We start from the raw sequence: 115,343 nt of genomic DNA, 5'->3' as shown, positions 1-115,343 counted from the left end.
GCGCAATACGTAACTTCAGTTACACCCTTAATGTGAAGAACAGCTACGGCGAAGCGGTGGATATCACTCTGCTCGACCAGATCCCAGTTAGTACTAATAGTGATATTACGGTAGAAAAAATGCAGTACGGGCAGGCGCAGTTTGATGCGAAAACGGGTGAACTGACCTGGACGCTGAAACTGTCGGGCAAAGAGAACGTGAGTCTGCCATTCTCTTACAGCGTGAAGTATCCGAAAGGTATGCCCCCTTCGGGAATGTGACCTTCACCAGATGGCTGAATGTGTCATCTGGCAAAAGATTAATGACGGCGTTGCCAGATCCACAGCGCCGTTATTGCCAGCGCAAACAGCGCACCAAAACCAATGCCAATGGGCACAACCGGAATTCCCACCATTACCGCCAGTGAATAAATCCCCAGCATCAGCAACATAGCACTGTTTTCGCCCAGGTTCTGTACCGCAATGGCATTCCCCGCCCCGACGCTTTTTTTGCCTCGCTCCTGTAATAACGCATTGAGCGGTACAACAAAAAAACCACCCAACATGCCAATCAACATCAGCAAGGCATAGGCAGGCAGCAGATCGTGTTGCAGGGAGAAAATCAGCACCACCACGCCAATCAAAATTCCAGCAGGCATACAGCGTGAAACGGTTTCCAGCGTGACCAGCTTCGCTGCCGCGCCTGCGCCAACCACGATACCGATCGCCACCATCGCGTTGAGGTAGGTTGGTGTGGCGTTATCAGTAATACCCAGCGCCACCGGCACCCACAGCACTAAAAGGAAACGCAGCGTGACGCCGGCTCCCCAGAACAAACTAGTGCCTACCAGCGAAAATCGCGTTTCGCCATTGCACCACAGTGAAGTGCAGGCCAGTAGGAAACTACGGGTCATGTTGATGAGATTCCACGACTGTCCCGGACGCGCCGCCGCCAGCTTCGGAATGTACAGATTTGCCGCGACCGCGCCAGCATAAGCCAGAGCACAAGCAGCCAGAGCAGCAAGAACATGCCAGTCAGCCAGCACACCACCAGCTACGGAACCGAGCAAAATTGCCGCAATGGTGGAAGCTTCCATTAAACCGTTAGCTTTCACTAACTTGCTGCCGGTGGTTAATTCACCAAGAATGCCGTATTTTGCTGGTGAATAGGCTGCCGCACCAACGCCCACCAGCGTATAACCGAGAAAGGGGTTGAGGCCAAAGCAGATACTGGCAGCACCCAGCAGCTTAAGACCGTTGGCAAACATCATCACCCGACCTTTGGCAAAACTATCGGCAACCTGACCGACAAACGGTGCAAAAAGAATGTAAGCACCTACAAACACCATTTGCAGGATGGGCTGGCTCCACTCCGGATAGAACTGCGCTTTCAGTAACGCCAGAGTGGCAAACAGCAGCGCGTTATCGCCAAACGCAGAGAGAAACTGCGCGACGATAACCGCTTTCATCCCTTTCGACCATAGCGAAGTGTTAGTTTGCACTGACTCACTCATCGTGTTTTTCCGCTTCGTCTACCCAGCTTTTCAACGTGACAAAGTCAGGTTTGCCGCTGCCCAGTAATGGCATCTGCTTCAGATAGCGAATGTCGCGCGGTACGGCAAGTTCCGGCACACCGTGCTCCCGGGCATATTGTTGCAGCTTATCGCGAGTCAATTCATTGTCTGTGGTAAAGAGCACCAACGCCTCGCCTTTGCTGGCATCACTCTTAATGGCGGTGGCATGCATCTTGTCTGGTGAAACACCAATAGCCAGTTGCTCAACCATTTCCAGCGACACCATCTCCCCGGCAATTTTGGCAAAGCGTTTCGCTCGCCCCTGAATCTGCACAAATCCCTGCTCGTCGAAACGCACAATATCGCCAGTGTCATACCAGCCGCGCTCCATCTCGCCGTGGATATTCTCGGCCGCAGGTACTTCCAGCACGCCCGGCTTCTCCACTCGCAGGTAGCCGTTCATAATGTTCGGCCCCTTCAGTTGCAGGCGACCGCCGTCTTCGATACCCGGAACCGCCAGCAGTCGCGCATCCATACCTGGCAAAATACGCCCTACCGTACCGGGTTTCGCCGCCATCGGTACGTTGATGGACACCACCGGAGCACATTCCGTCACGCCGTAACCTTCAAGAATGCGCAGGCCAAATTTATCCTGCCAAAGCTGTTTGGTGCTTTCTTGCAGTTTTTCTGCGCCTGCCACCACATAGCGTAGACGATAGAAATCATACGGGTTGGCAAAGCGCGCGTAGTGACCGAGGAAGGTCGAGGTGCCGAAAAGCACGGTGCAACTGCGGTCGTACACCAGTTCCGGCACAATTCGATAGTGCAACGGGCTTGGATAAAGGAACACTTCCGCCCCAGTCAGCAGTGGCGTAAACAGGCCAACAGTCAGACCAAAAGAGTGGAACAGTGGCAATGCCGACATAAAGCGATCATTGGTGGTGAAGTCGGCAATAGTTTTAATCTGCTCGACATTCGCCAGAATGCTTTTATGGCTATGAACCACGCCTTTCGGATGGCCTTCTGAACCGGAGGTGAACAGGATCAGCGCCTCTTCTTCCGGCTGCTGTTTTACCTGTGCCAGGCGCGGCATCAGCAAATGCGCGAAGATCCACACTTTGTCGGCGGTAGTGACATCCGCTTTTAAATCTTCCAGATAGACCCAGCGTACCTGGGTAAGCTGTTCCGGCAAATGCCAGAGTTTGCCTTTATCGAGAAACTGACGGGAAGTGAAAATGGTTTTGATTTCAGCCGCGGTAATGGCGCTGGTCAGCCCTTTTACCCCGGCGGTGTAGTTCATCATTGCCGGGATACGGCGACGGGCGATAGCACCGAAAATTACTGCTGCGCTAATACCTGCGTTAGGCAGCATTAAGCCGATTCTTTCCCCTTCAGCAGTGTATTTTTCGAGTATACGCCCAACAAACAGTGTTTTAGTGAGTAATTTGCGATAGGTATCCGGGGTGAAGTTGACGTCTTCAACACACTTTTTTCCGGCCCCGAAACGGTACATCGCGCTCAGCAGCGATTCATACAGCGTTTCACGTGGACGCACGGCCATACGCGCTTCCATCATAATTTGATGCAGCATTTCGCCTGCAATTTTGCGACGATCACGCGCGCGCGGCGCATCTGGCATCTGCACTTGTGTTGGCGGCAAAATATGCAGATGAATTGTCGGGAACAAGCGGCGTTTAACCAGCCCTTTCAGGCGGCTGAAGTGCGTAAGCTCCGCCCCTTCAATACGCAGCGGAACAACCGTCGCGCCTGACTTCGCCGCGACAAACCCCGCACCATCGTAGATTTTCATCAACGAACCGGTTGTCGTGATTCGCCCTTCAGGGAAAATCACCACCGGGCGGCCCTGTTCCACCAGACGCACCAGATGTTTAATCGCCATGGGTTGCGTCGGATCGAGGGGAACGAAGTCGATAAATGATTTCAGCCAACGCATATACCACTGCTGGCTAATGGAAGTATAAACGGCAAAAACAGGGCGAACGGGTAAAAACAGCGCCAGCAATATGCCATCAATAAATGAGACGTGATTGGGCGTGATAAGAACGCGCTCGCCCTTCAGTGCCTGGGTATCGCCTGTCACGCGAACGCGGTACAGAACACGGCACAAATTACGAAAAAAGCTAAAAAGCATTCCAACTCCCTTTGCTCATTCTTCAGTAATAATGAATGGTGCGAGATTACACCAGAAGGAGAACTCGAGCGACAGTAAAATAGGTATGAAAAAAAACCTGCGCATCCGCGCAGGTTGGTGCAAGAGACAGGGTACGAAGAGCGTACCGAATAATCTCACCAATCAATACCTCTGGGATCTTGATTGTGGTCTGCGCAAAGCATGTTCGCCAGCGAGAAAACGCAAAGGAATGAAGGGAAATGCAACGAGGTGTGTAAATTATCGGTTACTGTTACAGATTGATGTCAGGCGAAAAAAAACCTGCGCATCTGCGCAGGCTGGTGTAATTCATGTGCTCAACCCGAAGTTGACTTCACCTATCAATACCTCTGGGATCACCACTTTAGCAACCTGAAGCCAAACGCCACCAGCGGTCAATCGCAACAGCGTTTCGCAAAGTGTAACCAAAGGTTTGTAATCTCTTTTTTTGTCTTACTTATTCGCGTTTCGCTCACATTCCCCGCGCAGAAAACACCACACCCCTTGAACCAACGGGCGTTTTCCGTAACACTGACAGAATGTAAGCGTTTACCCACAAAGGTATTTTCATGGCGACCATAAAGGATGTAGCCCGACTGGCAGGCGTTTCAGTCGCCACAGTTTCCCGCGTCATTAATAACTCTCCAAAAGCCAGTGAAGCTTCTCGTCTGGCTGTGCATAGCGCGATGGAATCTCTTAGCTATCACCCAAACGCCAACGCCCGGGCGCTGGCACAACAGACAACTGAAACCGTTGGCCTGATCGTTGGCGATGTTTCCGATCCCTTTTTCGGCGCAATGGTGAAAGCGGTCGAACAGGTGGCTTATCACACCGGTAATTTCTTATTGATTGGTAATGGTTACCACAACGAGCAAAAAGAGCGTCAGGCCATTGAGCAGTTGATCCGTCATCGCTGCGCCGCACTGGTTGTCCATGCCAAAATGATCCCGGATGCCGATTTAGCCGCATTGATGAAACAAATGCCAGGCATGGTGCTGATCAACCGGATACTCCCTGGTTTTGAGAACCGTTGTATCGCTCTGGACGATCGTTACGGTGCCTGGCTGGCGACACGTCATTTAATTCAGCAAGGCCATACCCGTATTGGTTACCTTTGCTCTAACCACTCTATTTCTGACGCCGAAGATCGCCTCCAGGGGTATTACGATGCCCTTACTGAAAGCGGTATTCCAGTTAATGACCGGTTAGTAACTTTTGGTGAACCGGATGAAAGTGGCGGCGAACAGGCAATGACTGAACTGCTGGGAAGAGGCCGGAATTTCACCGCGGTGGCCTGTTATAACGACTCAATGGCGGCGGGCGCGATGGGCGTACTCAATGACAATGGGATCGATGTACCGGGCGAGATTTCGTTGATTGGTTTTGATGATGTGCTGGTATCACGCTATGTGCGCCCACGGCTGACCACCGTACGTTACCCCATTGTGACGATGGCAACCCAGGCTGCCGAACTGGCATTAGCGCTGGCGGATAATCGCCCCCTCCCCGAAATCACCAATGTCTTTAGTCCTACGCTGGTACGCCGCCATTCAGTTTCAACGCCGTCGCTGGAGGCAACGCATAACACCGCCAGCGACTAGCGGTGATTAAAGCAACTCTAACGCCAGTAATTCTTCAATGGTCTGGCGGCGGCGAATCAACCGCGCCTGACCATTATCAAACAGAACTTCTGGCAACAGTGGGCGGCTATTGTAGTTTGATGACATTGACGCGCCATATGCCCCCGTATCATGCAGCACCAGATAATCACCCGCCTTCACTTCCGGCAAAGCGCGGGTTTCGACATTTCCCCCCTCCTGCTGGGTAAAAACATCGCCCGATTCACATAACGGCCCGGCGACAACGGTTTCCACCGTTGGTGCCTGTTCAAGAGAACGACCATCAGCCGCCAGGGCGCTAATATGGTGGTAACTGCCGTACATTGCCGGACGCATCAGGTCGTTAAATCCGGCATCAACCAGCACAAAGCGGCGACTGCCCATTTGTTTGACGCTCCGCACCTGAGTAATCAACACGCCAGACTGCGCCACCAGGAAGCGACCCGGTTCAATTTCCAGTTTCACGTGATGCCCCAAATGGCAAGCGATCTGCTCACGCGCGGCATTCCACAGACCATAATAATGTTCAGTATCAACCGACTCCTCTCCCTGCTGATAAGGAACAGAAAGCCCACCACCTGCAGAAATAGCCTGTAAATCCTGACCAAATTCGATGACCTGACGCACCATCGCCCCACACACCTGCTCCAGATGCGCGTAATCAACACCGGAACCAATGTGCATGTGAATGCCGACCAGTTGCAGATGATGACGTTGTATCACTTCCAGTGCGGCGGGAAGATCGGCATACCAGATGCCGTGCTTACTGTTTTCGCCACCGGTATTGGTTTTTTGGCTATGACCGTGACCAAACCCCGGGTTAACGCGCAGCCATACCCGATGCCCTGGCGAAACCTTCCCCAGTTGGTCGAGCATATCGACAGAGCCAGCATTCACCGGAATTTGCAATTCACTGACGCGCTCAAGCGTTGCCTGATCGATAACATCCGCGGTAAAGACGATGTCATCGGGATGCGTTTGCGGATTGTATCCCGCCGCCAGCGCACGCTCGATTTCACCCAACGAGACGGAATCTACTTTCACGCCCTGCTCACGCATTAAGCGCAAAATATGAATATTGGAACAAGCTTTCTGTGCGAAGCGCACCACATCAAACTGTTTCAACGCCGCAATCTGCCGACGAATAATTTGTGCATCGTAGACCCACACCGGGCAGCCAAATTCTGCGGGCAAGCGCAGCAGATTTTCGGCGCTGAGATCGGTATCAGTACTGAACAGTGAATGTGGCATAACAAACTCCGAATAAGTGCTTTTTTATGATTACGCCACATCATAAAAAGAATAAAAAATATCGATTTATGCCGAGTCTATGCAAAAATGATATGGATTACCGGATTGCGAGAGAAAGTCGATGGCCGCCGTTAACTTACGTCATATTGAAATTTTTCATGCGGTTATGACCGCCGGAAGCCTGACTGAAGCCGCACAACTGCTGCACACCTCACAGCCAACTGTCAGCCGCGAACTGGCACGTTTTGAAAAGGTGATTGGGCTGAAACTGTTTGAGCGCATACGCGGAAGATTACATCCTACCGTGCAAGGACTGCGGCTATTTGAAGAGGTGCAGCGCTCCTGGTACGGGCTGGATCGCATCGTCAGCGCCGCTGAAAGTCTGCGCGAGTTTCGCCAGGGAGAACTTTCAATTGCCTGCCTGCCGGTCTTTTCGCAGTCTTTTTTGCCCCCGCTGCTACAACCTTTTCTGGCCCGTTATCCTGAAGTCAGTTTAAATATCGTGCCGCTGGAATCGCCGCTACTTGAAGAGTGGCTTTCGGCCCAGCGCCATGATTTAGGACTCACCGAAACGCTGCATACGCCTGCGGGTACGGAACGTGCCGAATTACTGTCTTTAGATGAAGTCTGTGTTTTACCGCGGGCGCATCCGCTGGCGACAAAAGAGGTATTAACGCCGGAAGATTTTCAGGGTGAGAATTACATCAGCCTTTCCCGTACTGACAGCTATCGCCAGTTGCTGGATCAACTGTTTAATGAACATCAGGTTAAACGCCGCATGATTGTGGAGACCCATAGTGCCGCGTCAGTCTGCGCGATGGTACGGGCGGGAGCGGGCGTTTCGATAGTTAACCCACTCACCGCTCTGGATTATGCAGCAAGCGGATTAGTCGTGCGGCGATTCAGTATTGCTGTTCCCTTCACCGTTAGCCTGATTCGCCCCCTGCACCGCCCGTCTTCAGCACTGGTACAGGCATTTACAGAGCATTTACAAGTCGGTTTACCGAAACTGGTTGCCTCGCTTGACGCTATTTTGTAGTCAGTTACGACAGCATAAAGGCAACCGCATCCTCGGCATGGATCGCTGCAGTATCAAATACGGGAAGAACGCTGCGTTCTTCAGGCACCAGTAAACCAATTTCTGTGCAGCCGAAAATCACGCCCTGCGCGCCCTGTTCTGCGAGGCGAGCAATCACTTGCGCATAATAAGCGCGCGATGCTTCGGTAAATTGCCCCAGACACAGCTCTTCAAAAATAATCTGATTAATTTTCGCCCGTTCATCTGCTTCAGGCACCAGACAATCGATAGAAAATTGCTCCGCCAACCGCCCACGATAAAAATCCTGCTCCATAGTGTAGCGCGTGCCCAGTAGCGCTACGCGCGTCATTCCGGCGCGGCTGATTGCTCGTCCGGTGGCATCCGCAATATGTAAAAAAGGCAGCGAGCAACGGGATTCGATGACATCTGCCACTTTGTGCATCGTATTGGTACATAACACAATGCCCTCTGCACCCGCCCGCTGTAAGCCAATCGCCGCCTCTGCCAGAATCTCCCCGGTTTTATCCCATTCACCACGACGTTGACACTCTTCTATTTCATGAAAATCGACGCTATGTAGCAGCACTTGCGCAGAGTGAAGTCCACCAAGCCGCTGTTTAATGCCTTCATTTATCAGGCGATAGTAAGGGATGGTGGATTCCCAACTCATTCCCCCCAGCAAACCAATTGTTTTCATTCCTCTCTCCTGTCTTGTGAGTTACCGCAGCGAGGCAGAATAAAGGACGTAACGAACGCCTCAACGACCAGGTGCCCGATCTCTATTAGCGAAAAAAAGGCCGGATGTACAGCACATCCGGCCAGTGAAATCAGACGCCGATATTTCTCAACTTCTCGCCAGACATCAGTTTACGTTCGATATGTTCCAGCGTGACATTCTTGGTTTCAGGAATGAGCCAAAAAGTGATGCCCACAAACGCAATGTTCAATGCGGTGTAGAGCCAGAACGTACCGGCAGCGCCAATGCTGTCGAGCAACGTCAGGAAGGTCGCGCCGATAATCATGTTCGACACCCAGTTGGTGGTGGTCGAGCAAGTAATACCGAAATCGCGACATTTCAGCGGCTGAATTTCGGAGCACAGAATCCACACCACAGGCGCGGCACTCATCGCATAACCGGCAATACACATCATCGTCATGCCAACAGAGAGCCAGGACAAACCACTGGAAGCCGTTCCGTTATCAAACTGCATCAGGCAATAACCCAACACCAGAGTTCCCAACACCATCACGCTGAAACCAATTTTCAGCGCCGGTTTACGCCCCGCTTTATCGACCGTAAAGACGGCAATAAAGGTGGCGAACATAAAGGTCAACCCCACCACCAGAGTCGCAATCATCTGCTGTTCGGTAGTCGTAAAGCCCGCCATTTTGAAGATACGCGGCGCGTAGTACATGATGATGTTCATACCAGTAAACTGCTGCATCGCCTGCAACAACATACCGAGGAACACGGCACGACGGACGTTACGGTTGATCTTAAACAGCGCCCAACCGCCCTGTTTTAATTTCAGGCTTTCACGTATTTCGTTGAGTTCTTCTCGCGCTTTTTCCGATGTATCGCGCAGCATACGCAGCACTTCTTCCGCCTCAATATGACGCCCTTTCTCCGCCAGCCAGCGCGGACTATTCGGCAGGAAGACCACCAGAATAATCAACAGGACTGCAGGTAAGGCAAGAACACCTAACATTGCGCGCCAGTTACCGCTATAGCTGAAGGCTGTATCGGATAAAAACGCCAGCACAATGCCGAGTGTGACCATCAACTGGTACATACTGATCATCTTGCCACGAACGTTTTCACTCGCCATTTCTGAGAGATAGAGAGGTGCAGTATAAGAGGCGATTCCGACAGCAATCCCCAGCACCACACGGGCGGCAATCAGCATTTCAACGCTGGTCGCAAAAGCCGACCCTATCGAACCGAGCACAAAGAGGATAGCCCCCGCCATCAGACTGTATTTACGCCCCAGGCGGAACGACAGCCAACCGTTAAACAGCGCACCGATTGCTGCGCCAAGCATCATGCTGCTGACCACCCACTCCTGCAAACGACTGGTCAGCACAAAGTGATCGGTGATGAACGGCAACGCTCCGGCAATAACTCCGATATCAAGACCGAATAACAATCCCGCGACCGCAGCAGCTACCGAAACAAACATATTCATACGCCGCGTATCGCGCAGAGGACGCGGCGTTAAAGCAGATTCCGTATTGATAGTAACCATTTTTTCCTGCCAGCACAGAGTAAGACATAGTGAAAAAATACGTGAACAATTAACTCAGGTGTCAGGTCGGAAATATCATAAATATGGATTAAACTGCTGCTACATACTGTTATGTGATGGACATTACACTTTTAAAATTAAGTGAAATTAATGACATTATAATTAAGTACCTAATTTTAAAGCAGATAAAACTCATAAAGTTTATTAATTGATAATTCATATGGATTATTTCATAACCATGATATGGATTATGCTGATTATCAGAAATAAAAAACCCCGCCGTCATAAACTGCACCTTACTCAGTTGGGTGTCCAACTTTTGGGGGTCAGTTCATCAGGCAGGGTCTTAATAGCAAACTGAATAAATTAACGTGCCAGCCAGCCGCCATCCACAGCAACGGTATAACCATTCACATAGTCTGAAGCACTGGAGGCAAGGAATACCACCGGCCCCATCAGATCGCTCGGTAGCCCCCAGCGTCCGGCAGGAATGCGCTCAAGAATTTCCGCACTACGTTGTTCATCAGCCCGCAATTGCTGAGTATTGTTGGTCGCCATGTAACCCGGAGCAATCGCATTAACGTTGATGTTATGTTTTGCCCATTCGTTCGCCATCAGGCGCGTCACGCCCATCACGCCGCTTTTTGATGCGGTATACGAAGGCACACGGATCCCGCCCTGAAATGAAAGCATTGACGCAATATTGATAATCTTGCCGCCGTTGCCCTGAGCGATAAAGTGTTTCGCCGCAGCCTGAGACATGAAGAACACGCTTTTGATATTCAGGTTCATCACATCATCCCAGTCTTTTTCGCTGAACTCGAGGGCATCTTCACGGCGAATCAATCCGGCGTTATTCACCAAGATATCAATATGACCGAACTCTGCTACCGCACGATCCAGCAGTGCTGGGATGCCATCAATCTTACGCAGATCGGCAGTCAGACTTAAAAAGGGACGCCCCAGCGCAGTAACCTGTTCAATAGTCTCTGTTGGCTCAACAATGTTGATGCCGACAATGTCACAACCCGCCTGTGCCAGCCCCAGTGCCATTCCCTGTCCCAGCCCGGTGTCACAACCGGTGACTACCGCAACTTTACCTTCAAGAGAAAATGCATTTAAAATCATAATAATACCTTATTCATTTATACTCGCGACTAGCGCAGATCTTTAACGGCAACGTGGTCCATATCATCAAAGACCTGGTTTTCACCGACCATGCCCCAGATAAAGGTATAAGCTTTGGTTCCTACGCCAGAATGGATAGACCAACTTGGGGAGATCACTGCCTGTTCGTTATGTATCACAATATGACGCGTTTCTTGCGGCTGCCCCATCATGTGGAAAACGCAGGCGTCATCGTCCATGTTGAAATAGAAATAAACTTCCATCCGACGTTCGTGGGTGTGGCACGGCATCGTGTTCCACAGGTTACCCGGTGCCAGCTCCGTCAGCCCCATACTCAACTGGCAGGTTTCCAGCACATCCGGCACAAAATATTTGTTAATCGTGCGGCGGTTGCTGGTGAGGTTATCGCCCAGCGTAACCGGAGACACTTCGGACGGAGTCACTTTTTTGGTGGGATACGTTGTGTGAGCAGGCGCACAGTTGTAGTAAAACTTCGCTGGAGTGGCACTATCGATGCTGGCAAAGACAACCTCTTTTGCACCTTTACCTACATACAAGGCATCGCGGTGACCGATTTCATAGCATTGACCATCGACAGTAATCGTTCCGGCACCGCCAATATTGATAACACCCAGCTCGCGACGCTCAAGGAAGTAGCTCACGCCCAGTTGTTTTCCGACTTCCCCGCCAACGGAAACCGTTTTTGCTACCGGCATAATACCGCCAACAATAATACGGTCAATGTGGCTGTAAACCATGGTGTACTCATCCGCGACGAATACCTTTTCAACCAAAAATTCATTGCGCAGCCCCTGGGTATCCAGCGTTTTCGCGTGCGCACTGTGGATGCTCTGTCTTACGTCCACATCAACCTCCGATAATCAGTGAAGCATGAAATTACAAACGATAGTGAAACATCGTTTCGTTTTCTCTTTAAAGGGATGATATGCCCATGGGATATGGTTTTCAATTAAAAATAAAACATTGTTTCATTTTATGGAAAAGGATTGAAAAAAGTGTAGTACCGATCACGAATCAGCCAGGTAGAAGGAGAAAAGTCAGGTTTTATATGAAATGTGCATAGCGGTGCCAGCCATCATCATAAAGCAGATTGATGGCGGCAGATGTTTAACGGATAAGGAAGAAATACAGATCTAATCGTCACGCTCAATAGTTAATGCCACCCCCTGACCACCACCAATGCAGAGTGTAGCCAATCCTTTACGAGCGTTGCGTTTCACCATTTCATGAACCAAAGAAACTAAAATGCGGCACCCGGAGGCACCAATCGGGTGGCCCAACGCAATCGCGCCCCCATTGACATTGACCCGGCGTTCATCCCACTCGAGCATCTTGCCAACAGAAAGCGCCTGCGCGGCAAATGCTTCATTAGCCTCAATAAGATCGATATCGGCCAGTTGCCAGCCAACACGCTCCAGGCAACGGCGGGTTGCATACACCGGGGCAATGCCCATCAGTGCAGGATCGACACCAACGCTGGCAAAGGCGCGAATACGTGCGAGCACGGGTAAATTCAACGCTCGCGCTTTGGCTTCGCTCATCATCATTACCGCAGCAGCACCATCATTGATAGATGAGGCATTTCCCGCAGTAACAGAGCCGTGGCTATCAAATGACGGATTTAAACTGGCTAGCCCTTCTGCACTGGCATCAGTACGCGGCTGTTCATCGGTATCAACGATCAATAACTGCCCGTTGCTTTGCGTTCTGACCGGGACGATCTCATCTTTGAATCGTCCGGCATCAATGGCCGCCCGCGCTTTTTGCTGCGAACTAAGTGCGTAGGCATCTTGTAACTGGCGGCTGATACCGTATTCGCGCGCCAGATTTTCGGCAGTGACACCAATATGGTAATCATTGAATGCATCCCACAAGCCGTCATGCACCAGGCTATCAACCAATTGGCTATCGCCAAGCTGTGCTCCGGTGCGGCTATCAGTCAAAACATGCGGCGCGCGACTCATATTTTCCTGGCCACCGGCAATAACAATATCAGCCTCACCACACTGGATCGCCTGAGTGGCGAGATGCAAAGCTTTTAGTCCGGAACCACAAACATCATTAATGGTAATTGCCGAAACGCTGTTGGGAAGACCACCTTTAATCGCTGATTGCCGTGCTGGATTCTGCCCTGCCCCGGCGGTCAGAACCTGTCCCAGAATCACCTCATCTACCGCATGTGCTGCAACACCAGTGCGATCTAATAATGCTTTCACGACCAGGCTGCCTAATTCCACGGCGGAATGGCCTGCCAATGCTCCACGAAAGCAACCGATAGGTGTTCGTAACGCCCCGACAATCACAACGTCTTTCATCACAACCTCGCACCAATTAACCGCGTAATAGTAAATGATTGTTAACAACAATTATCTTAAATGTTTAAAAATAGTGATTTTTATCACAAAGGAAATTCGTCGGAATGAGGGATGGAGATACCAGGCTGGCACGCAAGGTTTGCATCTACTAACACACCAATCCACGGTTGATATAGCGTTAATCTCCCATGTCTGGCCTGGTTTATGGTAAATTGCCCTCCATTTTGTTTAATTTGTAGATGATACGTTCAAATAATGTCTAAGATTTGGTCAAAAGAAGAAACTCTCTGGAGCTTCGCACTCTACGGCACTGCCGTTGGCGCAGGCACACTCTTCCTTCCTATTCAGTTAGGTTCAGCGGGAGCGGTGGTCCTGTTTATTACTGCACTGGTCGCCTGGCCTTTAACATATTGGCCACATAAGGCCTTGTGCCAGTTCATCCTTTCTTCAAAAACATCAGCAGGCGAAGGGATCACTGGCGCGGTAACTCATTACTATGGCAAGAAGATTGGTAATCTGATTACCACTCTGTACTTCATTGCTTTTTTTGTCGTCGTGTTGATATATGCAGTGGCAATCACCAACTCACTCACTGAACAACTGGCGAAGCATATAGCCATTGATCTACGCATCCGTATGCTGGTGAGTCTTGGTGTTGTGTTGATCCTGAATCTCATTTTTCTGATGGGACGCCATGCCACAATTCGGGTAATGGGATTTTTGGTTTTCCCGCTGATTGCCTACTTTTTATTTCTTTCCATCTACCTGGTCGGTAGCTGGCAACCTTCTTTATTAACAACCCAGGTAGAGTTCAATCAGAATACCCTTCACCAGATATGGATATCGATTCCCGTGATGGTTTTCGCCTTTAGCCATACACCGATTATTTCTACGTTTGCCATCGACAGACGTGAAAAATACGGCGAACACGCTATGGATAAATGCAAAAAAATTATGAAGGTCGCTTATCTCATCATCTGCGTGAGCGTGCTATTCTTTGTCTTTAGCTGCCTGTTATCAATTCCACCTTCATATATTGAAACGGCAAAAGAGGAAGGCGTCACCATTTTATCGGCACTGTCTATGTTGCCAAATGCCCCTGCATGGTTGTCAATTTCTGGGATTATTGTCGCGGTAGTTGCAATGTCTAAATCATTTTTAGGCACTTACTTTGGCGTTATTGAAGGTGCGACGGAATTAGTCAAAACAACGTTACAGCAGGTAGGGGTTAAAAAAAGCCGTGCATTTAACCGCGCACTGTCAATTATGTTGGTATCACTGATTACTTTCATCGTCTGCTGCATCAACCCTAACGCAATTTCGATGATCTACGCAATCAGCGGTCCGCTCATTGCCATGATTCTTTTTATCATGCCTACACTGTCTACGTACCTCATCCCTGCGCTTAAACCCTGGCGTTCCATCGGAAATCTAATTACGTTGATCGTGGGTATTTTGTGCGTTTCGGTAATGTTCTTTAGTTAATCTCTGAGGTGAATGGTTCAAAATAGTCATAATTTTGAACCATTCCAATTCTTACAATGCCTGCCCACCATTAATCCTCCCTCTGACTATTCATAGCATAAACAAGCATTATCAAGCTGTTATCATCAGTAAAAATCTGAACATCTTAAATAAGACTATTTAAGATGCTTCACTTAGATTTACAAGATATCTTCTGGTTATTCGAAAACAATTTGCAGTATAGATATTCCTAATGCATTAGGTAGTTATCTGATTTGCAATAAAGTCAATATGGTTAACCAAGTGAAATCAAACCATATTTAAAACTTAACGACGTATTCTTACATAGTTTATTGAGAATAATATCAAATACAGATTAAACGCAAATTTCTATTAAAAGCTTATTAAATCAGAGTGTATTGACATCATCAATAACCAATGAAATTATGCGATTATCTATGAATAGGGAGGTTATTAACATGAGACTTTGTAGTAGATATAAAAGTCTTACATGCAATAGTTGCTCAATGCATTGTCAAATAATGCCAGAAAAGTCACCACGTTTGCAGTATTGTGCAAACGCATGCTTTTGTATGTGGCCCGAAGATAGTTCGTATTTTAATCGTGGTGTGGTTGAAGGCATATTAAGTAAAAACCATAACGCACGATTAAGCGGATACATTTTTGTAGATTTTTCAGTAAGTTTTTTACGTCTTTTTTTAGATAAAGACTGGATTGACTATCTTACGAGTACTGATATGGGAATTGTATTGGTAAGCGACAGGAATATGCAATCTCTTGCTAATTACTGGAGAAAACATAACCCAGCAATATCAGCCATTATATATAATGATGATGGACTGGATGTTGCTAACGAAAAGATCAGACAGTTGTTTATCGGTCGTTATCTGTCGTTTACCAGAGGCACAAATGGAGTTCACCATAATGGGGCATATGGTCTCTGGCTATAATCCATATCAGATTGCAGAAACACTCAACATGGATATCCGTAGCATCTACGCCTACAAGCAAAGAATTGAAAAAAGGATGGGTGGTAAAATTAACGAATTGTTTATACGTTCAAACTCAGTTCAGCATTGAAACGTAACTATCAATAATAATAATTATTGTATATACGGGCATTTATAAAGATGCCCGTATTTTATATCACGCACTTTTAACGCCATTTATTAAATATTTAGTTTAATCATGTAAGTTTTGTGTGTTATCTCAAAAGATGAAGAGACATCATGAGAGAAAAATCATAAAAACGTCGTTACAACCGTTAAATTTGTTAATATATATATAGAATTTTAAGTTACATTAACATATTGCAATCATGATTATCGGAATGAATATAAAATTAATATATATTTATTAGATAAATACTAATATACTTATCAAACTATTTAATTTCAATTTTCTTGATGCCGTATTTTATTGACGTATGTACTGGATTATTAACAATAATATTGAGTTCTGGCCGGAACACAGGAAATTAATTTCGGTACATGACGCCGAGCTGAACGTCGTTCTGACAACGCCAGCAAGCAGGTGTTTATCGTTGCTACTTGAAGCTTTTCCAGATGTGGTCGCCCAACAAGATTTTTTCTCCAGAGTCTGGGAAGAAGAAGGTATGCGTGTACCGGTCAACACGTTATACCAAAACATATCGATTATCAGACGCGGATTTCGTGCGGTTGGTGAGACTACGCATTCGCTTATTGCAACCGTGCCGAGAAAAGGGTTCAAGATCAATAATGATATAAACATAGGAAGTCATACCCTCCCCTCTTCAGTAGATGTTCAAAAGAACAATTCTCCTCACAGCCTGAACGTTACAGATGAGCTTAGAGACATAAATGTTGCTCCAGATAATCATGTCAGGAACATACTCTGGCGCTCTAAATTTTATTTACCAATGTTAAGTGCGTTTGGTGTAGGTTTGCTTACCGCATTTTTACTATGGAATAATAGTCAACCCAGATCATTTTTCAAAGATTACAGAACTGTTGCACAAATAAATGGTTGTCATTTTAATGTTGCAGAAGATAGCATCGATGGTTTGAAAGATTTCGATAAATATAAGAACCGTATATTAGGGTCAGGAATTGACTGTAAAAAATATCCGTGGCTATATTTTTCACTCTCCAGGTCGTCTCCGGGTTTGATTGTTATGGCATGCAAAAAACACTACAGTAATAACGAAGTTGCCGGCTGTTTAACTCTGTCTTATCGTGAGGTTAATCGTGACTCGCTGTAAAAAAGTCCTGCTTATTGTTTTATGCTTTATCAGTGGGTTTATTTTATTCATTGCCTATCATTATTCTAAAGAACAAATCTCATATAATGAAAAATGTACGGCTAATTGGGTGATTTTTAATGACCAGGGGCAAGCCAATCTTACTCTTGATTTTATGTATAATAAAAACCAAAAGACTGGAACAGTTGCACTGAGTGGCACATGGAAACAAAACACAAAGGTTTATAAAGCAATTCGACGAGATATTGAATATACATGGAGTGAAAATTATAATACTTTGCATCTCATCTCCAACAAAATAAACAAATTTGATATTATTGATCAAGTTGAGGATGATAAACTTGCACTACTCCTTCCTGATTTTTATGTCTTTTCAGGAAAAATAATAAGCTATAATATACAAAAACAACGTAATCATGGATTTCTTTTTAATATTAGTAATAGAGTAATTATGTACTGTGCAAGATAATATAATATCACTATAGAAACAAAAATGTTAAAAATAACCATTTGAATATTATTGGTACTGAAACACGCCATAATTTTTCGAACTTTATAATTCTGTACATCTAAACTCTTATACATAACTCCCTCGCGCTATAAAAACACCAATAGTACATCCCTCCCCCGCATGACAATTACTTTACATAATATTTTTGTCAGAAAACATCAAAAACACTCTTTGGCGAAGATGCTACATTATAAAAACAGATGATTTAACGGTGCAAAAAGCAAGCGCATATGATTATCTTAAACTATTATATCAAAAACAATAGTTAGCTAATGAATAGAAGTGTTACTCATATTGCTTCTACAAACAGATTGTATCTCGACATATAGATTACCTTTTAGTATTTTATCTTTCTTAAATGAAATTAATGCTCAGTTAAGAAATGAAACACCCACTTTTTATCTATGTATTTCAATTAGTTATACACATACATGATTAACATGCATTACTTAAGAATATTTCAGATTACATTCAAAGCAATTCTGGATAAATTAATGCCAACAGTCATGGGAATTTTGTATATACAAAGTCATATACAGTTTAATGAAATATATATTGATCCTACCCACGTAATGTGGACACGGCCCTAAGCGAGATTATGGTTTTCAAATTGTTCCGGGCTGAGACCGCCACAGGCACTGTGACGACGCCAGCGATTGTAATCACACTCGATATAATTAAACACCGTTGCCCGCATTATTTCCCGGCTGCTAAAGCGTTCCCCGTGGATACATTCCACCTTCAGCGAATGAAAGAAGCTTTCCACACAGGCATTGTCATAACAGTTGCCTTTCGCACTCATACTGCCACGCAGGTTGTGTCGCTTCAGCAGCGCCTGATAATCCCCTGAACAGTATTGACCACCACGGTCCGTATGAACAATGACGCTTTCCGGGCGTCTTCTCCGCCACAACGCCATTTGCAGTGCATCACAGGCCAGTTGTGCTGTCATTCGCGGTGACATCGACCAGCCAATAACGGCGCGTGACCACAGGTCGATGACTACTGCGAGATACAACCAGCCCTCATCGGTACGCAAGTACGTGATGTCACCCGCCCACTTCTGGTTCGGGCCGCTGGCGCTGAAGTCCTGCTCCAGCAGATTCTCCAATACGGGCAGGCCATGTGCACGGTAGCTGACCGGGCTGAACTTCCGGCCGGCTTTCGCCCGCAGCCCCTGACGACGCAGGCTGGCGGCAATGGTTTTAATATTGAACTCCGGCAGTTCGTCAGCAAGGCGGGGAGCACCGTATCGCTGCTTTGCCTCAAAGAATGCCTTATGAACAGCGGTATCGCAGGTGAGCCGAAACTGTTGGCGCAGGCTCATCTGGTGACGACGCCTGAGCCAGACATACCAGCCGCTGCGGGCAACCCGAAGTACACGACACATCGCTTTGATGCTGAACTCTGCCCGATGATTTTCGATGAAGACATACTTCATTTCAGGCGCTTCGCGAAGTATGTCGCGGCCTTTTGGAGGATGGCCAGTTCCTCAGCCTGCTCCGCCAGTTGTCGTTTAAGGCGGACATTTTCAGCGGCCAGTTCGCTTTCGCGCTCTGACGAACTCATTTGTTGCTGCTGTTTACTGCGCCAGGCATAAAGCTGAGATTCATACAGGCTGAGTTCACGGGCTGCGGCGGCCACACCGATGCGTTCAGCGAGTTTCAGGGCTTCGTTACGAAATTCAGGCGTATGTTGTTTACGGGGCTTCTTGCTGATTGATACTGGTTTTGTCATGAGTCACCTCTGGTTGAGAGTTTACTCACTTAGTCCTGTGTCCACTATTGGTGGGTAAGATCATATGAGTATCAGTCATATCTATTACTCATGCAGGACGCAAATAGCCATAAAATTCACAGAGGTTAGCTAATGGATTTAGAAATTAAATTTTCATATCATTTCCCTGATGGGATAATACTGACAGAAGATGGTATTCTTACTAAAGGGAATGAGCAATCTTACATTCCCCCCAAAGAGCCAGGTGTATTATTTGTATTGCTTGAATCTGCTGGCAATGTTATATCAAAAGATATGATCATCGAATCCGTGTGGAAAAATGTAATTGTAAGTGATGAGTCCCTTACACGTTGTATATATTCATTAAGATGTATTTTTGAACAAATTGGTTATACCCGTTGTATAGAAACCATATATAGAAAAGGTTACCGGTTCAGTGGACAAGTATTCAAAATAAAAGGAAATCAATATAATGAAGCAGGAAGCACTATTGCTTTATTCCCATTTACAACGTCTCACAGCTACCAGGATCCATTAACACTTAATCAAGAGCTTATACAGTTCATTTCAAATAAAAAAAACGATAACCTATATATATACCCAATGGCTGCAACCCAGTATTGTATAGATAATAAATCCCAAACAGCTTTTCTGGCCAGATTCAAACCAGATTATTTTATAACAGGAAGGATTAACCAACATGACACATCAAACAGCTTATATGTTGAGGTGATCGATGCAAAAAGTTTTTATCTTGTTGCCAGCACTCATCTTCAGGCTGATGATATACAAAAAATATCACAATTTATAATAAGTAACTTGTATATGGTCATGAAGGATCCTGAAACTGCACCAGGATTGATTAGCCAAAACGAATCATCTAATGAGCATGTTTTATCCAAAGAAATGTCTGCTGGGAAAAATGCACTAAATGAGTTCACACCAGAAAGCATTGTCAAAGCAATAACTATATTTGAAAACCTGATAAAAAATACAATGCTCAGTTACTAATAAATGAATGCTATTGTCTGTTAGCTGAATGCCATATGTCTCTGGCTCTTCATGGTATATATGAACATAAACATGCTACTCAAAAGGCATTAGAATTTATAGATAAGGTATCAGATAAAGCTATTTTTGATGGTAAGATATTAGGAATTATGGGGCTGATAACTGGTCTTTCCGGACAAGCAACAACATCACGTATTTTTTTGATCATGCACAAATAAAAATATTAGATGTCGCTTCCCTATACTACTATAAGTCACTGGTAAACATATATAATGAAAGAATTGAGGATGCAATCTCTTGTATAGAACAATCACTGTTACTTGAACCCAAAATACATAAAACTGCGATAATAAAAAAATCCATTGATGCATATGTCTCTACAATGCAGAATAAAAAAAGTGTACTCTCTTATCACTGCACTGAGAAAGAACACCATTTAGCTATTATTAACAACATCCAAAAACTAAGGCAATTGACAAATTATAACAATACTATCGATTTTAATAATCAATATGCGGTAGCTTGATGCGTTATAAAGAAATAGTATATGAGGGCGTAAAAAAACTGGAGCGGGCGAAGGGAATCGAACCCTCGTATAGAGCTTGGGAAGCTCTCGTTCTACCATTGAACTACGCCCGCTTTGAGATGCGTAAGGCATTATAAACCTTACGCTCTTCTTAGCAAGTGTCTTGCTACTGACTGCTGATTAATTCACCATCAACACTTTGGTTTGCTGCCCTGTGGCGGCAAGTAGCGCAAAGGATCAATTGCCGTAGCACGGTAACGAATCTGGAAATGTAACCGCACGGATTCTGCATCAGTACTGCCCATCGTCGCTATCTTTTGCCCAGCCTTAACGCTTTGCCCATTGTTTACCAGCATCGTGTCGTTATGAGCGTAGGCTGTGATGTAATCTTCACTGTGTTTAATCATGATGAGATTACCGTAGCCGCGTAATTGGTTACCGACATACACCACCTTACCGGCACCGGCTGCGTATATTGGCGTCCCGCGCGCTGCAGCAATATCAATCCCTTTATTGCCGCCATCTGCCATTGAGTAAGGCATGATAACTTTTCCACTCGTTGGCCATAACCAGCAACGTTGTCCAACAGGTGGCCATGAAGATTTCGGAACCACTGGCGGCGGCGTTACTGACGCTGTTTTCGTCGTTGATTTGGCGGTATATTTCCGCGAACTGCGGTTGCTTTTTGCCCCACCAAGTTTCAACTTTTGGCCTACTTCGATGGTATAGGGGGGAGAAATGCCGTTGAGTCGGGCAAGTTCTTTTACGCTTGTTCCCGTGGTGCGTGAAATACGATAAAGCGTATCCCCCCGTTTCACGGTGTAAACGGAGCCGGAATACGTTCCTGTGTCTGATGATTTGCTACCCGAACAGCCCGCCAGAAGCAGTCCAGCCGATAACAGCATCACGATACCCAGCATTTTTTTATTCGGGCGTCCTGCGCTCAAAATCTTTCCTCGCTCAAAAAACAAGACGCTATATCATAGCAGTCACTTGTCAGATACCCAATCCATTGCTCGGAAAATGGATGTACAAATCAAGAATTGTTAATGAATCTATTAGGATAGGATAACCACCATTAGTACATCATAACGAAAAAGAAAGCATCCTGACTGCCTCCTAATATTCATTTATCACAATGATTTTTATCACACTCATATTGATACACAGCACTCTCTTGCTTTGCTGATAAAAACCACATCATCCCTGGCGTTTTATTAACAACATCACACTTCCCCCCTCCCCTCATGCTTATAGTCGTTTCTGGCGTAATTCTTGCCTTCAAAGACTAAATCATTGCCATAAGAACCAAATGTTCAAATCAAGGGGATTTCTATGGAAGCGCGGGAAGCAACCGCTACAGGTGAATCATGTATGCGCGTAGATGCCATTGCTAAGGTTACCGGGCGGGCACGATATACTGACGATTATGTTATGGCGGGCATGTGTTACGCGAAATATGTACGTAGTCCTATCGCACATGGTTATGCCGTAAGTATTAATGATGAACAAGCCAGAAGTCTGCCTGGCGTACTGGCTATTTTTACCTGGGAAGATGTACCGGATATCCCATTCGCCACGGCAGGGCATGCCTGGACACTTGACGAAAATAAACGCGATACCGCCGATCGCGCACTGTTAACTCGCCATGTTCGCCATCATGGTGATGCCGTTGCCATCGTCGTGGCCCGAGATGAACTCACAGCAGAAAAAGCAGCGCAATTAGTCAGTATTGAGTGGCAAGAATTACCCGTTATCACCACACCAGAAGCGGCACTTGCAGAAGACGCCGCTAAAATTCACAGCCGCGGTAATTTGCTTAAGCAAAGCACGATGTCTACGGGCAATGTCCAGCAAACAATCGATGCCGCCGATTACCGGGTGCAGGGACACTATCAGACCCCCGTCATTCAACATTGCCACATGGAAAGTGTGACATCGCTGGCGTGGATGGAGGATGACGCGCGAATTACCATCGTCTCCAGTACGCAGATCCCGCACATTGTTCGCCGCGTTGTCGGTCAGGCGTTGGATATTCCCTGGTCATGCGTGCGGGTAATCAAACCGTTTGTCGGTGGAGGTTTTGGTAATAAACAAGATGTGCTGGAGGAGCCAATGGCGGCATTCCTGACCAGCAAGCTCGGCGGTATTCCGGTGAAAGTTTCCCTTAGTCGTGAAGAGTGTTTCCTGGCGACCCGTACCCGCCACGCTTTTACCATTGACGGGAAAATGGGGGTTAACCACGATGGTACGCTGAAAGGCTATAGTCTGGATGTTCTGTCCAACACGGGTGCTTATGCCTCTCACGGCCATTCCATTGCTTCCGCAGGTGGTAACAAAGTGGCGTATCTTTATCCTCGTTGCGCCTACGCTTACAGCTCAAAGACCTGCTATACCAATCTACCCTCGGCTGGCGCAATGCGTGGTTATGGCGCACCGCAAGTCGTTTTTGCCGTCGAATCAATGCTGGATGACGCCGCTACCGCGTTAGATCTTGACCCGGTAGAAATTCGTTTACGTAATGCCGCCCGTGAAGGCGATGCAAATCCACTCACTGGAAAACGCATTTACAGTGCCGGATTACCTGAGTGTCTGGAAAAAGGGCGGGAAATCTTTGAATGGGAAAAACGACGTGCAGAGTGCCAGAACCTGCAAGGCAATTTGCGCCGCGGCGTTGGCGTTGCCTGTTTTAGCTACACCTCTAACACCTGGCCTGTTGGTGTAGAAATCGCGGGCGCACGCTTGTTGATGAATCAGGATGGAACTATCAACGTGCAAAGCGGCGCTACGGAAATCGGTCAGGGTGCCGACACTGTGTTCTCGCAAATGGTGGCTGAAACCGTGGGGGTTCCGGTCAGCGATGTCCGCGTGATTTCGACACAAGATACCGATATTACGCCATTCGATCCAGGTGCGTTTGCTTCACGCCAGAGCTATGTTGCCGCGCCTGCGTTACGCAGTGCTGCATTGCTATTGAAAGAGAAAATCATCGCTCATGCCGCTGTAATGCTACATCAGTCAGCGATGAATCTGACACTGATAAAAGGCCATATCGCGCTGGTTAAAAGGCCGGAAGAGCCATTGCTGTCGTTAAAAGATCTGGCGATGGATGCTTTTTATCATCCTGAGCGCGGCGGGCAACTTTCTGCTGAAAGCTCGATCAAAACCACCACTAACCCACCGGCATTTGGCTGTACTTTTGTTGATCTGACGGTTGATATTGCGCTGTGTAAAGTGACCATCAATCGCATCCTCAACGTCCATGATTCGGGCCATATTCTTAACCCGCTGCTGGCTGAAGGTCAGGTTCACGGCGGAATGGGAATGGGCATTGGCTGGGCGTTATTTGAAGAGATGATTATCGATGCGAAAAGTGGTGTGGTACGTAACCCCAATCTGCTGGATTACAAAATGCCGACCATGCCGGATCTGCCACAACTGGAAAGCGCGTTTGTCGAAATCAATGAACCACAATCCGCATACGGACATAAGTCACTGGGTGAGCCGCCAATAATTCCTGTCGCCGCTGCGATTCGTAACGCGGTGAAAATGGCTACCGGTGTTGCAATCAATACCCTGCCGCTGACGCCAAAACGGTTATACGAAGAGTTCCATCTGGCAGGATTGATTTGAGGATAACATCATGTTTGATTTTGCATCTTACCATCGCGCAACCACCCTTGCCGATGCCATCAACCTGCTGACTCACAATCCGCAGGCCAAACTGCTCGCCGGTGGCACTGACGTGCTGATTCAGCTCCACCATCACAATGACCGTTACCGTCATATTGTTGATATCCACAATCTGGCAGATCTTCGGGGGATTACGCTGGCGGAAGATGGCGCGCTACGAATCGGTTCCGCGACAACCTTTACCCAGTTAATTGAAAATCTATTAACCCAGCGTCATCTCCCGGCGTTATGTGCTGCGGCTTCGTCAATTGCCGGGCCGCAGATCCGTAACGTCGCGACCTACGGTGGAAATATTTGCAACGGTGCCACCAGCGCAGACTCAGCCACGCCAACACTGATATATGACGCGAAGTTGGAGATCCACTCCCCGCGCGGTGTTCGCTTCGTCCCGATTAACGGCTTTCATACCGGGCCGGGCAAGGTTTCCCTTGAGCATGATGAAATCCTTGTCGCATTTCATTTCCCACCGCAGCCGAAAGAACATGCAGGTAGCGCGCATTTTAAATATGCCATGCGCGACGCGATGGATATTTCAACCATCGGTTGCGCTGCTCATTGCCGCCTGGACAACGGCAATTTCAGTGAATTACGCCTGGCATTTGGTGTTGCCGCACCAACGCCGATTCGCTGCCAACATGCTGAACAGGCTGCACAAAACGCGCCATTAACTCAGCAAACGCTGGAAGCTATTAGCGAATCAGTCCTACAGGATGTCGCCCCGCGTTCTTCCTGGCGTGCAAGTAAAGAGTTTCGTCTGCATCTCATCCAGACGATGACCAAAAAAGTCATTAGCGAAGCCGTCGCCGCGGCGGGGGGAACATTGCAATGAATCACAGCAAAAGTATTACCATTGAATGTGTCATTAACGGTATGCCTTTTCAGCTTCACGCCGCACCAGGAATGCCACTTTCGGAGATGCTCCGCGAACAAGGACTGCTTAGTGTCAAGCAAGGTTGCTGCGTTGGCGAATGCGGTGCCTGTACAGTACTGGTTGACGGAACGGCAACCGACAGTTGTTTATACCTGGCCGCATGGGCTGAAGGAAAAGAGATCCGCACGCTGGAAGGCGAAGCAAAAGGTGGCAAACTTTCTCATGTTCAACAGGCTTATGCGAAATCCGGCGCAGTGCAGTGTGGCTTTTGTACGCCAGGGTTGATTATGGCCACCACGGCAATGCTGGCGAAACCACGAGAGAAACCATTAACCATTACGGAGATTCGTCGTGGCCTGGCGGGAAATCTCTGTCGCTGCACCGGTTATCAGATGATTGTGAATACAGTACTGGACTGCGAAGAAACGAAGTAAAACGAAATCCGGCCTGAATTCAGGCCGGATTTACCGTGGTTACACGCTTAACAACTCATATTTTTTAATCTTACGATAGAGGGTAGCAATGCCGATACCCAGTTCATCAGCGACTTGCTTCTTGCTGTTATGACGTGAAAGCGCCTCGCGTATCATCTGTTTTTCCATCTCCTCCAGCGCCGTGCCGCCAGTATCATCAAGTGCCAAATGTGCCTCGCAAGCTTCTGGCATCTCACTTTGCTCCATCGCACCGTTATTTACCAGATTGGGTGGCAAAAGCGTGCTGTCAATGACTTCACCAGAAGGAACAACGTTGACCAGATATTCCATCAGATTGCTTAACTCTCGCAGGTTCCCTGGCCAATAATGCTTACGCAGTAACTCCACAACATCGGGAGCAATACCTGGGTAAACCGATCCCAAACGACGGGTATGTAGATGTAAAAAGTAATGCACCAGCAGTTCAATATCTTCCTGACGTTCACGCAGCGGTGGCAAAGTTAAAGGAATGACATTGAGTCGGTAGAAGAGATCTTCGCGAAATTTACCTTCGGCAATGAACTGGGCTAAATTCTGGTTGGTTGCAGAAATGATGCGGATGTCGACCTGTATTGGACTACTGGCACCAATCGGCAGGATTTCACGCGCCTCAATAGCTCGCAGTAATTTAGCCTGCAACATCAATGGCATATCGCCAATTTCATCAAGAAACAACGTGCCTGTATTCGCCGCCTGAATCAACCCTATTTTGCCGTTGGCTGAAGCGCCAGTAAATGCGCCTTTAACATAACCGAATAGCTCACTCTCCAGAAGCTGCTCCGGAATCGCCGCACAGTTGATAGCAATAAATGGTTTGTTCCGCCGTCCACTCAGCTTATGGATTGCGCGAGCCACCACTTCTTTCCCGGTGCCACTTTCACCAACGACCATAACACTGGATGGGCTAGGCGCAATGCGGCTAATGAGTCGTTTTAATTGCCGCATAACCCGGCATTCGCCAACTAATTGTTCAATATGCGGTTCATCAGAGGCATTCGCCACGGAAAAACTGGTATGAGATTGGTGAAATGCCATTAAAAATAACTGTCGGCCCTGTATGTTATGCAACTGACCAATTATCAATTCACTTTTATCATCCCACGAAACGATATGCTGCATATGGCCATGAGTAAAATTACTCTCAAATGTTAATGGCCTGAAACGAACAGGTTTCCCAACCATATTATTTTGAGCAACACCGAGAGTTTTTAATGCAGTCTGGTTAACAAACTGAACACGATTGTCTTCATCAATAACTAATACTCCCTGATCCATATTATCAATCATGGTAGCGAATATTTTACTTATATTATCTCCTGGCCCCTGATCTTCCAGAAGCTTTGAAACAAAAATAGTCGATATATGGCGAACGTAATCTGAAAATTCGCGTAAATTATCACTGATATGTTCTTGTTGCTCATGAGTAACAGCAATCAAACTTATTACCCCGACACAGCGTTCCTGTAGAATAACAGGCGTGCCCAGAAATGCCTTTTCACGACAACTCTCTTTACTGTCGCAACCTTCACAAAGGGGATCGAAGCGAGATTGTGTCACAACCTTTTCGGTTTTGGTTTCGAGGACATAGCGGAGCAAGCGCGAGTTGCCACTCAACTGGCGACCAAGAAATTTCCCATATGCGCCAGTTCCAGCGACGCGGCACAAGTTTTCATCAACGATCTCAACCTCAAGCTGCAAAACGCTGGCTAGCATTCTGGCAAAACGCTGAATTGTTGGTTGAATTCGCATCAATACTGACTGCGTAGAAACAAGCTCCATAGCTTTACCTTCCAGAATCACTTAAAAGTCGATCATTGAAGACGTTGATGGTTCACAGGTCATGACGATATTAACTCAGACAAATATAGCTTTGCTAAAAACATAGGATTTTTATCATTTTCTAATGAAATTATGGAAGTGATATCACATTTCTATATCAATATGAGAATTACGGGAGTGCATTTATCAAACTGACGACGATTTACCTGCCTCTTTATCTTATTTCTGATGCTTAGCAGCAAATAAATAACTGCATAAAAAAAGCCAATCGTTTCCGTATATTTTGATGTTCCATAGCACATCAATAATTTGTGATCAAACCCACACATTATTCGTTAAATTAGCATTTCATAACCATGCAGATAATTCTGGCATGTTTATTGTTAGTTTCTGGTATAGCTATGAAAACACCAATCACATTGGCATGTCACAGTGAAATAAAGCACTTTGCCTGTCATTCCACTATCGGGACTTTATGATGAAAACTGTTAATGAGCTGATTAAGGATATCAATTCGCTGACCTCTCACCTTCACGAGAAAGATTTTTTGTTAACGTGGGAACAGACGCCAGATGAACTGAAACAAGTACTGGACGTTGCCGCAGCGTTAAAAGCACTGCGTGCTGAAAACATCTCGACCAAAGTCTTTAATAGTGGATTAGGTATTTCCGTATTCCGCGACAACTCTACCCGCACCCGTTTTTCTTATGCTTCCGCGCTTAATCTGCTCGGCCTGGCGCAGCAAGATCTTGATGAAGGTAAATCACAAATTGCGCACGGCGAAACCGTTCGTGAAACGGCCAATATGATCTCCTTCTGTGCCGATGCTATCGGTATTCGTGACGATATGTATCTGGGGGCAGGCAACGCCTATATGCGTGAAGTGGGAGCCGCGCTTGACGACGGCTACAAACAGGGCGTACTGCCGCAGCGTCCGGCTTTAGTTAACCTGCAATGCGATATCGACCACCCGACTCAGTCTATGGCCGACCTGGCATGGTTACGTGAACACTTTGGTTCACTGGAAAACCTGAAAGGTAAAAAAATCGCCATGACCTGGGCGTATTCCCCAAGCTACGGTAAACCGCTCTCTGTACCGCAAGGCATTATCGGCCTGATGACTCGCTTCGGTATGGATGTCACCCTGGCTCATCCGGAAGGCTATGACCTGATTCCGGATGTCGTTGAAGTGGCTAAAAACAACGCTAAAGCATCCGGCGGTAGCTTCCGTCAGGTCACCAGCATGGAAGAAGCATTCAAAGACGCAGACATCGTTTATCCGAAGTCATGGGCACCTTATAAAGTGATGGAAGAACGAACTGAACTGCTGCGCGCGAACGATCACGAAGGCTTAAAAGCACTGGAAAAACAGTGCCTGGCACAGAACGCGCAACATAAAGACTGGCATTGCACTGAAGAGATGATGGAACTCACCCGCGACGGTGAAGCCCTGTATATGCACTGTCTGCCAGCCGATATTAGCGGCGTATCCTGCAAAGAAGGTGAGGTCACGGAAGGCGTATTCGAAAAATACCGTATTGCTACCTACAAAGAAGCCAGTTGGAAACCCTATATCATCGCCGCGATGATCCTTTCCCGTAAATATTCCAAACCTGGTGCACTGCTCGAACAACTGCTGAAAGAAGCGCAAGAACGCGTGAAATAACCCCTCGAGCCGATCGGCAGGTCGGCTCTCTATTTCCAGAGGCCAAAAGGATAGGATATGTCCGTTTTCTCATTGAAGGTTGATATCGTCGATAACAAATTTTTCAACGGCGAAACATCACCGCTCTTTTCGCAAAACCAGGCAAAACTGGCGCGCCAGTTTCACCAGAAAATTGCTGGCTATCGCCCAACACCGCTTTGTGCGCTGGACGATCTCGCAACTCTTTTTGGTGTAAAGAAAATTCTCGTTAAGGACGAATCAAAACGCTTCGGTCTGAACGCCTTCAAAATGCTCGGCGGTGCGTACGCTATCGCTCAGTTACTGTGCGAAAAATATCATCTGGATATCGAAACACTGTCATTTGAGCATCTGAAAAATGCCATTGGCGAAAAGATGACCTTCGCCACCACCACCGACGGCAACCACGGGCGCGGTGTTGCCTGGGCTGCTCAACAACTCGGTCAAAACGCGGTGATTTACATGCCGAAAGGTTCTGCTCAGGAGCGTGTAGACGCCATTCTGAACCTCGGCGCCGAGTGCATCGTCACCGACATGAATTATGACGATACCGTCCGCCTGACCATGCAACACGCTCAGCAACACGGCTGGGAAGTCGTACAAGATACCGCCTGGGAAGGCTATACCAAAATCCCAACCTGGATCATGCAGGGCTACGCCACATTAGCGGATGAGGCTGTTGAGCCAATGCGTGAAATGGGCGTTACGCCAACTCACGTCCTGCTGCAGGCTGGCGTCGGCGCAATGGCCGGCGGCGTGCTGGGATATCTGGTGGATGTCTATAGTCCTCAAAATCTGCACAGCATCATTGTTGAACCTGACAAAGCTGACTGTATTTATCGCTCTGGCGTCAAAGGCGACATCGTTAACGTTGGCGGCGATATGGCCACCATCATGGCGGGCCTGGCCTGCGGCGAACCGAATCCGCTGGGTTGGGAAATCTTACGTAACTGTGCCACCCAATTCATCTCCTGCCAGGACAGCGTTGCCGCATTAGGTATGCGCGTGCTGGGTAATCCCTACGGCAACGATCCGCGCATCATCTCCGGTGAATCTGGCGCTGTCGGTTTAGGCGTTCTTGCGGCTGTTCATTATCACCCGCAACGTCAAAGTCTGATGGAAAAACTGGCGCTGAACAAAGATGCCGTGGTGCTGGTTATCAGCACTGAAGGCGACACTGACGTGAAGCACTACCGCGAAGTTGTCTGGGAAGGCAAACACTCTGTAGCACCATAATCACCCTATTGGAAATAGCTCCCCGCCAAACGGGGAGTCAAAAATCTGGAGAAAAATAATGGCTAAGAATATTCCATTCAAACTGATTCTTGAAAAAGCAAAAGATTACCAGGCAGACATGACCCGCTTCCTGCGCGATATGGTTGCGATTCCCAGCGAAAGTTGCGATGAAAAACGCGTAGTGCATCGTATTAAAGAAGAGATGGAAAAAGTAGGTTTCGATAAAGTTGAAATCGACCCTATGGGCAACGTTCTCGGTTATATCGGCCACGGCCCGCGTCTGGTTGCAATGGATGCTCACATCGACACCGTCGGTATTGGCAACATCAAAAACTGGGAATTCGACCCGTACGAAGGTATGGAAACTGATGAACTGATCGGCGGTCGCGGTACTTCTGACCAGGAAGGCGGCATGGCGTCTATGGTTTATGCCGGTAAAATCATCAAAGATCTGGGGCTGGAAGATGAATACACCCTGCTGGTAACGGGGACAGTGCAGGAAGAAGACTGCGACGGTCTGTGCTGGCAGTACATTATTGAACAATCCGGTATTCGTCCGGAATTTGTGGTCAGTACTGAACCGACCGACTGCCAGGTCTACCGTGGTCAACGCGGTCGTATGGAAATCCGTGTTGATGTTCAGGGTGTTAGCTGCCACGGTTCTGCACCAGAACGCGGAGATAACGCCATTTTCAAAATGGGCCCAATTCTTGGCGAATTACAAGAACTGTCCCAACGTCTGGGCTATAACGAATTTCTCGGTAAAGGTACGCTGACCGTTTCCGAAATCTTCTTTACCTCCCCAAGTCGTTGCGCTGTCGCAGACAGTTGCGCAGTTTCTATTGACCGTCGTCTGACCTGGGGCGAAACATGGGAAGGTGCACTGGATGAAATCCGCGCGCTGCCTGCGGTACAGAAAGCCAACGCAGTCGTTTCTATGTACAACTACGACCGTCCGTCCTGGACTGGTCTGGTTTACCCAACCGAATGCTACTTCCCGACCTGGAAAGTAGAAGAAGATCACTTCACCGTTAAAGCGCTGGTGAATGCCTACGAAGGGCTGTTCGGCAAAGCACCGGTCGTTGATAAGTGGACATTCTCAACTAACGGCGTCTCCATCATGGGCCGTCACGGTATTCCGGTTATCGGCTTTGGCCCCGGTAAAGAACCTGAAGCGCACGCGCCAAACGAAAAAACCTGGAAATCTCACCTGGTAACCTGTGCCGCTATGTATGCGGCAATCCCATTAAGCTGGCTGGCAACCGAATAATTATTCATCACTTATTCACCTCCGGTTCGCCGGAGGGTTTCTGGAGTTTGCTATGCGTGTATTGATCAAAAACGGCACTGTTGTTAACGCTGATGGGCAAGCAAAGCAGGATTTGCTGATTGAAAGCGGGATTGTTCGCCAGTTAGGTAACGATATTTCGCCGCAGCTCCCTTATGAAGAAATTGATGCCACTGGCTGTTACGTTTTCCCAGGCGGCGTGGATGTCCATACGCATTTTAATATTGATGTCGGCATTGCGCGCAGTTGTGATGATTTTTTTACCGGCACCCGCGCGGCTGCGTGTGGCGGTACAACAACCATTATTGACCATATGGGATTTGGCCCAAACGGCTGCCGGTTACGCCATCAACTGGAAGTTTATCGTGGTTATGCCGCCCATAAAGCGGTCATCGACTACAGCTTTCACGGTGTTATCCAGCATATCAATCACGCTATCCTCGATGAAATTCCGATGATGGTCGAAGAAGGGCTGACTAGTTTTAAACTCTATTTAACCTATCAATACAAACTCAACGATGACGAAGTGTTACAGGCGTTACGCCGTTTGCATGAGTCCGGCGCGCTAACCACCGTACACCCGGAAAATGATGCTGCTATCGCCAGTAAGCGGGCGGAGTTTATCGCTGCCGGGCTAACCGCGCCGCGCTATCACGCATTGAGTCGACCGCTGGAGTGCGAAGCGGAAGCCATCGCCCGAATGATCAACCTGGCAAAACTTGCCGGTAACGTACCGCTCTATATCGTCCACCTGTCTAACGGCTTAGGCCTGGATTATCTGCGCCTTGCCCGCGCGAACCGCCAGCCTGTCTGGGTTGAAACTTGTCCGCAATATCTTCTGCTCGACGAACGTAGTTATGACGCAGAAGACGGCATGAAATTTATTCTTAGCCCACCGCTACGCAACGTTCGCGAGCAGGACAAGCTGTGGTGCGGCATCAGCGATGGTGCGATTGACGTGGTGGCGACCGATCACTGCACCTTCTCAATGGCCCAGCGCCAGCAGATTTCCAAAGGTGATTTCAGCCGTTGCCCAAATGGCCTTCCCGGTGTGGAGAATCGTATGCAGTTGCTGTTCTCCAGCGGCGTAATGACCGGACGTATCACACCGGAGCGTTTTGTTGAATTAACCAGTGCAATGCCCGCCAGACTGTTTGGCCTGTGGCCACAAAAAGGAACATTAGCGCCCGGTTCAGATGGTGACGTAGTGATTATAGATCCACATCAGAGCCAGCAAATTCAGCATTGCCATCTCCACGACAATGCTGACTACTCGCCCTGGGAGGGCTTTACCTGCCAGGGTGCAATTGTCAGAACCCTATCCCGTGGTGAAACGATTTTCTGTGACGGCACCTTTACAGGCAAAGCCGGACGGGGACGTTTCCTGCGACGCAAACCGTTTGTCCCTCCCGTGTTCTAACCACTGCCAGGGATCTATACACAATCAAGAATGATGAGTGAGGAAAAATGAGTAAGAAAATTGTTCTCGCCCTGGGCGGGAATGCGCTGGGCGATGATCTGGCCGGACAAATGAAAGCGGTAAAAATTACGTCTCAGGCAATTGTTGATTTAATTGCCCAGGGGCATGAAGTTATCGTCACTCATGGTAATGGACCACAGGTGGGCATGATTAACCAGGCATTCGAAGCCGCCGCAAAAACGGAAGCGCATTCGCCTATGCTGCCGATGTCTGTCTGTGTCGCCTTAAGCCAGGGATATATTGGTTACGATCTGCAAAACGCCTTACGGGAAGAACTGCTTTCTCGTGGCATTAATAAACCCGTTGCAACGCTGGTTACCCAAGTTGAAGTCGACGCTAACGATCCGGCATTCCTCAATCCGACCAAACCGATCGGCTCATTCTTTACCGAGCAGGAAGCAGAACAACTGACAAAACAGGGTTACACCCTGAAAGAAGATGCGGGTCGTGGCTATCGTCGTGTCGTCGCTTCGCCAAAACCAGTTGATATTATTGAAAAAGAGACGGTAAAAGCTCTGGTAGATTCCGGCCAGGTCGTAATCACCGTTGGCGGTGGCGGTATTCCGGTGATTCGTGAAGGTAACCATCTGCGCGGTGCCAGCGCGGTTATCGATAAAGACTGGGCCAGCGCCCGTTTAGCAGAAATGATCGATGCCGATATGCTGATCATTCTTACTGCGGTAGAGAAAGTAGCAATTAATTTTGGTAAAGAGAATGAACAGTGGCTCGACCGCCTGTCATTGGCCGATGCAGAACGCTTTATTGATGAGGGGCATTTTGCTAAAGGTTCGATGCTGCCGAAAGTGGAAGCCGCCGCGTCATTTGCCCGCTCTCGCGCAGGCCGCGAAGCGCTGATTACCGTGTTAAGCAAAGCAAAAGAAGGGATTGAAGGTAAAACCGGAACGGTGATTTGCCAGTAAGTTAAAGGCCGGGGGGCGATGCCATCCGGCCGTTTTCATTTAAGCCACTTCCAGTACTTCTTTCGTCGCTTTAACGCCCTGGTGCATCAACATCATTAACGCCTCAAGTACACCACCACCAATCGCCCGGGCTTTATCAGAAACGCTGGTGAAATCAGCCGTTTCGCCACGAGGGTCGATATCACCGATTTTAAAACCGCCGACGACAGCCAGCCCATCGTTCAGCAAGCCTCTCACCATACCGGCCAACGGCGCTTTAATTTCACATTCGAGCGCATGATACCCGCCGCCGGAGCGCGAATAACCCGCCGGGTGGTATGCCCCATAATATTACCTGGAACACCGGTATTCTCCTGCGCACAACCGGAGTAGATCACCTGTCCCAGCCAGTGCCCACGGTTTGTTTCAATAACCGCATGGCAATCTTTTCCTGCGGTAAAACCAGGCCCGAGCGCAATTGTTACCGGTGCCATGTCCACACGCGTACCCAAATTCTGTTTCGCCAGAATGGCATCTACCACGCACAGCGGTTTCAGTTCATCAAGCCGCGAACAGGAAGGGTCCACCATTACCGGGATATATCCTCGCTCAGTCAGTTTCATCGCCTCCGCAGGGGTCGAAGCCAAATGAGCAGTAACACCTTCAACTGTCATTTCACCGTCGAACACGGCCTGGGCAAACGCTACGGTACAACGAATCACCGTCGGCTTTTCAACTTCCAGCATGATCACTTTAAAACCCGCATGATACAGACGTAACGCCACTCCACTGGCAATGTCTCCCGCGCCACGAATCACCACCAGTTGATGCCCGGAAGGATGCGAAGGTTTCATCATCAACCCGCCCGGCGCGTTATTTTTCACCTGTAATATTTCTGCCAACACGCTGATGGCGATCTCCTGCGGCGTTTCCGCACCAATGTTATAACCAACTGGTGCATGTAAACGGGCAATATGTTCTTCAGCCACGCCTTTCTCACGCAATTGACGCAGGAAAAGCTGAACCTTGCGGCGACTTGCCAGTAACCCCAACCATGCAATGGGCTGTTCAATGAGTTTATCGAGAGCTTCACGATCCTGATTATTCGTGGCAATGAGAACAAAATTATCAGGTCGAATTTCCAGCGCCTCTACCGCTGCACCAAACGAATCGGCATGTAGAAGCGTGGTTGCTGGCGGGAAAAGTTCAGGATTGAGGCTCTCGCGATAAATATCGGCAACAGCAATATCAAACCCTAATAGCGCAGCACTCTGGGCAATCGCCCGGTTAACATGCCCCGCGCCGATCAACACCAGACGTGGCCGCATACCATGCACGCTGATAAACACTGACATTGCGCCTCCACAGTCTGACCCGACGGCATCCGCGCCGTTACGGGCCATTCGTCCATGAAATAATCGCGGCTTACGTTCCTGCAATGCCTGTAGCGACTCTTCAATCACCTTACGCTCAACCATTCCTCCACCAATCGTACCAACGATGGAACCATCGGCACGCACTAACATTTGTGCAGAATGGCGGGGAGTAGAGCCTCGGCTATCCACAATTTGCGCCATAGCAAACGGACAATTTTGATCTTCGAGTTTTGCAGCCTCTGTGAAAATATTCATACCAACCTCAATCGATATCCTTTCAGTAACCCGGAATACCCAGGTCGCTAATTCACAAATCTGCGCGCGATTGCAGGATACTCTTGTATATCGCCCAGCCAGATTGCCTCTACGTCGTGGTGTTGCAGTGGTTTGAGTAGTTCGCTTTGCGCAATCGCATTCTCACATTGAGAAAAACGGTTAATAAACCAGACCCGCCGACACCCTGATGGCACGTTTTTAAACGCACCTTGCGGATGGCGAACCAGGGCAACAAGATCGCTAAGTTGCAAGGTCGCCCCCGGCGTCAGGCCAGTAATGTCGGCAAACTGCGGCCAGCGATGGACATTTTCCGCGCCAACTTTTGCGCCTAAAACATGCCCCCCCATCACAGCAATCACGCAACAACTGCTTCGTGGTATGCAAGGTTCGTGCTCATCCGGCGCTTTTAACGGCATTCCACGCGAGCCATCAGCCTCAATGAGAATTACGTCACATTCCGACCGTTGCGCCAGTGCATCAATGGCATCTGGCGAAAATCCCTGTGCTTTCCCCTGTATCGCTTTCCAACGATGAAAACAAAATAAAATGGGAGATGTGAGAGACGCATGAGGAAGTGTTGCAGGATCACGGCAAAAAACTACAGGCCAATGAGAAACTGGCATAAACATATGCGTAGTCGTAGTAATTAACACACGTCTGCCACTAGCCCGGAGTACCTCTGCCAGCCAAAAAAGCAGACTGGTTTTCCCCCCTGCGCCAACAACTGAAATCACAGCAGGACGTTTCTGCACGTCTAAGTCAATGAATAACGCTGATGGGTCAATTATACTTTTCACAAATCTTTATAGTCCTCTCAGGGATAAATTAACCCCACAAATTCATTAACCAGGAAGTAACGTAATCCCCAGACGTTATTACCCAATATAAATAATGGAACGACTATGCCAGCTATCGACTGTATAATTACCGCTGCCGGATTATCATCAAGAATGGGACAATGGAAAATGATGTTACCCTGGCAGCAAGGAACAATTCTTGATGCAAGTATCAAAAATGCGTTGCAGTTTTGTAGCCGAATTATTTTAGTCACAGGTTTTCGCGCCAATGAACTGCATCATCGCTACGCACATACTGCCAATATTACTCTTATTTATAATCCAGATTATGAGCAGGGTTTACTGACCTCGGTGAAGGCAGCGGCCCACGAAGTGCAAACAGAGCATTGCTTTATTACCCATGGTGACATGCCAACTCTAAATAGAGATATTTTCCTAAAAATCTGGCAGTTACGTAACAGCGGCGCAATACTCCCGCTACACAATGGTATCCCTGGCCATCCCATTTTAATCTCAAAATCGAGCCTGATGCAGGCAATACAACGCCCCAATGTAATCAATATGCGTCAGGCATTACGCATGGGTGAACATTATTCCGTCGAGATGGAAAATGAAGAAATAATTTTAGACATTGATACTCCGGATGACTTTATTAATGCGCAAAAATGGCATACTTAATTTTAGAAAATCAAGCTAAACGATTGCGTTCAAATATTTAATCCACCCTCCACCCCTTTATCATAATGATAAGGAACCACTGTTTTTGAGAAATGAGAAAAGATGATAAAAGCCATAAGAATAATAACGTTCAGGAGTGATTTTAATTCTCATTTGGCACCTGTGAGATCATTCACAAAAAACCATTAAGTTTCGAGGCGCTTCACATTTTTTTATATTTCCGGGCAAACCGGGCAAGAGTGGTGCGATTGTTGCTCTATCCCCTTAAACCACCGGATTTATCAATACCGGTCACTCAATGATATCTGTATAAGCTAAGGAGAGGGTTATGGGGGATATTATGCGTCCCATTCCGTTTGAGGAACTTTTGACGCGCATATTTGATGAGTACCAACAACAACGCTCAATCTTTGGTATTCCCGAACAACAGTTTTACTCACCCGTAAAAGGTAAATCTGTTAGCGTCTTCGGTGAAACCTGTGCTACCCCCGTCGGCCCAGCCGCCGGACCGCACACACAGCTCGCGCAAAACATCGTCACCTCCTGGCTGACCGGCGGACGATTCATCGAACTAAAAACTGTACAAATTCTTGACCGTCTGGAGCTGGAAAAACCCTGTATCGATGCCGAAGACGAGTGTTTTAACACCGAATGGTCTACCGAATTCACTCTGCTTAAAGCGTGGGATGAATACCTTAAAGCCTGGCTTGCCTTGCATCTGCTTGAAGCCCTGTTCCAGCCTTCAGAATCAGGCAAGTCGTTCATCTTTAATATGAGCGTCGGTTACAACCTCGACGGTATTAAGCAGCCGCCAATGCAGCAGTTCATCGATAATATGATGGACGCATCTGACCATCCGAAATTCGCTCAATACCGCGATACGCTTAATAAACTGCTTCAGGATGACGCGTTTTTGGCTCGTCACGATTTGCAGGATAAACGCGAACATTTACAGGCATTACCGGCACGCATCCCCACCAGCATGGTACAAGGCGTTACTCTCTCCACCATGCACGGTTGCCCTCCGCATGAAATCGAAGCCATTTGCCGCTACATGCTGGAAGAAAAAGAGCTGAATACCTTTGTAAAACTCAACCCAACTTTATTAGGTTACGCTCGTGTTCGCGAGATTCTCGATAGCTGCGGCTTCGATTACATCGGCTTAAAAGAAGAATCATTTGATCATGATCTCAAGCTGGCGCAGGCACTGGAAATGCTGGAACGCCTGATGGCGCTGGCAAAAGAGAAATCACTCGGCTTTGGCGTCAAACTGACTAACACCCTCGGCACTATCAACAATAAAGGCGCACTGCCTGGTGAAGAGATGTATATGTCGGGTCGTGCGCTGTTTCCACTTTCTATCAATGTTGCAGCCGTTCTGTCTCGTGCCTTTGACGGCAAACTGCCAATTTCTTACTCCGGTGGTGCGAGCCAACTGACGATCCGCGATATTTTCGATACCGGTATTCGCCCGATCACTATGGCAACCGACCTGCTGAAACCTGGCGGCTATCTGCGTTTAAGCGCCTGTATGCGCGAACTGGAAGGGTCAGACGCCTGGGGGCTTAACCACGTTGACGTTGAACGACTGAGCAAGCTGGCAGCAGATGCATTAACCATGGAATACACTCAAAAACACTGGAAGCCAGAAGAGCGTATTGAAGTGGCAGAAGATCTACCGCTGACCGATTGCTACGTTGCTCCATGTGTCACTGCCTGTGCCATCAAACAAGATATTCCGGAATACATTCGACTGTTGGGCGAACATCGCTATGCCGATGCGCTGGAACTCATCTACCAACGTAATGCGCTGCCCGCCATTACCGGCCACATTTGCGATCATCAGTGCCAGTACAACTGTACCCGCCTCGATTACGACAGCGCACTGAATATCCGCGAACTGAAAAAAGTCGCCCTGGAAAAAGGCTGGGATGAGTATAAGCAACGCTGGCACAAACCTGCCGGTTCCGGTTCACGCCATCCGGTTGCCGTGATTGGCGCGGGTCCAGCAGGTCTGGCTGCCGGTTACTTCCTTGCCAGAGCGGGTCATCCGGTTACGTTATTTGAACGCGAAGCCAACGCAGGCGGCGTGGTGAAAAATATCATTCCTCAGTTCCGTATTCCGGCAGAGTTAATTCAGCACGATATCGATTTTGTTGCCGATCACGGTGTGAAATTTGAGTATGGCTGCTCACCGGAACTGACCGTCGAGCAGTTAAAGAATCAGGGCTACCACTACGTTCTGATTGCTACCGGCACCGATAAAAACAGCGGTGTGAAACTGGCAGGCGACAACCAGAATATCTGGAAATCACTCCCCTTCCTGCGCGAGTACAATAAAGGTACGGTGCTCAACCTTGGCAAACATGTAGTGGTTGTCGGTGCGGGCAACACCGCAATGGACTGCGCGCGAGCAGCGTTACGCGTTCCGGGCGTAGAAAAAGCAACTGTGGTTTACCGTCGTTCACTGCAAGAGATGCCCGCGTGGCGCGAAGAGTATGAAGAAGCGTTGCACGATGGCGTGGAGTTCCGTTTCCTGAACAATCCGCAACGTTTCGATGCTGATGGCACCTTAACATTGCGCGTCATGTCACTTGGCGAACCTGATGAGAAAGGTCGCCGCCGTCCGGTTGAAACCAACGAAACGGTAACGCTGCATGTAGACAGCCTGATTACTGCCATTGGCGAACAGCAGGATACCGAAGCCCTGAATGCGATGGGTGTGCCACTGGACAAAAACGGCTGGCCTGACGTCGACCATAACGGCGAAACCCGTCTGACTGACGTCTTTATGATCGGTGACGTACAACGCGGGCCGTCCTCGATCGTTGCCGCTGTCAGCACCGCTCGTCGGGCAGCCGATGCCATCCTTAGCCGGGAAAATATCCGTTCCCACCAGCGCGATAAATACTGGAACAACGTTAACCCGGCAGAAATCTACCAACGTAAAGGCGACATCTCTGTCACCCTGGTGAACAGCGATGATCGTGACGCATTTGTCGCTCAGGAATCCGCGCGCTGCCTTGAATGTAACTACGTTTGCAGCAAGTGTGTGGATGTCTGCCCGAACCGCGCCAACATCTCAATTACGGTTCCTGGCTTCCAGAACCGTTTCCAGACGCTGCACCTTGATGCCTACTGCAACGAATGCGGTAACTGTGCTCAGTTCTGTCCATGGAACGGTAAACCGTACAAAGACAAAATCACCGTCTTCAGTCTGTCGCAAGACTTTGATAACAGCAGCAACCCTGGCTTCCTGGTGGAAGATGATCGGGTAAGCGTACGTCTGAATAACCAAAGCTGGGTGTTGAACATTAATAGCAAAGGCCAGTTCAACAACGTACCGCCAGAGCTGAACGATATGTGCCGCATTATCAGCCATATTCACCAGCATCATCATTATCTGCTGGGCCGCGTGGAGGTGTAATCATGTTGATTCTGAAGAATGTCACTGCAGTACAGCTACACCCGGCGAAAGTGCAGGAAGGCGTCGATATCGCCATCGAAAATGATGTCATTATCGCTATACACACCGCTACCCTGAAGCCAGCTACAAAGAGATGCATGGCCGGATTGTGATGCCAGGGATCGTATGCTCGCACAACCATTTTTACTCGGGGCTTTCCCGCGGAATTATGGCGAATATTGCCCCCTGCCCGGACTTCATCTCAACGCTAAAAAATCTCTGGTGGCGACTCGATCGCGCCCTTGATGAAGAGTCGCTCTATTACAGCGGGCTGATTTGTTCACTGGAAGCGATTAAGAGCGGATGTACATCGGTTATCGATCACCATGCCTCTCCGGCTTATATCGGCGGATCGCTCTCGACGTTGCGCAACGCATTTCTAAAAGTTGGTCTACGTGCGATGACCTGTTTTGAAACAACAGATCGTAATAACGGTATTAAAGAGTTGCAGGATGGGGTAGAGGAAAACATCCGTTTCGCCCGTCAGATTGACGACGCGAAGAAAGCGGCAAGCGAGCCGTATCTGGTAGAAGCGCATATCGGTGCTCACGCGCCGTTTACCGTGCCAGATGTTGGTCTGGAAATGCTGCGCGAAGCAGTGAAAGCCACAGGCCGTGGTTTACACATACACGCTGCGGAAGACCTTTACGACGTTTCTTACAGTCACCACAGGTACGGAAAAGATCTGCTGGCACGCCTGGCGCAATTCGATCTCATCGATAGCAAAACGCTGGTCGCTCATGGACTGTATCTGTCGAAAGAGGATATTGCCCTGCTTAACCAACGTGACGCGTTCCTGGTACATAACGCCCGTTCAAACATGAACAACCATGTTGGTTACAACCATCATCTTAGCGACATTCGCAATCTGGCACTGGGAACTGACGGCATCGGTTCAGACATGTTTGAAGAGATGAAATTCGCCTTCTTTAAACATCGTGACTCTGGTGGCCCACTGTGGCCAGACAGTTTTGCCAGAGCGCTGACTAACGGCAACGAACTGATGAGCCGCAACTTTGGTGCGAAATTTGGCCTTCTGGAAGCCGGTTATAAAGCAGATTTAACCATTTGCGATTACAACTCGCCAACGCCGCTGCTGGCAGACAATATTGCAGGCCACATCGCCTTCGGTATGGGTTCAGGCAGCGTTAACAGCGTGATGGTTAACGGCGTGATGGTCTACGAAGATCGTCAGTTTAACTTCGATTGCGATTCCATTTATGCGCAAGCCAGAAAAGCCGCCGCCAGTATGTGGCGTCGGATGGATGCGCTGGCATAAATGACCTATACCCTCTTCCTTCAGGGAAGAGGGTTAAATAAGGAAAGAAGATGATTGAACAATTTTTCAGGCCCGACTCTGTAGAACAGGCGCTGGAACTGAAGCGCCGCTACCAGGATGAAGCCGTCTGGTTTGCCGGGGGCAGCAAACTCAACGCCACGCCAACCCGTACCAATAAAAAAATTGCTATTTCCTTGCAGGATCTGGAACTGGACTGGATTGACTGGGATAACGGCGCACTGCGTATTGGCGCAATGTCGCGCTTACAACCACTGCGCGATGCGCGATTTATTCCAGTGGCACTGCGTGAAGCTCTCGGCTTTGTCTACTCTCGTCATGTACGAAATCAGTCGACTATCGGCGGCGAAATAGCGGCCCGGCAGGAAAAGTCCGTTCTTCTTCCGGTTCTGTTAGCACTGGATGCAGAACTGGTCTTTGGCAATGGCGAAACGTTGTCGATTGAGAGCTATCTGGCCGATCCGGGCGATCGCCTGCTAACCGAAATCATCATTAAAGATCCGTATCGCACCTGTGCGACCCGTAAAATTAGCCGTTCCCGGGCGGGGTTAACAGTGGTGACTGCAGCCGTTGCATTAACTGACCACGACGGACTGCGAATTGCGCTGGATGGCGTTGCCAGTAAAGCCCTGCGCCTGCACGATGTCGAAAAACAAAACCTGGAAGGCAATGCACTTGAACAGGCCGTCGCCAACGCCATTTTCCCCCAGGAAGATTTGCGGGGGAGCGTAGCGTATAAACGCTATATCACGGGAGCTCTGGTGGCCGACCTTTATGCCGACTGCCAACAGGCTGGGGAGGAAGCCGTATGATCATCCACTTTACTTTAAATGGCGCACCCCAGGGGCTAACCGTTAACCCTGGCGAAAACGTGCAAAAGCTGTTGTTTGGTATGGGTATGCACTCCGTGCGCAACAGTGATGATGGTTTCGGTTTCGCCGGTTCTGATGCGATTCTTTTTAACGGCAACATCGTTAATGCCTCCTTGCTGATTACAGCACAGTTAGAAAAAGCAAACATTCGCACCGCAGAATCCTTAGGCAAATGGAACGAATTAAGCCTGGTTCAACAGGCAATGGTTGATGTTGGCGTGGTGCAGTCCGGTTATAACGATCCGGCAGCATCTTTGATTATTACCGATCTACTCGATCGCATTGCCGAGCCAACCCGCGAAGAGATCGACGACGCGCTTTCTGGTCTGTTCAGCCGCGATGCGGGTTGGCAGCAATACTATCAAGTCATTGAACTGGCTATTGCGCGTAAAAATAACCCGCGTGCCACGATTGACATCGCCCCCACTTTCCGTAACGACCTTGAAGTTATTGGCAAGCACTACCCCAAAACCGATGCTGCTAAAATGGTGCAGGCGAAACCCTGCTATGTTGAAGACCGCGTAACGGCTGACGCCTGCGTCATTAAAATGTTACGCAGCCCACATGCTCACGCACTGATTACTCATCTGGATGTCAGCAAAGCCGAAGCCTTACCGGGCGTCGTTCACGTTATCACTCATCTCAACTGCCCGGATATTTACTACACTCCTGGTGGTCAAAGCGCGCCAGAACCTTCACCGCTCGACCGTCGCATGTTCGGCAAAAAAATGCGTCACGTTGGCGATCGAGTTGCTGCGATCGTTGCCGAAAGTGAAGAAATTGCGCTCGAAGCACTGAAGCTCATTGACGTTGAATATGAAGTGCTTAAACCGGTAATGTCGATTGACGAAGCAATGGCGGAAGATGCCCCTGTCGTTCACGATGAACCGGTGGTGTACGTCGCTGGTGCGCCAGAGACGCTGGAAGAAGACAATAGCCACGCGGCCCAGCGCGGCGAGCATATGATCATTAACTTCCCTATCGGTTCTCGCCCACGTAAAAATATTGCCGCCAGCATTCATGGTCATATCGGTGATATGGACAAAGGCTTCGCTGATGCTGATGTGATCATTGAGCGAACCTATAATTCAACTCAGGCACAACAATGCCCGACTGAAACACATATCTGCTTTACCCGTATGGATGGCGATCGGCTGGTGATCCACGTCTCCACCCAAGTACCGTGGCACCTGCGCCGTCAGGTAGCGCGTCTCGTTGGTATGAAACAGCATAAAGTTCATGTCATTAAAGAACGCGTGGGCGGCGGTTTCGGCTCCAAACAGGACATCCTGCTGGAGGAAGTGTGCGCCTGGGCAACCTGTGTGACCGGGCGTCCGGTACTGTTCCACTACACCCGTGAAGAAGAGTTTATTGCTAACACCTCTCGTCACGTCGCGAAAGTCACTGTCAAACTGGGGGCAAAAAAAGATGGTCGCCTGACGGCAGTGAAAATGGATTTCCGCGCCAATACGGGCCCTTATGGCAACCACTCACTCACCGTACCGTGTAACGGACCGGCGCTGTCGTTGCCGCTGTACCCGTGCGATAACGTCGATTTTCAGGTCACCACCTACTACAGCAACATTTGTCCAAATGGTGCTTATCAGGGCTATGGCGCGCCAAAAGGTAACTTTGCTATCACCATGGCGTTAGCAGAACTTGCTGAACAATTACAGATTGATCAACTGGAAATTATCGAACGTAACCGGGTACATGAAGGGCAAGAGCTGAAGATCCTCGGTGCGATTGGTGAAGGTAAAGCGCCAACCTCCGTTCCTTCTGCTGCCAGTTGCGCATTGGAAGAGATCCTGCGTCAGGGTCGTGAAATGATCCAATGGTCTTCACCGAAATCACAGGAAGGTGACTGGCGCACAGGTCGTGGCGTCGCCATTATCATGCAGAAATCGGGGATCCCGGATATCGATCAGGCTAACTGCATGATCAAACTGGAATCTGATGGCACCTTTATTGTCCATTCTGGTGGTGCTGATATCGGAACCGGCCTGGATACCGTAGTGACAAAACTGGCAGCAGAAGTGCTGCACTGTCCACCTCAGGATGTGCATGTTATCTCCGGTGATACTGACCATGCATTGTTTGACAAAGGCGCTTATGCCTCGTCTGGTACTTGCTTCTCAGGCAACGCGGCGCGTATGGCGGCAGAAAATCTGCGCGAGAAAATTCTCTTTCATGGCGCACAAATGCTTGATGAACCACTGGAAGATGTCCAACTGGCAACGCCAGGTGTCGTTCGTGGCAAGAAAGGCGAAGTCAGTTTCGGGGATATTGCCCATAAAGGCGAAACCGGTACTGGTTTTGGTTCGCTGGTGGGAACAGCCTGCTACATCACGCCTGATTTCGCCTTTCCGTATGGCGCAAACTTTGCTGAAGTTGCCGTCAACACGCGTACCGGTGAAATCCGCCTGGACAAATTCTACGCATTGCTGGATTGCGGTACGCCAGTTAACCCAGAGTTAGCGTTGGGACAGATCTATGGAGCTACCCTGCGTGCTATCGGACACAGTATGAGCGAAGAAATCATTTATGACGCCGAAGGACACCCGTTAACACGTGATTTACGTAGCTACGGTGCTCCCAAAATTGGTGACATCCCGCGTGATTTCCGTGCCGTGTTGGTGCCGAGCGACGATAAAGTCGGTCCATTCGGAGCAAAATCGATCTCAGAAATTGGCGTAAATGGTGCAGCACCAGCAATTGCCACCGCAATTCACGATGCCTGCGGCATCTGGCTACGCGAATGGCATTTCACACCGGAGAAAATACTTACCGCGCTGAAAAAAATATAAGTAATTAATGGCCGCTTCGGCGGCCTGTTTCCCTTGTATTAAAGATAACTAATTAGTAACTGCGAAAATGAGATAAGCCGTTCTCAAGGCGTCCTGCGCCCCAAATTCGTGGGTATTTATTTTACTGATTCAGATGATCAAATTTACTTTAAAAGGAGTGAAGGGATGTCTGATATAAACCATGCAGGCTCCGACCTTATATTTGAACTGGAGGATCGCCCTCCCTTTCATCAGGCTATTGTTGGTGCCATTACCCATCTGTTGGCAATTTTTGTTCCGATGGTGACCCCCGCATTAATTGTTGGTGCGGCTTTACAGCTTTCTGCAGAAACGACCGCCTATCTGGTTTCTATGGCGATGATTGCCTCTGGCATTGGCACCTGGTTACAGGTAAACCGTTACGGTATTGTGGGTTCCGGTTTGCTCTCAATTCAATCCGTTAATTTTTCATTTGTTACGGTCATGATTGCGCTAGGCAGCAGCATGAAAAGTGACGGTTTTCACGAAGAATTAATCATGTCGTCGCTACTCGGCGTCTCCTTCGTTGGCGCATTTCTGGTTGTCGGTTCTTCTTTTATCCTGCCCTATTTACGTCGGGTTATCTCCCCCACCGTCAGCGGTATTGTGGTGCTGATGATCGGCTTAAGTCTGATTAAAGTCGGCATTATTGATTTTGGTGGTGGATTTGCAGCCAAAAGCAGCGGTACGTTCGGCAATTACGAACACCTCGGCGTTGGATTATTGGTTCTGATTGTGGTGATCGGCTTTAACTGCTGCCGCAGTCCGTTGTTACGCATGGGCGGGATCGCCATTGGGCTATGTGTCGGCTATATCGCATCCTTATGCCTGGGAATGGTAGATTTCAGCAGTATGCGCAATCTGCCGTTAATCACCGTCCCGCATCCCTTCAAATACGGATTTAGTTTCAACTTTCATCAGTTCCTGGTGGTCGGCACGATTTATCTACTTAGCGTACTGGAAGCAGTAGGCGATATCACCGCCACGGCAATGGTTTCCCGCCGACCCATTCAGGGGGAAGAATATCAATCACGTCTGAAAGGCGGCGTGTTGGCAGATGGTCTGGTTTCTGTTATCGCCTCCGCAGTCGGCTCATTACCATTAACTACCTTTGCGCAAAATAACGGTGTTATTCAGATGACCGGCGTCGCCTCACGTTATGTCGGGCGAACCATCGCGGTAATGTTGGTTATCCTCGGGTTATTTCCGATGATCGGCGGCTTCTTCACTACCATTCCCTCAGCAGTTCTGGGTGGGGCAATGACGCTGATGTTTTCCATGATTGCCATCGCCGGTATCCGCATCATTATCACCAACGGATTAAAACGCCGTGAAACACTTATTGTCGCCACTTCTTTAGGTTTAGGACTTGGCGTCTCCTACGACCCCGAAATTTTTAAAATATTACCTGCCTCAATTTATGTATTAGTTGAAAACCCTATTTGTGCAGGCGGGTTAACTGCGATTTTATTAAATATTATCCTCCCTGGTGGCTACCGACAGGAAAGCGTTCTGCCGGGTATTACCTCAGCGGAAGAGATGGATTAACAATAAAGGAGTCAATGATGTCAGGAGAACACACGTTAAAAGCAGTACGAGGCAGTTTTATTGATGTCACCCGTACAGTCGATAACCCGGAAGAGATTGCCTCTGCGCTGCGTTTTATTGAGGACGGTTTATTACTCATTAAACAGGGGAAGGTGGAATGGTTTGGCGAATGGGAAGACGGCAAGCATCAAATTCCTGACACCATTCGCGTTCGCGACTATCGCGGCAAACTGATAGTACCGGGCTTTGTCGATACGCATATCCATTACCCGCAAAGTGAAATGGTCGGTGCCTATGGCGAACAATTGCTGGAATGGTTGAATAAACACACCTTCCCTACTGAACGTCGCTATGAGGATTTAGAGTACGCCCGTGAAATGTCGGCGTTCTTCATCAAGCAACTTTTACGTAACGGCACAACCACGGCACTGGTGTTTGGTACGGTTCATCCGCAATCCGTTGATGCACTGTTTGAAGCCGCCAGTCATATCAATATGCGCATGATTGCCGGTAAGGTGATGATGGATCGCAACGCGCCGGATTATCTGCTTGATACCGCCGAAAGCAGCTATCTGCAAAGCAAAGAGCTGATCAAACGCTGGCACAAAAATGGTCGTCTGTTGTACGCCATTACGCCACGCTTCGCCCCCACTTCATCGCCCGAACAGATGGCAATGGCGCAACGCCTGAAAAAAGAGTACCCCGATACGTGGGTACATACCCATCTCTGTGAAAACAAAGATGAAATTGCCTGGGTGAAATCACTTTATCCTGAACATGATGGTTATCTGGATGTTTACCACCAGTACGGTCTGACCGGTAAAAACTGCGTCTTTGCTCACTGCGTCCATCTGGAAGAAAAAGAGTGGGATCGCCTTAGCGAAACTCAATCCAGCATCGCTTTCTGTCCGACCTCCAACCTTTATCTCGGTAGTGGCTTATTCAATCTGCAAAAAGCATGGCAGAAGAAAGTTAAAGTGGGCATGGGAACCGATATCGGTGCCGGAACCACCTTCAACATGCTGCAAACACTGAACGAAGCCTACAAAGTGTTGCAATTACAGGGCTATCGTCTCTCAGCCTATGAAGCGTTTTACCTTGCCACGCTCGGCGGCGCGAAATCTCTGGGCCTTGACAACCTGATTGGCAATTTTTTACCAGGCAAAGAGGCTGATTTTGTAGTGATGGAACCCACTGCCACACCGCTACAGCAACTGCGCTATGACAACTCTGTATCTTTAGTCGATAAATTGTTCGTGATGATGACGCTGGGCGATGATCGTTCGATCTACCGCACCTACGTTGATGGTCGTCTGGTGTACGAACGTAACTAATAATAAACCTCGTGAGGACATCATTATGTTTGGAGACATCCTACAAACACCGGGCGCATCAAAGCCACAGGGCGCCCTGGATAATTATTTTAAAATTACCGCTCGTGGCAGTACCGTTCGCCAGGAAGTTCTGGCAGGCCTGACCACATTCCTGGCGATGGTTTACTCCGTTATCGTAGTGCCGGGAATGCTGGGTAAAGCAGGTTTTCCTCCCGCAGCGGTCTTTGTTGCCACCTGTCTGGTCGCAGGCTTTGGCTCCCTGCTGATGGGGTTATGGGCTAACCTGCCAATGGCGATTGGTTGCGCCATTTCCTTAACGGCATTTACCGCATTCAGTCTGGTGCTCGGGCAACAAATTAGCGTTCCGGTAGCACTGGGGGCGGTCTTTCTGATGGGGTTGATATTCACCGCCATCTCCGTAACAGGTATTCGTACCTGGATCTTGCGTAATTTACCGATGGGTATTGCACACGGTACAGGTATCGGTATTGGTCTTTTCCTGCTACTGATTGCCGCTAACGGTGTTGGTATGGTTATCAAAAACCCGATTGAAGGCTTACCGGTTGCGCTCGGCGCGTTTACCTCCTTCCCGGTGCTGATGAGCTTGCTGGGATTAGCGGTGATTTTCGGTCTGGAAAAATGCCGCATACCAGGCGGGATCTTGTTGGTCATTATCGTCATCTCGATCATCGGCTTAATCTTTGATCCGGCGGTGAAATACCACGGTCTGGTGGCAATGCCGAGCCTGACTGGCGAAGATGGTAAGTCTCTGATTTTCAGTCTGGATATTATGGGCGCGCTCCAGCCAACCGTACTTCCGAGTGTACTGGCGCTGGTGATGACCGCCGTGTTTGACGCCACTGGCACCATCCGTGCCGTAGCCGGCCAGGCGAATCTGCTGGATAAAGACAACCAGATTATCAACGGGGGCAAAGCCCTGACCAGTGACTCGGTAAGTTCAATATTCTCCGGTTTGGTGGGTGCAGCACCTGCGGCAGTTTATATCGAATCAGCGGCCGGGACCGCAGCCGGGGGTAAAACCGGTTTAACCGCAACCGTGGTTGGCGTTCTGTTTCTGTTGATTCTGTTTTTATCTCCGCTGTCGTTTCTGATCCCCGGTTATGCCACCGCCCCCGCGCTGATGTACGTTGGGCTACTGATGTTGAGCAACGTCTCAAAGCTGGACTTCAATGACTTTATTGATGCAATGGCAGGGCTGGTTTGCGCGGTATTCATCGTCCTGACTTGTAATATCGTCACCGGTATTATGCTGGGGTTTGTGACGCTGGTCGTAGGTCGCGTCTTTGCTCGCGAATGGCACAAGCTGAATATCGGCACTGTTATCATTACCGCCGCGCTGGTCGCGTTTTACGCGGGTGGTTGGGCAATCTAAACGATTCTCCGCGCCTTTCAGCGCGGAGGTTTTTATCAAAGAGGATTCGCACCGCTGGCTGCAATACGCTGCTGGCGAACTCGCTTGAGTTCTCTCTCGGTCAGCAACTGCAAAGCCTGCGTCGGGCAAGATTCAACGCAGGCTGGCCCCTCTTCCCGCTGTTCACAGAGATCACATTTCACGATTTGTTGCCGGGTATGACCGGACAACGACTGAATAGTGATCATCCCAAATGGGCATGCACTAACACAACTCTGACAACCAATGCAGCGGGCAGAGTTTGCCTGCACCATCAGCTCCCCTATGCTCAACGCCTGCACGTGACAAGCGCCAACACAAGGAGCGTTTTCGCACTGGTGGCACATCACTGGCGTACTAATGCTGTCCAGCCGCTGTACCTTCAGCCGGGGTAAAAAGACATCGGCATTCAACTCCTGTTCAGACGGATGAGCGACTACACAGGCAACTTCACAGGTACGGCAGCCAATACAGTCAGCCGGATTAACGATAATTAACGATTTCATCACGATACCTTTGTATCAAACAGAGTTAACATATCGCGCGCCGCCTGCCTTCCTGCGGCCATTGCGGTAACAACCAGATCCGCGCCGTGAACGGCATCACCACCCGCAAAGACTTTTTTCAGATGCGTCTGAGTAGATAAGTATCCCGCGTCGCCGGTTTTAATCAGGCCCCATTTATCAAGTTTAATTCCGCTGCCCTGCAACCACGGCATCGCATGTGCCTGGAAACCAAAGGCCATAATCAGAACATCGGCGGGCAGCTCAAACTCCGACCCCGCCACCGGACGTGGACGACGGCGACCATCTGGCCCAGGCTCCCCCATTGCAGTACGAATCAGACCCACCGCAGTTAAACGCCCATCGTCATCACAGGCGATATATTGCGGCTGAACATTGAACTGAAACTCAACGCCTTCCTCGCGCGCGTTGACCACCTCTTTGCGAGAACCCGGCATACTGACTTCATCACGACGATAAGCACAGGTCACACTGGCGGCATTCAGACGGATGGAAGTACGCAAACAATCCATAGTCGTATCGCCCCCGCCCAATACCACGACTCGCTTACCTTCAACTTCCGTCAGCGGATACTCTCCAGACTCCGGCAATCCCATAAGCTGGCGGGTATGGGCGGTCAGGAACGGTAGCGCCTGAATGACACCGGGAGCGTCTTCATGCGGCAGATCTGCACGCATCATCCCGTAAGTCCCCACACCGAGGAAAACTGCGTCATATTCCACCGTTAACTCGTTGAAAGAGATATCGCGGCCAATTTCACAGTTGAGATGAAAGTCGATTCCCATTGCGGTGAATATCTCACGCCGCTGGCTTAATACCCTTTTATCGAGCTTGAACGGAGGAATGCCAAACGTTAGCATACCGCCAATTTCTGGATGACGATCAAAGACATCAACGTGAACGCCCGCGCGTGCCAGAATATCAGCACACCCCAGCCCCGCTGGCCCTGCGCCAATCACCGCCACTTTTTCCACGCGGGGAGCAACCAGGCTGACATCGGGACGCCAGCCCATCGCCAGCGCGGTATCGGTGATGTAGCGTTCCAGATTCCCGATCGATACAGCGCCAGAGTGATCTTTTAACGTACATGCGCCTTCACAAAGCCTGTCCTGTGGACATACCCTGCCGCAAATTTCTGGTAAGGAGCTGGTCTGGTGACAGAGTTCTGCCGCTTCAATAATCTTCCCTTCCTGTACCAGATGAACATAGTCGGGAATCGCATTATGCAGTGGGCAAAACCAGTTACAGTTGGCTTTCCCGGCACAATAAACACATCGCTCGCTTTCATAAGCCGCTTGTTGATGATCCAGCCCGCAATAAATTTCGCCAAAATGTTTTTTCCGCTCATTCGCTGGAATTTTATCTGCGCCTTTGCGTGGGTTAACAGGGAGCAACGCCGCGTGGCGGGATGGAGGAGTTCCCTCTGACGCTTTTCCTTCTGCCGTTTTGCGCTGGCGGGTCATTTTTATCTGCTGTAACCCTTTATCATCCATCAGCCGTAACGCCTGTGTTGGACAACTCTCAATACAAGCTTGCGTGCCGGAACTGCGCTGGTTACAAAGGTCACATTTCTGCGCAATAGTATCGGCCATCTCAATGACCCCAAAGGGGCAAGCGATTGCGCATCTTTTACAACCAATACATTTTTGTTCGTCCAGTTGTACGCTATCGGGCTGAAAAGTCAGAGCGTTTACCGGACAAGCCGTAACGCAGGGAGCATTGTTGCAATGATGGCAGGCCACCGGATTAGCCGCCAGCCCTTTCCCAACAACGTGGATACGGGGTCGAAAGTCATGACTCAGCGGCCAGAGTTCTTGATTGTGTGCCACCGCACAGGCAATTTCACAGGCATGGCAGCCTATACATTCCGCAGCATCAGCAGCGATAAACTTATTCATTTGCATCCCTTTCATTTGATGAGTTATGTCTTCTCAAATGTCGCGATGCAATAAACGGGCATATATTATAGAACATGCCCGATTTAATAATCATTTTGCTACTGAGATCAAATTATTGCCCCCCAATATATGCTGCTTTCATTCATTAAACATCATTACCAAAAACAGAAGTATCCGACTCAAAAACATTAAATGCGAGAGTCCGACATGCCAGAATGATTAAAGAAATATCAATATGAGAAAATTAGAGATAATTTCACTGCCCATTTATTTTCTCACTTTTTCGGTTTAACCACGATTATGTGATTACCTCCGCATTTCCATTCTATAACTCCCTCTCATCGCTAAAACTGGCATCCCACGAGCATGTCATTAGACAGTTTTATTAACGTAAACGGTTGCTTTTTACTCTGGCGAGCGAAAGGAGAATGACTGATGAGCGCCATAGATTCCCAATTACCCTCATCTTCAGGGCAAGACTGCCCCACTGATGAGGTTGACCGTATATTATCACCAGGAAAGTTGATCATACTCGGTCTGCAACACGTCCTTGTTATGTACGCAGGCGCGGTCGCTGTACCACTGATGATTGGTGACAGACTCGGCCTCTCCAAAGAAGCAATAGCAATGCTTATTAGCTCGGATCTCTTTTGCTGCGGGATCGTCACGTTATTGCAATGTATCGGTGTCGGCCGCTTTATGGGGATCCGCCTGCCGGTGATTATGTCGGTGACCTTTGCGGCTGTAACGCCAATGATTGCCATTGGGATGAACCCCGATATCGGCCTGCTGGGGATTTTTGGCGCGACTATCGCAGCAGGGTTTATCACAACATTATTAGCACCACTTATTGGTCGCTTAATGCCTTTGTTCCCACCGCTGGTTACCGGTGTAGTTATTACCTCTATCGGGCTGAGTATTATTCAGGTTGGTATTGACTGGGCTGCTGGTGGTAAGGGCAATCCGCAATATGGCAATCCCGTTTATTTAGGCATCTCTTTCGCAGTCTTAATTTTTATCTTGCTCATTACTCGCTATGCGAAAGGATTTATGTCCAACGTCGCCGTATTACTGGGGATTGTATTTGGCTTCTTCCTTTCATGGATGATGAACGAAGTAAATCTGTCCGGATTATATGATGCATCGTGGTTTGCCATTGTCACGCCAATGTCGTTTGGTATGCCAGTTTTCGATCCTGTTTCCATTCTGACCATGACCGCCGTGTTAATCATCGTGTTTATTGAGTCGATGGGGATGTTCCTGGCTTTGGGGGAAATTGTTGGTCGAAAACTTTCTTCACAAGACATTATTCGCGGGCTGCGCGTAGATGGTGTCGGAACAATGATTGGCGGTACATTTAACAGCTTCCCGCATACCTCATTTTCGCAGAACGTCGGTCTGGTCAGCGTAACACGCGTTCACAGTCGCTGGGTGTGTATCTCTTCCGGGATCATTCTTATTCTGTTCGGTATGGTGCCCAAAATGGCAGTGCTGGTAGCTTCCATTCCGCAATTTGTACTTGGTGGCGCAGGGCTTGTCATGTTCGGCATGGTGCTGGCGACAGGGATCCGTATTCTGTCGCGTTGTAACTACACCACCAACCGTTACAACCTCTATATTGTGGCAATCAGCCTTGGCGTGGGCATGACCCCAACGCTTTCTCACGATTTCTTTTCTAAGTTACCAGCCGTACTACAACCATTGCTGCATAGCGGCATTATGTTGGCAACCCTTAGCGCTGTTGTGCTGAACGTTTTCTTTAATGGCTATCAGCATCATGCCGATTTGGTGAAAGAATCTGTCTCTGATAAAGATTTAAAAGTCAGGACAGTACGCATGTGGCTTCTGATGCGCAAGCTGAAGAAAAATGAGCATGGTGAATAATATGAATCTTGTAATGCGCGCTATATTCAGCCTGTTATTGCTCTTTATGATCTCCATTCCTGTCATTTCTGACTGTGTTGCAATGGCTATTGAAAGTCGCTTCAAATATATGATGCTGCTTTTTTAGCTGACATTCCTCTGTCGGCATCCGCTCAAAACGGGCGGTTGCCGATAACACTCACTTGGTTAATCATTTAACATTTTAGTTATCTATAATGACGAATGATTAGAATTACATGTGAGAAATTATGCCAACGGAACACGTCATTTTACTGAATACACAGGGAGTCCCTTCGGGAACACTGGAAAAATATGCTGCACACACGGCTGATACCCCCTTACATCTCGCTTTCTCCTGTTGGCTATTTAACGCCAAAGGACAATTGCTGGTTACTCGCCGTGCACTAAACAAAAAAGCGTGGCCAGGTGTGTGGACCAACTCGGTATGCGGTCATCCGCAACTGGGTGAAAGCAATGAAGAGGCGGTGATCCGCCGTTGCCGCTATGAACTGGGCGTAGAAATAACACCACCCGAACCGGTTTATCCAGACTTCCACTATCGCGCCACTGACCCGAATGGCATTGTCGAAAATGAAGTATGTCCGGTATTTGCCGCACGAATTACCAGTACGTTACAGCTCAACGATGATGAAGTGATCGATTATCAATGGTGTGATTTAGCGGAAGTATTACGCAGTATTGATGCCACACCGTGGGCGTTCAGTCCGTGGATGGTCATGCAGGCGACAAACAGCGAAGCCAGAAAAATGTTGTCAGCCTTCGCGCAACAAAAATAAAAAACCCCGACAAATGCCGGGGCTGTGTGCTTACGCGTAAGGCTTATTTTACCGGACGCATCGCCGGGAACAGAATCACGTCACGGATAGTGTGGCTGTTGGTGAACAGCATAACCATACGGTCGATACCAATACCCAGGCCTGCTGTCGGCGGCAGACCATGTTCCAGTGCAGTAACGTAATCTTCATCGTAGAACATTGCTTCATCGTCGCCTGCATCTTTTGCTGCAACCTGATCGAGGAAACGCTGTGCCTGATCTTCAGCATCATTCAGTTCGCTAAAGCCGTTACCGATTTCACGACCACCAATGAAGAACTCAAAGCGATCGGTGATTTCCGGGTTGACGTCGTTACGGCGCGCCAACGGAGAAACTTCTGCCGGATATTCAGTAATGAAGGTCGGTTGAATCAGATTCGCTTCTGCCACTTCGTCGAAGATCTCAGTGACGATACGACCCAGACCCCAGCTCTTCTCCACGTGAATGCCGAGAGATTCAGCAATCGCCTTCGCAGAGTCGAAGTTATCCAGATCCGCCATATCAGTTTCCGGACGATATTTCTTAATCGCTTCACGCATGGTCAGTTTTTCGAACGGCTTACCGAAGTCCAGCTTCACATCACCGTAAGTCACTTCAGTCTTACCGAGAATATCCTGCGCCAGAGTGCGGAACAGCGATTCGGTCAGTTCAATCAGATCTTTGTAATCCGCGTAAGCCATATAGAGTTCCATCATGGTGAACTCTGGGTTATGACGCACGGAAATACCTTCGTTACGGAAGTTACGGTTGATTTCGAACACTCGTTCAAAGCCACCAACCACCAGACGCTTGAGGTACAGTTCCGGCGCAATACGCAGGTACATGTCGAGATCCAGCGCATTGTGATGGGTAATAAACGGACGCGCTGCCGCACCGCCAGGGATCACCTGCATCATCGGGGTTTCAACTTCCATAAAGCCGCGGTTCACCATGAACTGACGGATGCCAGCGAGGATCTGCGAGCGAACTTTAAAGGTGTTGCGGGATTCATCGTTAGAGATGAGGTCCAGATAACGCTGACGATAACGCGCTTCCTGATCCTGCAAACCGTGGAATTTGTCCGGCAGTGGACGCAGTGCTTTGGTCAGCAGACGCAGCTCGGTGCAGTGGATCGACAGTTCGCCGGTCTTGGTTTTAAACAGCTTACCTTTTGCGCCGATAATATCGCCAAGATCCCATTTCTTAAATTGATCGTTATAAACGCCTTCCGGCAGATCATCACGAGCGACATATAACTGAATGCGGCCACCGACGTCCTGCAGGGTAACGAAGGAGGCTTTACCCATGATTCGACGAGTCATCATGCGACCAGCAACAGCCACTTCGATGTTCAACTCCTCCAGCTCTTCGTTCTCTTTGCCGTCGAAGTCTGTATGCAGTTGGTCAGAAGTATGGTCGCGACGAAAATCGTTCGGAAAAGCAACCCCCTGCTCACGCAGGTTCGCCAGCTTTTCGCGACGGGTTTTCAGTTCATTGTTAAGATCGGTTACCGCGTCAGTGCCTTGTACGTGTTGTTCAGACATGTTGGTTCCTTATAACCCAGCTTTCAAACTTGCTTCGATAAATTGATCCAGGCTGCCATCCAGCACTGCCTGCGTATTGCGGGTTTCCACCCCGGTGCGCAGATCTTTAATGCGGGAGTCATCAAGGACATAAGAACGAATCTGGCTGCCCCAGCCGATGTCAGATTTATTGTCTTCCATCGCCTGTTTCTCAGCGTTCTTCTTCTGCATCTCCAGCTCATAAAGCTTCGCTTTCATCTGCTTCATGGCCTGGTCTTTGTTCTTGTGCTGGGAACGGTCGTTCTGGCACTGAGTCACAATCCCTGTCGGGATGTGGGTAATACGCACCGCAGATTCGGTACGGTTAACGTGCTGACCGCCCGCACCGGATGCGCGATAAACATCAATGCGCAGATCCGCTGGGTTGATTTCGATATCGATATCGTCATCTACTTCTGGATAAACAAATGCGGAACTAAAGGACGTGTGGCGACGGCCACCGGAGTCAAACGGGCTCTTACGCACCAGACGGTGAACGCCGGTTTCTGTGCGCAGCCAACCGTAAGCGTAATCACCAGAGATCTTGATAGTCACGGATTTAATACCCGCCACTTCACCTTCCGACTCTTCGATAATTTCAGTTTTAAAACCACGTGATTCTGCCCAGCGCAGATACATACGCTCAAGCATGCTCGCCCAATCCTGCGCTTCTGTACCGCCGGAGCCCGCCTGGATATCGAGGTAGCAATCGGCGCTGTCATATTCGCCGGAGAACATGCGGCGGAACTCAAGCTGCGCCAGTTTTTCTTCCAGGGCGTCGAGTTCAGCAACGGCTTCGTTAAAGGTTTCTTCGTCGTCGGCTTCTACTGCCAGTTCCAGCAGACCGGAAACATCTTCCAGCCCTTGTTTCATTTGGTCGAGAGTATCGACAACAGCCTCGAGGGAGGAACGCTCTTTACCCAGCGCCTGCGCACGCTCAGGCTCGTTCCAGACATCCGGCTGTTCCAGCTCGGCGTTTACTTCTTCCAGACGCTCTTTCTTGGCGTCGTAGTCAAAGATACCCCCTAAGAACGTCGGAGCGTTCCGTGAGGTCCTGAATGCGATTCTTTACCGGATTAATTTCAAACATGGTCTGATTTCTTTTATTGAGCTAGTCAAAATGCGGTGATAAGAGCGGGATTGTACCCAATCCACACTCTTTTTTATAGAGAAGATGACGCTAAATTGGCCAGATATTATCGATGATAATCTGTAGATTGCGGTTGCCGCGAAACTCGTTGATATCCAGTTTGTAAGCCAGTTGCACTTCGCGCACGCCGTTATCTGGCCAAAGAGCCGTATCAACGTTAAACGCAATACCATCCAGTAGCGGGCCGCCGCCGACCGGTTCAACCATAACCTTCAGATGGCGCTCCCCCACCAGGCGCTGTTGCAGCAGGCGGAAATGGCCGTCAAACAGCGGTTCCGGGAACATCTGCCCCCACGGACCGGCATCACGCAGCAGTTGCGCGACTTCCATTGTCATCTCCGCTGCACTTAACGGGCCGTCTGACACAACTTCGCCTTGCAATAAAGAAGGATCAAGCCACTCGGTAACCAGCTCGCCAAAGCGTTGCTGAAAGAGTTCAAATTTATCCTCTTCCAGCGACAATCCTGCCGCCATCGCATGACCGCCAAACTTGAGCATCATGCCAGGGTAGAGCGTGTCTAACCGCTCCAGCGCATCGCGCATATGCAGTCCCTGAATGGAGCGACCGGAACCTTTCAGCGTACCATCACCTGCAGGCGCAAAGGCGATAACCGGACGATGAAAACGCTCTTTGATGCGCGAAGCCAGAATACCAACGACGCCCTGATGCCATTCAGGGTGATACATTGCCAGCCCGCCGGGCAGTGTATCGCGACTACGCTCCAGTTGCTCACACAGGGTCAATGCTTCGACCTGCATTCCCTGTTCGATCTCTTTACGTGTCTGGTTTAACGCATCAAGCTCATTGGCCAGAACGCGCGCCTCACCGAGGTTGTCGCAAAGCAGCAACGCCACGCCAACGGACATATCATCCAGTCGCCCGGCAGCATTGAGACGCGGCCCCAGCGCAAAACCTAAATCGCTGGCAGCGAGTTTTTGCGGATCGCGATTTGCCACTTCCAGCAGAGCTTTAATCCCCGGTCGGCACTTCCCGGCACGAATACGGCTCATCCCTTGCCAGGTCAGGATGCGGTTATTGGCGTCCAGTGGCACAACATCCGCCACAGTCCCCAGAGCGACCAGATCCAGCAATTCCGCCAAATTGGGGATTGCGATGCCACGCTCATCAAACCATCCCTGATCACGCAAAAAGGTGCGTAACGCCAGCATCAGATAAAAGGCCACACCAACGCCTGCCAGTGATTTTGACGGGAACTCGCAGTCACGCAAATTGGGATTAATAATGGCTTCCGCCGCGGGTAACGTTTCGCCGGGTAAATGGTGATCGGTAACAATAACCGGAATGCCCAGCGAGCGAGCGTGTTCAACACCTGCGTGGGAAGAAATACCGTTATCAACCGTTACAATCAACTGCGCACCACGCGCATAAGCTTGATCGACCACTTCCGGACTTAAACCATAACCGTCTTCAAAACGGTTTGGCACCAGATAGTCGATGTTGTCACAGCCGAGAGAACGCATCGCCAGCACGCTAAGGGCTGTGCTGGTGGCTCCGTCGGCGTCGAAATCCCCGACCACAATAATCCGCGTTCCTTCACGAAAAGCGTTGTAAAGGATCTCAACAGCCTTTTCGACACCGCTCAGTTGCTGCCAGGGCAACATACCTTTAACACTGCGCTCCAGTTCCTGCGCGCTGCGCACGCCCCGACTGGCGTATAAACGGCGCAGCAAGGGGGGCAGGTCAGCGGGCAAGTCTGCCGTTTCGTCGACTTCACGACGACGAAGTTGTATCTGTTGTTTCACGCGAATTATTTACCGCTGGTCATTTTTTGATGTTCGTCGAGGAATGCTTTCATCTCTTTCGGCGGCTGGTAGCCCGGCACCAGAGTACCGTTATTCAGCACAACCGCCGGAGTACCACTAACACCAAGCTGTACGCCAAGTGCGTAATGGTCGGCAATATCGATATCGCAACTTGCCGGAGTAACGGCTTTGCCTGCCATTACGTCATCAAAGGCTTTGTTTTTATCTTTTGCACACCAAATGGCTTTCATTTGTTGCTCCGCCTGGCTTTCCAGCCCCTGACGCGGGAACGCGAGATAACGCACGGTGATCCCCAGCGCGTTGTAGTCAGCCATCTGCTCATGCAGTTTGTGGCAGTAACCGCAGGTAATGTCGGTAAACACGGTGATGACGTGCTTTTCTTGCGGCGCTTTGTAGATAATCATCTCTTTTTCCAGCGCATTCAGTTGCTTTAACAGCATCTGGTTGGTGACGTTGACCGGTGCCACGCCGCTAACATCATACATTGGCCCCTGAATGATGTGTTTACCGTCATCGGTGATATACAGCACGCCGCTGTTAGTTAGCACTGTTTTCATACCAGCAACGGGCGCGGGCTGAATATCGCTGCTTTTGATGCCCATTTTAGCTAACGTTTGTTGTATTGCCGCGTCATCCGCCTGAACAAAGCCAGAAAACGTCGCCAACAAAGTAAACAACATAAAACCTTTCTTCATAAATCATCCTGTTCTTTTCAGCTATCACGCCCGCGGGTGATGCTGTTGATGAAGTTGCCGCAGACGCTCAGTGGCGACATGCGTATAAATTTGAGTCGTGGAGAGATCACTGTGACCCAGCAACATCTGCACCACACGTAAATCCGCACCATGATTTAACAAATGGGTGGCAAAGGCGTGACGCAACACGTGCGGCGATAACTTTTCGCTGTCGATCCCCGCCAGCACAGCATAGTGTTTAATGCGATGCCAGAAAGTCTGCCGCGTCATTTGCTGCGCGCGCTGGCTGGGAAACAGTACGTCAATCGACACACCGTTTAACAACCACGGTCGCCCATGTTCCAGATAGGTTTCCAGCCAGTAGACCGCCTCTTCACCTAACGGCACCAGTCGCTCTTTGTTGCCTTTACCTATTACCCGCACCACCCCCTGACGCAAGCTGATATCACTCATCGTCAGACCGACAAGTTCAGAAACGCGCAACCCGGTAGCATACAACACTTCGAGCATCGCTTTGTCACGCAGTTCCAGTGGCTGATCCACCAGCGGTGCCTGCAATAACCTTTCGACCTGCGCTTCACTTAAATCTTTCGGTAAGCGCTGGGGTAATTTCGGTGAAGCAAGATGCGCACTGGGATCGTCTTCACGAAACTTTTCGCGGTAAAGATACTGGAACAATCGGCGCACCGCACTCAATAAACGGGCTGAACTGGTGGCTTTATACCCACCCTCCAGCCGTTCTGCCAATAATGCCTGTAAGTCACCGCTTTGCGCCGTTGCCAGCGTTAGCCCACGATGATGCAACCACTCCACCATCATTGACAGATCGCGGCGATATGCGTTCAACGTATTTTCTGCCAGATTTTTTTCCAGCCACAGGGCATCAAGAAATTGCTCGATGCGTGCCAAATCTTGTTTCACTTGCGCCCCTTACATTTCTCGTTTGATGCATTATGCCTTATTGTGCCGTGACTAAAACGATTCTGATACACTAGCCGCAAAAGCCACAGCAGAATCGAGAAGCTTACGTTATGAATATGGGTCTTTTTTACGGTTCCAGCACCTGTTACACCGAAATGGCGGCGGAAAAAATCCGCGATATTATCGGTCCAGAACTGGTGACCTTACATAACCTCAAGGACGACTCCCCTAAATTAATGGAGCAATACGATGTGCTCATTCTGGGAATTCCGACCTGGGATTTTGGTGAAATCCAGGAGGATTGGGAGGCCGTCTGGGATCAGCTCGACGACCTGAACCTCGAAGGTAAAATTGTTGCGCTGTATGGGCTGGGCGATCAACTCGGGTATGGCGAGTGGTTCCTCGATGCGCTCGGAATGCTGCATGACAAACTCTCAACCAAAGGCGTGAAGTTCGTCGGTTACTGGCCAACGGAAGGATATGAATTCACCAGCCCGAAACCCGTTATTGCTGACGGACAACTGTTTGTCGGCCTGGCGCTGGATGAAACCAACCAGTATGACCTCAGCGATGAGCGTATTCAGAGCTGGTGCGAGCAAATTCTAAATGAAATGGCGGAACACTACGCCTGATTTCCCTGACGGCTTAGCGTATTTGCTTCGCCGTCATCGTATCTCTTGCTGTAACAAAATTCGCCGTAAATCACGCCATTCGGCTTCGTCCATGCTGTCTGCTGCCAGCCACAAATGCTGACGTTTGCCGCTATCAGAACGTAAACGTAACATCATGCCGCTTTTAATCATCCACGGCGTTTTGACGATGCTCCATTCCTGTCCTTGCCAACGTAAACGCCCATCCATCAGCAGGCGAATCTCTCCCTGACGGGAATTAATGCGTCGCTGGCTGCGAACGCAATCAAACACCACCAGCGAAAGCAACACCAGCCATAGCGGGGTGTAACTAAGTGGCCATGGCATGAGTAAAATAACTGCGGCAACCAGCCCATGAATCAGCAGGGAAAGCCACTGCGCGCGCCAGGAGACGCGTAATTCAGATTGCCACAGGACCACGATCCCGGTTCCGTGTCTGAATGAGTCTGACCATCATTTCCAGTTCTGCATCGGCAGGTTTACCATGATTCATCAGCCAGTTGAACAGGTCCGGATCGTCGCATTCCAGCAGACGAATAAAGATGCGTTTTTCGTCATCGCTTAAGCTGTCGTACTCATGTTCGAAAAACGGCATGATTGAAATATCGAGTTCACGCATACCGCGGCGGCATGCCCAATGAATGCGGGCTTTGTTGTTAATATCCATTTTCTTCCTGTCTCACGAAAATCCAGTACCAGGATATTGTAACGTGTTTTTCGACTTCTTTTGCGGGAATATCGGTAAACACAATCGCGATCGCGAAATTAATCCACAACAATTCAATGGCTTCATTTTTTTGGAAGTCATCTCGCAAAGCGAATCAGAAGGCACGGATCGCGTAGTGAAAGCACTTGCAATGCCCCATAGCTCTTTTACCATTAGTCATTAATTACGCCGTTTGTAAAACAGGACTCCATTATGGCTTTTACACCTTTTCCTCCCCGTCAGCCCACGGCTTCTGCCCGTTTACCGCTGACGTTGATGACGCTTGATGATTGGGCGCTTGCCACCATTACCGGCGCAGATAGCGAAAAATATATGCAGGGCCAGGTAACGGCAGATGTCAGCCAGATGACCGAAGACCAGCATCTGCTTGCCGCGCACTGCGATGCCAAAGGTAAGATGTGGAGCAATTTACGTCTGTTCCGCGACGGCGACGGTTTTGCCTGGATTGAACGTCGCAGCGTGCGCGACAACCAGCTTACCGAACTGAAAAAATATGCGGTCTTCTCTAAAGTGACTATCGTCCCGGACGATGAACGTGTACTGCTCGGTGTTGCCGGGTTCCAGGCGCGCGCCGCGTTAGCGAATCTTTTCAGTGAGCTGCCGACTCAGGAAAAACAGGTAGTCAGAGAAGGCGCGACAACCCTACTTTGGTTTGAACATCCGGCAGAGCGTTTTCTGATCGTCACCGATGAAGCCACCGCCAATATGCTGACCGATAAACTTCGCGGTGAAGCGGAGTTGAACAATAGCCAACAGTGGCTGGCGTTGAATATTGAAGCGGGTTTCCCGGTGATTGACGCGGCCAACAGTGGGCAGTTTATCCCACAAGCGACGAATATTCAGGCGCTGGGTGGGATCAGCTTTAAGAAGGGTTGCTACACCGGACAAGAGATGGTGGCACGAGCTAAATTCCGCGGTGCCAACAAACGTGCACTCTGGTTGCTGGCGGGTAGTGCCAGCCGTGTGCCGGAAGTGGGTGAAGACTTAGAACTGAAAATGGGCGAGAACTGGCGTCGTACCGGAACCGTACTGGCGGCGGTAAAACTGGACGATGGTCATGTCGTGGTTCAGGTAGTCATGAATAACGATATGGAGCCGGACAGCATCTTCCGCGTTCGTGACGATGCGAATACGCTGCATATCGAGCCGCTACCTTATTCGCTGGAAGAGTAAATCTCTGTATCGCTCCTGGCATCTATTGCCTGATGCGGCGCTGACACGTCTTATCAGGCATGGGAGTGGGTATCTGTTTTCACAATGGGCACGCTACCCGTAAGCCGGATAAGGCGTTTTCGCCGTATCCGGCGGTTGTGCGCCAATTACGCCTGCCCAATATACAAATAGATCGCCAGGAAATGGCACACGCTGCCGCCGAGCACAAATCCGTGCCAGATGGCATGGTTGTATGGGATGCGTTTGCAGACGTAGAAAATTACGCCAAGCGAGTAAACCACGCCGCCTACCGCCAGTAAGGTAACGCTGCCCGCCGCGAGCTTCACTGCCATTTCATAAATAACCACCAGCGACAACCAGCCCATAGCCAGATAGGTCACCAGCGATAATATTTTAAATCGGTGCGCGATGGTCAGCTTGAACAGAATCCCCAGCAGCGCCATGCTCCAGATAACAATCATCAGCCCGCGCGCCAGCGGTGAATCCAGCCCCACCAGCAAAAAAGGTGTGTAAGTTCCGGCAATCAACAGATAAATGGCGCAGTGGTCAAATTTCTTCAGCCACATTTTTGCCCGTTGATGGGGAATAGCGTGATACAGCGTCGAGGCCAGAAACAGCAGGATCATACTACCGCCATAGAGGCTATAACTGGTTATCGCCGTGGCGCTGGCGTTGAGATCAACAGCCTGAACCAGTAGTAACACCAGCCCGACAATGCCAAACACCAGTCCGATACCATGACTGACACTATTGGCAATTTCCTCTGCCAGCGAATATCCCTGTTTAGAGAGGGGCTTCTGAACCATAACTTACTCCGGAGAACGTCCACGCGCGTGATTGCAACTCCAGCGTAACTGAGAATAGTTCCAGTGAACACCTGTTAGCTAAAATAAATTCTGATTTGAGAGTAATCTCCGAAAAATCATGAAATTAAATATAAAGTTTCAGCTAACAGGCGTTAGTTCAACTTAAAGGCATTTAAATTCAATTACATAAAACTGCGTCTGACCGGGATAGATGTCAGCAATGACCTTTTTCAGTTCAGCCAGAGTCATATTTTCCTGTTGCGCATGTTTTTCTGTGAGAGTATCCAGCGTCACTGTTGAAGTTGCGGTGACTTCAATAGTGCAAAAATAGCCATCATCTTCAAAGCGTCCGACGCGAAGTACATCGCCCGTTTTAAAGTGCGATTCAGATTCGTCACGGATGGTGATGGTTTTACGCCCAGCCAGAATGTCATCCTGGAAACGTTGAAAAAAAGTGATGTCGTTTGGCTGCATGGTAATATTTCCTGTAAGAATTGACTCATTTGGAGCCTATGATAGTGAAAAAACTCACCTTACCGAAAGATTTCTTATGGGGCGGCGCAGTTGCCGCCCATCAGGTCGAAGGCGGCTGGAACAAAGGCGGCAAAGGGCCAAGCATTTGTGACGTTCTGACCGGCGGCGCACACGGCGTACCGCGCGAAATCACCAAAGAAGTCTTGCCAGGCAAATACTATCCGAACCATGAAGCGGTAGATTTTTATGGTCACTATAAGGAAGACATCAAGCTGTTTGCCGAAATGGGCTTCAAATGTTTTCGTACTTCCATCGCCTGGACGCGCATTTTCCCGAAAGGCGATGAAGCCCAGCCTAATGAAGAAGGGCTGAAGTTTTACGACGCCCTGTTCGATGAACTGCTGAAATACAACATTGAACCGGTGATCACCCTTTCTCACTTTGAAATGCCGCTACATCTGGTGCAGCAATACGGCAGTTGGACCAACCGTAAGGTGGTTGATTTCTTTGTACGTTTTGCTGAAGTGGTGTTTGAACGCTATAAGCACAAAGTCAAATACTGGATGACCTTCAACGAGATTAACAACCAGCGTAACTGGCGCGCACCGCTGTTTGGCTATTGCTGCTCTGGCGTGGTTTATACCGAACATGAAAATCCAGAAGAGACGATGTACCAGGTGCTGCATCATCAGTTTGTTGCCAGCGCCCTGGCGGTGAAAGCGGCACGTCGCATCAACCCGGAGATGAAAGTCGGTTGTATGCTGGCAATGGTGCCACTTTATCCTTACTCCTGTAACCCGGACGATGTGATGTTCGCCCAGGAATCGATGCGCGAACGTTATGTCTTTACCGATGTGCAACTGCGCGGCTATTACCCGTCCTATGTGTTGAACGAGTGGGAGCGTCGCGGATTTAACATCAAAATGGAAGATGGCGATCTGAATGTACTGCGCGAAGGCACCTGCGATTATCTCGGCTTCAGCTATTACATGACCAACGCGGTAAAAGCCGAAGGCGGCACCGGTGATGCGATTTCTGGTTTCGAAGGCAGCGTGCCGAACCCATATGTGAAAGCCTCTGACTGGGGCTGGCAGATTGATCCGGTGGGTCTGCGTTACGCGCTCTGCGAACTGTATGAGCGTTATCAGAAGCCTCTATTTATCGTCGAAAACGGTTTTGGCGCTTACGATAAAGTAGAAGAGGACGGCAGCATCAACGATGACTACCGCATTGATTACCTGCGCGCCCACATTGAAGAGATGAAAAAAGCGGTGACTTACGATGGCGTCGATCTGATGGGCTACACGCCGTGGGGCTGCATCGACTGCGTATCATTCACCACCGGGCAGTACAGCAAACGCTACGGTTTTATCTATGTGAATAAGCATGACGACGGTACTGGTGATATGTCGCGTTCACGTAAGAAGAGCTTTAACTGGTACAAAGAGGTGATCGCCAGCAACGGCGAGAAACTTTAATTAGCCGATGTGCCTGATGCGCCCCGCTCATCAGGCCTGGAGCTCCTGTCATATATTGAACTCCAAGATTTTGTATTTACGCTTCATCCGACACACAAAGCGCACCTTATTAACAAACTAAAAAGGCGCCGAAGCGCCTTTAGAAGATAGTCAAATCAGTTAATTACTGGTATTCGCTAATCGGTACGCAGGAACAGAACAGGTTACGGTCACCGTAAACATCGTCCAGACGTTTCACCATCGGCCAGTATTTGTCTGCCACGCCTGCCGGGAACACCGCAATTTCACGGCTGTACGGATGCCCCCACTCAGCAACCAGTTCGTTCTGAATGTGCGGCGCGTTTATCAACGGGTTATCTTCCAGCGGCCAGACTCCGGCTTTCACCTGGTCAATTTCCGCACGGATAGCCAGCATCGCGTCAATAAAGCGATCCAGTTCCACTTTGCTTTCGGATTCAGTCGGTTCCACCATCAGCGTCCCCGCAACCGGGAATGACATTGTCGGCGCGTGGAAACCGTAGTCGATCAGACGTTTGGCTATATCCAGCTCGCTGATGCCGGTTTCTTCTTTCAGCGGACGAATATCGAGAATACATTCGTGCGCCACGCGACCATCGCGACCGGTATACAGCACCGGGAAGGCATCCTGCAGGCGGCTGGCAATATAGTTGGCGTTAAGAATTGCTACCTGGCTTGCTTTTTTAAGCCCTTCTGCGCCCATCATGCGAATGTACATCCAACTGATTGGCAGAATGGATGCACTACCGAACGGTGCCGCAGAAACCGCGCCCTGACGGGTTAACATGCCTTCGATTTGTACCACGCTATGACCCGGCACAAACGGTGCCAGATGCGATTTCACGCCGATCGGCCCCATACCCGGGCCGCCACCGCCGTGCGGAATACAGAAAGTTTTATGCAGGTTGAGGTGCGAAACGTCCGCACCAATAAAGCCCGGTGAAGTGATGCCGACCTGGGCATTCATGTTTGCGCCATCAAGGTAAACCTGACCGCCAAACTGATGCACGATTTCACACACTTCACGGATTGTTTCTTCGTACACACCGTGGGTGGATGGATAAGTCACCATGATGCAGGAGAGATTATCGCCAGCCTGTTCCGCTTTCGCGCGCAGGTCAGTCAAATCGATATTGCCGTTTTTATCACATGCCACGACCACCACCTGCATTCCCGCCATATGCGCAGAAGCTGGGTTAGTCCCGTGGGCAGATGCCGGGATCAGGCAGATATCACGATGCCCTTCGTTGCGGCTTTCATGGTAATGACGAATCGCCAGCAGGCCCGCGTATTCACCCTGAGCACCGGAGTTCGGCTGCATACAGACGGTGTCATAACCAGTCAGTTTGACCAGCCAGTCAGCCAGTTGCGCAATCATCTGCTGATAACCTTCGGCCTGCTCCGGTGGGCAGAACGGGTGCAGTTCAGCAAACTCCGGCCAGGTGATCGGGATCATCTCGGCGGCGGCGTTCAGTTTCATGGTGCAGGAACCCAGCGGGATCATCGCCTGATTCAGCGCCAGATCTTTACGCTCCAGCGAATGCATATAGCGCATCATTTCGGTTTCGCTGTGGTAGCGATTAAATACCGGGTGCGTCAGGATTTCATCGTCGCGCAACATTGCAGGCTGGATAGAGCGGCTGTCGTGAGCCACGTCTTTGTCCAGCGTGTCGATATCCAGCCCGTGATTATCGCCCAGCAGCACGCTGAAAAGCTGCATCACGTTTTCACGCGTCGTGGTTTCATCAAGGGTGACCCCCACGGCGTTCAGAATGTCGCTACGCAGGTTGATTTCAGCCGCTTCGGCACGCGCCAGCACGCCTGCTTTGTCGGCTACGTCTACACACAACGTGTCGAAATAGTACGCATGGCGCAGCTTCAGACCTTTTTGTTGCAGGCCAGCAGCCAGAATATCGGTCAGACGATGAATGCGGTTAGCGATGCGTTTCAGGCCAACCGGACCGTGATAAACGGCATACAGGCTGGCGATGTTTGCCAGCTGTACCTGGGAAGTACAAATGTTGGAGTTCGCTTTCTCGCGGCGAATATGTTGTTCGCGAGTCTGCATCGCCATTCGCAGCGCGGTATTGCCTGCGGCATCTTTCGATACACCAATAATACGGCCCGGCATAGAACGTTTATATTCATCTTTCGCCGCAAAGAAGGCCGCGTGCGGGCCACCGTAGCCCATCGGCACACCGAAGCGTTGCGCCGAACCAAAGACAATATCCGCACCCTGTTTGCCCGGTGCAGTAAGCAGCACCAGTGCCATAATGTCAGCGGCAACACTGACCACAATTTTGCGTGATTTCAGTTCGCTGATAAGCGTTGTGTAATCGTGGATTTCACCGGTAGTGCCAACCTGCTGTAACAGCACGCCGAACACTTCCTGATGATCGAGCACTTTTTGCGCGTCATCGACAATCACTTCAAAACCAAAGGTTTCTGCACGGGTGCGAACCACATCCAGCGTTTGCGGATGAACGTCAGAAGCAACGAAGAAGCGATTGGCATTTTTCAGTTTGCTGACGCGTTTAGCCATCGCCATTGCTTCAGCGGCAGCAGTAGCTTCGTCCAGCAGAGACGCCGAAGCCATATCCAGCCCGGTCAGATCCAACGTTACCTGCTGGAAGTTGAGCAGGGCTTCGAGGCGGCCCTGGGAGACTTCAGGCTGATACGGGGTATACGCGGTATACCAGCCCGGATTTTCCAGCATGTTGCGCAGAATAACCGGCGGCAACTGCACGGCGGTGTAACCCATGCCGATGTAAGACGTGAAGCGTTTATTGCGACTGGCAATAGCCTTGAGTTCCGCCAGCGCGGCGTATTCGGTCGCCGGTGCGCCAACCTGCGGCGGGGTCGCAAGCTGAATATCTTTCGGCACAATCTGGCCGATCAGCGCGTTTAACGATTGTGCGCCAACGGCATTCAGCATTTCTTGCTGTTGCGCGGCGTCCGGTCCGATATGGCGTTCAATAAAAGCGCCGCTGTTTTCAAGCTGGCTTAACGTCTGTGTCATGAGCGATGGTTCCTGAAACGTGCAGTGAATTGTGAACCTCCCTTCTTGCGAAGAGAGTAAGGGTGAGGCGTAAATTTTCCTCACCCTGCCCCTCTCCCAAAGAAGAGGGATAAAGCTATTACTCGTCTTCTAACAATGCTTCGTATGCGGTGGCGTCCAGCAGTGATTCCAGTTCGCTTTCATCGCTGGCTTTGATTTTAAAGATCCAGCCGCCAGTGTATGGCTCGCTGTTTACCAGCTCCGGGGAGTCGCTCAGTGCGTCGTTCACCGCTACGATTTCACCACTTACTGGCGCATAAATGTCTGACGCCGCTTTTACTGATTCGGCAACCGCGCAGTCATCGCCCGCGCTTACCGTTGCGCCCACTTCCGGCAGGTCAACAAACACCATATCGCCTAACAGTTCCTGAGCATGCTCGGTGATGCCAACGGTGTAAGTGCCGTCAGCTTCTTTACGCAGCCATTCGTGTTCTTTGCTGTATTTCAGTTCTGCTGGTACGTTGCTCATCAATCAATCTCCAAAAAAGTAAATCACGCGACGGCTTTGCCGTTACGCACAAAAACAGGTTTAGTCACTTTTACCGGCATTTCACGGTTGCGAATTTGCACAATCGCCGTTTCGCCAATGCCTTCCGGCACACGCGCCAGCGCAATGCTGTAACCCAGCGTTGGGGAGAAAGTCCCGCTGGTAATAATGCCTTCATGCTGATTACCCTGCGCGTCGGTAAAACGCACCGGCAGTTCATTACGCAGCACACCTTTTTCGGTCATCACCAGACCAACCAGTTTCTCTGTGCCATGTTCACGCTGCACTTCCAGGGCTTCACGACCGATGAAGTCACGGTCAGTCGGTTCCCAGGCGATGGTCCAGCCCATGTTGGCTGCCAGCGGCGAGATGGTTTCGTCCATCTCCTGACCATAAAGATTCATGCCCGCTTCCAGACGCAGCGTATCACGCGCACCCAGACCGCATGGCTTAATGCCCGCTTCCACCAGCGCACGCCAGAAATCTGCTGCTTTTTCATTTGGCAGCGCAATTTCATAGCCCGCTTCGCCGGTATAACCGGTGGTGGCAATAAACAGATCGCCCGCCTGCACGCCAAAGAACGGCTTCATGCCTTCCACCGCCTGACGCTGGGCGTCATTAAACAGTGTGGCAGCTTTTACCTGAGCATTCGGCCCTTGTACGGCAATCATGGAAAGGTCATCACGAACGGTAATTTCAATGCCGAAGGGTTCAGCGTGTTGGGTTATCCAGGAGAGGTCTTTTTCGCGGGTGGCGGAGTTAACAACGAGGCGGAAGAAATCTTCAGTGAAGTAGTAAACGATCAGGTCATCTATCACTCCGCCAGAGGCATTCAACATCCCGGAGTAGAGCGCTTTGCCACTTTTGGTGAGCTTCGCCACATCGTTCGCCAGCAGATAACGCAGAAACTCCCGGGTGCGGCTGCCGCGGAGATCGACGATGGTCATATGCGACACATCAAACATTCCGGCATCGGTTCGTACCGCATGATGTTCGTCGATTTGCGAACCGTAATGCAGCGGCATCATCCAGCCATGGAAATCCACCATGCGTGCGCCGCAAAGCGTGTGTTGTTCGTACAAAGGAGTCTGTTGTGCCATCTTGTCCTCATTGAATAAGCGGGGCTGACAACTTTTTCACAGTGAAATTATCACCACGAAACCCAGCATCGGAGCCACTCCCGGTCCCCAACGCAATCGTTCTCTTTTCTCTGAACTTACCACCGAAATAGACGGTTAACCATAAGGTAAAATTGATCATCACATTAGCTTATGGTTAAAAAACGCAAAAATCTCAACAGAATAAAAAACCAAAAATTGATTTTATTTTTATATAAATACAATGCATTAAGAAATTGAATTTGGATAAAGCAATATTAAGAACTGAAAATATGTCAAAAATCACTAAATCAAAAAATCGTAACATTAGAAAATATAATGCGAAATTGAAGGTGAAATTAGTTTATTTCAAATGAGGAAAATCTCCCGACAGAAAAACCGGGAGATTAAAGTGTGATGGGTATCAAATAAACAACAGAGGAGAAATTTTTAACGCAACCATTCAGGCAAATCATTTAACCCCATTGCCTGACGAATAAGCTGCGGCTTAACGCCAGGCAGCGTGTCGGCCAGTTTCAAACCAATATCGCGCAGCAGTTTTTTCGCCGGATTAGCTCCGGAAAAGAGATCGCGGAATCCTTGCATACTTGCCAGCATCAGCGCCGCACTGTGCTTGCGGCTGCGTTCATAGCGACGCAAGTAAATGTACTGCCCGATGTCTTTGCCCTGACGGTGCAGACGTTTCAGTTCGGCAATCAGCTCTGCGGCATCCATAAAGCCGAGATTCACCCCCTGCCCCGCCAGCGGGTGAATGGTATGCGCGGCGTCGCCCACCAACGCCAGGCGGTGAGCGGCAAACTGGCGGGCATAACGCCCCGTCAACGGGAACACCTGACGCTCGCTCTCAACCTTGCATAAGCCCAGGCGATTATCAAAAGCGATATTTAATGCGCGATTAAATTCATCTTCGCTCGCCTGCTGCATCCGCTGCGCCTCCTGAGGAGGTAATGACCAGACAATCGAGCAAAGATGCGGATCGCTCAGCGGCAAAAAAGCCAGAATGCCTTCACCGTGGAAAACCTGGCGCGCCACCGCTTCATGTGGTTCTTCAGTACGAATGGTCGCTACCAGCGCGTGATGCTGATAATCCCAGAAAGTCAGCGGGATATCGGCTTTGTTGCGCAACCAGGAATTTGCCCCGTCCGCGCCAATCACCAGACGCGCCGTTAACATGCTGCCGTCTTTCAGCGTCAGGAAGGTTTCGTTTTCCCCCCTGGCGACTTGCTGTAATTCTGCAGGGGCAAACAGGGTGATATCTGACGACTGTTGCGCTTTGTTCCACAGCGCGTAGTGAATCACTGCGTTTTCAACAATATGCCCAAGATGGCTATAGCCCATGCTTTGATCGTCAAAAGAGATGTGACCAAAACTGTCTTTATCCCACACTTCCATACCGTGATAGCAACTGGCTCTACGGGAGAGAATGTCCTGCCAGATGCCAAGACGGATGAGTAATTTTTCGCTGGCGGCATTGATAGCCGAAACGCGCAGTTGTGGTGGTGCATCCGCCGCCAGAGGTTCCGGTACACGCTGTTCCAGTACGGCGACGCGTAAGCCGCTCCCCTGTAAGCCGCAGGCAACCGCCAGCCCCACCATGCCGCCGCCAACAATGGCTACATCAACACTTTGCATTGTTTATTCCTTAAAACCGCCTTCAACGCGCCACCCAACCGAGGGTGCGCTGCGTCAGCACATCGCGTGCCGGAGTGAATAATTCCATCGCCATCAGCCCGAGGTTGCGCCCGACAACCAGCGGCACCCAACGGTTGGCAAAAAGATGCACCAGACTGTCCGTAACGCCGATAGTCGCTTCGCGATCGCTCTGCCGACGCTGCTGGTAGCGGCACAATACGCCGTAATCACCAATGTCTTCACCACGTTCTTGCGCCTGAGTCAGGGTTTCTGCAAGGCTCATAACATCACGCATACCGAGGTTAAATCCTTGTCCGGCAATCGGATGCAGGGTTTGCGCTGCATTACCCACCAGCACGGTGCGATGGGTAATGGGTTTAGCGGCGCGGGTTAACGCCAGCGGATAAGCACTGCGTTTACCGGCGTGGGTAATTTGCCCCAGACGCCAGCCAAAAGCGGACTGGAGTTCACGGCAAAACGTCTCGTCGCTCCACGCCATGACCTCATCGCCCCGTTCCAGCGGGTGACACCAGACCAGCGAACAACGTCCGCCAGACATCGGCAACATCGCCAGCGGGCCATATTGCGTAAAGCGCTCAAAAGCACGGCCTTCATGCGCAACAGAGGTAGCAACATTAGCAATCACTGCCAGTTGTTCGTAAGGCTCTTGCTGCCAGTCAACGCCGCAGGTGGTCGCTAATGCTGAATGCGTACCATCAGCCGCAACCAGCACACGCCCCGTCAGCGTCTCGCCACTCTCCAGCGTTACGGCAACGTTATCCTGAGTACGAGAAACGTTAGCAACGCGATCCGGACAGTGCAGCGTCACGCCAGGCGCTTTGCGCAACAATGTAAACAGCCGTTGCCCGACATTGTGCAACTCAACAACCTGCCCCAGTGCCGCCAGTTGATAATCTTCTGCGGCGAGGGTGACGAATCCAGCATGACCGCAATCGCTGACATGAACAGTGGTGATGGCAGTTGCGCAATCAGCCAGAGATTGCCAGACGCCGATGCGCGCCAGTTGCTGGCAGGTGCCCGCCGCCAGCGCAATAGCTCGGCCATCAAAGCCAGGATGAACATGTGATTCCGGTGCAGTCGCTTCAATCAGATGTACCGGCAGCGCCCCGTGACTTAACCGGGAAATAGCCAGCGCCAGCGTCGCGCCAGCCATGCCGCCACCGACGATGATTACGCTCATTGCTTTCTCGCGGCCGCCATCAATGCTTCGATTTCTTCCGGCTTTTTCACCACGCTGGCGGTGAGGTTTTCGTTACCGGTTTCAGTAATCACAATATCGTCTTCAATACGAATGCCGATACCGCGATATTGTTCCGGCACATCTGCATCCGGCGCGATATACAACCCCGGCTCTACGGTCAAAGCCATACCCGGTTCAAGAATGCGCGAGCGATCCTGACCATAAACACCCACATCATGAACATCCAGACCTAACCAGTGGCTAAGGCCATGCATAAAGAAAGGACGATGGGCATTTTGGGCGATCAGTTCATCGACGTCACCTTTCAGGATCCCCAGTTTTACCAGGCCGCTAATCATGATACGCACCACTTCACCCGTGACTTCCTGAATGGAGGTTCCCGGACGATACAGGCGCAAACTGGTTTCAAGAGACTCCAGCACAATGTCGTAGATTTCACGCTGTGCCTGAGTGAATTTGCCATTGACCGGGAAGGTGCGGGTAATATCGCCAGCGTAACCTTTATATTCACACCCCGCGTCAATCAACACCAGATCGCCGTCGCGCAGTTCACACTCGTTTTCGGTGTAATGCAAAATGCAGCCATTTTCACCGCTGCCGACAATGGTGTTGTAGGAAGGATAACGTGCGCCGTGGCGGTTAAATTCGTGGTGAATTTCGCCTTCCAGATGGTACTCAAACATTCCTGGACGGCATTTTTCCATCGCCCGAGTGTGCGCCAGTGCGGTGATTTCACCAGCGCGGCGAAGTACGGCAATCTCTTCTGGCGATTTGAACAGGCGCATTTCATGAACAACAGGGCGCCAGTCGATCATCGTTGCCGGAGCGGTGAGATTTTGCCGCGAGCCTTTACGCAGTTTTTCCAGTGCACTGTTCACTATTTCATCAGCATACGCATGTTCGCCCTGGGCATGGTAAACCACATCCAGACCGTTAAGTAGTTGATAAAGTTGCTGATTGATTTCGCTGAACGCCAGTGCGCGGTCAACGCCTAGTTTTTCCGGTGCGGCATCTTGCCCCAGGCGACGGCCAAACCAGATCTCTGCCGTCAGGTCGCGAACGCGGTTAAACAGAACGCTGTGGTTATGAGTGTCATCGCTTTTAATCAGCACCAGCACTGCTTCTGGCTCATTAAAGCCAGTGAAGTACCAGAAGTCGCTGTTTTGACGATAGGGATATTCGCTGTCGGCGCTACGGGTCACTTCTGGCGCTGCGAAAATCAGCGCGGCGCTGGCAGGTTGCATTTGCGCCAGTAAAGCCTGGCGGCGGCGCTGAAATTCTTGCTGAGATATCTCACTCATAACACTCTCCTTACGTTTTTTGTTTTTAGTGTAGAGTCGGCTTTTGTACTTCTGGCGCGGTCGGTTGCGGATGGGTAAAGGTGTCGTGACATAACAGCGCAGCAACACGAACGTATTCAATGATCTCTTCGAGGGACATTTCCAGCTCTTCCTGATCTTCGTCTTCGTCGTAGCCCAGTTGTGCAATGTTACGCAAATCGTCAATAGCTTCACCGGTTTCACCGGTCACTTTGTCGAGCTTCGGTTGTGTGACGCCAAGACCAAGCAGGAAGTGATTTACCCAGCCTGCCAGTGCATCAGCGCGATCGAAAACGCTGACATCATCGCCATCAGGCAGATAAAGCTGAAAAAGGAAGCCGTCATCTTGCAGGGCATCGCTGGTAGCAGAGTGCATTTTACGCAATGCCTGTGCCAGCTCATGACCGAAAGCCATGCCTTCGTTCGTCAGGTCATGAAGCAGCGGCAGCCATGAGCTGTCATCATTGCCACCGCAAAGCATCCCGCTGATTAAACCATGCATTTCAGCAGGGGTCAGACCTGTCCCTTGTTGGTTCAGATACTGGTTCATCTCGTTGTAACCAGGCATTTCGTTCTGTATAGACATAAGCATTCGACATCAAAGGGAGGAAGATTCATGATATGCTATCACTTTGGACCCTGGTGAACCAGAAAAGGGCTTGTCTCATTGCACCAGGGTAGCTATAGTTTCGCCCCTTCGCAGACCAAAGGTCTGAAGGCGAAGGCAGCGCAGTCAATCAGCAGGAAGGTGGCATGTCTGCACAACCCGTCGATATCCAAATTTTTGGCCGTTCACTGCGTGTGAACTGCCCGCCTGACCAAAGGGATGCGTTGAATCAGGCTGCGGACGATCTGAACCAACGGTTGCAAGATCTGAAAGAACGCACTAGAGTCACAAATACAGAACAGTTGGTTTTCATTGCTGCATTGAACATCAGCTATGAGTTAGCGCAAGAAAAAGCGAAGACTCGTGACTACGCGGCAAGTATGGAACAGCGTATTCGGATGCTGCAACAGACCATAGAACAAGCGTTACTTGAACAAGGTCGCATCACCGAAAAAACGAACCAAAACTTTGAATGACACTTTTCGGTTTACTGTGGTAGAGTAAACGTGAAGACAAAATTTCTCTGAGATGTTCGCAAGCGGGCCAGTCCCCTGAGCCGATATTTCATACCACAAGAATGTGGCGCTCCGTGGTTGGTGAGCATGCTCGGTTCGTCCGAGAAGCCTTAAAACTGCGACGACACATTCACCTTGAACCAAGGGTTCAAGGGTTACAGCCTGCGGCGGCATCTCGGAGATTCCCTTCTTATCTGGCACCAGCCATGACACAACTACCAGAACTTCCACTTACATTATCCCGACAAGAAATCCGTAAAATGATTCGGCATCGCCGTCGTGCCTTAACGCCGGAGCAACAACGCGAAATGGGTCAGCAGGCCGCAACCCGGATGATGAACTACTCCCCTGTTGTAATGGCGCATACGGTTGCCGTTTTTCTCTCATTTGATGGCGAACTCGACACCCAACCGCTCATAGAACAGCTCTGGCGTGCCGGTAAGCGCGTATATCTTCCAGTTTTGCATCCCTTTAGTGTCGGTAACTTACTGTTCCTGAATTACCATCCGCAAAGTGAACTGGTGGTGAACAGATTAAAAATCCACGAGCCGAAACTGGACGTGCGCGATGTACTTCCCCTTTCCCAATTAGATGTCCTCATAACGCCGCTGGTAGCCTTTGATAAGTACGGTCAACGCCTGGGAATGGGGGGCGGTTTTTATGATCGGACATTGCAAAACTGGCAGCACTATAAAATGCAGCCAGTTGGTTATGCACATGATTGTCAGTTAGTAGAAAAACTTCCTGTCGAAGAGTGGGATATTCCGCTACCTGCGGTGGTTACACCGTCGAAAGTCTGGGAGTGGTGAGGACGACACACCTGCATCGCCCTGATTGACATCGTTTATTCTTTGACCTAATTTAGTGAGTAAGGGTCCTGAGACTGACTGTTAATAAGCTGGCAAATTTATCAGTAACAGTACAATCAGTATGATGACAAGTCACATCATACCCCTTCTCCTTTAAGCCCTCGCTTCGGTGAGGGCTTTACCGTTACAGCGCCATGCTGCACCGCCATCGTAAATCTTCTTCGAGTAAACACAACGTATTGATCTGGCTTTGATTTCTTTCTTCGAGCAGGCTCACAAAGGCGATTGCACAACCCTGCAAATGTGGTGAGAAGCATGGGGAAAAGGGACAAAAAAACGGGCAAGTCAGCGACCTGCCCGTTGTTTGTCAGAGAAGGGGAATCAGTACAGCAAACGGGCGCGAATGGTGCCAGGAATAGCTTTCATGGCCTGCAATGCTTTTTCGGCAACGTCTTCATCGGCTTCAATATCAATAACTACGTAGCCCATCTGAGCAGACGTTTGCAGATACTGCGCGGCGATGTTAACGCCCTGCTCGGCAAATATTTTGTTCAGCGCAGTCAGCACGCCCGGACGGTTTTCATGGATGTGCATCAAACGACGACCACCGTGCAACGGCAGCGATACTTCCGGGAAGTTCACCGCAGAAAGCGTGGAGCCATTGTCAGAGTACTTGATCAATTTTCCTGCAACTTCCAGGCCGATATTCTCCTGCGCTTCCTGAGTCGAACCGCCAATGTGTGGCGTCAGCAGGACGTTGTCGAATTCGCACAGCGGAGAGGTAAACGGATCTCTGTTGGTCGCCGGTTCCGTCGGGAATACGTCAATTGCCGCACCAGCAAGGTGTTTGCTCGCCAGCGCGTCACACAGTGCCGGAATATCGACTACAGTACCGCGCGAGGCGTTAATCAGTAGCGAACCGGGCTTCATCAGCGCAATCTCTTTCGCGCCCATCATATTTTTGGTGGACGGATTTTCTGGCACATGCAGACTTACCACGTCGCTCATATTCAGCAGGTCGGAAAGATGTTGCACTTGAGTCGCGTTGCCCAGTGGCAGTTTGTTTTCAATATCATAGAAGTAAACATACATCCCCAGCGACTCCGCGAGAATGCCAAGCTGCGTACCAATATGACCATAGCCAATGATACCCAGCTTTTTGCCGCGAGCTTCAAAAGAACCCGCCGCCAGTTTGTTCCACACGCCACGGTGCGCTTTAGCGTTGGCCTCCGGCACTCCGCGCAATAGCAGCAAAAGTTCGCCAATCACCAGCTCAGCAACGGAACGCGTATTCGAAAACGGTGCGTTAAATACCGGGATCCCACGTTTTGCCGCAGCATTTAAATCAACCTGGTTTGTGCCTATGCAGAAACAACCAATAGCGACCAGCTTTTCTGCGGCATTGATCACGTCTTCTGTCAGATGGGTACGGGATCGCAGGCCGATGAAGTGGGCATCGCGGATGGATTCTTTTAATTGTTCATCATCCAGCGCGCCTTTGTGAAATTCGATGTTGGTGTAACCCGCCGCGCGAAGGCTTTCCAGCGCCTTTTGGTGCACGCCTTCTACCAGCAGAAACTTAATCTTGTCTTTCTCCAGCGATACCTTTGCCATTTACCCAATCCTGTCTTTGAAATGTTGTGTGTGGATTTACATCCGCCTTTCAACATATCAAAAAATAATATTGCGGCAATATGAACGTTTGCGTCGCGATGTTGAGGAAATATCACACAAGGTTGATTAACAGAAGAAAATGCTGGAGATAAGACTTTGTTTAGAGCGTTAGGTAACAGAGGGTTAAAAACGTGACAGATGTCACCAAATTTAACAATGAAAAAAATTTTTAACGGGGGAGAGAACTCCCCCGTCAGATCATTTCACAATGGTTTTGACGCCGTCAGGTGTGCCAATCAGCGCGACATCCGCACCACGGTTGGCAAACAGACCAACAGTAACCACGCCAGGGATAGCGTTAATTGCGTTTTCCATCGCCACCGGGTCAAGAATTTCCATGCCGTGAACGTCGAGGATCACGTTGCCGTTATCAGTCACCACGCCCTGACGGTATTCCGGACGGCCGCCTAATTTCACCAACTGACGAGCTACTGCACTACGCGCCATCGGGATAACTTCTACCGGCAGTGGGAATTTACCCAGAATATCGACCTGCTTGGAAGCATCTGCAATACAGATAAACTTCTTCGCGACTGAAGCGATGATTTTTTCACGGGTCAGCGCCGCGCCGCCACCTTTGATCATCTGCATATGGCCGTTGATTTCATCTGCTCCGTCGACGTAAATTCCAAGGCTGTCCACTTCATTGAGGTCAAAAACGTGAATGCCAAGGCTTTTCAGTTTTTCAGTGGATGCATCGGAGCTGGAAACTGCCCCTTCAATCTGACCTTTCATCGTGCCGAGTGCATCAATAAAGTGTGCGGCGGTGGAACCTGTACCTACACCAACAATGGTCCCGGGCTGAACATACTGAAGTGCCGCCCATCCTACTGCTTTTTTCAATTCATCCTGCGTCATGATCGTTTCGCCTGTGGTATGAAATTTCACACGCATTATATACAAAAAACGCGGTTCAGACCCCGTCAGCAAGTCGTGCGACTAACTCATCCATGAATAACAGGCAATAGGGGGAATTCTCTTTCGTCCCTGCAAGCCTGGATATCAGCAGGCATCGGGTGACCCCTTTTATCAACCAGCGTGCATATCTGAAGCTGCACCGATAAAAGTGAAGCTCTACAGAACTTTTCCCGGGTCTCCACAAAGACAAAAAGACACGGTAACGCCACCCAAAATTTCCATTATAGCTACTTTTTCATACGCTAAATGCTCTGTACCCAAAGCAAAATTATGTCATAGTTCGGCATAAGAAAATTTGAGGAGTAGGTTAAAGCAATGAAACGCCCGGACTACAGGACATTACAGGCACTGGATGCGGTGATACGTGAACGAGGATTTGAGCGTGCGGCACAGAAATTGTGCATTACGCAATCAGCCGTCTCACAGCGCATTAAGCAGCTAGAAAATATGTTCGGGCAGCCGTTACTGGTGCGCACTGTCCCGCCGCGGCCTACTGAGCAAGGGCAAAAACTGCTGGCACTGCTTCGCCAGGTTGAGTTGCTGGAAGAGGAGTGGCTGGGCGATGAACAAACCGGTTCAACCCCGCTACTGCTTTCGCTTGCAGTCAACGCCGACAGTCTGGCAACCTGGCTGCTTCCGGCGCTCGCTCCTGTGCTGGCTGACTCGCCTATCCGTCTGAATTTACAGGTGGAAGATGAAACCCGTACCCAGGAGCGCCTGCGTCGTGGCGAAGTGGTCGGCGCGGTGAGTATTCAACATCAGGCGCTACCAAGCTGTCTTGTCGATAAACTTGGCGCGCTTGACTATCTGTTCGTCAGCTCCAAACCGTTTGCTGAGAAATACTTCCCCAACGGAGTAAGCCGCTCCGCGCTGCTCAAGGCACCGGTGGTGGCGTTTGACCATCTTGACGATATGCACCAGGCATTTTTGCAGCAAAACTTCGATCTGCCGCCAGGTAGCGTACCGTGCCATATCGTTAACTCGTCAGAAGCCTTCGTTCAACTCGCTCGCCAGGGAACAACCTGCTGTATGATCCCACACCTACAAATTGAGAAAGAACTGGCTAGCGGCGAGTTGATAGACCTGACACCGGGGCTGTTTCAACGGCGAATGCTCTACTGGCATCGCTTTGCCCCAGAAAGCCGCATGATGCGTAAAGTCACTGATGCTTTGCTCGACTATGGTCACAAAGTACTTCGTCAGGATTAATCAATCACTTAATGCCTGATAGCACATATCAGGCATTTTCCTTCTTTCTTTTTACCTTCTTTGAACAACGTCACAAAAGAGACAAATCTCACACGGCAAAAAACGACGCCTCAATGCATTTTTTTTGCTGGCGACAAACCCGTTTAAAAAGCTCACCGTAAGCGCAAATCCCCTATTTTTATTGCGCTTTATGGAGCAAATAATGTCAAACGTGCAGGAGTGGCAACAGCTTGCCAACAAGGAGTTGAGCCGTCGGGAAAAAACCGTCGACTCACTGGTACGGCAAACGGCGGAAGGGATCGCCATCAAGCCGCTGTATACCGAAGTCGATCTCAACAATCTGGAAGTGACAGGCACCCTTCCTGGCTTGCGGCCCTACGTTCGTGGCCCCCGCGCCACCATGTACACAGCCCAGCCATGGACCATCCGCCAATATGCCGGTTTCTCAACGGCCAAAGAGTCTAACGCCTTTTATCGCCGTAACCTCGCGGCCGGGCAAAAAGGTCTTTCCGTTGCCTTTGACCTCGCCACCCACCGCGGTTACGACTCCGACAATCCGCGTGTTGCTGGCGATGTCGGAAAAGCGGGCGTTGCTATAGACACCGTAGAAGATATGAAGGTGCTGTTCGACCAAATTCCACTGGATAAAATGTCGGTGTCAATGACCATGAACGGCGCAGTCCTGCCAGTACTGGCGTTTTATATCGTGGCCGCTGAAGAGCAAGGAGTTCCCCCCGATAAACTTACTGGCACCATCCAGAACGACATCCTGAAAGAGTACCTCTGCCGCAATACCTATATTTACCCGCCGAAACCGTCTATGCGCATTATCGCTGATATCATCGCCTGGTGTTCCGGCAATATGCCGCGCTTTAATACCATCAGTATTAGCGGCTACCACATGGGCGAAGCGGGTGCAAATTGCGTGCAGCAGGTGGCATTCACCCTGGCTGATGGGATTGAATACATCAAAGCTGCACTCTCTGCTGGTCTGAAAATTGACGACTTTGCCCCACGTCTGTCGTTCTTCTTCGGTATTGGCATGGATCTGTTTATGAACATCGCCATGCTGCGTGCTGCACGTTATCTCTGGAGCGAAGCGGTAAGCGGATTTGGAGCCAAAGATCCAAAATCACTGGCGCTGCGTACCCACTGTCAAACCTCCGGCTGGAGTCTCACCGAGCAAGATCCCTATAACAACGTTATCCGCACCACCATTGAGGCACTGGCCGCGACTCTGGGCGGTACTCAGTCGCTGCATACCAACGCTTTTGATGAAGCTCTTGGTCTGCCAACCGATTTCTCGGCACGTATTGCCCGCAACACTCAGATCATTATTCAGGAAGAGTCAGAACTCTGCCGCACCGTCGATCCGCTAGCCGGTTCTTATTACGTTGAGTCACTAACTGATCAGATCGTGAAACAGGCCAGAGCCATCATTGATCAGATCGACGAAGCCGGTGGCATGGCGAAAGCGATCGAAGCGGGCTTGCCAAAACGAATGATCGAAGAAGCATCTGCGCATGAACAATCGCTGATCGACCAGGGCAAACGGGTGATAGTTGGCGTGAACAAGTACAAACGGGATCACGAAGACAAAACCGATGTACTGGAGATCGACAATGTGATGGTTCGTAACGAGCAAATTGCTTCGCTGGAACGCATTCGTGCCACCCGTGATGATGCAGCCGTAACCGCCGCGCTGAACGCCCTGACTAACGCTGCGCTGCAAAACGAAAACCTGCTGGCTGCCGCTGTTAATGCAGCACGCGTTCGCGCGACATTGGGTGAGATTTCCGATGCACTGGAGGCCGCTTTTGACCGTTATCTGGTGCCGAGTCAGTGTGTTACCGGCGTGATTGCGCAAAGTTATCACCAGTCGGAAAAATCAGCCTGCGAATTTGATGCCATTGTTGCGCAAACGGAGCTGTTCCTCGCCAACAATGGTCGTCGCCCACGTATTCTGATCGCAAAAATGGGTCAGGATGGGCACGATCGCGGAGCGAAAGTCATTGCCAGCGCCTATTCCGATCTGGGTTTTGACGTTGATCTCAGCCCGATGTTCTCGACGCCAGAAGAGATCTCCAGACTGGCGGTAGAAAACGACGTTCATGTGGTGGGCGCATCCTCTCTCGCGGCTGGACACAAGACGCTGATCCCGGAACTGGTCGAAGCCCTTAAAAAATGGGGGCGCGAAGATATCTGTGTAGTCGCTGGCGGCGTTATTCCACCGCAAGATTATGCCTTCCTGCAAGAGCGTGGCGTGGCGGCGATTTATGGCCCTGGTACTCCCATGCTCGACAGTGTACGTGATGTGCTGAACCGAATTAGCCAGCATCATGATTAACGAAACCACACTAGCAGACAACATTCGCCGCTTACGTGAGGGTGAACGAGCCACACTTGCCCAAGCCATGACGCTGGTAGAAAGCCGCCATCCGCGTCATCAGGCGCTAAGTAACCTGTTGCTCGATGCCATCATGCCATTCTGTGGAAATGCGCTGCGGCTGGGCGTTACCGGTACACCCGGCGCGGGGAAAAGTACCTTTCTTGAAGTCTTCGGCATGCAGCTAATTCGCCAGGGGTTGAAGGTCGCGGTGATTGCCGTTGATCCCAGCAGCCCGGTAACCGGTGGCAGCATCCTTGGTGACAAGACACGTATGACCGAACTGGCTCGTGCCGATGCGGCGTTTATTCGCCCGGTTCCGTCATCTGGTCATCTGGGCGGTGCCAGCCAACGAGCACGGGAGTTAATGCTGTTATGCGAAGCGGCGGGTTATGACGTGGTGATCGTTGAAACCGTCGGCGTCGGACAGTCGGAAACGGAAGTAGCCCGCATGGTCGACTGTTTTATCTCACTACAAATTGCCGGTGGTGGTGATGATCTCCAGGGCATTAAAAAGGGGCTAATGGAGGTGGCAGATCTGGTTGTCATCAACAAAGACGATGGCGATAACCACACGAATGTCGCCATTGCCCGCCATATGTACGAAAGCGCCCTACATATTCTGCGTCGCAAATATGAAGAATGGCAACCACGAGTCCTCACCTGTAGCGCACTGGAAAAATGCGGTATCGATGAGATTTGGCACGCGATTATCGATTTCAAAACCGCGCTTACCGCCAGCGGTCGTTTGCCCCTGATGCGGCAGCAACAATCGGTGGAATGGCTGCGTAAGCAAACCGAGGAAGAAGTGCTGCACCACCTGTTCGCTAATGAAGATTTCGATCGCTATTACCGCCTGACGCTATTTGCAGTCAAAAACAACACGCTTTCGCCGCGCACCGGCCTGCGGCAACTCAGTGAATTTATCCAGACTCAATATTTTGATTAAAGGAATTTTTATGTCTTACCAGTATGTTAATGTTGTCACCATCAACAAAGTTGCGGTAATTGAGTTTAACTATGGCCGCAAACTCAATGCATTAAGTAAAGTCTTTATTGATGACCTGCTCCAGGCATTAAGCGATCTCAACCGTCCGGAAATCCGTTGTATCATTCTGCGTGCCCCGAGTGGTTCCAAAGTGTTCTCCGCAGGTCACGATATTCATGAACTGCCATCAGGCGGCCGCGATCCACTCTCCTACGATGATCCGCTACGCCAAATCACCCGCATGATCCAAAAATGCCCCAAACCGGTAATTTCGATGGTTGAAGGGAGCGTCTGGGGAGGCGCATTTGAAATGATCATGAGTTCCGATCTGATCATCGCCGCCAGCACCTCCACCTTCTCAATGACGCCAGTTAACCTCGGCGTCCCATATAACCTGGTCGGCATTCACAACCTGACCCGTGACGCGGGTTTCCACATTGTCAAAGAGCTGATTTTTACCGCTTCGCCAATCACAGCCCAACGCGCGCTGGCTGTTGGCATTCTCAACCACGTTGTTGACATCAACGAACTGGAAGATTTCACCTTACAAATGGCTCACCACATTTCCGAAAAAGCACCGCTGGCGATTGCGGTAATCAAGGAAGAACTGCGCGTGTTGGGCGAAGCACACACCATGAATTCAGATGAGTTTGAACGTATTCAGGGGATGCGCCGGGAGGTTTATGACAGCGAGGATTATCAGGAAGGTATGAACGCCTTCCTAGAAAAACGTAAACCTAATTTCGTCGGTCATTAATGATCTGCGAACAAAGGAGTAAAGGATGAGTATGACCTGGGCAAGGATGACCGCCGATGAAGCGGCGGAAATTATCCGGCACAACGATATGGTGGCATTCAGCGGCTTTACCCCTGCGGGTTCACCTAAAGCCCTGCCTGCTGCTATTGCCCGTCGTGCCAATGAACAGCATGAGGCGAAAAAACCGTACCAAATTCGCCTGCTAACCGGAGCGTCAATTAGCGCCGCCGCCGATGATGTACTCTCTGAAGCTGACGCTGTTTCGTGGCGCGCTCCGTATCAAACATCATCTGGATTACGCAAAAAGATCAATCAGGGTGCGGTCAGTTTTGTTGATCTACATTTGAGCGAAGTAGCGCAAATGGTCAACTACGGCTTCTTCGGTGACATTGATGTTGCGGTAATTGAAGCTTCAGAGATCGCACCGGATGGACGTGTCTGGTTGACCAGTGGGATCGGTAACGCGCCGACCTGGTTACTGCAGGCAAAGAAAGTGATCATTGAACTCAATCACTATCACGATCCGCGCGTTGCGGAACTGGCAGATATTGTGATTCCAGGAGCACCACCGCGGCGCAATAGCGTTTCGATCTTCCATGCAATGGATCGCGTCGGTACTCGTTATGTGCACATTGATCCGAAAAAGATTGTTGCGGTCGTGGAAACCAACTTACCTGATGCAGGTAATATCCTGGATAAGCAAAATCCCATGTGCCAGCAAATCGCTGACAATGTAGTCACCTTTCTGTTACGTGAAATGGCACTGGGGCGTATTCCACCGGAGTTTTTGCCATTGCAAAGTGGGGTTGGCAACATCAATAATGCGGTAATGGCACGTTTCGGAGATAACCCGGATATTCCACCGTTTATGATGTATTCGGAAGTGCTACAGGAATCGGTGGTTCATCTTCTGGAAACCGGCAAAATCACCGGTGCCAGCGCCTCCAGTCTGACAATCTCTGCCGATTCACTGCGTAAGATTTACGACAATATGGACTACTTCTCCAGCCGCATTGTGTTACGTCCGCAGGAGATTTCCAATAACCCGGAAATTATCCGCCGCCTTGGTGTTATCGCTCTGAACGTGGGTCTGGAGTTTGATATTTACGGACATGCCAACTCAACGCATGTTGCCGGTGTTAATTTGATGAACGGTATCGGCGGCAGCGGCGATTTTGAACGCAATGCTTACCTGTCGATCTTTATGGCACCGTCGATCGCCAAAGAAGGCAAGATATCAACTATCGTGCCAATGTGTAGCCATGTCGATCACAGCGAACACAGCGTGAAAGTGATCATCACTGAACAAGGGATTGCCGACCTGCGCGGCCTCTCCCCACTTCAGCGCGCACGCGCTATCATCGATAACTGTGCCCATCCCATGTACCGTGACTATCTGCATCACTATCTGGAAAATGCACCTGGTGGGCATATTCACCACGATCTTAGCCACGTTTTCGATCTGCATCGTAACTTGATCGAAACTGGCTCGATGCTGAGTTAATTGCTCGTACCGTCACGATCTTCAGAAATTTGCTGTAGCATCGTGGCGGTATAGCGATGGTTTTTCAGTGAATAGAGGTATTCCTGCATATACATTGGCGTATGCGGCGCATCAAAATATTTCAGCGTTGCCGGGTTCACCAGCCGCCAGGCAAAATGTGGAATGACTGTCAGGAAATGTCCGCGCTCAACGGCGCTTATTTTGGCCATAAAACTGTAGGGACGATAAATGATTGTTGGATTAATCCCACAAGGACGCATGTTCGCATCAATCATCGCTTCATAGTTAGCGCGGTTCTGAAAGCGCATCTGTAACCACGGCAGCTCCTGTAATAACTCCTGCTCCTGGCGTTCTTCAAAACGGCGAGAAACGAGAAACCCCAGTCGCAGCGGCGAAAGTTCGCTGATAGTCAGGCTCTCCAACCCCTTTACACGCCCGGAGACATGCTGCGGAGAGATAATAAAATCAAACTGGTGGTGGAAGAGATTATCAATAACCCCATTTTCACTAAACTCAACCGGCTGGGCTGTCACCCCTTCATATTTATCACCAAGGCTGATTAGCTGATCAAAAATAATCGTCGGATAGGTATTATCTATACCAATTACAATTTCACGAGAACGACGCCCGGAATTATGAATTTCATTATCAATAGCAGAAATTCGTTGGTAAACCGGAAAAAGTTTTTGATAAAGTTCCTGTCCAGCTTTATTAAGACTAATATTGTTATCTTTACGGGTAAACAATGTATAACCAATTTGCTCCTCCAGCGCGGCAATACTTTTGCCGAACGGCGACGCCGTCATATGTATTTTTTCTGCTGCCCGGGCAATATTATTAGTTTGCGCTAATAAAATTGCGCATCTTTTTTGAAATAAAAATATCCATACCCTCTCCCCAAACATCACTGTCCGCTTAACCGTTTCAGTTATTCAATCTTTGATGAAATCGCGTGCAAAGATAGGTGATTGCATCATGGTTTTACAGAAAATTACAGAAAAAGGAGGCGATATCAGGTGAAGACATTAGCCCGACAAAGGCGTCGGGCTAAAAGTATTATTGTGCGGTAGGTGTTTTTGCAGGTTGCTGATCAACAGGTTCTAACTGGAAGACCACATCAACCTGATCATCAAACTGAATAGCAGCCTGCTCGTAAGTTTCCTGAGTGGAAACCGGCGCGGCATCAGCTTTCATCATTCGAACCATCGGGCTGGGCTGATAGTTGGAAACATGGTAGCGCACGCTATATACCGGCCCCAACTTGCGATTAAAGCCGTTCGCCAGCTCCTGTGCCTGATGAATCGCATTATCAATCGCCGCCTTACGCGCTTTATCTTTATAGGCATCAGGTTGCGCCACCCCCAAGGAAACAGAACGAATTTCGTTAAGCCCGGCCTTCAGCGCGCCATCCAGCAAAGAATTCAGTTTGTCTAACTGACGAAGCGTTACTTCCACCGTTCTCACCGCCCGGTAGCCTTTCAGAATACTTTTACCATCCTGGTAATCGTAATCAGGCTGGGTGCGTAAATTGGCAGAGCTGATATCTTTTTTCGCGATCTGATTGAGTTCAAGGAAAGAGATATATTGCGCCACACGCTCATCCGCCTGCTTCTTGGCGGTCGCGGCATCCTTCGCTGCCACGTTGACTTCAATCGCAAGGGTGGCAATGTCTGGCACCGCATCCACGCTTGCTGTTCCTGAAGTGACAATATGCGGACCATCCGGTAGTTCATTGGCCTGTACTGCCATTCCGCTGAAACCCATCAATGCCGCCAGGGCGATAACTTTGAACTTCACGTTAGTCTCTCCGTGTTAATTGACTTGCCCAAAATTCAGGACCTCTGGAGGCAAGCTTAGCGTCTCTGTTTTAATTTTCCATCAGATAGCACCTAACTGAACAAGGCTTGTGCATGGGCAATCCCCTCTTTCGCCAGTTGTAGAGCGATAAACCACATCACGCAGCCCACCACGAAATTGATAATGCGCTGCGCTTTGGCGGTACGCAAACGCGGTGCCAGCCAGGCGGCTAATAACGCCAGGCCAAAAAACCACAGGAAAGAGGCGCTAATCGTCCCGAATGCAAACCAACGTTTTGGGTCAGGATCAAGTTGACCGCCCAGGCTGCCCAGTACCACAAAGGTATCCAGATAGACATGCGGATTCAGCCAGGTCACCGCCAGCATGGTGGCGATAATTTTCCATCGCCCCTGTTTCATCACTTCGGCACTCGCCAGTTCAATATTACTGCCCATCGCAGTTTTAAAAGCGCCAAAGCCATACCACAACAAAAAGGCAACACCACCCCAGGTCACTAATGCCAATAACCACGGAGACTGCATCAGTAACGCGCTACCGCCAAAAATCCCGGCGCAAATCAGGACTAAATCGCTGATTGCACAAAGTAAGGCAATCATTATGTGGTACTGACGGCGAATGCCCTGATTCATCACAAAAGCATTTTGCGGACCGAGCGGCAGGATCATAGCCGCACCAAGCGCAAGGCCTTGAAAATAATAAGAAAACATGTTAAAAATTCCGAGTTAATTACCTGATGCAGAGACTATAGTGCGGGATTGTTATTAGATAAAATTGATAATTCTAATAGCATATAAATAATTTTAATATTAATTTAAATAATTCTACTCGGTGACTGATTTTAGAATAACAATCTCAACATTCCCCATGGCGTAAACGACGTTATGGCTCGCTTCCCTGCTCGCGTTGTAAAGGACTAACACAATGCAATCATATGATCTCACTCTGCTCCCCTACCCTATCCGCGAAAATATGCCGCGACAACAAGGTTGGTGCTTTGGACTACCACCAGGCATAACACCCGAACAGTGGCCGCTGGATCCAAATAATGGTTTCCCATTGAATCATGGATTTACCCTACTATTGCCAGAGGACTATCGGATTTATGGACCAGAGGTTGTCGCGTTATCTTTCTTTGCAGTTGCGCCAGAACACAACGATGGCGGAACTCCGTGTACAGAAGAAATATTGGATGTGTTTGAAAATTTTGAATCCTGCACGCCCCCAGAAGATCCAAATCTTTATGTTTTTTGGCTGGCAGAAAAGCAACGACATCCACGGCTATTTCGGATGGCAGATATATTAGGTTGTTCTTATGCGGTAATTTTACTAACCCAGTACGAGTTCAACGGCCCATTTTGCGAGCCACCTGAACTTATACCTGACCACTATCGCGACCAGCAAGATACGCCAGAATGGATGACTATTGGCAGTGCATTTAGTTATTTTCAGGCTAACGTCAGACCAAAAGATACGCCTGAAAGCAATTTTATTTACCGTAAATTGGGCACCATTCCTGAGCAGTCGCTGGCGTTCAATCTGGCGATTTCATGCGAGCCGCGCGCTTTTGATCCTAATGCGGGAATTAGCCCCTCAGAAAGAAATGATACGGAATATCAGTCCATTCATTATTTTTCTAAAGATGCAGAGGGAAAGAGTAAATGTGAACCTCTCCAGTGGCATAGCGCACATCTGCCCGATCATCTCGGTGGTTCGATGGCGCTCGTGCAGCCTATACCAGACGGAATGTCGCCTTATTATATTGAGTTTGAAGAGTATTTCGACGGGTATAATTTTGGCACAGGTAATGCCTGGCTGGACTTTAAAAATATGAAGTTTGATTTTAGTTGTTAAAGTTCACTGCTTTTAATATTAACGACGATCAACAAAATTACAGAAGGAACTGATATGACATTCAAACACTTTTTATTTTCTCTGATATCAGGGTTACTTCTGGTATCTTTCCCCAACATTGCTGCTGAAAAAATACTTCGCTATACCGATCATGAACCTTATGGTGGAATGCGTACACAACTCATTAAAGAGGTATTATTTGCAGAAATTGGAAAAGAGTCACAAGGACGTTTGAAAATTGAACCTCACTGGAACGGTGAAATCGCCATCAGCTATGACGCACTGGCGACGATAAGTGATGGCAGCAAAGCTGATATGGGTATAGTGGTGCCAGAATACACAGCGAAACAATTACCGCTTCATCAAATATTCAAGAGCTTTGCTATTGGCCCGGAGCATGGAGCCAGTCAGGTAGAATTCTTTCGTCGCGTATATGCAGAAATTCCCGAACTTAACGCTGAAATTGAGCGTAACAATGTCGTGAACTTACAATTTTTCCTTGGCTATCCGGTAGGCTTTTTTTCTACCAAACCCATTATGAAATTAACCGCTCTTCAGGGAACTTCCTGGCGAACAGCCAGTTTCTGGCATCGGGCTTATTTAGTTAATACAGGAGCAAAAACCGTAACCTTACCGTGGAATGAGCAAATTACGACAGCACTCCGCGACGGGAAACTCGATGGCTTAATGGTCAATCTCGATAGCGGGTATGACATCCATGCTGAACGTGCTGCGCCGAATGTGTTGCTCTCTCCTTCGCTCTGGCTCGGCCATGTTTATCTTTTGACGATGAATAAACACACCTGGGAAAGCCTCAGTACTCAAGATCGCGAGGCGATTCAGCGAGCTGCTATTACAACCCAGAAGGCGCTGGGCCAGGCATTAGATAACAATCTGATCAACATGGTAAAAACGCTTGAACAGGAAGGCACACATGTTCGCTATCTGACAAAAGCAGAACTGGAGGCCTGGCGGAAAGCGATTGGTTATCAGCAAGAACAAGCTCAGTGGGTAGCAAAGCAGAAAGCTGAAGGTATAGACAATGCCAGGGAAGTGATGCAAAAAGTTGCCAATCTTCTTGATAGAACAATCCATTGAATTGTTAGTGCGCCCATGAATCTTATGGGCGCTTTACATGATTAACGCGTTACCGCATCGCTCTCTTTATTCTCTTTCACCCGCTTGAAGTTCACATCTATTTGCGGATATGGGAAGCTGATACCAGCAGCATCAAACTCGCGTTTAATACGTTCCAGCACGTCCCAGTACACGTTTTGCAGATCACCGCTGTTGCTCCAGGCACGAACGATAAAATTAACCGAGGATGCGCCAAGTTCATGCAGGCGCACGGTAATTTCACGATCTTTTAAAATACGATCTTCGGACTGAATAATATCAGTCAGGATCTGCTTAACCTGATCGATATCAGAATCATACGCCACGCCAATGATAAATTCGTTACGGCGCGCCGGCTCGCGAGAGAAGTTAATAATATTACCGGCAATAATTTTACCGTTCGGAATAACGATAATTTTACCGTCTGCGGTGCGCATAGTCGTAGAGAAAATCTGCACGCTCTGCACAGTACCGGCAACACCGCCGAGGTCAACATATTCACCGGCACGGAACGGGCGGAACATTACCAGCAACACGCCAGCGGCCAGGTTAGACAGCGAACCCTGCAACGCCAAACCTACAGCTAAACCTGCGGCACCCAGTACGGCGATAACCGATGCGGTTTGTACGCCCACGCGACCCAGTGCAGCAATTAGCGTAAAGGCAATAACTGCGTAACGGACTAATGCAGAAAGAAAATCAGCAACGGTGGCATCAATTTTACGGGAGATCATCAGGCGATTCACCGCATTGGAAATCATCCGCGCGACAATCAAACCAATGATGATAATCGCGAGAGCCGCCACGATGTTTACAGCATAACTCAGCAACAGCGCCTGATTATTCACCAACCAGGAACCTGCACCGTGTATGCTATCGACAACATTCAAATCTTCCATTCAATATTCCTTTTCAACTGACTCAAAATGGAGAAATACACTCCGCCGCCTTATGACGGGCAGTCTGACAAGGGTAAACAATAAAGTATAATTTTGCCAAATAGATCACAAATTTCTTAAGTACATCACCTTGCTTTTGGCGAAAAAAAGCCCCGCAGAGTGGGGCTCAGACATATGACAATGTGCGCTTTGTCATGCCGGATGCGGCGTGAACGCCTTATCCGGCCAACAAAAACCTGCAAATTCAATATATTGCAGGATACGTGTAGGCCTGATAAGCGTAGCGCATCAGGCAATTTTGCTTTTGGCGAAAAAAAGACCCGCAGAGCGGGCCTTGAGATAAGCAGAAAGGAATATCTTACAGAACGTCGATTGCGTTCAGTTCCTGGAATGCTTTTTCCAGACGAGCGATCATCGAAGTCTGACCAGCACGCAGCCATACGCGCGGATCGTAGTATTTCTTGTTCGGCTGATCTTCGCCTTTCGGGTTGCCCAATTGACCCTGCAGGTAAGCTTCGTTTTCTTTGTAGTAGTTCAGAACACCTTCCCAGGTTGCCCATTGGGTATCGGTATCGATGTTCATTTTCACTACGCCGTAGCTTACGGAGTCTTTGATTTCCTGAGCAGTAGAACCGGAACCGCCGTGGAATACGAAGTTCAGGCTGTTGTGCGGCAGGTTGTGTTTCTTAGAAACATATTCCTGAGAATCACGCAGGATAGTCGGGGTCAGAACCACGTTACCCGGCTTGTAAACGCCGTGTACGTTACCGAAGGAAGCCGCGATGGTGAAACGCGGGCTGATTTTGCTCAGCTCGGTGTATGCGTAATCAACGTCTTCCGGCTGGGTGTACAGTGCAGAAGCGTCCATGTGGCTGTTGTCCACACCGTCTTCTTCACCACCAGTGCAACCCAGTTCGATTTCCAGAGTCATACCGATTTTGGACATGCGCTCCAGGTATTTAGAGCAGATTTCGATGTTCTCTTGCAGAGATTCTTCAGACAGGTCGATCATGTGAGAAGAGAACAGCGGCTTACCGGTAGCTGCGAAGTGTTTTTCACCTGCGTCCAGCAGACCGTCGATCCACGGCAGCAGTTTCTTCGCGCAGTGGTCAGTGTGCAGGATTACAGGAACACCGTAGTGTTCAGCCATCTGGTGTACGTGATGCGCACCAGAGATAGCGCCCAGGATTGCAGCCCCCTGCGGAACATCAGATTTCACGCCTTTACCAGCGATAAAGGAAGCACCGCCGTTGGAGAACTGAACGATAACCGGCGCTTTAACTTTAGCAGCGGTTTCCAGTACGGCGTTGATGGAGTCAGTACCGACGCAGTTTACTGCTGGCAGTGCGAAGTTATTTTCTTTTGCTACCTGGAAAACTTTCTGTACTTCATCACCAGTGATTACGCCAGGTTTTACGAAATCAAAAATCTTAGACATGTTTCTTTGTCCTGTATCGTCGGGCTTGAGAAAAAGTGCGTGCTACATGAGCGCGCTGAAACAAGGGCAGGTTTCCCTGCCCTGTGATTTTTTACTTCTTAGCGCGCTCTTCGAGCATCGCTACTGCAGGCAGTACTTTACCTTCTACGAATTCAAGGAATGCGCCGCCACCAGTGGAGATGTAGGAGATTTTGTCAGCAATGCCGAACAGGTCGATTGCTGCCAGAGTGTCGCCGCCGCCAGCGATGGAGAACGCTTCGCTATCTGCGATAGCGTTAGCCACGATTTCAGTACCTTTGCGGAAGTTCGGGAATTCGAACACGCCAACCGGGCCGTTCCACAGAATAGTTTTCGCATTCTTCAGGATTTCAGCCAGTTCCTGTGCGGAAGCATCACCGATATCCAGGATCTGCTCGTCAGCTTTCACGTCGTTAACAGATTTCAGGGTAGCCGGAGCAGTTTCAGAGAACTCAGTTGCTACGCGAACATCAGACGGAACCGGGATGTTGCAGGTGGTCAGCAGACGTTTTGCTTCGTCAACCAGGTCTGCTTCGTACAGAGATTTACCTACATCGTGGCCTTGTGCCGCGATAAAGGTGTTTGCGATACCACCACCAACGATCAACTGGTCAGCGATTTTAGACAGGGAATCCAGAACGGTCAGTTTGGTAGAAACTTTAGAACCACCAACGATAGCCACCATCGGACGAGCAGGTTCTTTCAGTGCTTTACCCAGCGCGTCAAGTTCAGCCGCCAGCAGCGGGCCTGCGCACGCAACGTCAGCAAATTTACCGATACCATGAGTAGAAGCCTGCGCGCGGTGAGCAGTACCGAATGCGTCCATTACGAATACGTCACACAGTGCAGCATATTTTTTGGACAGGGTTTCGTCGTCTTTCTTCTCGCCTTTGTTGAAGCGAACGTTTTCCAGAACAACCAGTTCACCTTCAGCAACGTCAACGCCGTCGAGGTAATCTTTAACCAGACGAACCGGGTTAGACAGTTTGTCTTTCAGGTAGTTAACAACCGGCAGCAGAGAGAATTCTTCGTTGTACTCGCCTTCGGTAGGACGACCCAGGTGGGAAGTTACCATCACTTTCGCGCCTTGTTTCAGGGCCAGTTCAATGGTCGGCAGAGAAGCACGGATACGTGCGTCGCTGGTTACTTTCCCGTCTTTTACTGGTACGTTCAGATCCGCACGGATAAATACACGTTTCCCAGCAAGATCCAGATCGGTCATCTTAATTACAGACATGGTGAATCCTCTCGTTGATTCTAAAAGTTTTGCAGACGCTGCTTGCGTCTTACCTGAAAGCAACAGCGGCCATCGCTAACGTCGTGTCGATCATTCGGTTAGCAAAGCCCCATTCGTTATCGCACCAGACCAACGTTTTGATCAGGTGTGCGCCACTGACCCGGGTTTGGGTGCCATCGACAATGGCACTGTGCGGGTCGTGGTTAAAATCTACAGAGACCAACGGCAATTCCGTATAGTCAACTATACCATGAAATGCACCTTGTGCTGCCTTTTGCAACAACTGGTTGACTTCATTGGCTTTTACAGGTTTCTTCACCGTCACGCTCAGGTCGATTACCGTCACATTAATGGTTGGCACACGTACCGCAATCGCTTCAAAGCGATCGTTAAACTGCGGGAAAAAACGCGTGATACCGGCGGCCAGTTTAGTATCGACCGGGATGATCGACTGACTGGCGGCCCGAGTGCGGCGCAGGTCGGGATGGTACGCATCAATAACCTGCTGATCGTGCATGGCGGAGTGAATTGTGGTCACAGTGCCGGACTCAATGCCGTACGCATCATCTAACAATTTGATGACGGGAATTATGCAATTCGTGGTACAGGAAGCGTTAGAAACAATGCGATGTTCCGCGCGAAGTTGATCCTGATTGACGCCATAAACAATAGTTGCGTCGAGAGCGTTGCTGCCAGGATGTGAAAAGAGCACTTTTTGGGCCCCGGCGGCAATATGCGCTTCGCCATGCTCGCGGGTGCCATACACGCCGGTGCAATCGAGCACCACATCGACGCCAAGTTCACGCCAGGGGAGCGATTGCAGTGAACGTTCATGCAATACGCGGATGGCGTCATCACCAACAAAAAGTTGATCGCGTTCCTGACGCACTTCCCATGCAAAACGGCCATGACTGGTGTCATATTTCAACAAATGCGCCATGCCCGCAGCATCCGCCAGTTCGTTGATTGCCACCACGGTGATTTCCGCCCGGCGTCCGGATTCATACACAGCACGAACCACATTACGCCCGATGCGACCGAAGCCATTTATCGCTACGCGTACGGTCATAGGTCTCCTGCAAGGCTTTCTCAAAGCAAATTTGCCAGACAGAGTAGTCCAGCAAATCGTTCGGGAAAACCTTACCTGTCGCAAATTGCGACTGATTGGTTAATTGTCGAACATTTAATCGACTGAAACGCTTCAGCTAGGATAAGCGAAACGCGGAATAAAAGGAATGATTGTCCAGTCAAAGAAGACAATTATCTGACTTACGTCACGTTTTTGGCCATGGTATGCCAGGAATTATTCCACTTTGCAGAATCACGAATAAGCGTAGCAAAATCTTTTCGCTGTGCCGTCATAAACCCTGATTTATATCAGAATATGACTGATGTCGCGTCGATATCATCCGCAATACGTCCGAGTTTCGGAGTACTTCAATGATGACATTGCCCCACCTTTATTCTTCAACTGCGCGCTTTTACGCGCTGCGCCTGCTTCCCGATCAGGAAGTTTTCTCTCAATTACGCACCTTCGCGCGACAGCAACAACTTCACGCCGCGTGGATTGCGGGTTGTACCGGCAGTCTGACTGACGTCGCCTTACGCTATGCCGGGCAAGAAAACACCACTCATCTTCGCGGTAAGTTTGAAGTAATCGCACTGAACGGCACACTGGAACAGACAGGTGAACATCTTCATCTCTGCATTTCAGACCCACACGGCGCAATGCTCGGCGGTCATATGATGCCTGGCTGTACCGTGCGCACCACCCTTGAACTGGTGATCGGTAGCCTGGAAGAACTGGCATTCAGTCGCCAGCCTTGCGCGCTTTCTGGTTACGACGAGTTGCATATTTCCCCTGTTAAATAACACCCTTTAGAGTAATGCCAGTCAGTTAAGCAACTGACTGGCTCTTTTTCGGGGCTGTGGGGTATTTCCAGGGCCTCTCCTTTACCACTCTCGGGAAGGCTCTTTCCCTTCTTGTCGGTAATTTCACAAGTTGTCCCATACTTGCAAGATCGCGCATCAGCTCCGGTATACGTCCCGGTGAAGCGCCCTGCAATGTCATCAGCATTCTCATCACCATTCCGCATGATTCTGAGAAACTCAGTTGATTCGGCCAGTAACCTTTCAGATGTTCTGCCATTTTAATCATCTGATATCTCACCAGATTATAAGCCAGTAAGACACCCCACAGCTCTTGCTCCACAAGCTCCGGCTTTTTACTTCTCAGCGTCAGCCTGCTCAGTTGCATCGTCTGTTTTATCTCCCTGTATCCCAGTTCGATTTCCCAGCGATGACTGTACAGATCCGCCATTTCTCCTCCGGGGAAGCGCATGGCGTCCGTCATCGACGTCAGCAGATGGCAGACTTTTCCTTTGCGCGTCACGGTCAGCAGGCGGGCTGTCACCTCATTTCCCAGCCCCGGCCACTTTTTTCGTGCCTGCGGGCTGGTTTTCAGCTTCACCAGATGATCGCCTTTACCCAGTTTTCTGATCTCTTCATATTGCGCTCCCTTTCTGAGAGGGATCATCCAGTGGCGGTGTTCTCCCGCCTGGCTCCAGGCATTTAACAGTCCCAGTGAGTAATAACCTTTATCCATTAACGTCAGGGTGTTATCGCCGGTTTGTTCTATAAGTTGCTCAGCAAGCTCATTTTCGCTGTTCTTCATCGTGCCGAAGGCTGCAGCCGTCAGCAGATGGCTGGTCAGTTCCATCTGGCAGACCATTTTGACCTGCGGGTAGAGCGCCGGGTTCCCGGCATGTGTCTGGCGGGGGAAGGCTGCATCGTTCTCTGGTGTATCCGGTGTGCGCCAGAACACACCATCGATGGCCAGCAGGGTCAGGCCGCACCAGTGCGGATGCGGCGTGGTGTTATGCCAGAGCTGCGCTGTTTTCGTGAACACGCGGCGGACAGCCTCACTTCCCAGGCGCTGGCGGGCCTGAATAACGGCACTGGGGGCAACGAAGGGGCGATTGCCCGGTAGCATGATGTCCAGGCGATTCACAATCTGGTGAAGAGGTTCTTTACGCTCAAGCGCCATGCCAACAATACACCAGACCATCATTTCGAGGGGAAGACGGCGCTTGCGTAGCGTTACAGTACCTGATTCGGCAAGGCAACGAGAGATGAGTTCGGGGTCGAGGTAATCCCCCAGAGAAGTCAGTGGGTTACGCAGAGAATCGTAACGGGATACCAGATCAAGGGCCTGTCCAATGAGCATAAAAAAATCCGGAAACGAGTGAGCGTTTCCGGATTCTTACACAGCCACTGGATCGGTCAACTGATCCTTAACTGATCGGCATTACACCAGAAAGGAGCCTGTTTAAGATTCTGTGTAAATGCCTTTTCTCAGAAGTGACCGTCCAGGCGGTCACCGAACTCGATAATAAAGCGGCTCATTGCCATTCGCCAGTCCTTCAACGGCATCGTCCATTTCTGGGACGCAGACTGGATTGCCAGCCACACCACTTTTTTCACCGAGTCGTCTGTCGGGAACACTTTACGCTTTTTGAGCGCATGGCGGATCACGCTGTTTAGCGACTCGATGGCATTCGTCGTATAGATCACTTTGCGGATGTCCGTTGGATAAGCGAAGAACGTGGCAAGATTCGGCCAGTTAGCCTGCCAGCTTCGGCTTATCTGAGGATAGCGACAGTCCCAGGCCGCAGCGAACGCTTCCAGTGCCTGCTGGCCTGCCTCTTCCGTGGGAGCCTGATAAATCGCTTTCAGGTCGCGAGTGACGGCTTTGTAGTCCTTCCATGACACGAAGCGCAGGCTGTTGCGCACCATATGCACGATGCATAACTGGATGCGGGCCTTCGGATATACTGTGTTGATGGCATCCGGGAAGCCTTTCAGGCCATCCACACAGGCGATGAGGATATCGTTCAGACCGCGGTTTTTCAGTTCAGTCAGCACATTGAGCCAGAACTTCGCCCCTTCATTTTCGGCCAGCCACATACCCAGCAGTTCTTTCTGACCTTCGATATTGATGCCCAGTGCCAGGAACACCGATTTGTTGATGACGCGACTGTCCTGCCGAACTTTCAGGACGATACAGTCAAGATAAACAATGGGGTAAACAGCATCCAGTGGTCGGTTTTGCCATTCTACAACCTGCTCCATCACGGCATCGGTAACCTTTGATATCAGTGCCGGTGAAACATCTGCGTCATACAGTTCTTTGAACGCAGCAGCTATCTCACGGGTGGTCATCCCTTTGGCATACAACGAGAGGATCTGGTTATCCATCCCGGTAATACGGGTCTGATTTTTCTTTACCAGTTGTGGTTCGAAGGTACCGTCACGATCGCGCGGAGTACGCAGTTCCAGTGGACCGTCGCCTGTGATAACGGTCTTTGTGGAAAAACCGTTGCGGGAGTTAGCTCCTGGTCTGGACTGATTTTTCTCATACCCAGGATGGTGTGTCATCTCTGCATTGAGAGCGGCTTCAACGCTGAGCTTTTTCAGCAGCCGATCAAACTGACTGAGGTCTTCAGGGGTTTTGAGGTTTTTGGCCAGTTCGTTAGCCAGAGCCTGTAACTGTTTTTCGTCCATAAATTAACCTTCATTTGATGCTGGATTGAACATATCAAAATCAGGCAATTACACAAATCTATGTACAGGCTCTTTCCGGATTCTTACACAGCCACTGGATCGGTCAACTGATCCTTAACTGATCGGCATTACACCCTTTAGAGAGGTTTTCTTATGGCGCGTCGCCACTTTTCCAGTCAGGCTTTGGTGCTGATCGTTATCTCTATCGCCATCAATATGATCGGCGGTCAACTGGCCAGCATAGTCAAATTGCCTATTTTTCTCGACTCCATCGGCACGCTTATTAGCGCGGTACTGCTTGGTCCAGTGATCGGTATGCTGACCGGCTTACTGACCAATTTACTCTGGGGGTTACTGACTGACCCGATCGCCGCCGCTTTTGCCCCCGTGGCGATGGTCATCGGTCTGGTCGCGGGTTGGCTGGCGCGAGCGGGTTGGTTCCGTACTCTGCCGAAAGTCATTGTCAGCGGGGTGATTATTACTCTTGCGGTGACAATTGTTGCCGTGCCGCTGCGTACAGCCTTGTTTGGCGGAGTAACCGGTAGCGGAGCGGATTTGTTCGTCGCCTGGATACATTCAATGGGGCAAAACCTGGTGGAATCAGTGGCGATTACGGTGATAGGCGCTAACCTGGTCGATAAAATTCTCACGGCGGTGATTGTCTGGCTTTTACTGCGACAACTACCGATTCGCACCACACGCCATTTTCCAATGATGGCCGCCGTGCGCTAAATGCATCCGTTTACCTCATTAACGTTGTGGGCGCTGGCTGCCTGCACCACGCTTATCCTGCCCGCGCAGACCATTTTGCCGATCTATAGCGCGGCGACCTTTTTCTGCCTTATCGCGCTAAAGGCCACGCGGCGGCGGGCAAAATATGTCACCTGGCTGATGTTTTCGCTGGGCGTCGGTCTGTGGCTGGTGCACGGTGGCTGGCTGACAGAATGGATAAGTGACGCGCCACGCTCTCCAGAACGGTGGGCACATGCCATTACGCTCTGGTTGCGTATTCTGGCTATTGTTTCAACTTCACAGTTGTGGATGCAATTCGTCCCCGTGCAAGGTTTTATCCGCGCTTTGTTTGCTTCTCGCCTGCCGCCGGGCGTCGCTTATCTGTTTGCCGGGCCGTTATTGGTCGTTGAGCAGTTAAAACGACAATTAGCGATTATTTATGAAGCACAACGCGCTCGCGGCGTGCCGCTGGATGAAGGCTGGTATCAACGTTTACGTACTATGCCCGCGTTAATTATTCCGCTAACTCATAATGCGCTTAACGATCTGGCGATCCGCGGCGCGGCGCTGGATATGCGGGCATTTCGACTCCACAACCGGCGCACTACGCTGTGGGCACCACCTGACAGTAACCTAGAAAAAGTGGCGCGTTACACCATGATCTTGCTGATGCTGGCAGAATTCGGAGCGTGGATATGGTTACGTTAGAACAGTTTCGCTATTGCCCGACACACTCAACAATTCCTCCGTTCTGTTATGACTTTTACTATGACGAACCGGGGATGATCGCCATCTTTGGGGACAACGGCAGTGGCAAAAGCACGCTGGCGCAACTGATGGCGGGTTGGTATCCCGACTTCTTGCCGGGTGACATAGCTGGTACGGGAATGCTCCTCGATACGCCCATTGGGCAACGCTCACTCAACGAACAATCTGCGACCATTCAACTCGTCCAGCAATCCCCCTACTTGCAGCTTTCTGGCTGTACCTTCAACGTGGAAGAAGAAGTCGCGTTTGGGCCAGAAAATCTGTGTCTTGCTGAAGCAGAGATTATGGCGCGTATTGACGCCGCTCTGACTCTGACCGGGTGCCAGCCATTGCGTCATCGCCATCCGGCAACACTCTCCGGCGGGGAAACCCAACGCGTGGTCATCGCTTGTGCTATCGCGATGCAACCTAAGATTTTAATTCTCGACGAAGCCTTTAGCCGACTGACGTCGCAGGCCAGCGAAATGCTGTTGCAGCGCTTACAACACTGGGCGTTGAAACGTGATTCGCTGATTATTCTTTTTGAACGCCATCAAACACCTTTCCTGAACTACTGCCAGCAAGCGTGGCAACTGCAAAACGGAGCACTCCAGCCATTATGTTAACGTTAAATCAGGTTACTTATCGCTGGCCTGACGCAGCAACGGATTGTCTTTGCAACATTTCTCTACAACTCAAAAAAGGTGAATGGCTGGCGCTGACCGGCGACAATGGCGCGGGAAAATCGACCCTGTTGCGTATCATGGCGGGTCTTCTACCCCCTTCGTCCGGCACGGTAATGTTGCAACATCTGGCGCTACATACACTCAAGAACCGCCAACGCGCGGCAAACATTGGTGTGCTGTTTCAGGAAGCGGAAAACCAGTTATTTCACAGTACCGTCGCGGAAGAGGTCGCATTTGGTTTGAAACTGCAAAAATGCCCAACTGATGAAATTGCTCAACGCACCGACGCTGTCCTGCAATGCTGTCAGTTAACAGATGTTGCCAGCGCTCATCCGTTAGATCTGCATAGCGCCCAGCGACGGATGGTGGCCGTCGCCTGCCTGGAAGCTCTCGCCCCGCCGCTGTTATTACTTGACGAACCGAGCCGGGATTTTGACGCCCAATGGCTGGCAGTATTTGAAAGTTGGCTGGAAAAGTGCCGCCTTCGTGGCACGAGTGTGGTGGCAATCAGTCATGACGCCGCATTTACCCGGCGTCATTTTTCTCGCGTCATGCGACTGGAAGGTGGTGTAGTGAGGGAGGTCAATCTGCCAGACAGTATTCACCGTTAGGCGTCATCATTAAGGTCAAATTTGCAGGCCGACTCTGTTCCAGCACCCGACGAACATTCGGCCCGTCGGTACGTTCATAAAAAGCTTCAGCATCTGCCTGCGATAATCCCCCCGCCAACTTGCGCCCCACCAGTCGTTCCCGTAACGCAGATGCGGGCGCGTTGATAAATATCGAGAAATCACAAAATTGCGCTAACGTGCGCCACTGCTCGTCATCCAGCAATAGCCAGTTTCCTTCGACGATGACCAGCGGCGCGGTAACGTGCAACGCATCTTCTACCGGATCATGTTTTTGTCGATCATACTGCGGCCACGTACAGTCGCCTTGCACGGCCTGACGCAGATTTTCCGCCAGTTTCGCCACGTCAAACGTTTGCGGCGCGCCTTTATAAGGGCGAAGCTGATGCTCATCCAGCCAGATGTTGTAATGGTGAAAACCATCCATCGGGAGCGTCTGAATAGCGGGTAATTCGGGATCTTGTTGTGCGAGATATTCCCAGAAGGTAGTTAAGGTAGATTTACCCGTCCCTGGTGGAGCACTCAAAAATACCACCGTACGCCGCTGCGGGTTTACCGCCTGTAAGGCCGCCAGCATACGCAGTAGCGGTTTATGTACATTTTCAATTTCATCATCAGAGTACTGCGCCTGTACCTTTAGTCTATTCACCGTCAGTTCGATTTTCACGGCGTTAATTCCTTTAAAGTTGTCGTTACTGCCAGCGTCAGCGCCGTTTTGACCATTCCGCTAAAACGCGCCTCTGACCAGACCGCGAAATCAGCGAACTTCATCGCTTTCAACGCATCATAGAGAGAAGTATTACGGGTTATGCTATTAACGTTGCTGATAAAATCCCAGGTAATGTCATCGACAAATCCGGGCGTTTCATTCTGCTCGTTCAGGTAATGCCAGAATTGAGAAAAGTGCGTAATATCGGCGTACAGCCATTTATCCATTTTCCCCAGCGCATAAATCAAACGCAGCGCAACATCAATATCGTCAAGCGGGCCGCTTTGGGCGAGCAACGGCTTCACTGCATATTCCACGATCTCTTCATCGTTATCGACAAACAGCGACGGCAGAAACTGGCGTATCCCCTGGAGCAAAATGGCATGCGCAGTTTTCATAAATGACAATAAATTGTCCTGTGCATCCAGTTGCTCAAGCACATCATCTTCTGTCAGCGTCGCCATTCGTCTTCCGATAGATCACCATCAATGCAGGGAGTCTATTATATTACACGTTTGGTCTGCGCCATCGATCAGTAATGTCTGCGTCCGCACCCCATTCGCCGTCTGTTGTATACCGTTCACCAGCTCTCCGCCCGTCACACCCGTGGCGCTAAAGAGGATATTTTTATCTCTCACCAGTTCGTCGAGCGAGTACACACGGTTGACCTCAACCCCCATTTCCTTGCAACGCTGGCGCTCCTGTTGTGCAATCTGCCGATTTTCCGTGTAATCACCTTTGGCCTGACAAAAATCAATAAGCTCTGCCTGCATATCTCCGCCTAACGCTTTGACTGCACAGGCAGAAATAACGCCTTCTGGCGCACCACCGATGGTGTACATCACGTCGTAAGGATTATCCTGCCAGCAAGTCAGCACACTGGCAGCAACATCGCCATCCGGCAGGGCGAATACTTTCACGCCCAGTTGCTTCGCTTCTTCAATCGCGGCATGAAGACGGGGTTTATCCAGCGTAACCATGCGTAATCGATCCAATGGTTTGCCCAATGCTTTTGCCACATTGCGCAAGTTATCCGTCAGGGGCAAAGACAGATTAATCACTCCTGCAGCCAGTCGGTTAACGACCAGTTTTTTCATATACATATCGGGCGCGTGTAACAGGCTATCTCGTGGGGCGAAGGCCATTACCGCCAGGGCATTACTCTGCCCCATCGCCACCATCCGGGTGCCTTCAATAGGATCAACCGCGATATCGACTTCTGGCCCATCACCTTTGCCAACCTCTTCGCCAATCCACAGCATCGGCGCATGGTCAATTTCCCCCTCACCGATAACCACTCTCCCACGAAAAGCGACGTCGTTTAATGCCTGACGCATCGCGGTAACCGCCAGGCCATCAATTTTATTTTTGTCGCCACATCCGGTTTGCGGCCAGGCAGCCAACGCGGCCTGTTCCGTAACGCGAAATAATGGCCACGCAAGGGACATCATTGCGCGGCCTCCCCGATATCAACGCCAAATTGTGCCAGCAGATATTTCTCGGCCTGTTCATTCCAGATGCCGTGCGTTTCCTCAACCCGTCGCGCCAACTCTTTAAACAGCGGATCTGTTTTCCCTTTTTCGGCAAAATCGGCAATGGCGGTCAGCGGCATGGTGACGCCGTTATAAATGAGTTTTTTGCCGCCGGGAATATCCGGCAAATTGAGTACGGTTTCTGGCACCGCATCCAGGCCACCAATATGGGTCACCATAAACGACGGCTGCAACTGCCCCGTGGCGCTAAGGGCAATCGCCTCTTTCATATCATCCGTAGAACCACCGGACGTCCCAACGACGTGAGTGCTGTTGTAATGCACGTTGTAAAAGTTAAACGGCACTTTGAAGTTTTTATCCGTTGGCCCGGCAAAGAAGTTCAGACAACCATCTTCCGCCAGCAATTCATCAGCCATCTCAACGACCGAAGGCACCGCCGCATAGACAAAAACATCATCGAACCCGACATCTCCTGTCAGCGACCGCAGCATCTGTACCGGATCGCTCATCCCTTTGGTATTCACGTATACCAGCTCAATCCCTTTGCTGGCCGCCATCTCCACCGGCAGCAGCTTCTGTACTTGTGCCAGCCGTTTTTCATCGATGTCGACCACTACCACCCGTGATGGTTGAATGCCGCCGTTAATGGCGTAATCGATAGCGCCAATTCCCATCGGGCCAGCACACGCCAGTAGCGCAATATTGCCGCCAGATTTGACGCCCATTCGATGCTCATAAACATATTGCGTAGTGTGATAATTAGCATGATAAGCGACAATAATGCAGCACATCGGCTCCGCCAGCGATGCCGCAGCAAAATAAGAGCCGTGATACGGTAATACGCAGCCTAAATTAATCGCGATTTCAGGAATAATCATATAGGTGGCATTACCACCAAAATATTCGTAGCTGTATCCCGCAGAATATCCGCTGGGTAACCCCATCGCAGGCTGTAAAACAAATCGCTGACCTTTTTTATATTTGTCGGTAAGATTTTTACCCACTTCAACAATGACTCCGGCACATTCATGCCCGGTGATCGCCGGGTGATTTTCTAAATCGTCCGGCACCCGTTTATGTTCGCTACCAAGCAACGCCGCTTTCCAGGTGGATAAACAAACACTATCAGAAATTACACTGACCAGCAGTTCATTATCAGTAATTTCGGGTAACTCAAATTCACGCAGACGGATATCCCGCTTGCCATAAATAGCAGCAACTTTGGTTTTCATTTTTACCTCTGCAATCAGTTTTTATGTTCGGCGGTTAATTGATTAAATAAAGTGTCGAGTTTTGGATCGCCAATGTAGTTATTAATCAATATCAGCGGTTTATCCGTCACACGTTTCACTCGTCCTTCCAGACTGGCGTGAGTGACGACGATATCAGCATCCGAAGGCACGTTTTCTATGGCGTAATGTTTTACTTCAATGGTCAGTCCGGCTTTTTCCAGACGTTTGCGGAAGGTGGTTGCCCCCATTGCGCTGGAGCCCATTCCCGCATCACAAACAAAGGCAATACGTTTCACACGACTTAATGAAAATGCACCTTCCTGCTTCATAGCTTTTACCGCATTGGCTGACTCGGTGAACTCATCTTCGCTCTCCGTTTCCACCGTTTTTTCCATCTTCAGTATCAGGGATGTGATGACAAAGGACACCAGAGTACCGACCGTAACACCGGCAATTGTCGCCAGGAACGAGCCTTTCGGCGTCAGTGCCAGATAAGCAAAAATAGAACCCGGGCTAGGACCTGCCACCAAGCCGCCATCCAGCAAATTGAACATCCAGGTGCCAGACATACCGCCTGCAATCATGGCGATAATGGTCAACGGCTTCATCAATACATACGGAAAATACAGCTCGTGGATGCCACCGAGGAAGTGAATAATCATCGCACCAGGCGCAGAGCGTTTGCTCATCCCTTTACCAAACAGAGTGAATGCCAGCAGCAAGCCTAAACCCGGCCCAGGATTGGACGCCACCATAAAGAAGATAGATTTACCGTTAACCGATGCCTGCTGCATTCCCAACGGGTAATAGACGCCCTGATCGATCGCATTATTAAGGAAAAGCACTTTTGCCGGTTCATTGATGACTGACAGCAGAGGTAGATAACCCGCATGTACCAGCGCCTCAATACACTCTTTGACGAAAGTATTGGCAATTAACACTGCCGGACCGATGACTTCAAAGCCCAACAGGCAGAGGATCATCCCGGCAATACCTAATGAGAAGTTATTGATAACCATCTCAAAACCAGCAGGTATGCGTTTTTCCAGTGCTTTATCGACATATTTTATGACCAGACCACCTAACGGCCCCATGATCATCGAACCGAGAAACATCGGAATATCCGCACCGACGATCACACCAATCGTCCCTATTCCCCCCATGACCGCACCGCGTTTACCGCCGACCAGATGACCACCGGTAGAACCAATCATCACGGGCAATAAATAGGTAATCATGGGGCCAACAATTTTGGCGAAGTGTTCGTTAGGCATCCAACCCGTAGGAATAAATAAAGCAGTAATAAAACCCCAGGCAATGAAAGCACCGATATTGGGGATGACCATTGCAGTCAAAAAGCCACCAAAAGCCTGGACCTTTGCACGAGCAGACTTGTTTTCCATAATATTATCCTGTAGAGGAGAGAGTAATTATCCGCGGCTGATAATGTCCGCTAATTGTTTTTTTGATGTTGCTGTTAATAGTTGTTCGAGTATTTCTTCTTCGCACAGTAATTCACTTAACGCCTGAATAGCACCAATGTGCGAATCAGCATCGGCAGCAGAAAGCCCGATGAGTAATTTGATCGGTTCATCACTTCCGGGGAAACAAACTGGCTGTTCGAGTAATGTCAGTGACATCCCGGTTTTAAGCGCCCCACATTCCGGTCGTGCATGGGGCATTGCTACGCCCGGCGCGAGAATATAATAAGGCCCGTTGCGGGTAGTTGAGTCTTTAATAGACTGAATGTAATTCTCGTTGATATAATTTTCTGCTAACAATGACGCCATCGAAAAATCGATAACATCCTGCCAGTCTTTTGCTGAAGATATAACTGAGATTGATGATTCCGGGAAATAATCAATAAGCCGCATAAATTATCCTTATTTTATTTTTAGGGTGCTGTCCGGCGGTAAAAATAAAATACTCGTGCGACTTAATGAAAGCAATTGTGCACGTGAAAACACAAACTCCACGAGCTAAAATAGCAAAGTATTAAATAACAATGACATAAAAATGATTTTACGTAAGTCAACTATATATTTGCTGCGTATGTCACATAATAGATATTTTATACGTTATTACATTCGTGATGCATATCACCATTTGTTTATTGAATGTTCGAAAACATACTTATTTCATCCGTTGGTTTTCCGCCATTCCCCCTTTATAGATTCTGAATTCTCGACTGTTGGCTGTTTTCTTCTCACCTCATGTGACATATTTCCACACTTTACTCAAGGAAGACTCACATGAAAGCACCTGTTTCAATAACCTCATTCCGCCCACAAAAATCGCTTGCCATCGCCATTGGCGTGCTTGCCGTTATTGTGCTGCCATTTCTGTCGTATTACACCGTGAATGAAGGTGAACGTGGTATTTTGTTGCGCTATGGAAAAATAGTAAAAGTTGCCGATCCGGGACTGGGTTTTAAGATCCCGTTTATGGAAAGCGTAGAGAAAATTTCCACGCGTAATCAGGCTGTTGTCTATCAGGGATTACAGGCATACAGCCGCGACCAGCAACCCGCACAAATGACTGTGTCAGTCAGTTTCCATATTAAGCCTTCGGAAGCAGGCGCGGTTTATACCACCTACAACACCATTGAAGCATTAAAAGATCGCCTGATTGTTCGCCAGTTGCCAACCCAACTGGAGAACGTTTTCGGTCAATATACGGCCATCAGCGCTGTACAGGATCGCACGAAACTGGTTCAGGATCTGCAAAATGCAATGCGCAAAGCCGTTGTTGGTCCGGTGGTGATTGACGGGGTCCAGATTGAAAATATTGATTTTTCGGACGCTTATGAAAAATCAATTGAAGATCGTATGAAAGCGGAAGTCGCCATTGCCACACGGAAACAAAATCTGGAAACAGAGAAAATCCAGGCACAAATTGCGGTAACTCAGGCGCAGGCAGAAGCAGACAGTAAACTGGCGGCAGCCAAAGCAGAAGCAGAGACGATTCGCGTAAGAGGCGCGGCAGAAGCAGAAACTATTCGTTTAAAAAGTGGGGCTGAAGCAGAAGCTATCCGCCTGCGCGGTGAAGCTCTGCGAGATAACCCAGGGCTTGTTGCCCTTACCACTGCCGAACGCTGGGACGGAAAACTGCCCGATACCATGATCCCTGGCAGTACCGTTCCGTTTATCTCAACCAAATAAAAAAGAGCCGCATTTGCGGCTCTTCACACACCATAGTGTTAATTACAGCAGTTCTTTCGCTTTCGCTACCACGTTTTCAACGGTGAAGCCGAACTCTTCGAACAGTTGCTCTGCCGGAGCAGATTCACCAAAGGTGGTCATACCGACGATAGCACCGTTCAGGCCAACATACTTGTACCAGTAGTCAGCAATACCTGCTTCCACTGCAACGCGTGCGGTGACGGCTTTCGGCAGTACGGATTCACGGTAAGCCGCGTCCTGTTTGTCGAACACGTCGGTAGACGGCATGGAAACTACGCGCGCTTTCACGCCTTCAGCAGTCAGTTTTTCGTATGCTGCAACCGCCAGCTCGACTTCAGAACCGGTGGCGATGAAGATCAGTTCCGGTTGACCGGCACAATCTTTCAGCACGTAACCACCGCGCGCGATGTTTGCCAGTTGCTCTTCCGTACGTTCCTGCTGCGCCAGGTTCTGACGGGAGAGGATCAGCGCGGTCGGGCCGTCCTGACGCTCAACGCCATATTTCCACGCAACGGCGGATTCAACCTGGTCACACGGACGCCATGTAGACATGTTCGGGGTCACGCGCAGAGAAGCAACCTGCTCAACCGGCTGGTGAGTCGGGCCGTCTTCGCCCAGACCGATGGAGTCGTGGGTATAAACCATCACCTGACGCTGTTTCATCAGTGCAGCCATACGTACAGCGTTACGTGCGTATTCCACGAACATCAGGAAGGTGGAGGTGTACGGCAGGAAGCCACCGTGCAGGGAGATACCGTTGGCAATCGCGGTCATACCAAATTCGCGAACACCATAATGGATGTAGTTACCAGCAGCATCTTCGTTGATTGCCTTAGAGCCAGACCACAGGGTCAGGTTAGACGGAGCCAGGTCAGCGGAGCCGCCGAGGAATTCCGGCAACAGCGGACCGAATGCTTCGATGGCATTCTGAGACGCTTTACGGCTGGCAATTTTAGCCGGATTAGCCTGCAGTTTAGCAATGAACTCTTTCGCTTTCGCGTCGAAGTCAGACGGCATTTCACCTTTCATACGACGGGTAAATTCAGCCGCTTCTTGCGGGTAAGCTTTCGCGTAAGCCGCAAACTTCTCGTTCCATGCAGACTCTTTCGCCTGACCGGCTTCTTTCGCATCCCACTGAGCATAGATTTCAGACGGGATTTCGAACGGCGCGTATTTCCAGCCTAGCTGCTCACGAGTCAGTGCAATTTCCGCATCGCCCAGCGGCGCGCCGTGGGAGTCATGCGTACCGGCTTTGTTCGGGGAACCGAAACCAATGATAGTCTTGCACATCAGCAGAGACGGTTTGTCAGTCACTGCACGCGCTTCTTCTACTGCGCGTTTAATAGCGGCAGCGTCGTGACCGTCAATACCGCGGATTACGTGCCAGCCGTAAGCTTCGAAACGCATTGCAGTGTCATCGGTGAACCAGCCTTCAACATGGCCATCGATAGAGATACCGTTGTCATCGTAGAACGCAATCAGTTTACCCAGCTTCAGCGTACCCGCCAGAGAGCAAACCTCGTGGGAAATGCCTTCCATCATGCAGCCGTCGCCCATGAAGGCGTAGGTGTAGTGGTCGACAATGTCGTGACCTGGACGGTTAAACTGCGCCGCCAGCGTTTTTTCTGCAATCGCCATACCGACTGCGTTAGCAATACCCTGACCCAACGGACCGGTGGTGGTTTCTACACCTGCGGTGTAACCCACTTCCGGGTGGCCCGGAGTTTTGGAGTGCAACTGACGGAAGTTCTTCAGCTCTTCCATTGGCAGATCATAACCAGTGAGGTGCAGCAGGCTGTAGATCAGCATGGAGCCGTGGCCGTTGGACAGCACGAAGCGGTCACGGTCAGCCCAGGACGGATTCTGCGGGTTGTGTTTCAGGAAATCACGCCACAGGACTTCGGCAATGTCAGCCATACCCATCGGGGCGCCCGGGTGACCGGATTTGGCTTTCTGTACTGCGTCCATGCTCAGCGCACGAATAGCATTGGCAAGCTCTTTACGTGAGGACATTTTGACTCCAGATCGGATGATGAAGGGCACGCCCTTAACGACTTGACGACAGCGCGTTTTGGGCTACGCCGGAAAATTTGCCAACAATTTACCGCAAGCCACGCGTCATGTACATGGAACATCCTTTTGCCGGTTCAGAAATCTCTGGATCATGCTCGCATGTTGCGCAATCTGCTCGCCCGTCCGCTGCGCTTTTCCTTATACTTAGACTGAGCGTCGATTCACCTGCAAACGGCGCATTTTTAGAATAATCCTGACTTTGTGCGGAAGAGAAAACATGAAAATTCGCGCCTTATTGATAGCAATGAGCGTGGCAACGGTATTGACCGGTTGCCAGAATATGGACTCCAGTGGGCTGCTCTCATCAGGAGCGGAAGCTTTTCAGGCTTACACTCTGAGTGATGCGCAGGTCAAAGCCCTGAGCGATCAGGCATGTCAGGAGATGGACAGTAAGGCGACGATTGCGCCAGCCAGTAGCGAATATGCTAAACGTCTGGCCACTATTGCCAACGCGCTGGGCAACAATATCAACGGTCAACCGGTAAATTACAAAGTGTATATGGCAAAGGATGTGAACGCCTTTGCGATGGCCAACGGCTGCATCCGTGTTTATAGCGGACTGATGGATATGATGACTGATAACGAAGTCGAAGCGGTGATCGGTCACGAAATGGGACACGTGGCGTTAGGCCATGTGAAGAAAGGGATGCAGGTCGCGCTTGGAACAAACGCAGTGCGAGTAGCTGCGGCATCGGCGGGCGGGATTGTCGGTAGTTTATCTCAATCACAACTAGGCGATCTGGGCGAGAAATTAGTCAATTCGCAATTCTCCCAGCGTCAGGAAGCTGAGGCGGACGATTACTCCTATGACTTGCTGCGCCAACGCGGCATCAGTCCGGCAGGCCTTGCCACCAGCTTTGAAAAACTGGCGAAGCTGGAAGAAGGCCGTCAAAGCTCAATGTTTGACGACCATCCAGCATCCGCGGAGCGCGCCCAGCATATTCGCGACCGTATGAGCGCTGATGGGGTTAAGTAAGACCTGGTGGTGCCGAACGTAGGTCAGATAAGGCGTTTAGGCCGCATCTGACATATATGGCCAGAGCACATCGCCGGATGCGATGCTGGCGCATCTTATCCGGCCTACGGATGGCATCACATCCGGCGCTTACTCGCCCTTTTTCGCTGCCTGAATATACAGCATCTCCAGCGCCAGCGTTGCCGCTGCCAGAGCAGTGATTTCCGACTGATCGTATGCCGGAGCCACTTCCACTACGTCCATCCCAACGATGTTGAGATCTTTCAGGCCGCGTACCAGTTTAATGGCGCGATCGGAGGTCAGGCCGCCAATTACCGGCGTACCCGTTCCCGGCGCAAACGCAGGATCCAGGCAATCGATATCAAAAGTCAGGTAGACCGGCATATCACCAACAATCTGCTTCACCTGGGCGATAACGTCATCCACGCTGCGATCGTTCACCTGGCAGGCGTCCAGCACGGTAAAGCCGTTGTCTTTATCGAACTCAGTACGAATACCAATTTGCACGGAATGATTCGGGTCAATCAGACCTTCTTTCAGCGCGGTATAAAACATAGTGCCGTGGTCAAACTCACAACCGTTCGCGTAGGTATCGGTGTGGGCGTCAAAGTGTACCAGCGCCATTTTGCCAAAATGTTTAGCATGAGCACGCAGCAGCGGCAGCGTAACAAAGTGGTCACCACCGAAGGAGAGCATACGCTTACCGGCAGCCAGCAGCTTCTCAGCGTGCGCCTGCAGTTTCTCGCTCATTTCACGGGCATCACCGAAGGCATATACCAGATCACCACAGTCGACGACATTCAGACGTTCACGCATGTCGAAATTCCACGGGAAGCGGTTGTGTTCCCAGGCCAGATTAGTCGAAACCTGGCGAATAGCTGCCGGACCGTGACGCCCCCCCGCACGACCAGAAGTAGCCATATCGAACGGCACGCCGGTAATTACCCAGTCAGCATCGCTGTCATACGGCTGGAAGTTCATCGGCAGGCGTAAAAAACCAAAGGCGTTGGAAACCAGTGAGTTATCGTATTGATGACCTAAGGTGCTCATGGATGGACTCCTTTTACAAAGTCGATATAAAAAAACCCTTCCGCGTCGTTAGGCCCGACGAGGAAGGGTTGGATTTGCGAAACACAAGTTTGTGCTAATTATCGCCCTAAATGGGTGAAGCATCAAGCGGGGTTGCTATTTACGACACGGTGGTGGCGCATAGCCATTGTTGTCTGCCGGAAAGGCTTGCCCAGAGCACGGCGGTAGCGCATTTTTCGCTGAGCCTTGTAATTCAAAAGCGGCAAAACCAATCACCCCTGTGTTACGTACATCGCCTTGCGCCGAATTGGCGGCGTAGGAATCAGCAACGTTGGCAAACTGAAAAGCAGCTTCGGTATGTTTATCTTTACGGAAACCTTTAATCGCTAACGAATCACCGACATTCACAATATAGCCATTGTTATTCAGCGAACCTTGCTTGCCGTTCAGAACATCCAGCCCATCAACTGTGGCAACGATCTCATAGTTAGTGTTACGGCTATAGTTACGAACATATAATTGATAATTCATTCCCACTCTGGCATGAACAATATATCGAGGTTTATTATTCGATGAATCATATACCCGCGTAATAGGAAGCGAATTAAAATTAGCATCGCGAATAGCATATTCCAGTTCGTTAATCCGAATGCTATAAACGCGGTCGTATCCGGAAGGAATGTTAGTCGAATAACTAATAACGATCATCTCTGCCGGATCGCGCCAGGCGCGTTCAGCAGATACGCCTTGAACCGTTGAGTGCACATCCCCGCCCCAGGCAGTGCCGACATTGCCAGATGCACTACTATTATACTGCGCATTACTGGAACAACCTGCAAGCAGTACGAACAATCCCACCAGCGCAACGCGTACTTTCCATTTTTTCATAACCGATCCCTCTGCATTTAATTAATGCAGCGATTGTAGGGAGATTATATTAGAAGGAAAGTAACCAGATTATTTTTAAGAATATATAAATAAAAAGCGGGCCGAATTAATCAATTAAATCGGCCCGCCAGCAGAATAATCTTAATTATTCATCTTCAAGGTAGGTATAACCGTACAAACCTGCCTCGAACTCTTCAAGGAACTGTTGTTGCAGTTCGGCATCAAGATCGGTTTTCTTCACCTGGTCACGGAACTGGGTTAACAACGTTTTTGGATCGAGCTGCACATATTGCAGCATATCCGCAACGGTATCGCCCTCGTCAGACAGCTCCACTTCTACGCTGCCGTCAGGGAAGACGAACACGTCAACCGCTTCGGTATCACCAAACAGATTGTGCATGTTGCCGAGGATCTCCTGATAGGCACCGACCATAAAGAAACCGAGCATCGGCGGATTCTCCGGATCGTACTCCGGCATTGGCATTGTCGTAGCAATGCCGTCACCATCGATATAGTGGTCGATGGCTCCATCAGAGTCACAGGTGATATCCAGCAGCACAGCGCGGCGTTCCGGCACTTGATCCAGCCCTTCCAGCGGCAGAACCGGGAACAACTGGTCGATACCCCATGCATCCGGCATCGACTGGAATAGCGAGAAGTTGACGTACATTTTGTCCGCCATACGCTCCTGTAATTCGTCGATAATCGGGCGATGGGCGCGGTTTTGCGGATCCAGTTGCTTCTGCACTTCATGACACATGCTCAAATAGAGCTGTTCTGCCCATGCACGTTCTTGCAGATTGTAAGTGCCAGAAGAATAACCAATATGGATATCGTGCAGATCCATCTGGCTATCATGCAGCCATTCACGCAGAGAGCGGCGAGTTCCCGGTTCGTGCATCTCCTGCCAGGTTTCCCACATGCTTTGCAGTGCGCGCGGCGCATCCTCTGCTGGTGCGGTTGGAACGGTGTATTCGTTACGTTCCACACCGATAATATTGGAAACCAGCACAGTGTGATGCGCAGTCACCGCACGACCCGATTCGGTGATCACCGTCGGATGTGGCAGACCATTCTCTTCACAGGCATCGCCAATTGCCCAGATAATGTTATTAGCGTATTCATTGAGGCCGTAGTTCACCGAACAATCGGATTGCGAACGGGTGCCTTCATAATCCACGCCCAGACC

95 protein-coding genes, 1 tRNA gene, 1 other RNA gene and 5 pseudogenes (2 of these 102 only partly in view) are annotated in these 115,343 nt (G+C 49.8%); 48 read left to right on the top strand and 54 right to left on the bottom strand.

Annotation, left to right across the window (positions count from 1 at the left end):
- A protein-coding gene (locus tag C1192_RS21400) for a DUF4139 domain-containing protein (RefSeq protein ID WP_038355699.1) crosses the window boundary here: on the top strand, window positions 1-260 show its final stretch. The gene continues 1,381 nt to the left of window position 1, outside the view; 260 of the gene's 1,641 nt are visible here — the last part of the coding sequence; its start codon lies beyond the left edge, outside the window; its stop codon occupies window positions 258-260.
- 38 nt (window positions 261-298) lie between these two features.
- Here C1192_RS21400 and lplT read toward each other — a convergent pair whose 3' ends face one another.
- Window positions 299-1,492 (bottom strand): lysophospholipid transporter LplT, encoded by a 1,194-nt coding sequence (gene lplT, locus C1192_RS21395; RefSeq protein ID WP_000004668.1) that lies wholly within the window; start codon window positions 1,490-1,492, stop codon window positions 299-301.
- Window positions 1,485-3,644, bottom strand: a complete 2,160-nt coding sequence (gene aas / locus C1192_RS21390; RefSeq protein WP_001516995.1) for a bifunctional acyl-ACP--phospholipid O-acyltransferase/long-chain-fatty-acid--ACP ligase — start codon at window positions 3,642-3,644, stop codon at window positions 1,485-1,487. The genes lplT and aas overlap by 8 nt, the downstream gene beginning before the upstream one ends.
- A 587-nt stretch (window positions 3,645-4,231) precedes the next feature.
- On the opposite strand from aas, the gene galR reads away from it, so the two are divergent.
- Window positions 4,232-5,263 carry an HTH-type transcriptional regulator GalR gene (gene galR / locus C1192_RS21380; RefSeq protein ID WP_016249151.1) on the top strand — a complete coding sequence of 344 codons (1,032 nt, stop codon included), beginning with the start codon at window positions 4,232-4,234 and terminating at the stop codon, window positions 5,261-5,263.
- A 6-nt stretch (window positions 5,264-5,269) separates the two neighbouring features.
- Here galR and lysA read toward each other — a convergent pair whose 3' ends face one another.
- Entirely contained in the window at window positions 5,270-6,532 is a 1,263-nt protein-coding gene (lysA, locus tag C1192_RS21375; protein WP_001516997.1) for a diaminopimelate decarboxylase, read from the bottom strand.
- A gap of 121 nt (window positions 6,533-6,653) precedes the next feature.
- Between lysA and C1192_RS21370 the strand changes: the two genes are divergently transcribed.
- A complete protein-coding gene (locus C1192_RS21370) occupies window positions 6,654-7,571 on the top strand; it encodes a LysR family transcriptional regulator (RefSeq protein WP_038355700.1) in 918 nt (305 codons plus the stop codon).
- A gap of 4 nt (window positions 7,572-7,575) precedes the next feature.
- Here C1192_RS21370 and ygeA read toward each other — a convergent pair whose 3' ends face one another.
- The 5 genes from ygeA to C1192_RS21340 all read right to left on the bottom strand — a co-directional run bounded on the left by ygeA (window position 7,576) and on the right by C1192_RS21340 (window position 13,281).
- The gene (ygeA, locus tag C1192_RS21365; protein ID WP_001516999.1) at window positions 7,576-8,268 is read right to left on the bottom strand and encodes an amino acid racemase; all 693 of its coding nucleotides are present in this window, start codon (window positions 8,266-8,268) and stop codon (window positions 7,576-7,578) included.
- Window positions 8,269-8,398: 130 nt separating this feature from the next.
- Window positions 8,399-9,817 (bottom strand): arabinose-proton symporter AraE, encoded by a 1,419-nt coding sequence (araE, locus tag C1192_RS21360; RefSeq protein WP_038355701.1) that lies wholly within the window; start codon window positions 9,815-9,817, stop codon window positions 8,399-8,401.
- A gap of 366 nt (window positions 9,818-10,183) precedes the next feature.
- The gene (gene kduD / locus C1192_RS21355) at window positions 10,184-10,945 is read right to left on the bottom strand and encodes a 2-dehydro-3-deoxy-D-gluconate 5-dehydrogenase KduD (protein WP_038355702.1); all 762 of its coding nucleotides are present in this window, start codon (window positions 10,943-10,945) and stop codon (window positions 10,184-10,186) included.
- Window positions 10,946-10,974: 29 nt separating this feature from the next.
- A complete protein-coding gene (gene kduI, locus C1192_RS21350) occupies window positions 10,975-11,811 on the bottom strand; it encodes a 5-dehydro-4-deoxy-D-glucuronate isomerase (RefSeq protein WP_000383241.1) in 837 nt (278 codons plus the stop codon).
- A 288-nt stretch (window positions 11,812-12,099) separates the two neighbouring features.
- On the bottom strand, window positions 12,100-13,281 hold the full coding sequence (locus C1192_RS21340) for an acetyl-CoA C-acetyltransferase (protein ID WP_000656046.1): 1,182 nt from the start codon (window positions 13,279-13,281) through the stop codon (window positions 12,100-12,102).
- A gap of 255 nt (window positions 13,282-13,536) precedes the next feature.
- Between C1192_RS21340 and C1192_RS21335 the strand changes: the two genes are divergently transcribed.
- The 4 genes and pseudogenes from C1192_RS21335 to C1192_RS21320 all read left to right on the top strand — a co-directional run bounded on the left by C1192_RS21335 (window position 13,537) and on the right by C1192_RS21320 (window position 17,477).
- A complete protein-coding gene (locus tag C1192_RS21335) occupies window positions 13,537-14,766 on the top strand; it encodes an amino acid permease (protein WP_038355703.1) in 1,230 nt (409 codons plus the stop codon).
- 458 nt (window positions 14,767-15,224) lie between these two features.
- Window positions 15,225-15,846, top strand: a pseudogene (locus C1192_RS21330) (helix-turn-helix transcriptional regulator).
- A gap of 346 nt (window positions 15,847-16,192) precedes the next feature.
- Window positions 16,193-17,008, top strand: coding sequence for a winged helix-turn-helix domain-containing protein (locus C1192_RS21325; protein ID WP_038355704.1), 816 nt, complete (start codon window positions 16,193-16,195; stop codon window positions 17,006-17,008).
- Window positions 16,995-17,477 (top strand): YqeJ family protein, encoded by a 483-nt coding sequence (locus tag C1192_RS21320; RefSeq protein ID WP_038355705.1) that lies wholly within the window; start codon window positions 16,995-16,997, stop codon window positions 17,475-17,477. Before C1192_RS21325 ends, C1192_RS21320 begins: the two co-directional genes overlap by 14 nt.
- Window positions 17,478-18,105: 628 nt before the next feature.
- On the opposite strand, the gene C1192_RS21315 is transcribed toward C1192_RS21320, so the two are convergent.
- A protein-coding gene (locus C1192_RS21315; RefSeq protein WP_103194781.1) for an IS3-like element ISEc16 family transposase occupies window positions 18,106-19,256 on the bottom strand; the annotation gives its coding sequence in 2 pieces (ribosomal slippage) (window positions 18,106-18,995 and window positions 18,995-19,256; 1,152 coding nt in all).
- 132 nt (window positions 19,257-19,388) lie between these two features.
- Between C1192_RS21315 and C1192_RS21310 the strand changes: the two are divergent.
- A pseudogene (locus C1192_RS21310) lies at window positions 19,389-20,793 on the top strand (winged helix-turn-helix domain-containing protein).
- Window positions 20,794-20,832: 39 nt separating this feature from the next.
- Here C1192_RS21310 and C1192_RS21305 read toward each other — a convergent pair.
- Both C1192_RS21305 and actS read right to left on the bottom strand, forming a co-directional pair.
- Window positions 20,833-20,906 (bottom strand) — tRNA-Gly (locus tag C1192_RS21305).
- A 78-nt stretch (window positions 20,907-20,984) separates the two neighbouring features.
- On the bottom strand, window positions 20,985-21,740 hold the full coding sequence (actS, locus tag C1192_RS21300) for an amidase activator ActS (RefSeq protein ID WP_001517011.1): 756 nt from the start codon (window positions 21,738-21,740) through the stop codon (window positions 20,985-20,987).
- Between the two features lie 388 nt (window positions 21,741-22,128).
- Here actS and xdhA point away from each other — a divergent pair, with 388 nt between their 5' ends.
- From xdhA to xdhC, 3 genes are read left to right on the top strand one after another with little or no spacing between them, the layout of a single operon-like run.
- Window positions 22,129-24,426: a xanthine dehydrogenase molybdenum-binding subunit XdhA gene (gene xdhA / locus C1192_RS21295; RefSeq protein ID WP_038355423.1), complete on the top strand. Its 2,298-nt coding sequence runs from the start codon at window positions 22,129-22,131 to the stop codon at window positions 24,424-24,426.
- Window positions 24,427-24,436: 10 nt separating this feature from the next.
- Window positions 24,437-25,315, top strand: coding sequence for a xanthine dehydrogenase FAD-binding subunit XdhB (xdhB, locus tag C1192_RS21290; protein WP_016249155.1), 879 nt, complete (start codon window positions 24,437-24,439; stop codon window positions 25,313-25,315).
- Window positions 25,312-25,791, top strand: coding sequence for a xanthine dehydrogenase iron sulfur-binding subunit XdhC (gene xdhC / locus C1192_RS21285; RefSeq protein ID WP_038355424.1), 480 nt, complete (start codon window positions 25,312-25,314; stop codon window positions 25,789-25,791). Before xdhB ends, xdhC begins: the two co-directional genes overlap by 4 nt.
- Window positions 25,792-25,830: 39 nt before the next feature.
- Here xdhC and C1192_RS21280 read toward each other — a convergent pair whose 3' ends face one another.
- A complete protein-coding gene (locus tag C1192_RS21280) occupies window positions 25,831-27,609 on the bottom strand; it encodes a sigma-54 interaction domain-containing protein (RefSeq protein ID WP_038355425.1) in 1,779 nt (592 codons plus the stop codon).
- Window positions 27,610-28,087: 478 nt separating this feature from the next.
- Between C1192_RS21280 and ygeW the strand changes: the two genes are divergently transcribed.
- The 5 genes from ygeW to arcC are packed head-to-tail and all read left to right on the top strand — an operon-like array spanning window position 28,088 to window position 34,217.
- A complete protein-coding gene (ygeW, locus tag C1192_RS21275; RefSeq protein WP_001360948.1) occupies window positions 28,088-29,275 on the top strand; it encodes a knotted carbamoyltransferase YgeW in 1,188 nt (395 codons plus the stop codon).
- A gap of 57 nt (window positions 29,276-29,332) precedes the next feature.
- On the top strand, window positions 29,333-30,529 hold the full coding sequence (dpaL, locus tag C1192_RS21270; RefSeq protein ID WP_103194817.1) for a diaminopropionate ammonia-lyase: 1,197 nt from the start codon (window positions 29,333-29,335) through the stop codon (window positions 30,527-30,529).
- Window positions 30,530-30,587: 58 nt separating this feature from the next.
- Window positions 30,588-31,799 (top strand): YgeY family selenium metabolism-linked hydrolase, encoded by a 1,212-nt coding sequence (locus C1192_RS21265; RefSeq protein ID WP_038355427.1) that lies wholly within the window; start codon window positions 30,588-30,590, stop codon window positions 31,797-31,799.
- Between the two features lie 52 nt (window positions 31,800-31,851).
- Window positions 31,852-33,237, top strand: coding sequence for a D-phenylhydantoinase (hyuA, locus tag C1192_RS21260; protein ID WP_016262500.1), 1,386 nt, complete (start codon window positions 31,852-31,854; stop codon window positions 33,235-33,237).
- 47 nt (window positions 33,238-33,284) lie between these two features.
- Window positions 33,285-34,217 (top strand): carbamate kinase, encoded by a 933-nt coding sequence (gene arcC, locus C1192_RS21255; protein ID WP_038355428.1) that lies wholly within the window; start codon window positions 33,285-33,287, stop codon window positions 34,215-34,217.
- Window positions 34,218-34,256: 39 nt separating this feature from the next.
- Here the strand turns inward: arcC and yqeB are convergent.
- Together yqeB and yqeC are read right to left on the bottom strand one after the other, a co-directional pair.
- Window positions 34,257-35,827: pseudogene (gene yqeB / locus C1192_RS21250) on the bottom strand (selenium-dependent molybdenum cofactor biosynthesis protein YqeB).
- Between the two features lie 47 nt (window positions 35,828-35,874).
- Window positions 35,875-36,645, bottom strand: a complete 771-nt coding sequence (gene yqeC / locus C1192_RS21245) for a selenium cofactor biosynthesis protein YqeC (protein WP_010378585.1) — start codon at window positions 36,643-36,645, stop codon at window positions 35,875-35,877.
- A gap of 105 nt (window positions 36,646-36,750) precedes the next feature.
- On the opposite strand from yqeC, the gene mocA reads away from it, so the two are divergent.
- From mocA to ghxQ, 8 genes and pseudogenes are all read left to right on the top strand, one after another.
- A complete protein-coding gene (gene mocA, locus C1192_RS21240; protein WP_001110887.1) occupies window positions 36,751-37,323 on the top strand; it encodes a molybdenum cofactor cytidylyltransferase in 573 nt (190 codons plus the stop codon).
- A gap of 328 nt (window positions 37,324-37,651) precedes the next feature.
- The gene (gene ygfK, locus C1192_RS21235) at window positions 37,652-40,750 is read left to right on the top strand and encodes a putative selenate reductase subunit YgfK (RefSeq protein WP_038355429.1); all 3,099 of its coding nucleotides are present in this window, start codon (window positions 37,652-37,654) and stop codon (window positions 40,748-40,750) included.
- Window positions 40,751-40,752: 2 nt separating this feature from the next.
- A pseudogene (gene ssnA / locus C1192_RS21230) lies at window positions 40,753-42,068 on the top strand (putative aminohydrolase SsnA).
- Window positions 42,069-42,118: 50 nt separating this feature from the next.
- Entirely contained in the window at window positions 42,119-42,898 is a 780-nt protein-coding gene (gene ygfM, locus C1192_RS21225; protein ID WP_038355430.1) for a molybdopterin-dependent oxidoreductase FAD-binding subunit, read from the top strand.
- The gene (locus C1192_RS21220) at window positions 42,895-45,765 is read left to right on the top strand and encodes a molybdopterin-dependent oxidoreductase Mo/Fe-S-binding subunit (protein WP_038355431.1); all 2,871 of its coding nucleotides are present in this window, start codon (window positions 42,895-42,897) and stop codon (window positions 45,763-45,765) included. The genes ygfM and C1192_RS21220 overlap by 4 nt, the downstream gene beginning before the upstream one ends.
- 165 nt (window positions 45,766-45,930) lie before the next feature.
- Entirely contained in the window at window positions 45,931-47,331 is a 1,401-nt protein-coding gene (xanQ, locus tag C1192_RS21215; RefSeq protein WP_001517020.1) for a xanthine/proton symporter XanQ, read from the top strand.
- A gap of 17 nt (window positions 47,332-47,348) precedes the next feature.
- Entirely contained in the window at window positions 47,349-48,665 is a 1,317-nt protein-coding gene (gene guaD, locus C1192_RS21210; protein WP_010378591.1) for a guanine deaminase, read from the top strand.
- A 25-nt stretch (window positions 48,666-48,690) separates the two neighbouring features.
- Window positions 48,691-50,058 (top strand): guanine/hypoxanthine transporter GhxQ, encoded by a 1,368-nt coding sequence (ghxQ, locus tag C1192_RS21205; RefSeq protein ID WP_038355432.1) that lies wholly within the window; start codon window positions 48,691-48,693, stop codon window positions 50,056-50,058.
- Window positions 50,059-50,093: 35 nt separating this feature from the next.
- Here ghxQ and C1192_RS21200 read toward each other — a convergent pair whose 3' ends face one another.
- Both C1192_RS21200 and ygfT read right to left on the bottom strand, forming a co-directional pair.
- On the bottom strand, window positions 50,094-50,582 hold the full coding sequence (locus tag C1192_RS21200; RefSeq protein WP_038355433.1) for a 4Fe-4S dicluster domain-containing protein: 489 nt from the start codon (window positions 50,580-50,582) through the stop codon (window positions 50,094-50,096).
- Window positions 50,582-52,498 carry a formate-dependent uric acid utilization protein YgfT gene (gene ygfT, locus C1192_RS21195; RefSeq protein WP_038355434.1) on the bottom strand — a complete coding sequence of 639 codons (1,917 nt, stop codon included), beginning with the start codon at window positions 52,496-52,498 and terminating at the stop codon, window positions 50,582-50,584. Before ygfT ends, C1192_RS21200 begins: the two co-directional genes overlap by 1 nt.
- 435 nt (window positions 52,499-52,933) lie before the next feature.
- Between ygfT and uacT the strand changes: the two genes are divergently transcribed.
- The 3 genes from uacT (at window position 52,934) to idi (ending at window position 55,179) form a co-directional block, all read left to right on the top strand.
- Window positions 52,934-54,382: a urate/proton symporter UacT gene (gene uacT / locus C1192_RS21185; protein WP_001517024.1), complete on the top strand. Its 1,449-nt coding sequence runs from the start codon at window positions 52,934-52,936 to the stop codon at window positions 54,380-54,382.
- A 1-nt stretch (window position 54,383) separates the two neighbouring features.
- A complete protein-coding gene (yqfG, locus tag C1192_RS21180; RefSeq protein WP_010378596.1) occupies window positions 54,384-54,509 on the top strand; it encodes a protein YqfG in 126 nt (41 codons plus the stop codon).
- Window positions 54,510-54,630: 121 nt separating this feature from the next.
- Window positions 54,631-55,179 (top strand): isopentenyl-diphosphate Delta-isomerase, encoded by a 549-nt coding sequence (idi, locus tag C1192_RS21175; RefSeq protein ID WP_016262504.1) that lies wholly within the window; start codon window positions 54,631-54,633, stop codon window positions 55,177-55,179.
- A gap of 43 nt (window positions 55,180-55,222) precedes the next feature.
- Here the strand turns inward: idi and lysS are convergent, their stop codons facing one another.
- The 5 genes from lysS to xerD form a co-directional block, all read right to left on the bottom strand.
- Complete coding sequence (lysS, locus tag C1192_RS21170; protein WP_000003094.1) at window positions 55,223-56,740, bottom strand: lysine--tRNA ligase; 1,518 nt, start codon at window positions 56,738-56,740, stop codon at window positions 55,223-55,225.
- A gap of 9 nt (window positions 56,741-56,749) precedes the next feature.
- Window positions 56,750-57,848 (bottom strand): peptide chain release factor 2 gene (gene prfB, locus C1192_RS21165; RefSeq protein WP_098729101.1). Its coding sequence is split into 2 segments (ribosomal slippage): window positions 56,750-57,772 and window positions 57,774-57,848, totalling 1,098 coding nucleotides; the frame shifts between segments, so codons are not numbered across the junction.
- A gap of 90 nt (window positions 57,849-57,938) precedes the next feature.
- On the bottom strand, window positions 57,939-59,672 hold the full coding sequence (gene recJ / locus C1192_RS21160; RefSeq protein ID WP_038355435.1) for a single-stranded-DNA-specific exonuclease RecJ: 1,734 nt from the start codon (window positions 59,670-59,672) through the stop codon (window positions 57,939-57,941).
- A 5-nt stretch (window positions 59,673-59,677) separates the two neighbouring features.
- A complete protein-coding gene (gene dsbC / locus C1192_RS21155; RefSeq protein ID WP_000715232.1) occupies window positions 59,678-60,388 on the bottom strand; it encodes a bifunctional protein-disulfide isomerase/oxidoreductase DsbC in 711 nt (236 codons plus the stop codon).
- Between the two features lie 24 nt (window positions 60,389-60,412).
- Window positions 60,413-61,309: a site-specific tyrosine recombinase XerD gene (gene xerD / locus C1192_RS21150; protein WP_000806649.1), complete on the bottom strand. Its 897-nt coding sequence runs from the start codon at window positions 61,307-61,309 to the stop codon at window positions 60,413-60,415.
- A gap of 110 nt (window positions 61,310-61,419) precedes the next feature.
- On the opposite strand from xerD, the gene fldB reads away from it, so the two are divergent.
- Window positions 61,420-61,941 (top strand): flavodoxin FldB, encoded by a 522-nt coding sequence (gene fldB, locus C1192_RS21145; protein ID WP_001055874.1) that lies wholly within the window; start codon window positions 61,420-61,422, stop codon window positions 61,939-61,941.
- Between the two features lie 33 nt (window positions 61,942-61,974).
- Here the strand turns inward: fldB and C1192_RS21140 are convergent, their stop codons facing one another.
- Entirely contained in the window at window positions 61,975-62,379 is a 405-nt protein-coding gene (locus C1192_RS21140) for a protein YgfX (RefSeq protein ID WP_000244789.1), read from the bottom strand.
- The gene (sdhE, locus tag C1192_RS21135) at window positions 62,360-62,626 is read right to left on the bottom strand and encodes an FAD assembly factor SdhE (RefSeq protein WP_000354045.1); all 267 of its coding nucleotides are present in this window, start codon (window positions 62,624-62,626) and stop codon (window positions 62,360-62,362) included. Before sdhE ends, C1192_RS21140 begins: the two co-directional genes overlap by 20 nt.
- Before the next feature lie 252 nt (window positions 62,627-62,878).
- Here sdhE and ygfZ point away from each other — a divergent pair, with 252 nt between their 5' ends.
- Entirely contained in the window at window positions 62,879-63,859 is a 981-nt protein-coding gene (gene ygfZ / locus C1192_RS21125) for a tRNA-modifying protein YgfZ (RefSeq protein ID WP_000886070.1), read from the top strand.
- 146 nt (window positions 63,860-64,005) lie between these two features.
- Here the strand turns inward: ygfZ and trhA are convergent, their stop codons facing one another.
- A complete protein-coding gene (gene trhA / locus C1192_RS21120; protein ID WP_001517030.1) occupies window positions 64,006-64,665 on the bottom strand; it encodes a PAQR family membrane homeostasis protein TrhA in 660 nt (219 codons plus the stop codon).
- A 162-nt stretch (window positions 64,666-64,827) separates the two neighbouring features.
- Window positions 64,828-65,139 (bottom strand): N(4)-acetylcytidine aminohydrolase, encoded by a 312-nt coding sequence (yqfB, locus tag C1192_RS21115; RefSeq protein ID WP_001182960.1) that lies wholly within the window; start codon window positions 65,137-65,139, stop codon window positions 64,828-64,830.
- Between the two features lie 44 nt (window positions 65,140-65,183).
- Between yqfB and bglA the strand changes: the two genes are divergently transcribed.
- Entirely contained in the window at window positions 65,184-66,617 is a 1,434-nt protein-coding gene (gene bglA, locus C1192_RS21110; RefSeq protein WP_001517031.1) for a 6-phospho-beta-glucosidase BglA, read from the top strand.
- A 163-nt stretch (window positions 66,618-66,780) separates the two neighbouring features.
- Here the strand turns inward: bglA and gcvP are convergent, their stop codons facing one another.
- The 3 genes from gcvP to gcvT all read right to left on the bottom strand — a co-directional run bounded on the left by gcvP (window position 66,781) and on the right by gcvT (window position 71,280).
- A complete protein-coding gene (gcvP, locus tag C1192_RS21105; RefSeq protein ID WP_038355436.1) occupies window positions 66,781-69,654 on the bottom strand; it encodes an aminomethyl-transferring glycine dehydrogenase in 2,874 nt (957 codons plus the stop codon).
- A 118-nt stretch (window positions 69,655-69,772) separates the two neighbouring features.
- Window positions 69,773-70,162 carry a glycine cleavage system protein GcvH gene (gene gcvH / locus C1192_RS21100; RefSeq protein WP_000073211.1) on the bottom strand — a complete coding sequence of 130 codons (390 nt, stop codon included), beginning with the start codon at window positions 70,160-70,162 and terminating at the stop codon, window positions 69,773-69,775.
- Between the two features lie 23 nt (window positions 70,163-70,185).
- Window positions 70,186-71,280, bottom strand: a complete 1,095-nt coding sequence (gcvT, locus tag C1192_RS21095) for a glycine cleavage system aminomethyltransferase GcvT (protein ID WP_038355437.1) — start codon at window positions 71,278-71,280, stop codon at window positions 70,186-70,188.
- Between the two features lie 290 nt (window positions 71,281-71,570).
- Between gcvT and C1192_RS25200 the strand changes: the two genes are divergently transcribed.
- Window positions 71,571-71,654, top strand: a complete 84-nt coding sequence (locus C1192_RS25200; RefSeq protein WP_122983120.1) for a hypothetical protein — start codon at window positions 71,571-71,573, stop codon at window positions 71,652-71,654.
- Window positions 71,655-71,727: 73 nt separating this feature from the next.
- Here C1192_RS25200 and ubiI read toward each other — a convergent pair whose 3' ends face one another.
- Genes ubiI through ygfB form a run of 4 tightly spaced genes read right to left on the bottom strand, consistent with a single transcriptional unit; the run spans window position 71,728 to window position 76,057 of the window.
- Window positions 71,728-72,930: an FAD-dependent 2-octaprenylphenol hydroxylase gene (gene ubiI, locus C1192_RS21090; RefSeq protein WP_038355438.1), complete on the bottom strand. Its 1,203-nt coding sequence runs from the start codon at window positions 72,928-72,930 to the stop codon at window positions 71,728-71,730.
- A gap of 22 nt (window positions 72,931-72,952) precedes the next feature.
- A complete protein-coding gene (gene ubiH / locus C1192_RS21085; RefSeq protein ID WP_016262508.1) occupies window positions 72,953-74,131 on the bottom strand; it encodes a 2-octaprenyl-6-methoxyphenyl hydroxylase in 1,179 nt (392 codons plus the stop codon).
- Window positions 74,128-75,453 (bottom strand): Xaa-Pro aminopeptidase, encoded by a 1,326-nt coding sequence (gene pepP / locus C1192_RS21080; RefSeq protein WP_038355439.1) that lies wholly within the window; start codon window positions 75,451-75,453, stop codon window positions 74,128-74,130. The genes ubiH and pepP overlap by 4 nt, the downstream gene beginning before the upstream one ends.
- 25 nt (window positions 75,454-75,478) lie before the next feature.
- The gene (ygfB, locus tag C1192_RS21075; protein WP_001517036.1) at window positions 75,479-76,057 is read right to left on the bottom strand and encodes a UPF0149 family protein YgfB; all 579 of its coding nucleotides are present in this window, start codon (window positions 76,055-76,057) and stop codon (window positions 75,479-75,481) included.
- Between the two features lie 167 nt (window positions 76,058-76,224).
- On the opposite strand from ygfB, the gene zapA reads away from it, so the two are divergent.
- From zapA to C1192_RS21055, 3 genes are all read left to right on the top strand, one after another.
- On the top strand, window positions 76,225-76,554 hold the full coding sequence (gene zapA, locus C1192_RS21065; protein ID WP_001276008.1) for a cell division protein ZapA: 330 nt from the start codon (window positions 76,225-76,227) through the stop codon (window positions 76,552-76,554).
- A gap of 41 nt (window positions 76,555-76,595) precedes the next feature.
- A non-coding RNA gene (ssrS, locus tag C1192_RS21060) (6S RNA) lies at window positions 76,596-76,779 on the top strand.
- A gap of 20 nt (window positions 76,780-76,799) precedes the next feature.
- Complete coding sequence (locus C1192_RS21055; protein ID WP_038355440.1) at window positions 76,800-77,402, top strand: 5-formyltetrahydrofolate cyclo-ligase; 603 nt, start codon at window positions 76,800-76,802, stop codon at window positions 77,400-77,402.
- An 81-nt stretch (window positions 77,403-77,483) separates the two neighbouring features.
- Here the strand turns inward: C1192_RS21055 and C1192_RS26115 are convergent, their stop codons facing one another.
- The 3 genes from C1192_RS26115 to rpiA all read right to left on the bottom strand — a co-directional run bounded on the left by C1192_RS26115 (window position 77,484) and on the right by rpiA (window position 79,934).
- Window positions 77,484-77,528 (bottom strand): hypothetical protein, encoded by a 45-nt coding sequence (locus C1192_RS26115; RefSeq protein WP_370567170.1) that lies wholly within the window; start codon window positions 77,526-77,528, stop codon window positions 77,484-77,486.
- 255 nt (window positions 77,529-77,783) lie between these two features.
- Complete coding sequence (serA, locus tag C1192_RS21050; RefSeq protein ID WP_038355441.1) at window positions 77,784-79,016, bottom strand: phosphoglycerate dehydrogenase; 1,233 nt, start codon at window positions 79,014-79,016, stop codon at window positions 77,784-77,786.
- 258 nt (window positions 79,017-79,274) lie between these two features.
- Entirely contained in the window at window positions 79,275-79,934 is a 660-nt protein-coding gene (gene rpiA, locus C1192_RS21045; protein ID WP_016249170.1) for a ribose-5-phosphate isomerase RpiA, read from the bottom strand.
- A 375-nt stretch (window positions 79,935-80,309) separates the two neighbouring features.
- Here rpiA and argP point away from each other — a divergent pair, with 375 nt between their 5' ends.
- The 5 genes from argP to scpC all read left to right on the top strand — a co-directional run bounded on the left by argP (window position 80,310) and on the right by scpC (window position 86,838).
- Window positions 80,310-81,203, top strand: a complete 894-nt coding sequence (gene argP, locus C1192_RS21040) for a DNA-binding transcriptional regulator ArgP (RefSeq protein WP_000828349.1) — start codon at window positions 80,310-80,312, stop codon at window positions 81,201-81,203.
- A 202-nt stretch (window positions 81,204-81,405) separates the two neighbouring features.
- The gene (gene scpA / locus C1192_RS21035) at window positions 81,406-83,550 is read left to right on the top strand and encodes a methylmalonyl-CoA mutase (RefSeq protein WP_038355443.1); all 2,145 of its coding nucleotides are present in this window, start codon (window positions 81,406-81,408) and stop codon (window positions 83,548-83,550) included.
- Window positions 83,543-84,538, top strand: a complete 996-nt coding sequence (gene meaB, locus C1192_RS21030) for a methylmalonyl Co-A mutase-associated GTPase MeaB (RefSeq protein ID WP_038355444.1) — start codon at window positions 83,543-83,545, stop codon at window positions 84,536-84,538. The genes scpA and meaB overlap by 8 nt, the downstream gene beginning before the upstream one ends.
- Before the next feature lie 10 nt (window positions 84,539-84,548).
- Entirely contained in the window at window positions 84,549-85,334 is a 786-nt protein-coding gene (gene scpB / locus C1192_RS21025; protein WP_000122073.1) for a methylmalonyl-CoA decarboxylase, read from the top strand.
- Window positions 85,335-85,359: 25 nt separating this feature from the next.
- Window positions 85,360-86,838 (top strand): propionyl-CoA:succinate CoA transferase, encoded by a 1,479-nt coding sequence (gene scpC / locus C1192_RS21020; protein ID WP_038355445.1) that lies wholly within the window; start codon window positions 85,360-85,362, stop codon window positions 86,836-86,838.
- On the opposite strand, the pseudogene srsR reads toward scpC, so the two are convergent.
- From srsR to argO, 3 genes and pseudogenes are all read right to left on the bottom strand, one after another.
- A pseudogene (srsR, locus tag C1192_RS21015) lies at window positions 86,835-87,726 on the bottom strand (LysR family transcriptional regulator SrsR). The gene scpC and the pseudogene srsR sit on opposite strands and share 4 nt — an antisense overlap.
- Before the next feature lie 168 nt (window positions 87,727-87,894).
- Complete coding sequence (locus C1192_RS21010; protein ID WP_000669823.1) at window positions 87,895-88,635, bottom strand: oxidative stress defense protein; 741 nt, start codon at window positions 88,633-88,635, stop codon at window positions 87,895-87,897.
- 92 nt (window positions 88,636-88,727) lie between these two features.
- Window positions 88,728-89,363 carry an arginine exporter ArgO gene (gene argO, locus C1192_RS21005; protein ID WP_000493344.1) on the bottom strand — a complete coding sequence of 212 codons (636 nt, stop codon included), beginning with the start codon at window positions 89,361-89,363 and terminating at the stop codon, window positions 88,728-88,730.
- A gap of 214 nt (window positions 89,364-89,577) precedes the next feature.
- On the opposite strand from argO, the gene C1192_RS21000 reads away from it, so the two are divergent.
- Window positions 89,578-90,507 carry a hypothetical protein gene (locus C1192_RS21000; protein WP_038355446.1) on the top strand — a complete coding sequence of 310 codons (930 nt, stop codon included), beginning with the start codon at window positions 89,578-89,580 and terminating at the stop codon, window positions 90,505-90,507.
- 54 nt (window positions 90,508-90,561) lie between these two features.
- A complete protein-coding gene (gene dctP, locus C1192_RS20995) occupies window positions 90,562-91,605 on the top strand; it encodes a TRAP transporter substrate-binding protein DctP (protein WP_000142897.1) in 1,044 nt (347 codons plus the stop codon).
- 41 nt (window positions 91,606-91,646) lie between these two features.
- On the opposite strand, the gene mscS is transcribed toward dctP, so the two are convergent.
- The 4 genes from mscS to epd all read right to left on the bottom strand — a co-directional run bounded on the left by mscS (window position 91,647) and on the right by epd (window position 96,284).
- On the bottom strand, window positions 91,647-92,522 hold the full coding sequence (gene mscS / locus C1192_RS20990) for a small-conductance mechanosensitive channel MscS (protein ID WP_038355447.1): 876 nt from the start codon (window positions 92,520-92,522) through the stop codon (window positions 91,647-91,649).
- 358 nt (window positions 92,523-92,880) lie between these two features.
- Window positions 92,881-93,960, bottom strand: a complete 1,080-nt coding sequence (gene fbaA / locus C1192_RS20985; RefSeq protein WP_038355448.1) for a class II fructose-bisphosphate aldolase — start codon at window positions 93,958-93,960, stop codon at window positions 92,881-92,883.
- A gap of 91 nt (window positions 93,961-94,051) precedes the next feature.
- On the bottom strand, window positions 94,052-95,215 hold the full coding sequence (gene pgk, locus C1192_RS20980; protein WP_000111269.1) for a phosphoglycerate kinase: 1,164 nt from the start codon (window positions 95,213-95,215) through the stop codon (window positions 94,052-94,054).
- A 49-nt stretch (window positions 95,216-95,264) separates the two neighbouring features.
- The gene (epd, locus tag C1192_RS20975; RefSeq protein ID WP_038355449.1) at window positions 95,265-96,284 is read right to left on the bottom strand and encodes an erythrose-4-phosphate dehydrogenase; all 1,020 of its coding nucleotides are present in this window, start codon (window positions 96,282-96,284) and stop codon (window positions 95,265-95,267) included.
- Window positions 96,285-96,655: 371 nt separating this feature from the next.
- On the opposite strand from epd, the gene C1192_RS20965 reads away from it, so the two are divergent.
- Window positions 96,656-97,087: a PPC domain-containing DNA-binding protein gene (locus tag C1192_RS20965; protein WP_000988684.1), complete on the top strand. Its 432-nt coding sequence runs from the start codon at window positions 96,656-96,658 to the stop codon at window positions 97,085-97,087.
- A gap of 25 nt (window positions 97,088-97,112) precedes the next feature.
- Here the strand turns inward: C1192_RS20965 and C1192_RS20960 are convergent, their stop codons facing one another.
- Both C1192_RS20960 and C1192_RS20955 read right to left on the bottom strand, forming a co-directional pair.
- On the bottom strand, window positions 97,113-98,441 hold the full coding sequence (locus C1192_RS20960; protein ID WP_103194760.1) for an IS4-like element IS4 family transposase: 1,329 nt from the start codon (window positions 98,439-98,441) through the stop codon (window positions 97,113-97,115).
- A gap of 128 nt (window positions 98,442-98,569) precedes the next feature.
- Window positions 98,570-99,778 carry an IS256-like element IS1414 family transposase gene (locus C1192_RS20955; RefSeq protein WP_103194764.1) on the bottom strand — a complete coding sequence of 403 codons (1,209 nt, stop codon included), beginning with the start codon at window positions 99,776-99,778 and terminating at the stop codon, window positions 98,570-98,572.
- A 153-nt stretch (window positions 99,779-99,931) separates the two neighbouring features.
- On the opposite strand from C1192_RS20955, the gene C1192_RS20950 reads away from it, so the two are divergent.
- Genes C1192_RS20950 through C1192_RS20935 form a run of 4 tightly spaced genes read left to right on the top strand, consistent with a single transcriptional unit; the run spans window position 99,932 to window position 102,554 of the window.
- The gene (locus C1192_RS20950; RefSeq protein WP_000113901.1) at window positions 99,932-100,510 is read left to right on the top strand and encodes an ECF transporter S component; all 579 of its coding nucleotides are present in this window, start codon (window positions 99,932-99,934) and stop codon (window positions 100,508-100,510) included.
- Window positions 100,511-101,218, top strand: a complete 708-nt coding sequence (locus tag C1192_RS20945; protein WP_038355782.1) for an energy-coupling factor transporter transmembrane component T — start codon at window positions 100,511-100,513, stop codon at window positions 101,216-101,218.
- Window positions 101,206-101,883, top strand: coding sequence for an ABC transporter ATP-binding protein (locus C1192_RS20940; protein WP_001517044.1), 678 nt, complete (start codon window positions 101,206-101,208; stop codon window positions 101,881-101,883). Before C1192_RS20945 ends, C1192_RS20940 begins: the two co-directional genes overlap by 13 nt.
- Complete coding sequence (locus C1192_RS20935) at window positions 101,877-102,554, top strand: ABC transporter ATP-binding protein (protein WP_038355781.1); 678 nt, start codon at window positions 101,877-101,879, stop codon at window positions 102,552-102,554. The genes C1192_RS20940 and C1192_RS20935 overlap by 7 nt, the downstream gene beginning before the upstream one ends.
- Here the strand turns inward: C1192_RS20935 and C1192_RS20930 are convergent.
- Genes C1192_RS20930 through cmtB form a run of 6 tightly spaced genes read right to left on the bottom strand, consistent with a single transcriptional unit; the run spans window position 102,526 to window position 107,880 of the window.
- Window positions 102,526-103,239, bottom strand: coding sequence for a nucleoside/nucleotide kinase family protein (locus C1192_RS20930; RefSeq protein WP_038355780.1), 714 nt, complete (start codon window positions 103,237-103,239; stop codon window positions 102,526-102,528). The genes C1192_RS20935 and C1192_RS20930 overlap by 29 nt on opposite strands.
- A complete protein-coding gene (fumE, locus tag C1192_RS20925; RefSeq protein ID WP_001517047.1) occupies window positions 103,236-103,745 on the bottom strand; it encodes a fumarase E in 510 nt (169 codons plus the stop codon). Before fumE ends, C1192_RS20930 begins: the two co-directional genes overlap by 4 nt.
- Window positions 103,746-103,766: 21 nt before the next feature.
- Complete coding sequence (gene glpX, locus C1192_RS20920) at window positions 103,767-104,732, bottom strand: class II fructose-bisphosphatase (RefSeq protein WP_038355779.1); 966 nt, start codon at window positions 104,730-104,732, stop codon at window positions 103,767-103,769.
- Window positions 104,729-106,006: a zinc-binding dehydrogenase gene (locus C1192_RS20915; protein WP_038355778.1), complete on the bottom strand. Its 1,278-nt coding sequence runs from the start codon at window positions 106,004-106,006 to the stop codon at window positions 104,729-104,731. Before C1192_RS20915 ends, glpX begins: the two co-directional genes overlap by 4 nt.
- 14 nt (window positions 106,007-106,020) lie before the next feature.
- The gene (cmtA, locus tag C1192_RS20910; protein ID WP_000428837.1) at window positions 106,021-107,409 is read right to left on the bottom strand and encodes a PTS mannitol transporter subunit IICB; all 1,389 of its coding nucleotides are present in this window, start codon (window positions 107,407-107,409) and stop codon (window positions 106,021-106,023) included.
- Between the two features lie 27 nt (window positions 107,410-107,436).
- A complete protein-coding gene (gene cmtB, locus C1192_RS20905) occupies window positions 107,437-107,880 on the bottom strand; it encodes a PTS mannitol transporter subunit IIA (RefSeq protein WP_038355777.1) in 444 nt (147 codons plus the stop codon).
- A 378-nt stretch (window positions 107,881-108,258) separates the two neighbouring features.
- Between cmtB and C1192_RS20895 the strand changes: the two genes are divergently transcribed.
- Complete coding sequence (locus tag C1192_RS20895; RefSeq protein WP_001517050.1) at window positions 108,259-109,167, top strand: prohibitin family protein; 909 nt, start codon at window positions 108,259-108,261, stop codon at window positions 109,165-109,167.
- Between the two features lie 42 nt (window positions 109,168-109,209).
- On the opposite strand, the gene tkt is transcribed toward C1192_RS20895, so the two are convergent.
- Window positions 109,210-111,201 (bottom strand): transketolase, encoded by a 1,992-nt coding sequence (tkt, locus tag C1192_RS20890; RefSeq protein WP_001517051.1) that lies wholly within the window; start codon window positions 111,199-111,201, stop codon window positions 109,210-109,212.
- Between the two features lie 277 nt (window positions 111,202-111,478).
- Between tkt and loiP the strand changes: the two genes are divergently transcribed.
- Window positions 111,479-112,237 carry a metalloprotease LoiP gene (loiP, locus tag C1192_RS20885; RefSeq protein ID WP_000701822.1) on the top strand — a complete coding sequence of 253 codons (759 nt, stop codon included), beginning with the start codon at window positions 111,479-111,481 and terminating at the stop codon, window positions 112,235-112,237.
- Between the two features lie 129 nt (window positions 112,238-112,366).
- Here the strand turns inward: loiP and speB are convergent, their stop codons facing one another.
- From speB to speA, 3 genes are all read right to left on the bottom strand, one after another.
- A complete protein-coding gene (speB, locus tag C1192_RS20880) occupies window positions 112,367-113,287 on the bottom strand; it encodes an agmatinase (RefSeq protein ID WP_038355776.1) in 921 nt (306 codons plus the stop codon).
- A 135-nt stretch (window positions 113,288-113,422) separates the two neighbouring features.
- Window positions 113,423-114,154, bottom strand: a complete 732-nt coding sequence (locus C1192_RS20875) for a hypothetical protein (RefSeq protein ID WP_038355775.1) — start codon at window positions 114,152-114,154, stop codon at window positions 113,423-113,425.
- A gap of 145 nt (window positions 114,155-114,299) precedes the next feature.
- Window positions 114,300-115,343, bottom strand: partial view of a biosynthetic arginine decarboxylase gene (gene speA / locus C1192_RS20870; protein WP_052463068.1) — the 3' portion only. The gene runs 933 nt beyond the window's last position; the window shows 1,044 of its 1,977 coding nt (coding positions 934-1,977); its start codon lies beyond the right edge, outside the window — the gene reads right to left on this strand; it ends in the stop codon at window positions 114,300-114,302.

The organism is Escherichia marmotae (genome assembly GCF_002900365.1).
GTDB classification, from domain to species: Bacteria; Pseudomonadota; Gammaproteobacteria; order Enterobacterales; family Enterobacteriaceae; genus Escherichia; species Escherichia marmotae.
Note: the sequence above shows the minus strand (reverse complement) of the source record. Positions and strands in the feature narration are given on the sequence as shown.

What these genes read in the sequence shown, in the direction of transcription:
- C1192_RS20895 (WP_001517050.1), top strand. Translation starts at nt 108,259, where the DNA reads ATGAAAGCACCTGTTTCAATAACCTCATTCCGCCCACAAAAATCGCTT.
- C1192_RS21370 (WP_038355700.1), top strand. Translation starts at nt 6,654, where the DNA reads ATGGCCGCCGTTAACTTACGTCATATTGAAATTTTTCATGCGGTTATG.
- yqfG (WP_010378596.1), top strand. Translation starts at nt 54,384, where the DNA reads ATGAATCTTGTAATGCGCGCTATATTCAGCCTGTTATTGCTCTTTATG.
- araE (WP_038355701.1), bottom strand. Translation starts at nt 9,817, where the DNA reads ATGGTTACTATCAATACGGAATCTGCTTTAACGCCGCGTCCTCTGCGC.
- C1192_RS20965 (WP_000988684.1), top strand. Translation starts at nt 96,656, where the DNA reads ATGATGACATTGCCCCACCTTTATTCTTCAACTGCGCGCTTTTACGCG.
- xanQ (WP_001517020.1), top strand. Translation starts at nt 45,931, where the DNA reads ATGTCTGATATAAACCATGCAGGCTCCGACCTTATATTTGAACTGGAG.
- mocA (WP_001110887.1), top strand. Translation starts at nt 36,751, where the DNA reads ATGCCAGCTATCGACTGTATAATTACCGCTGCCGGATTATCATCAAGA.
- C1192_RS21340 (WP_000656046.1), bottom strand. Translation starts at nt 13,281, where the DNA reads ATGAAAGACGTTGTGATTGTCGGGGCGTTACGAACACCTATCGGTTGC.
- C1192_RS20875 (WP_038355775.1), bottom strand. Translation starts at nt 114,154, where the DNA reads ATGAAAAAATGGAAAGTACGCGTTGCGCTGGTGGGATTGTTCGTACTG.
- C1192_RS21335 (WP_038355703.1), top strand. Translation starts at nt 13,537, where the DNA reads ATGTCTAAGATTTGGTCAAAAGAAGAAACTCTCTGGAGCTTCGCACTC.
- ubiI (WP_038355438.1), bottom strand. Translation starts at nt 72,930, where the DNA reads ATGCAAAGTGTTGATGTAGCCATTGTTGGCGGCGGCATGGTGGGGCTG.
- galR (WP_016249151.1), top strand. Translation starts at nt 4,232, where the DNA reads ATGGCGACCATAAAGGATGTAGCCCGACTGGCAGGCGTTTCAGTCGCC.
- trhA (WP_001517030.1), bottom strand. Translation starts at nt 64,665, where the DNA reads ATGGTTCAGAAGCCCCTCTCTAAACAGGGATATTCGCTGGCAGAGGAA.
- guaD (WP_010378591.1), top strand. Translation starts at nt 47,349, where the DNA reads ATGTCAGGAGAACACACGTTAAAAGCAGTACGAGGCAGTTTTATTGAT.
- xdhA (WP_038355423.1), top strand. Translation starts at nt 22,129, where the DNA reads ATGGAAGCGCGGGAAGCAACCGCTACAGGTGAATCATGTATGCGCGTA.
- C1192_RS20915 (WP_038355778.1), bottom strand. Translation starts at nt 106,006, where the DNA reads ATGAAAACCAAAGTTGCTGCTATTTATGGCAAGCGGGATATCCGTCTG.
- aas (WP_001516995.1), bottom strand. Translation starts at nt 3,644, where the DNA reads ATGCTTTTTAGCTTTTTTCGTAATTTGTGCCGTGTTCTGTACCGCGTT.
- ghxQ (WP_038355432.1), top strand. Translation starts at nt 48,691, where the DNA reads ATGTTTGGAGACATCCTACAAACACCGGGCGCATCAAAGCCACAGGGC.
- dpaL (WP_103194817.1), top strand. Translation starts at nt 29,333, where the DNA reads ATGTCCGTTTTCTCATTGAAGGTTGATATCGTCGATAACAAATTTTTC.
- yqfB (WP_001182960.1), bottom strand. Translation starts at nt 65,139, where the DNA reads ATGCAGCCAAACGACATCACTTTTTTTCAACGTTTCCAGGATGACATT.
- lysA (WP_001516997.1), bottom strand. Translation starts at nt 6,532, where the DNA reads ATGCCACATTCACTGTTCAGTACTGATACCGATCTCAGCGCCGAAAAT.
- C1192_RS21265 (WP_038355427.1), top strand. Translation starts at nt 30,588, where the DNA reads ATGGCTAAGAATATTCCATTCAAACTGATTCTTGAAAAAGCAAAAGAT.
- fumE (WP_001517047.1), bottom strand. Translation starts at nt 103,745, where the DNA reads ATGGCGACGCTGACAGAAGATGATGTGCTTGAGCAACTGGATGCACAG.
- lysS (WP_000003094.1), bottom strand. Translation starts at nt 56,740, where the DNA reads ATGTCTGAACAACACGTACAAGGCACTGACGCGGTAACCGATCTTAAC.
- C1192_RS21220 (WP_038355431.1), top strand. Translation starts at nt 42,895, where the DNA reads ATGATCATCCACTTTACTTTAAATGGCGCACCCCAGGGGCTAACCGTT.
- dsbC (WP_000715232.1), bottom strand. Translation starts at nt 60,388, where the DNA reads ATGAAGAAAGGTTTTATGTTGTTTACTTTGTTGGCGACGTTTTCTGGC.
- tkt (WP_001517051.1), bottom strand. Translation starts at nt 111,201, where the DNA reads ATGTCCTCACGTAAAGAGCTTGCCAATGCTATTCGTGCGCTGAGCATG.
- fldB (WP_001055874.1), top strand. Translation starts at nt 61,420, where the DNA reads ATGAATATGGGTCTTTTTTACGGTTCCAGCACCTGTTACACCGAAATG.
- mscS (WP_038355447.1), bottom strand. Translation starts at nt 92,522, where the DNA reads ATGGAAGATTTGAATGTTGTCGATAGCATACACGGTGCAGGTTCCTGG.
- C1192_RS20960 (WP_103194760.1), bottom strand. Translation starts at nt 98,441, where the DNA reads ATGCTCATTGGACAGGCCCTTGATCTGGTATCCCGTTACGATTCTCTG.
- cmtA (WP_000428837.1), bottom strand. Translation starts at nt 107,409, where the DNA reads ATGGAAAACAAGTCTGCTCGTGCAAAGGTCCAGGCTTTTGGTGGCTTT.
- C1192_RS25200 (WP_122983120.1), top strand. Translation starts at nt 71,571, where the DNA reads ATGTCAAAAATCACTAAATCAAAAAATCGTAACATTAGAAAATATAAT.
- ygfK (WP_038355429.1), top strand. Translation starts at nt 37,652, where the DNA reads ATGGGGGATATTATGCGTCCCATTCCGTTTGAGGAACTTTTGACGCGC.
- ygfT (WP_038355434.1), bottom strand. Translation starts at nt 52,498, where the DNA reads ATGAATAAGTTTATCGCTGCTGATGCTGCGGAATGTATAGGCTGCCAT.
- sdhE (WP_000354045.1), bottom strand. Translation starts at nt 62,626, where the DNA reads ATGGATATTAACAACAAAGCCCGCATTCATTGGGCATGCCGCCGCGGT.
- rpiA (WP_016249170.1), bottom strand. Translation starts at nt 79,934, where the DNA reads ATGACGCAGGATGAATTGAAAAAAGCAGTAGGATGGGCGGCACTTCAG.
- scpA (WP_038355443.1), top strand. Translation starts at nt 81,406, where the DNA reads ATGTCAAACGTGCAGGAGTGGCAACAGCTTGCCAACAAGGAGTTGAGC.
- scpB (WP_000122073.1), top strand. Translation starts at nt 84,549, where the DNA reads ATGTCTTACCAGTATGTTAATGTTGTCACCATCAACAAAGTTGCGGTA.
- gcvH (WP_000073211.1), bottom strand. Translation starts at nt 70,162, where the DNA reads ATGAGCAACGTACCAGCAGAACTGAAATACAGCAAAGAACACGAATGG.
- ygfB (WP_001517036.1), bottom strand. Translation starts at nt 76,057, where the DNA reads ATGTCTATACAGAACGAAATGCCTGGTTACAACGAGATGAACCAGTAT.
- kduD (WP_038355702.1), bottom strand. Translation starts at nt 10,945, where the DNA reads ATGATTTTAAATGCATTTTCTCTTGAAGGTAAAGTTGCGGTAGTCACC.
- argO (WP_000493344.1), bottom strand. Translation starts at nt 89,363, where the DNA reads ATGTTTTCTTATTATTTTCAAGGCCTTGCGCTTGGTGCGGCTATGATC.
- fbaA (WP_038355448.1), bottom strand. Translation starts at nt 93,960, where the DNA reads ATGTCTAAGATTTTTGATTTCGTAAAACCTGGCGTAATCACTGGTGAT.
- idi (WP_016262504.1), top strand. Translation starts at nt 54,631, where the DNA reads ATGCCAACGGAACACGTCATTTTACTGAATACACAGGGAGTCCCTTCG.
- xdhC (WP_038355424.1), top strand. Translation starts at nt 25,312, where the DNA reads ATGAATCACAGCAAAAGTATTACCATTGAATGTGTCATTAACGGTATG.
- C1192_RS21200 (WP_038355433.1), bottom strand. Translation starts at nt 50,582, where the DNA reads ATGAAATCGTTAATTATCGTTAATCCGGCTGACTGTATTGGCTGCCGT.
- C1192_RS21280 (WP_038355425.1), bottom strand. Translation starts at nt 27,609, where the DNA reads ATGGAGCTTGTTTCTACGCAGTCAGTATTGATGCGAATTCAACCAACA.
- speB (WP_038355776.1), bottom strand. Translation starts at nt 113,287, where the DNA reads ATGAGCACCTTAGGTCATCAATACGATAACTCACTGGTTTCCAACGCC.
- ygeW (WP_001360948.1), top strand. Translation starts at nt 28,088, where the DNA reads ATGAAAACTGTTAATGAGCTGATTAAGGATATCAATTCGCTGACCTCT.
- pepP (WP_038355439.1), bottom strand. Translation starts at nt 75,453, where the DNA reads ATGAGTGAGATATCTCAGCAAGAATTTCAGCGCCGCCGCCAGGCTTTA.
- C1192_RS20955 (WP_103194764.1), bottom strand. Translation starts at nt 99,778, where the DNA reads ATGGACGAAAAACAGTTACAGGCTCTGGCTAACGAACTGGCCAAAAAC.
- ygeA (WP_001516999.1), bottom strand. Translation starts at nt 8,268, where the DNA reads ATGAAAACAATTGGTTTGCTGGGGGGAATGAGTTGGGAATCCACCATC.
- loiP (WP_000701822.1), top strand. Translation starts at nt 111,479, where the DNA reads ATGAAAATTCGCGCCTTATTGATAGCAATGAGCGTGGCAACGGTATTG.
- glpX (WP_038355779.1), bottom strand. Translation starts at nt 104,732, where the DNA reads ATGATGTCCCTTGCGTGGCCATTATTTCGCGTTACGGAACAGGCCGCG.
- zapA (WP_001276008.1), top strand. Translation starts at nt 76,225, where the DNA reads ATGTCTGCACAACCCGTCGATATCCAAATTTTTGGCCGTTCACTGCGT.
- C1192_RS20945 (WP_038355782.1), top strand. Translation starts at nt 100,511, where the DNA reads ATGCATCCGTTTACCTCATTAACGTTGTGGGCGCTGGCTGCCTGCACC.
- scpC (WP_038355445.1), top strand. Translation starts at nt 85,360, where the DNA reads ATGAGTATGACCTGGGCAAGGATGACCGCCGATGAAGCGGCGGAAATT.
- uacT (WP_001517024.1), top strand. Translation starts at nt 52,934, where the DNA reads ATGAGCGCCATAGATTCCCAATTACCCTCATCTTCAGGGCAAGACTGC.
- gcvT (WP_038355437.1), bottom strand. Translation starts at nt 71,280, where the DNA reads ATGGCACAACAGACTCCTTTGTACGAACAACACACGCTTTGCGGCGCA.
- C1192_RS21325 (WP_038355704.1), top strand. Translation starts at nt 16,193, where the DNA reads ATGTACTGGATTATTAACAATAATATTGAGTTCTGGCCGGAACACAGG.
- C1192_RS20935 (WP_038355781.1), top strand. Translation starts at nt 101,877, where the DNA reads ATGTTAACGTTAAATCAGGTTACTTATCGCTGGCCTGACGCAGCAACG.
- C1192_RS21055 (WP_038355440.1), top strand. Translation starts at nt 76,800, where the DNA reads ATGACACAACTACCAGAACTTCCACTTACATTATCCCGACAAGAAATC.
- cmtB (WP_038355777.1), bottom strand. Translation starts at nt 107,880, where the DNA reads ATGCGGCTTATTGATTATTTCCCGGAATCATCAATCTCAGTTATATCT.
- pgk (WP_000111269.1), bottom strand. Translation starts at nt 95,215, where the DNA reads ATGTCTGTAATTAAGATGACCGATCTGGATCTTGCTGGGAAACGTGTA.
- hyuA (WP_016262500.1), top strand. Translation starts at nt 31,852, where the DNA reads ATGCGTGTATTGATCAAAAACGGCACTGTTGTTAACGCTGATGGGCAA.
- argP (WP_000828349.1), top strand. Translation starts at nt 80,310, where the DNA reads ATGAAACGCCCGGACTACAGGACATTACAGGCACTGGATGCGGTGATA.
- arcC (WP_038355428.1), top strand. Translation starts at nt 33,285, where the DNA reads ATGAGTAAGAAAATTGTTCTCGCCCTGGGCGGGAATGCGCTGGGCGAT.
- ubiH (WP_016262508.1), bottom strand. Translation starts at nt 74,131, where the DNA reads ATGAGCGTAATCATCGTCGGTGGCGGCATGGCTGGCGCGACGCTGGCG.
- serA (WP_038355441.1), bottom strand. Translation starts at nt 79,016, where the DNA reads ATGGCAAAGGTATCGCTGGAGAAAGACAAGATTAAGTTTCTGCTGGTA.
- ygfZ (WP_000886070.1), top strand. Translation starts at nt 62,879, where the DNA reads ATGGCTTTTACACCTTTTCCTCCCCGTCAGCCCACGGCTTCTGCCCGT.
- gcvP (WP_038355436.1), bottom strand. Translation starts at nt 69,654, where the DNA reads ATGACACAGACGTTAAGCCAGCTTGAAAACAGCGGCGCTTTTATTGAA.
- C1192_RS21000 (WP_038355446.1), top strand. Translation starts at nt 89,578, where the DNA reads ATGCAATCATATGATCTCACTCTGCTCCCCTACCCTATCCGCGAAAAT.
- lplT (WP_000004668.1), bottom strand. Translation starts at nt 1,492, where the DNA reads ATGAGTGAGTCAGTGCAAACTAACACTTCGCTATGGTCGAAAGGGATG.
- xdhB (WP_016249155.1), top strand. Translation starts at nt 24,437, where the DNA reads ATGTTTGATTTTGCATCTTACCATCGCGCAACCACCCTTGCCGATGCC.
- epd (WP_038355449.1), bottom strand. Translation starts at nt 96,284, where the DNA reads ATGACCGTACGCGTAGCGATAAATGGCTTCGGTCGCATCGGGCGTAAT.
- C1192_RS20950 (WP_000113901.1), top strand. Translation starts at nt 99,932, where the DNA reads ATGGCGCGTCGCCACTTTTCCAGTCAGGCTTTGGTGCTGATCGTTATC.
- ygfM (WP_038355430.1), top strand. Translation starts at nt 42,119, where the DNA reads ATGATTGAACAATTTTTCAGGCCCGACTCTGTAGAACAGGCGCTGGAA.
- C1192_RS20940 (WP_001517044.1), top strand. Translation starts at nt 101,206, where the DNA reads ATGGTTACGTTAGAACAGTTTCGCTATTGCCCGACACACTCAACAATT.
- meaB (WP_038355444.1), top strand. Translation starts at nt 83,543, where the DNA reads ATGATTAACGAAACCACACTAGCAGACAACATTCGCCGCTTACGTGAG.
- dctP (WP_000142897.1), top strand. Translation starts at nt 90,562, where the DNA reads ATGACATTCAAACACTTTTTATTTTCTCTGATATCAGGGTTACTTCTG.